Genomic DNA, 115,343 nt, shown 5'->3' on the forward strand with positions numbered 1-115,343 from the left:
CATGTCCCCAGCTTCGACTCCAACCGGCCGTCCGGCCAATGACGCCCGGCGTTTGCGGCGAATCTTCGATCGTCGCGCGGCCGCATTCGACGCCGTTGCGTTCCTGCCGCGCGAGATCGCGCAGCGGATGAACGAGCGGCTCGAATACATCAAGGTGAGCCCCGCGGCCGTGCTCGATGCGGGCTGCGGCCCGGGCGACGACCTGCCGGCGTTGCGCGCGCGCTTTCCCGAAGCGCCGGTGTTCGGCGTCGACCTGTCGGGCGCGATGCTGGCGCGCGCGGGCCAGCGCGAAGTCGAGCAGACCAGCTGGCGCCGCTGGCTGCCCGCCTCGCTCGGCCGCGCGCTGGGCCAGCGCGGCGCGCGCGTCGCACAGGCCGACTTCTCGGTGCTGCCGTTCGCGGCCGGCGCATTCGACCTGATCTGGTCGAATCTCGCGCTGCACTGGCATTCGCGTCCCGATACCGTGTTTCCCGAATGGCAGCGCGTGCTGCGCGTCAACGGCCTGCTGATGTTCAGCACGCTCGGCCCCGATACGCTGCGCGAGCTGCGCGCGGCCTGCGCGGACGCCGAAGCGGCGCTCGGCATCGCGCCGCCCGCCGCGCGCGTGATCGATTTCGTCGACATGCACGACCTTGGCGACATGCTCGTCGAAAGCGGCTTCGAGATCCCCGTGATGGACCAGGAAGTGCTCACCGTTACATATAAGACGCCCGATTCGCTGCTGGCCGACGTACGTCGCTGGGGCGCATACCCGTTCGAGCGCGTCGCGCCGCAGCGCGCGACGCGGCGCTTTCGCGCGGCGCTCTGCGAGGCGCTGGAAGCGCGCCGCCGCGCGGACGGCACGATCGCGCTGACGTTCGAGGTGATCTACGGCCACGCGTGGAAAGCCGTGCCGCGCACGACCGCCGACGGACACGGGATCGTGCGCATCGAGGACATCGGCAAGGGGCGTCCGAAGAATCGGTGAAGCGGTAAAGAGCGGTTTTGTTATGTCAGAAATTAGCGGCGCGAAGCGCGGTCGAAGTGATCCGAAAAACGGCCAGGAGGCTTGTGGCGCTTGGCTCGCGGGCCGATAGTCGCTTGCTTGTGGATGCCATTGAACGCGCCTATAATGCGTCAGCTTGTCGCCCCGGGGTCCCCGCAATACGGTGCGACGAGTCCGATGCAGGCATGCATCGCATGCCATTCGCGTGAGGCGGCGATGGAAGCAGCGAGTGTTTTGGCAGAGTCGACGAACGGCGAACCGGTCATCGCAGACTGGCTCATGAAACGCAACTGTTCGGTATCGCCGCGGCAGTTCGTGCTGTTTTACGTGTCGCTCGCGGGCTTCTCGCTGGTGATCGCGGCATTGCTGATGTGGCGGGGAGCGTGGCTCGTCATGCCCTTCACCGGGATCGAATTGCTGGCGGTAGGCGTCGCGTTCGCGATCTATGCGCGCCATGCAGTCGATTACGAGCGTATCAGGCTGTTTCCGCACCGGCTCGTGATCGAGCGGATGGATGCGGAGCGGTTCACGCAGATCGAATTCAACCCGCGCTGGGTGCGGGTCGAGCCGGGTGCGACGCCACGCGATCCGATTCGACTGGTATCGCGCGGGCAGACCGTCGTAATCGGGCAGCATCTCGCGCAGTACAAGCGTGCGCAGTTCGCCGACGAACTGCGCGTGTCGCTCAGGCGCTGCGGCTGACGAGGCGCAGGCACCGGCCCAGGGCCGGAGGCTTGCGACGGGGGAGGGTTTGAATGGAAATTTTGGGTAAGGATGCTATGAAAACAATCAAGCGAGCCCTCACGGGCGTGCTGGCATGCAGCAGTCTGCTCTTTGCCGGCGCTGCTCTGGCGGTCGGTGATAGCCCGGGCGGCCCCCGCGTCAACGAGATCAACTTTCAGCCGCCGGTCACGAAGATCGCCGAGGAGCTCTACGATCTCCACACGATGATGCTGATCCTCTGTACGGTGATCTTCGTCGGCGTGTTCGGCGTGATGTTCTATTCGATCTTCGCGCACCGCAAATCCAAAGGCCACAAGGCCGCCAATTTCCATGAAAGCACGACCGTCGAAATCATCTGGACGATCGTGCCGTTCATCATCGTCGTGCTGATGGCGCTGCCGGCCACGAAGGCCGTCGTCGCGATGAAGGACACCACCAACGCCGATCTCACCATCAAGGTCACCGGCTATCAGTGGAAGTGGGGCTACGACTACGTGAAGGGCCCGGGCGAGGGCATCAGCTTCCTGTCGACGCTCAGCACGCCGCGTGACGAAGTGATGGGCAAGAAGCCGATCACCGAAACCTATCTGCAGGAAGTCGACAACCCGCTCGTCGTGCCGGTCAACAAGAAGATCCGGATCATCACGACCGCGAACGACGTCGTCCACTCGTGGTACGTGCCCGCGTTCGGCGTGAAGCAGGATGCGATCCCCGGCTTCGTGCGCGATACGTGGTTCAAGGCCGACAAGGTCGGCACGTTCCGCGGCTTCTGTACCGAACTGTGCGGCAAGGAACACGCGTTCATGCCGGTCGTCGTCGAAGTGCTGTCGGACGAAGACTACGCGAAGTGGGTCAGCGCGCAGAAGGGCAAGCTCGCGAACGCAGCGGTCGATCCGAACAAGGTCTACACGATGGCCGAACTCGTCGCGCACGGCGAGGAAGTCTACAAGGCGAACTGCGCGGCCTGCCACCAGGTGAACGGCAAGGGCCTTGGCGCGTTTCCCGCGATGGACGGCAGCGCGATCGTGAACGGCCCGATCGCCGGCCACGTCGAGCGCGTGCTGCACGGCAAGGGCGCGATGCCGTCGTGGGCGTCGCTGTCGGACCTCGACATCGCATCGGTCATCACCTACGAACGCAATTCGTGGGGCAACCACAAGAACGACCTGCTGCAACCGAAGCAGGTAGCCGACGCACGCAACGGCAAGATGCCGGAAGACGCAGCAGGCGCGGCCGCACCGGCCGACGCGGCATCGGCGCCGGCGCAAGCCGCGTCGGGCGCGGCCGAGCAGCCCGCCGCAGCGGCGGCGGTGTCCACGGTCTACTTCGAAACGGGCAAGAGCGTGCTGCCGGCCGACGCGAAGGCGGCGATCGCCGCCGCGGCCGACTATGCGAAGGCGCATCCGGACGCGAAGCTCGCGCTGTCGGGCTTCACCGACAAGTCGGGCTCGGCCGACGCCAATGCGGAGCTCGCGAAGCGCCGCGCGCAAGCCGTGCGCGATGCGCTGAAGGCTGCGGGCGTGGCGGAAGACCACATTGTTCTCAAGAAGCCGGAAACGATCACGGGCGGCGCCGACGCGAAGGAAGCGCGGCGCGTCGAGATCGGGCCGGCGGCTTGACGTGTCGCTGAGTTAGTCGACGTATTCGCATTAGGAGATTCTCATGTCTAGCATCGGGCACGACGTAGCCGCGGGCCACGCGCACGACGACCACGCGCACGAAACACCGCACGGCTGGCGCCGCTGGCTGTTCGCCACCAACCACAAGGACATCGGTACGCTGTACCTGCTGTTCTCGTTCATCATGTTCCTGTCGGGCGGCGTGATGGCGCTCGCGATCCGGGCCGAGCTGTTCGAGCCGGGCCTGCAGATCATGCGTCCGGAGTTCTTCAACGAACTCACGACGATGCACGGGCTGATCATGGTGTTCGGCGCGATCATGCCGGCGTTCGTCGGCTTCGCGAACTGGATGATTCCGCTGCAGATCGGCGCATCCGACATGGCGTTCGCGCGGATGAACAACTTCAGCTTCTGGCTGCTGCCGGTCGCGGCCGTGCTGCTGGTCGGTTCGTTCTTCGCGCCGGGCGGCGCGACGGCCGCCGGCTGGACGCTGTACGCACCGCTGTCGACGCAGATGGGCCCGGGCATGGACTTCGCGATCTTCGCGGTCCACATCATGGGCGCGTCGTCGATCATGGGCGGCATCAACATCGTCGTGACGATCCTGAACATGCGCGCACCGGGCATGACGCTGATGAAGATGCCGATGTTCGCATGGACCTGGCTGATCACCGCGTACCTGCTGATCGCCGTGATGCCGGTTCTCGCGGGCGCGATCACGATGGTGCTGTTCGATCGCCACTTCGGCACGTCGTTCTTCAACGCGGCAGGCGGCGGCGACCCGGTGATGTACCAGCACATCTTCTGGTTCTTCGGCCACCCCGAGGTGTACATCATGATTCTGCCGGCGTTCGGGATCGTGTCGCAGGTGATCCCGGCGTTCGCGCGCAAGACGCTGTTCGGCTACAGCTCGATGGTGTACGCGACCGCGTCGATCGCGATCCTGTCGTTCATGGTCTGGGCGCACCACATGTTCGCCACGGGCATGCCGGTCACCGGTCAGCTGTTCTTCATGTACGCGACGATGCTGATCGCGGTGCCGACGGGCGTGAAGGTGTTCAACTGGCTCGCGACGATGTGGCGCGGCTCGATGACGTTCGAAACGCCGATGATGTTCGCGATCGGCTTCCTGTTCGTGTTCACGTTCGGCGGCCTGACGGGCCTGATGCTGGCGATGGCGCCGCTCGACATCCAGTACCACGGCACTTACTTCGTGGTCGCGCACTTCCACTACGTGCTGGTGGCCGGTTCCCTGTTCGCGCTGTTCGCGGGCTGGTACTACTGGTCGCCGAAGTGGACGGGCTGGATGTACAACGAGACGCGCGGCAAGATCCACTTCTGGTCGTCGATGATCTTCTTCAACCTGACGTTCTTCCCGATGCACTTCGTCGGCCTCGCGGGCATGCCGCGTCGCTATGCGGACTACCCGGCGCAGTTCACCGACTTCAACCAGATCGCGACGATCGGTGCATTCGGTTTCGGCCTCGCGCAGGTGTACTTCCTGTTCGCGGTCGCGCTGCCGGCCTACCGTGGCGGCGGCGACCTCGAAAAGGCGTCGGACAAGCCGTGGGACGGCGCGACGGGCCTCGAATGGACGGTGCCGAGCCCGGCTCCGTTCCACACGTTCGAGCAACCGCCGCACGTGGAATAAGTTACGCCGTGCGTTCCGCCGCTGCCTGCCGTGCAGGCAGGCGCGGCGGGCGCCGGACCGAAGTTTCAGCGCAGTTTCAGCGAAGTTCCAGATGAACCGGAATCCACAAGAAAGACGAACGCCCGAGCAGATTCGCGCGGGCAACAAGCGGCTCGGCCTCATCCTGCTCGTCATCGCCGCCGTTTTCTTTGTGGGTGTCGTGATCAAGCAGTGGTGGCTGTCCACTCACTGATGCAGCAACTGACGCAGTAGCGAGGAAGTAGTCGTATGTCGAAGCCGGAAGATGGCGCCGTCGATCGGGCGTTCAATCGTTCGATGCTGGTGAAGCTCTTCGTCGTCGCCGCACTGATGTTCGGCTTCGGCTTCGCGCTGATTCCGATGTATCGCGCGATTTGCCAGATCACCGGCATCAACAATCTGGTGCAGCGCGATGTCAGCGCGCGTGAAGCGAAGAGCTCGCAGGTCGACTACGGCCGCACGGTGTCGGTGGAGTTCGATGCGAATGCGCGCGGCCCGCTCGGTTTCAAGCCGGAGCACAACAGCCTCGACGTGCATCCGGGCGAGCTGACGACGATCGTCTACGACGTGACCAACGGGCAGGCCCGGTCGGTGGTGGCGCAGGCGATTCCGAGCTACGCGCCGAAGCAGGCGACGGAGTTCTTCAAGAAGATCGAGTGTTTTTGCTTCACGCAGCAGACGCTGGCCGCGAACGAGTCGCGCAAGATGCCGGTGGTGTTCGTGATCGATCCGAAACTGCCGAAGGACGTGAAGACGATCACGCTGTCGTACACGTTCTTCGAGCTCAATACGCCGGCCGCGCCGGCGCCGGCGCCGCGCAAGAGCGCGGAGCAGGGCGCGGCGAAACCGGCCGCATGACCACGGAGACGGGGCGATGACGGAGATCAAGCGGAGCGGGACGTTCGGCCAGGCGGTACGGGCGGTGTTGTGGTCGTTCTTCGGGGTGCGCAAGCGGCGCGATCTCGAAGCCGATGCGACGCAGCTCAATCCGTTGCACGTGCTGATCGTCGCGTTGATCGCGGCCGGCATGTTCATCGGCGTGCTGATCCTGATCGTGCGTGCGGTCGTGGGCTGACGCCCGCGGCGACGAAAGAATGCAGTGCGTGGCGCCCCGGGCGCCGCGTACGGGAAAGAGTGGCGGCCGTCGCGCCGCGCCAGAAATAAGACCGGAGCGGTTTCCGGTACACAAATTGGACTGAAGTGGAGAATCAAGCATGAGCGGTCAAAACCAGACCCCGTACTATTTCGTGCCGCATCCGTCGCAGCATCCGATCAGCGCGGCCGTCGGCCTGCTGGTCATGCTTGGGTCGGTGGCGCTGTGGCTCAACGGTCACGACTGGGCGCCGTTTACGGCGCTGCTCGGGCTGCTGTGGCTGCTCTTCACGCTGTATCACTGGTTCGGTGACGCGATTTCCGAGTCGGAAGGCGGTCATTACGGCAAGAACGTCGACAAGTCGTACCGCTGGAGCATGAGCTGGTTCATCTTCTCCGAAGTGATGTTCTTCGGCGCATTCTTCGGCGCGCTGTTCTACGCACGTGAAATCGCGCTGCACCAGCTCGGCAGCCTCGACTACAAGCTGATCTGGCCGGACTTCTCCGCCGTGTGGCCGAACGAAGGGCCGGGCGCGCTCGCCGGTCACTTCAAGACAATGGGGCCGTGGCCGATCCCGACGCTGAACACCGCGCTGCTGCTGTCGTCGGGCGTCACGCTGACGATCTCGCACCATGCGCTGCGCGACGATCACCGCAAGAAGGCGATCGCATGGCTCGCCGCGACGCTCGTGTTCGGTGTCTGCTTCCTGTTCCTGCAGGGCTTCGAGTACTACCACGCGTACAACGAACTGAACCTCACGCTGAATTCGGGTGTCTATGGCTCGACGTTCTTCCTGCTGACGGGCTTCCACGGTTTCCACGTGTTCCTCGGCGGCACGATGCTCGCGGTGGTGCTGGTGCGGATGATCCGCGGCCACTTCAAGCCGGATCACCATTTCGCATTCGAAGGCGCCGCGTGGTACTGGCACTTCGTCGACGTCGTCTGGCTCGGCCTGTACGTCGTCGTCTACTGGCTGTAAATGGAACGACGGCCCGCGCAGCGATGCGCGGGCCGTTTCAGATTGGCGGGGTGCGGGCAGCTGACGGTTGCCGCGCGCCCGACGCCACCGGGCGCCGCCGCGACTCAGTCAGGCGGCGCTTTTGCTTGGCGGCGCCGGTGTGCGGCGATATGTCACAGCGGCTGCTGTGGCCCCGGCAGACGCGGCACCGGCTGCCGCAGCGTCGGCTGCCGCAGCGAATCCATCAACGCCCGATGGGCAGGCCGGTCGAATGGATCCAGCCCATCCAGTTCGCGAACAGGATGAACAGGAACAGCGACACCGACAGCCCGACGCGGGTGGCGAGCGACCAGGCCATGCGTTTCGTGTGGCCGCGGTCGTGCATCATGAAGTAGAGCGCCGAGCCCATGCTGGCGATGATCAGGACGAAGGCGATGGGAACGAGGATGTGCATGACACGAACCGGACGACGGCAATTCGACAGGAAGCGGATAATTATCGCACTTCGCTTTCGCGGCTGCGGCCGGTGGGCGGCGCGATGAAGATCCGCTGGCTGCCCGCGCTGCTGATACTCGCCGTCGTCGCCGCGGCGATCCGCCTCGGCTTCTGGCAGCGCGACCGCGCGCATCAGAAGGAGGCGCTGCAGGCGGACATCGTGCGCTACGAGCACGCCGCGCCGGTCGACCTGGGCGCGCAGCCGGTTGCGCTGGCGTCGATCGAGTTTCACCGCGTGCGGGCGAAAGGCCGCTTCATGCCCGAGCAGGTGGTGTTCCTCGACAATCGGCCGTATAACGACCAGCCGGGTTTTTACGTCGTGATGCCGTTTAAACTCGCGGGCGGCGGCGTCGTGCTGGTGAATCGCGGCTGGCTGCCGCGCAACATCGCCGATCGCACGGCGATCGAGCCGTTTTCGACGCCCGCGGGCGACATCGAGATCGAAGGCATCGCGCGCGCCGACGCGTCGCGTGCGTTCGAGCTCGGCGAAGGCGGCTCGGCCGCGTACCAGAAGATCCGCCAGAACCTGGACGTGGCCGCGTATGCGAAGGAAACCGGCTTGCCGCTGCAGCCGTTCGTGATCCAGCAGACGAGCGACGACGGCGACCGGCTCGTGCGCGACTGGCCGGCCGCGACGACCGGCGTCGAGCGCAATTACGGTTACATGTTTCAGTGGTGGGGCATCGCCGCAGCCGCGCTCGGTTTCGGCCTGTACGCCGCGCGGCGGGCGGCGAAGAAGTCGGCCGACGCGTGAGCGCGGTGCCCGGACGCGGCGACGGCGCCGCGGGTTCGTTTCGAGAGGTTTGATTTGTCCATGCAATCTTCCCGTCAGGGTCCGGCCGCGACGCCGGTTTCGCCGGCGGCGCGCAAGCGCGGCCGCTGGATGCTCGTGCTGCTCGGGCTCGTGTGCGCGGCGCCGATCATCGCGTCGTACTTCACCTATTACGTGATCAAGCCGAAGGGCGGCTCGACCAACTACGGCACGCTGATCGAGCCGCAGCGGCCGATCCCGGCCGACCTGCAGGTCACCGACGAAACCGGCAGGACGGTGCCGCTGGCGTCGCTGCGCGGTGTGTGGCTGTTCGTGATGACCGACCGCAGCGCATGCGACGATGCCTGCGCGCAGAAGCTCTATTTCATGCGCCAGATCCGCGTCACGCAGGCGGGCGAGCGCCACCGGCTGACGATGGTGTGGCTGCGCAGCGATGCGGGCGCGATTCCGCCGAAGGTGCTCGAGGCCTACCCGGACACGCGGCGGCTGGTCGCCGATCCGGCCGCGGTCGCCGCATGGCTGCCGGCCGACGCGGGCACGACGGACAGCGACCACCTCTACCTGGTCGATCCGAACGGCAACCTGATGATGCGTTTCCCGAAGAACCCGAACCCCAGCAAGATCAAGACGGACGTCACGAAGTTGCTGAAGTGGTCGAGCATCGGTTAAGGCGACACAACGAGGCACACATTCGATGTCGTATCTACTGCAACTCGGCCTGATCGGCCTGTGCATCGCGCTGCTGCCGCTGTCGTACGTGTGGGTGAAGGCCGACGACGACAAGTTCCGCAAGCTGGTGTGGGTCACCACCTTCATGACGCTGGACCTCGTGATGTTCGGCGGCTTCACGCGTCTCACCGATTCGGGCCTCGGCTGCCCCGACTGGCCGGGCTGCTACGGCACGTCGTCGCCGTTCATCGCGCACGCGGCGATCACGGCCGCCCACCAGGCGATGCCGAGCGGCCCCGTCAGCATGTCGAAGGCGTGGATCGAGATGATCCACCGCTATTTCGCGATGGCGATCGGCGTGCTGATCATCGCGCAGGTGGTGATCGCGTGGTCGGCGCGGCTGCGCCGCCGCCCGCTGTCGGTGTCGCCGTGGTGGCCGACGAGCCTGCTGCTGCTGATCGTCGTGCAGGGCGCGTTCGGCGCGTGGACCGTCACGATGAAGCTGCAGCCGGTGATCGTCACGACCCATCTGCTGCTCGGCCTCGCGCTGCTCGGCACGCTCGGCTGGCTCGCGGCGCGGCAGACGCCGCTGCCCGCGCATGATCCGGAGGCCGGCCGCTACCGCGCCGCCGCACTCGCCGCGCTGGTGTTGCTGGTCGTGCAGATCGCGCTCGGCGGCTGGGTGAGCACGAACTACGCGGTGCTCGCGTGCACCGACTTCCCGACCTGCAACGGCCAGTGGATTCCGCCGATGAATTTCGGCCAGGGCTTCCATCTGTGGCGCGCGCTCGGGATGACGAAGGACGGCGACGCGATCACGCAGGACGCGCTGGTCGCGATCCACTGGACGCACCGCACGTTCGCGTTCGTCGTCGTCGCGTATCTGGTCGCGTTCGCGCTGAAGATGCGCCGCTTCGAGTCGCTGCGGCGGCCGGCGAACGGCGTGCTGCTGGTCGTGCTGCTGCAGTTTCTGACGGGCCTGACCAACATCGTGCTGCAGTGGCCGCTGCCGGTCGCCGTCGCGCACAACGGCGGCGCCGCGATCCTGCTGCTGCTCGTCGTCATGTTAAACTTTCGCATCCTTTCAAGCCGCCCCGGCCGTGTCGTGCAGCCCGCGCGCGACGCCGCCCCGGCGTGACCGCCCCCATGCAAAGCATCCTCTCCCAATCGCCCGGTAGCCGGTTTTCGCAGTACATGGCGCTGACGAAGCCGCGTGTCACGCAGCTCGCGGTGTTCTGCGCGGTGATCGGCATGTTCCTCGCGACGCCGGGCATGGTGCCGTGGCGCGTGCTGATCGGCGGTACGGTCGGCATCTGGCTGCTGGCCGGCGCCGCGTTCGCGATCAATTGTCTGGTCGAGCAGAAGATCGACGCGATGATGCGCCGTACCGCGTGGCGGCCGTCCGCGCGCGGCGAGATCACGACGCCGCAGATCCTGCTGTTCTCGGCCGTGCTCGGCAGCATCGGCGCATGGACGCTCTACACGTTCACGAACCCGCTGACGATGTGGCTGACGATCGCGACGTTCGTCGGCTACGCGGTGATCTACACGCTGCTGCTCAAGCCGATGACGCCGCAGAACATCGTGATCGGCGGCGCGTCGGGCGCGATGCCGCCGGCGCTCGGCTGGGCCGCGGTCACCGGCGCGGTGCCGGGCGACGCGTGGATTCTCGTGCTGATCATCTTCGTGTGGACGCCGCCGCATTTCTGGGTGCTCGCGCTCTATCGCCGCAAGGATTACGAAAACGCGGGGCTGCCGATGCTGCCGGTCACGCACGGCGAGCAATACACGCGGCTGCACATCCTGCTGTACACGGTGATCCTGTTCGCCGTCACGCTGATGCCGTTCATTTCCGGCATGAGCGGCGCCGTCTACCTGACGAGCGCGGTGCTGCTCGGCGCGGTGTTCCTCGCGTATGCGTGGAAGATCTACCGCGACTATTCGGATGCGCTCGCCCGCAAGGCGTTCCGCTACTCGATCGTCTACCTGTCGCTGCTGTTCGCCGCGCTGCTCGTCGATCACTATGCGCGCCCGTTGCTCGGCGTGTAACTGCACGGTTTGAACGCAATGCTCCATTCACGGTTCGGGCGCCGCGCGCGCCAAGGCTGGCTGCTCGCGTGCGCGTTCGCCGCCGCGACGCTGCTCGCCGGTTGCGACAACGCGCCGAAATTCCAGAATCTCGACATCACCGGCAATACGCAGTTCGGCACCGACTTCTCGCTGCCCGACACCGCCGGCAAGGTGCGCACGCTCGCCGACTTCAAGGGCCGCGCGGTCGTGATGTTCTTCGGCTATACGCACTGTCCGGACGTGTGCCCGACCACGATGGCCGAGCTGTCCGAGGCGCTGAAGCAGCTGGGCCCCGATGCGGCGAAGCGGGTGCAGGTGCTGTTCGTCACCGTCGATCCGGAGCGCGACACGCCGGCGCTGCTCGGCCAGTACGTGCCCGCGTTCGATCCGTCGTTCATCGGGCTGCGGCCGGCCGACGAAGCGCAGCTCAAGAAGGTCACGAAGGACTTCCGCGTGTACTACGCGAAGGTGCCCGGCAAGACGCCCGGCAGCTACACGATGGATCACACCGCCGCGAGCTACGTGTTCGATCGCGACGGCAAGCTGCGCCTGTTCGTGCGCGACGGCCAGGGCCCCGGCCCGTGGGTCCACGACCTGAAACTGCTGGTCGACTGAGCGGCGCCAAGCCGCCTCGGCGCCTCAGCGCGCGGGCCGCTGCCCGGCGCGACGCGTGACGGCGCCGCCGTCACGCCTGCTTCCCTCTTTCCTGTCCGATCGCGATGCACGATGCGCGTGCGCACGTCGTGCGCGCGTGCGTTCATGCGCCGCCGCGTCGGTCACGGCAGCGCCGGCACGTTGAAACCCTGCGCGGCGCGCGTGATCCGGAATTCGGTGACGCGATAGGTCGCGAGCCCTTCGGTCACGAACGGATCGGTGGCGAGAATCGCGTCGAGTTCGTCGCGGTCGATGCGCGCGGCGAGAATCACGCCGCCTTCGCGCGGCACCTTCGGCCCCGCCGCGATGAAGATGCCGCGCTCGAACAGCGGCTGCAGATACGCGCGATGGCGTTCGAGTGCATCGTCGATGCGCTCGAGCGACGCGTGGTACTGGATGTCGATGACGTACATGGATGATCCCGGAATGGCGCCGGCGCGCTGCGCGCCGGCCAGCCGGTCTTTGTAGCACAGGCGCGCACCGGTGTCGTGCCGTGCGCCGGCCGGTTGTATTCAAGTCGTAAGCGTCGCTGCCGTAAATACGTACGCAACCGTTTGCGCGCGGCTGGCCGTCGGCGCGCAGCGGGGCATGACTTCGACAACAAGGCACGTAGATGAGCAGAATGAGTTTGAACCGCAAGCTGTGGCTCGCGCTTGCGCTGGTATGGATCGGTCTGCTGGGCGTAGGCGCATGGAGCGCATACGAGACGCGCGCGACGATGCTCGCCGAACGCAAGCAAGGCATCGCGAATCTCGTCGATTCGGCGGCCGGCATCGTGGCCGCGTATCACGCGCTCGCGCAGAGCGGCACGCTGCCCGAGGCCGACGCGAAGCGCGACGCGCTCGCGAGCCTCGCCGCGATGCGCTACGGCGAGTCGGGCTACGTGTTCGTGATGGATTCGAAGCCGGTCGTGCTGATGCACCCGACGTTGCCGAAACTGGTCGGCACGCAGGTCGGCGATTATCTCGATCCGGACGGCAAGCCGCTGTTCGTCACGATCCTGAACGCCGCGAAGGCGACCGGCAGCGGCTTCGCCGAGTATCGCGGGCGACTGCCGCACAGCGAGACCGCGGTGCCGAAGATCAGCTACGTGACGCGCTTCGCGCCGTGGGACTGGAACATCTCGAGCGGCGTGTTCCTGAAGGACATCGATACCGTCTACTACCGCACGCTGTTCGGCCACCTCGCGGTCGTGCTGGTGATCGGCTTCGTGATCAGCGCGGCGATGCTCGTGATCATCCGCAACGTGCGCGGCAGCCTGGGCGGCGAGCCGGACGAAGCGGCCGCGCTGGCGGCCCGCATCGCGCAGGGCGACCTCACGCAGCCGGTGCCGGTGCGCGCGGACGACCGCACCAGCATGATGGCCGCGATGCGCGACATGCAGGCGCGCCTGCAGGCGACGATCGGCGGGATTCGTCAGTCGGCGGAGTCGATCGCGTCGGCGAGCCGCGAGATCGCGTCGGGCAACAACGACCTGTCGCAGCGCACCGAGGAGCAGGCCGCGTCGCTCGAGGAAACGGCCGCGAGCATGGAGCAGTTGACCGCGACGGTGAAGCAGAACGCCGACAACGCGCGGCAGGCGAGCGGGCTCGCGAACAACGCGTCGGAGATCGCGCGCACCGGCCACGACGTCGTGAGCCGCGTGATCGGCACGATGGGGCAGATCGACGACAGTTCGCGCAAGATCGCCGACATCATCGGCGTGATCGAGGGCATTGCGTTCCAGACCAACATCCTCGCGCTGAACGCGGCGGTCGAGGCGGCCCGCGCGGGCGAGCAGGGACGCGGCTTCGCGGTGGTCGCGGGCGAGGTGCGCTCGCTCGCGCAGCGCAGCGCGACGGCCGCGAAGGAGATCCGCGCGCTGATCGTCGATTCGGTCGAGCGCGTGCGTAACGGCTCGGCGCTGGTCGGCCAGGCCGGCACGACGATGGGGGAGATCCTGCAGGCCGTCGCGCGTGTGACCGACATCATGGGCGAGATCGCGGCCGCGTCGGAGGAGCAGGCAAGCGGCATCACGCAGGTCGGGCGCGCCGTCACGCAGATGGACCAGGTGACGCAGCAGAACGCGGCGCTCGTCGAGGAGGCCGCGGCCGCCGCCGCGTCGCTGCAGGAGCAGGCCGGGCGGCTGCGCGAGGCGATCGGCGCGTTCCGCGTCGCCGAGGCGGCCGGCGGCGCGCGCTGACTCATCTGGCCGGCGGCCGGTGGCCGTGGCGGCGGTCGTTCGTCGGCCCCGTTGAGGTGCATACATATATGAGCGGGATGTATTTCACTTCCGCGCGATCCTGTGACACCATTTGCCCCTTCCTGCGAGTCCGGGGATACCCGTATCGCGCCCCTATTTCAGTTAGCAACGAAGTGAGAAACAGATGAAGCGTCGCAGTCTCCTGAAGGTATTTTCCGTGGTGGCCACCGGTGCCGCGCTGACGCTGTCGGCGGGCGCCCACGCCGAAGACAAGGTGATCAAGGTCGGTACGGTCGCCGGCCCGGATGCGCAGGTGTGGCAGGTCGTGCAGAAGGTCGCGAAGGAGAAGCAAGGCCTGAACGTGAAGGTCATCGAGTTCAACGACTACGTGCAGCCGAACGCGGCGCTCGACGCGGGCGACCTCGATGCGAACAGCTTCCAGCACCAGCCCTACCTCGACAGCCAGGTGAAGCAGCGCGGCTACAAGATCGTCAGCGCGGGCCTGACCTACATCTCGCCGATCGGCGTGTATTCGAAGAAGTTCAAGGCGCTGAAGGATCTGCCGCAAGGCGCGAAGCTCGCGGTGCCGAACGATCCGTCGAACGAGAACCGCGCGCTGCTGCTGCTGCAGACGCAAGGCGTGATCAAGCTGAAGGCCGGCGCCGGCACGGGCGGCAACAACGCGACGGTGCTCGACATCGCCGAGAACCCGAAGAAGCTGAAGATCTCCGAGCTCGACGCCGCGCAACTGCCGCGCGTGCTGTCGGACGTCGACGCGGCCGTGATCAACACGAACTACGCGCTCGCCGCGAACCTGCAGCCGACCAAGGACGCGATCGCGCTCGAATCGCTGACGAGCCCGTATGCGAACCTGATCGCCGTGCGCGCGAAGGACAAGGACCAGCCGTGGGTGAAGAAGCTGGTCAGCGCGTACCAGTCGCCGGAAGTGCGCGAATTCATCAAGAAGCAGTTCAAGGGCTCGATGGTCGCGTCGTTCTGAACGCCGCACACCGGTCCGATTGCCGACCCGAAGGGCCTGCCGCGCGCAGGCCCTTTTTCATTGGGGCGGGCGCTGGCCCGTGGCCGCTGGCGGCGCGTGCGGCCACGGGCACGTTCATCTGACGAAAGGCCGGTTTCGTGCCGAGACTGTGCGACGCGGGCGCATTGCCATATACTGTATATCCATACAGTTGTGGGTGGCGTCATGCTCGCATCCTCCATTTCTCCCGAATCCCTTCATCCGTCGCTGTGGCGCGGCTCGCAGCTCGCGCGCGGCGGCCCGCGCACGATCGACACGGGCTTCGCGTCGCTGTCCGCCGAGCTGCCGGGCGGCGGCTGGCCGGTCGGCGCACTCGTCGAGCTGCTGGCCGCGCAGCCGGGCTGCGGCGAGATGCGCCTGCTCGCGCCCGCGTTCGCGCAGTCGGTCAGCGCGCGGCGTCCGCTCGCGCTGGTCGCGCCGCCCCATGCGCCGCATGCGAGCGCGCTGGCCGCCCTCGGCGTGCCGTCCGATGCGCTGCTATGGCTGCGCGCGGGCAGCCGTACCGACGCGTTGTGGGCCGCCGAGCAGGCGCTCAAGACGGGCTGCTGCGGAGCGCTGCTGCTGTGGCAGGACGCGCGGCCCGATGCACTGCGGCGCTTGCATCTGGCGGCCGCGCGCACCGGCGACACGCTGTTCGTGATGCTGCGCGCGCTGTCGGCCGTGCGGCAGCCGTCGCCGGCCGTGCTGCGCGTCGCGCTGCATCCGGTGCCGGGCGGCGTGTCGCTCGACATCGTCAAGCGTCGCGGGCCCGCGCGCAGCGAACCGCTCGCGCTCGAATTGCCGTCGCCCATCGTGGAGAGCCGCTATGCGCGTCTTGCTCGGCATCCATCTGCCGCGCCTGCCGCTCGACGTGTGCGCCCCGCCGCCGTCTGACGCAGAAGCCGGCGCGGCCGGCTGCGCGGTGCTCGAGCAGGGCGTCGTGCTGATTGCCGACGCGCCCGCGCGCCGGCACGGCGTGCGCGCGGGCATGAAGCGCGGCGGCGTGCTGACGCTCGCGCCCGGCACGCGGCTCGTCGAGCGCGATCCGGCGCGCGAGGCCGACGCGCTGCGCGCCGTCGCGCTCGCGTTGCTGCGCTTCTCGCCGTGCGTCGCGCTCGACGACGAAGCGACGCTGATCGTCGACGTCGGCCCGAGCCTGCGGCTGTTCGGCGGCTTGCCGTCGCTGTGCCGCCAGGTGCGCGCGACGCTCGCGGCGCTCGGCTATGCGGCGCACCTGTCGGCCGCGCCGACCGGGCGCGGCGCGTGGCTGCTCGCGCGCACGTCGGCGCGTGCGCGGGTGCGGCGCCGCGTGGCGCGACCGGCTTCGCTCGGCCGCACGCTCGATCGGTTGCCGTGCGTGCTGCTGCCGGATGCGCGTCCGTATGCGGGCTGGCTCGACGGGCTCGGCTGCCGCACGCTCGCCGATCTGCGCGCGCTGCCGCGCGCCGGGCTGCAGCGCCGCTGCGGGCCCGCGCTGCTCGCGGCGCTCGATCGCGCGTACGGCGATGCGCTCGAGCCGCTCGCATGGATGACGGTGCCGCCCGTCTTCGACGTGCGGCTCGAGCTGCCGGAGCGCGTCGAATACGCGCAAGCCGTGCTGTTCGCCGCGCAGCGGCTCGTGGTGCAGCTCTGCGGCTGGCTGGCCGCGCGCCAGCTGTCGCTCGCTGCGATGACGTTCGATCTCGAGCACGAGCGCGGCCGCCAGGCCGTGCCGCCGACCGCGCTGGAGCTCGCGTTCGCCGCGCCCGTGCGCGACGAAGCGCACTTCATGCGGCTGCTCGGCGAGCGGCTCGCGCGCGTCGAGCTGCCGGCCGCGGTGATCGCGGTGCGGCTGAAGGCCACGCGCGTCGAATCGGTCGCGCCGCCGGCCGACGATCTGTTTCCGGAGCCGGGCGGCACGCGCGAGACGCGCGCGCGGCTGTTCGAGCTGCTGTCGGCGCGGCTCGGCGCGGACAACGTGCTGCGCGCGGCGCGCGTCGCCGATCACCGTCCGGAGGCCGCCAACCGCTGGCTGCCGCTCGACGCGCAGGCGGGCAAGGCCGCGGCCGGGCCGCCCGACGCGCCGCCGCGTCCCGCATGGCTGCTGGCCGAGCCGTTGCCGCTGCTGATGCGCGGCGAGCGGCCGGTATTCCATACGCCGCTCAGGATGATGTCGTCGGCCGAGCGGATCGAAGGCGGCTGGTTCGACGGGCAGCACGTGGCGCGCGACTACCACGTCGCGCAGGACGAAGCGGGTGCGTGCTACTGGGTGTTCCTCGAGCGTTCCGAAAGCGCGGCCGAGCCGCGCTGGTTCCTGCACGGCCTGTTCGGGTGAGCGACGATGGCCGCGCAAATCACCTGGCTGCCCGACTACGCGGAGTTGTTCTGCCGCTCGAACTTCTCGTTCCTGCATGGCGCGTCGCATGCGGAGGAGCTCGTCGCGCGCGCGGCGGAGCTCGGCTATCGCGGCCTCGCGATCACCGACGAATGCTCGCTGGCCGGCGCGCCGCGCATGCATGTCGCCGCGCAGGCGCAGGGGCTGCCGCTCGTCGTCGGCGCGTATTTCGCCGTCACGCCCGATGAGGTCGCGCCGGGCCACGATCCGGGGCCCGGCGCCTTCGGGCTCGTGCTGCTCGCGCAGAACCGCGAGGGCTACGGCAATCTTGCCGAGCTGATTTCCTGGCGGCGCATGGCGGCGCCGAAGGGCACCTACACGCTGACGTCGCGGATGCTGTCGGCGCCGCCTGCGGCATTCGCACACCTGCGCGGCATGCCCGACTGTTTCGCGATCCTCGTGCCCGTGTATCCGGTGCGCGCCGACGTGCTCGATGCGCAGGTCGCATGGTTTCGCGCGACCTTCGGCGAGCGCGCGCGGCTCGGGCTCGTGCAGTTGCAGCGCGCGCTCGACGGCGCGCAGCGCGAGGAGATCCGCGCGGCCGGCGAGCGGCGCGGCGTGCCCGTCGTCGCGCTCGGCGACGTGACGATGCACCGGCGCTCGTGCAAGCCGTTGCAGGACGTGATGACGGCGATCCGCGTCGGCATGCCGGTGGCCGAGTGCGGCTACGCGCTGGCGCCGAATGCCGAGCAGCACCTGCGGTCGCGGCAGCGCATCGGGCAGCTGTACTCGCCGGACGAGATAGCGCAAACCTGCGAGATTCTCGACGCGTGCGATTTCGAGCTCGGCTCGCTGCGCTACGAGTATCCCGACGAGATCGTGCCGGCGGGGCTCACGCCGACGCGCTATCTGGAACAGGAAACCCTCGCCGGCGCGCGCGCGCGTTATCCGCGCGGGGTGCCGGAGAAGGTCGCGAAGCTGATCCGCCATGAGCTCGACCTGATCGCGAAGCTGAGCTACGAGCCGTTCTTCCTGACCGTCTACGACATCGTCAAATTCGCGCGCAGCCGGAACATCCTGTGCCAGGGCCGCGGCTCGGCTGCGAATTCGGTCGTCTGCTATTGCCTCGGCATCACCGAGGTCGATCCCGATCAGAGCACGATGCTGTTCGAGCGCTTCATCAGCGAGAAGCGCGGCGAGCCGCCCGACATCGACGTCGACTTCGAGCACCAGCGCCGCGAAGAGGTGATTCAGCACATCTACCGGAAGTACGGCAAGGATCGCGCGGCGATCGCCGCCGCCGTCTCGACCTACCGCCCGCGCGGCGTGCTGCGCGAAACCGGCAAGGCGCTCGGCGTCGATCCGATGCTGGTCGACCGCGTCGCGAAGGCGCACCGCTGGTTCGACGGCAGCCGCGATCTGCTGAAGCAGTTCGCGTCGACCGGGCTCGATCCGGCCACGCCGCTGATCGCCACGTGGGCCACGCTCGCCGCGCGGCTGCTGAACTTTCCGCGCCACCTGTCGCAGCACTCGGGCGGCTTCGTGATCAGCCGCGGCAAGCTCACGCGGCTCGTGCCGGTCGAGAACGCGGCGATGGACGGGCGGCGCGTGATCCAGTGGGACAAGGACGATCTCGAAGCGCTCGGCCTGATGAAGGTCGACGTGCTCGCGCTCGGCATGCTGTCGGCGCTGCATCGCGCCTTCGACCTGCGCACCGCGTGGCGCGGCCCGCAGCCGGACGGCGAGCCGTTCACGATGAAGCACGTCCCGCAGGACGACGAGGCGACTTACGACATGATCTGCCGGGCCGATACGGTGGGCGTGTTCCAGATCGAGTCGCGCGCGCAGATGTCGATGCTGCCGCGGCTGAAGCCGCGCAACTACTACGACCTCGTCGTCCAGGTGTCGATCGTGCGGCCCGGGCCGATCCAGGGCGGCGCCGTGCATCCGTACCTGAAGCGGCGCCGGATCATGTCCGGCGAGGAGCAAGGCAAGGTCACCTATCCGAGCGACGCGCTCAAGGAGGTGCTCGAGCGCACTCTCGGCGTGCCGATCTTCCAGGAGCAGGTGATGCAGATCGCGATCGTCGCGGCGGGCTTCACGCCGGGCGAGGCCGACGAGCTGCGGCGCGCGATGGCCGCGTGGAAGCGCAAGGGCAATCTTGAGAAGTATCACGACAAGATCGTCGAAGGGATGCTCGCGCGCAATTACACCCGCGAATTCGCCGAGCAGATCTTCGAGCAGATCAAGGGCTTCGGCGAATACGGCTTCCCCGAAAGCCACGCGGCGAGCTTCGCGAAACTCGCGTATGCGAGCAGCTGGCTCAAGTGCCACGAGCCCGCGATCTTCGTCGCGGCGCTGCTGAACAGCCAGCCGATGGGTTTCTATGCGCCCGCGCAGCTCGTGCAGGACGCGAAGCGCCACGGCGTGCAGGTGCTGCCGGCCGACGTCACGCAAAGCGGCTGGGAGACGTCGCTCGAAGCGCTGCCCGGTCAGCCGCCGCCACACGGCCAGCCGGCGGTGCGGCTCGGCCTGGCGCTCGTGCGCGGGCTCGGCGAGGCGGCCGCGCGGCGCATCGAGGCCGCGCGCGCGGCCGGCCCGTTCGACAGCGTCGACGCGCTCGCGCGCCGCGCGCAGCTCGAGCGGCGCGATCTCGAGGCGCTCGCCGCCGCGAACGCGCTGGCGGCGCTCGCCGGCCATCGCCGCGACGCATTGTGGCAGGCCGTCGCCGCGGCGCCCGAGCGCGACCTGCTCGCCGCCGCGCCGATCGACGAAACGGAGCAGCCGGCGCTCGGCGCGCCGTCCGAAGCCGACGACATCCTCGCCGACTATCACACCATCGGCCTGACGCTGAACCGCCATCCGGTCGCGCTGCTGCGGCCCGCGTTGCGCGCGCAGCGGCTGTCGTCCGCGGCCGAGCTGCGCGACCGTCCCGACGGCCGGCTCGCGCGCGCGTGCGGGCTCGTGATCGCGCGGCAGATGCCGGGCACCGCGAAGGGCGTGATGTTCATGACGCTCGAAGACGAAACGGGCTGCGTGAACGTGATCGTGCGGCCCGAGCTGCTCGCCCGGCAGCGGCGCGAAACGCTTGACTCGCGGCTGCTCGCTGCGTCGGGCGTGTGGCAGGTCGTCAGCGACGTGAGGCACCTCGTCGCGCAGCATTTCGAGGATCTGACGCCGCTGCTCGGCGGCCTGCGCACGTCGAGCCGGGAATTTCACTGAGGGCGCGACAGAGGGCGGGGCGTGTCGATTGCCGCTCACCGCTCACCGCGAAACGCTCATCCATACACCGGTCATCCCGGCTCACCCGCACCCCGCTCGGTCGCATGCATACCAGTGGCCCTAACTGGTTCTATTTCGGTATCGATTCTGCCTCGTTGCGCACGCCGAAGCGAGGCTGCAACCCGTCCCTTTGCATACCACTCCGGGTAAATCCCTATCCCGCATCACCTTGTAAACAAAGGACTTCTTGCGACTAAACCGCTTGTCGGACAAGGCTTCCCGCGATTTCCACACGTCTAATACCAGTTCGTTGACTGGTATTATGGTGGTTATATAATGCGTTCACTTTCGACGGCTCGACGGCCGTCGTCCGACCCGCGGAGGCATATGGAAACCGGCTGCTCCGAACTGGCGCCCGATCCCCTCGACGACACGCCGCTGTATCTGCAGCTCGCCCGCAATCTGGCGAGCGCGATCCACGCCGGCGCGTGGCGCGCGGGCGAGGCGCTGCCGTCGGAGCGGCTGCTGTCGGACACGGTCGGCGTATCGCGCATCACGGCGCGCCGCGCGCTCGCGCTGCTGGTCGAGCAGGGGCTGATCCGGCGGGTGCGCGGGGCGGGCAGCTTCATCACGCCGCGCGTCGCCGATCCGCTGTCGCGGCTCGTCGGCTTCACCGAGAAGATGCGGCAGCGCGGCTTCATCCCCGATTCGGTGTGGCTCGCGCGCACGCTGCGCGTCGCGAGTCGCGACGAAATCGCGCATCTGGGGCTCGCGCCGGGCGCGACGGTTGCGCGGCTCGAGCGGCTGCGCCGCGCGGACGGCACCGTGATGGCCGTCGAGCACTCGACGCTGCCGGCCGCGGTGCTGCCCGATCCGCAGGCGCTCGGCGCATCGCTGTACGACTATCTGGCGGCGCGCGGGTCGAGCGTCGTGCGCGCGCTGCAGCACTTTCGCGCGGCCAACGCGACGCACGAGATCGCGAAATGGATGGGCGTGAAGCCGGGCGCGGCGCTGCTCGTGATCAGGCGGATCGGCTATGGCGCCGATCAGCGCGCGCTCGAAGTGACCGAATCGTATTGCCGCGACGACTATTACGACTTCGTCGCCGAACTGAAACGCTGACGCGCGAGACTGCGCGCGCCACACGACTGGAACGCAATGCAACGCAACGGAACGCAATCGCGCGCAACGCATCCCAACGAACTGGCACATCGCGACGCGGCGCTCCGCGTCACCGGATCATCAAGAGAAACGTCATGCTGACTGGCAACATCCTCACCCCCGACGGCTGGATTCACGGCTCGCTCGACAGCGAGAACGGCCGCATCACGATGGTCGACGGCACGCCCGCCGACCCGGCCAACAACGACGCGCCGTACATCCTGCCCGGCTTCATCGATCTGCACGTGCACGGCGGCGGCGGCGCCGACGTGATGGAAGGCGGCGACGCGATCGAGACGATCGCGCGCACCCACGCGCAGTTCGGCACGACGAGCCTGCTCGCCACCACGATGACCGCGCCGCGCGACGAGCTGATGGAAGTCGTCGCGAACCTCGGCACCGCCGCGCGCGCGCGCACGCCGGGCGGCGCACGCGTGCTCGGCGTGCATCTCGAAGGGCCGTACATCAACCCCGGCAAGCTCGGCGCGCAACCGGACGCGGCCGTGTCGGCCGTGCTCGACGAAGTGCTGAAATACCTGTCGATCGCGCCGATCCGCGTGGTCACGCTTGCCCCGGAGATCGCCGGCCACATCGAGATCATCGGCGAGATGGCCGCGCGCGGCGTGCGCGTGCAGCTCGGCCACTCGCTCGCGACGTACGACGACGCGGTCACCGCGCTCAAGCACGGCGCGTGCGGCTTCACGCATCTGTTCAACGCGATGTCGCCGCTGCATCACCGCAACCCCGGCCTCGTCGGCGCGGCGCTCGCGCATGCCGAGTACGCGGAAATCATCCCCGACCTGCTGCACGTGCATCCCGGCGCGATCCGCGCGGCGCTGCGCGCGATCCCGCGCCTGTACGTGGTGACCGACAGCACGTCGGCCACCGGCATGCCCGACGGCGAATACCGGCTCGGCAGCCAGCACGTGACCAAGTGCCTCGGCGGCGTGCGGCTCGCCGACGGCACGCTCGCGGGCAGCACGCTGACGATGGATCAGGCGCTGCGCAACCTCGTGTCGCTCGGCCTGCCGATCGCCGACGTGTCGAACCGCATGTCGCGCTACGCGGCCGACTACCTCGGCATCGCGGACCGCGGCCGCCTCGAGCGCGGCGCATGGGCCGACCTCGCGGTATTCGATCGCGACCTGAACCTCACCGCGACCTACGTCGAAGGAGAATCGATTGTCGAATATGCTTAAGGAAGCACGCGAGGCCGCCCAGGTCGTCGCCGCGCAGCTCGCCGATACCGCGCGCGTCGAGGCGCTCGCCGGCCAGCTGCTCGATCACCCGCCGGCCGTCGCGCTGACGGTCGCGCGCGGCAGCTCGGATCACGCCGCCAGCTATTTCGCGAGCCTGACGATGAGCCGCCTCGGCGTGCCGGTCGCGTCGCTGCCGATGTCGGTCGCGACCTTGCAGCAGGCGCCGCTGAAGGTGCACGACCAGCTCGCGCTCGCGTTTTCCCAGTCGGGCCAGAGCCCCGATCTCGTCAACACGATGGCCGCGCTGCGCGAAGCCGGCGCGCGGACCGTCGCCGCGGTCAACGTGCTGCCGTCGCCGCTCGCCGATGCGTGCGAGCACCAGTTGCCGCTGCTGGCCGGCCCCGAGCTGTCGGTCGCCGCGACCAAGAGCTATATCGCGATGCTGTCGCTGTCCGCGCAGATCGTCGCGTTCTGGCAGCGCGACGCCGCGCTGGTCACCGCGTTGCGCGGCCTGCCCGACGTGCTCGCGCAAGCGGGCCGGCTCGACTGGTCGGCGGCGGTGGCCGCGCTTTCGGGCATCGAGCGGATGATCGTGATCGGCCGCGGCCTTGGCCTCGCGATCGCGCAGGAAGCCGCGCTGAAGCTGAAGGAAACCTCGGGCATCCAGGCCGAGGCATTTTCGAGCGCCGAAGTCCGGCACGGCCCGATGGAGCTGATCGAGCGCGACTATCCGCTGCTCGTGTTCGCGCCGCCGGGGCCGGAGCAGGCCGGGCTGCTGCAGCTCGCGCAGGACATGCGCGCACGCGGCGCGGCGGTGCTGCTCGCTGCGCCCGCCGGCACGCCGGGCGCGAACCTGCCGCTCGCGCAGTCCGCCCATGCGGCGCTCGATCCGATCGCCGCCATTCTGTCGTTCTACGTGATGGCGGCCGAGCTCGCCGTCGCGCGCGGTCGCAATCCCGACACGCCGCGTCACCTGAACAAAGTCACCGAAACGCACTGATAGCCGAGACAGCCGATGAGACGCGCCGAGGAGTCCCAGTTGAAGAGTTCCGCCCAAGATCAGATCGTCCTGCTCGCCCCGCTGAGCGGGCCGATCGTCGCGCTGGCCGATGTGCCCGATCCGGTGTTTGCCGGCGGGATGTTCGGCGACGGCATCGGCATCGACCCGCTCGCGGGCCGGCTCGTCGCGCCATGCGCCGGCGTCGTGTCGCATCTGGCGCGTACCGGCCATGCGGTGACGATCACGACGCCGCAAGGCGCGCAAGTGCTGCTGCACATCGGCATCGACACCGTCGAGCTGAACGGGCAGGGCTTCACCGCACGCGTCGAGGACGGCGCGCACGTCGCGCCGGGCGACCTGCTGATCGAGTTCGATCAGGACGTGGTCGCACGCAGCGCGCATTCGCTCGTGTCGGTGATCGCGATCGCGAACTCGGATGCATTCGACGTCGTCGAGCGCGCGAGCGGCTTCGCGACGGCCGGCGAGACGCCGCTGCTGACGCTGCGCGCCAACGGCGCAGCGGCCGGGCAGGCCACGCAGGCCGCTCATGCGACCGCGACCGCGACTTCGGCGCACGAAGTGCGCCGCCAGATCGTGCTCACGCAGCCGGGCGGCCTGCATGCGCGCCCGGCCGCGCGGGCGCGCGAATCCGTGCGCGGTTTCGACGCGACGGTCGACGTGCAGTTCGACGGCCGCCACGCGTCGATCGCGAGCGTCGTGGGCCTGCTCGGCCTCGGCGCCGGCGAAGGCGCGACGGTCGAGCTGATCGGCCGCGGCGCGCATGCGCAGCAGGCCGTCGACGCGGTCGCGCGCGAGCTGCTGCGCGAAGCGCACGGCGAAGTGGAAGAGACGCCGGCACGGCTGCGCTCGCCGGCGCCGCCGACGCTGCGGCACGACGACGGCGCGGCGCGCGCCGGTGCGCCCCTCGATCCGAACACGCTCGCGGGCGTATGTGCGGCGCCCGGCATCGCGGTCGGCACGCTGGTGCGGCTCGACGATGCCGACATCGTGCCGCCCGAACCGGCGAGCGGCACGCCCGCGTCGGAAAGCCGCCGCCTCGACCAGGCGCTGAAGGCGGTCGACGCCGAACTCGGCGAAACGGTGCGCAACGCGTCCGCGCGCGGCGCGGTGGGCGAGGCCGGCATTTTCGCGGTGCATCGCGTGCTGCTGGAGGATCCGACGCTGGTCGACGCGGCGCGCGACCAGATCAGCCTCGGCAAGAGCGCCGGCTTCGCGTGGCGCGCGACGATCCGCGCGCAGATCGACACGCTGTCGCGGCTCGACGACGCGCTGCTCGCCGAGCGCGCGGCCGATCTGCGCGACATCGAGAAGCGCGTGCTGCGCGCGCTCGGTCACACGAGCGGCGCGACGCGCGCGCTGCCCGACGAGGCCGTGCTCGCCGCCGAGGAGTTCACGCCGTCGGACCTGTCGTCGCTCGATCGCGAACGCGTGACCGCGCTCGTGATGGCGCGCGGCGGCGCGACCTCGCATGCGGCGATCATCGCGCGCCAGCTCGGCATCCCGGCGCTCGTCGCGGTCGGCGATGCGCTGTACGCGATTCCGGACGGCACGCAGGTCGTCGTGGACGCGAGCGCGGGCCGGCTCGAACATGCGCCGAGCGCGGTCGACGTCGAGCGTGCGCGCCACGAACGCGAGCGCCTCGACGGCGTGCGCGAAGCGAACCGCCAACATGCGCGCGAAGCCGCCGCGACGGCCGACGGCCGCGCGATCGAAGTCGCCGCGAACATCGCGACGCTCGACGACGCGAACACCGCGCTCGACAACGGCGCCGATTCGATCGGGCTGCTGCGCACCGAGCTGATGTTCATCCATCGTCAAACCGCGCCGAGCGTCGTCGAGCACCGGCAGAGCTACCAGTCGATCGTCGACGCGCTGCAGGGCCGCACCGCGATCATCCGCACGCTCGACGTCGGCGCGGACAAGGAAGTCGACTATCTGACGCTGCCGCCGGAGCCGAATCCGGCGCTCGGCCTGCGCGGCATCCGGCTCGCGCAGGTGCGCCCCGATCTGCTCGACGATCAGCTGCAGGGTCTGCTCGCGGTGAAGCCGTTCGGCGCGGTGCGCATCCTGCTGCCGATGGTCACCGACGCGGGCGAACTCGTGCGGCTGCGCGCGCGCATCGACGAATTCGCGCGGGCGCAGGGTCGCACCGAGCCGATCGAGGTCGGCGTGATGATCGAGGTGCCGTCGGCGGCGCTGCTTGCCGATCAACTCGCACGGCACGCGGATTTCCTGTCGATCGGCACCAACGACCTCACGCAGTACACGCTCGCGATGGACCGCTGCCAGGCCGACCTCGCCGCGCAGTCCGACGGCCTGCATCCGGCCGTGCTGCGCCTGATCGACATCGCGGTGCGCGGTGCGGCGAAGCATGGCAAGTGGGTCGGCGTGTGCGGCGCGCTCGGCGGCGATCCGCTCGCGGTGCCGATCCTCGTCGGCCTCGGCGTGACCGAGCTGTCGGTCGACCCGGTGGCGGTGCCGGGCATCAAGGCGCGCGTGCGCCGTCTCGATTACCAGCTGTGTCGCCAGCGTGCGCAGGATCTGCTCGCACTCGACTCGGCACAGGCGGTAAGGGCAGCAAGCCGCGAGGTCTGGCCGCTCGACTGAACGTCGACGGCGGGCGCGCGTCCCGTATCACCACGAAAGCAATTAGGTCAACGACGCTTCACGACGAGACAATGGACTGGAGGACTGAATGGACGGGAATCCGTTTCTGAAGATACAGGGGCTGGGCCGCGCCCTGATGCTGCCGATCGCGGTGTTGCCGGTCGCCGGCATCCTGCTGCGCCTCGGCCAGCCGGACGTGTTCAACATCAAGATGATCGCCGACGCCGGCGGGGCGATCTTCGACAACCTGCCGCTGCTGTTCGCGATCGGCGTGGCGGTCGGCTTCGCGAAGGACAACAACGGCGTCGCGGCGCTCGCGGGCGCGATCGGCTATCTGATCGAAACCGCGATCATGAAGGACATCGATCCCAAGCTGAACATGGGCGTGCTGTCCGGGATCATCGCGGGCGTGGTGGCGGGCTTGCTGTACAACCGCTACAAGGACATCAAGCTGCCCGACTACCTCGCCTTCTTCGGCGGCAAGCGCTTCGTGCCCATCATCACGGGGCTCGCGTGCGTGGTGCTCGGCATCGTGTTCGGCTATGTGTGGCAGCCGATCCAGCATGCGATCGACGCGGCCGGGCAATGGCTGACGACCGCGGGTGCGATCGGCGCGTTCGTGTTCGGCTTCCTGAACCGCTTGCTGCTCGTCACGGGCCTGCACCACATCATCAACTCGCTCGCGTGGTTCGTGTTCGGCAACTTCACGCCGCCGGCCGGTGGCGAGATCGTGCACGGCGACCTGCACCGCTTCTTCGCGGGCGATCCGACCGCGGGCACCTTCATGGCCGGCTTCTTCCCGATCATGATGTTCGGCCTGCCGGCCGCGTGTCTCGCGATGCTGCACGAAGCGCCGAAGGAGCGCCGCGCGATGGTCGGCGGCCTGCTGTTCTCGATGGCGCTCACGTCGTTCCTGACCGGCGTGACCGAGCCGATCGAGTTCAGTTTCATGTTCCTCGCGCCGGTGCTGTACGTGATCCACGCGGTGCTGACCGGGCTGTCGCTCGCGATTTGCCAGATCCTCGGCGTGAAGCTCGGCTTCACGTTCTCGGCCGGCGCGATCGACTACGTGCTGAACTACGGGCTGTCGACGAAGGGCTGGATCGCGATTCCGCTCGGCATCGCGTACGGCGTCGCGTACTACGGGCTGTTCCGCTTCTTCATCCGCAAGTTCAACATGGCGACGCCCGGCCGCGAGCCGGCCAGCGCAGATGCGGCGGCCGAATCGTACGCGTCGGGCGGCTTCGTCGCACCGGCCGGCGGCGCGGTTGCGGCCGCCCCGCGTGCGCAGCGCTACATCGCCGCGCTCGGCGGTGCGGGCAACCTGACGGTCGTCGACGCCTGCACGACGCGTCTGCGCCTGAGTGTCGTCGATCCGGACAAGGTGTCGGAGCCGGAGCTCAAGGCGATCGGCGCGCGCGGCGTGCTCAAGCGCGGCGGCAACAGCGTGCAGGTGATCATCGGGCCGGAGGCCGACATCATCGCCGACGAGATGCGGGCGGTGATCGGCAGCGGTACGGCTGGGGCCGCAGCCGCAGCGCCGGCCGCGGCCGCGCAATCGACGGCGCAAGCGGTCACGGGCGCGGCGGCCGGGCCGCTCGATCCCGATCCGCTGCGCTGGCTCGCGGTGTTCGGCGGCGCGACCAACGTCGCAGCGCTCGACGCGATCGCGACCACGCGGCTGCGCGTGGTCGTGCGCGACGCATCGGCCGTCGATCGCGAACGGCTCGGCACGCTCGACGCCGCATGGGTGTCGCCGGACACGTTCCACATCGTCTGCGGCAATGCGGCCGCGCGCTATGCGCAGCAGCTCGGCGCACGCCTGCCGTCGACCGGGGGCGGCGCGGCCGCGCAACCGGCCTGACGCGACGCTGCCGGTCCGTCTGCGTTGCCGCAGCGGGCCGGCTGCTGGCCCCAGTACGAAAACGGCTTGCGACCGATGGGGCGCAAGCCGTTTTTACTTGGGGGGTGGTGCCATTGCTCAGTGTTCAGTGCCGGTGCCCCGATCCGCCTCGCGCATCGCCCCCACCGTGCAACTGTGCGCCCCTTACGGGTTCGTCACCGTGAAGCTCGGCTTGCGATAACCGATCCCCGCGCGGTCGAGCTTCGGCAGCTCGCGCTGGACGACCAGCGTCGCGAAGCCGGCCCAGTCTCGCTGGAGTGCCGCGGTGTCGACGTGGTGCGTGTCGCCGCGCTTGTAGCGCACGTCGGCCGCATAGGGCAGCTCCCAGTCGGCGCGATGCCACGCGCGTTCGGCGAGTGCGAGCAGCCGCGGGTACACCATGTACTCGAGGAACGTGTCGTTGCGCATCACCTCGCCCCATGCCTGCCCCTGGATGCCCTCGATGCGCGGCGCGGGGCCCGTGCCGGTCGCCTCGAACGCGTTGCCGTCGCGATCGCCCATCACCTCGGCGTTCTGCGGCAGGTTCTCGGGCGCGAGCGAGAACATCTTGTACTCGTCGGTTGCCTGCGATCCCCAGTAATAGCCGCGCTCGCGCGGATTCAGCGTGTACGGGAAGTCGAAGTACAGGTAGTCGGGCAGCGCGAGCACGGTCAGATAGCCGGCGTTGCTGAGGTCGCGCGCGCTGTCCGCTGCGCCCCAGAAGATCGTGTCCCACAGCGACACCATCACGTGACGCGTACTGAAATCGCGCGGCCCGTTCGCGTGCTTGATGCCGTCCTGCCAGGCGGCCATCGTGTCGATCCCGTTCGCGTCGACCGCAGCGCTGACCTGTTTCGCGAAGCGCGTCGGCAACTCGTCGATCGAGCGGATCTCGCCACGCTGCAGCAGCGCCGCGCACGCGGGCGAGCGCGCCCACGGCTTGTCCTGCGCGGCGAGGTCGATGCGCCCCTTGTTCGGATCGGTGCCGTTCAGCGGCTGGAAGCCGCCGCCGAGCAGGATGTTCTTCGCTTCGTCGCCTCCGAAATGCCAGATCCGCAGCGGCGCCTGCGCGTCCGCGTGCATCGCCGCGATCTCGCGGATCACCTTCGACGCGAAGTTCAGCGCGCCCGGCACGCACGGGTTCAGATCGCTGCGCCGATCGTAGAACTGCACCGTGGTCAGGTTCGACGTGTCCTGCGGGTCGAGCAGCCGATACGCGTTCGCCTCCTGGTCGCGGCCGGCCGCATGCAGGCGCCGGTAGCGCGCTTCCATCGACACGACGGCCGCGCGTGCATGGGCGGGCATGTCGATTTCGGGGATCACCTCGACGAAGCGGTCGGCCGCGTAGCGCACCAGCGCGACGTAGGCGGCGCGCGTCAGATAGCCGCCGCCCGAGCGGTTGTCCGGGCCGGAGCCGAGCTGCGGCAGCAGGCAACGCGTCTCGGACGGATCGTGACAGCGGCGCGCGCCGATGTCGGTCAGCTCGGGCAGCCCGGGGATCTCGATGCGCCAGCCTTCGTCGTCGGACAGGTGCAGGTGCAGCCGGTTGAGCTTGTACGCGCTCATCTGGTCGATCAGGCGGCGCAGCGTCGCCGGATGCTTGAAGTTGCGCGCGAGATCGACGTGCATGCCGCGATGCGTGAAGCGCGGCGCGTCCTCGACGAGCAGTGCCGGAACCGGGCCGCCGCCGGCCGGCGCGAGCGAGAACAGCGTCTGCACGCCGTAGTAGAGGCCGGCGCGATCGTAGCCTTCGACGAGCACGCCGCGCGGCCCGATCGCGAGCCGGTAGCCGCCCGGCGTCGCGATGTCGGCCGGCAGCCGGCGCGGCGCGACCACGCCGCGCACGCGCGCGCGGGCGCCGTCCAGCCCGAGCGTCGCCGCGCGTTCGCGCAGCGCCGCGACCTGCGCATCGGGCAACTCGGGCAGCACCAGCTCGACGCCGCGCAGCTCGAGCGCGCCGGGCAGCCGCTGCTCGCGCTTCACGCTCGGCAGCGCGCGGCTCGCGTCCGGCCGCGCGGCCACCGGCGGCGCATTGCCGGTCGAGCTGTTCTGCGCATCGGCCGGCAGCGATTCGACGTAGCGCAGTTCGTCGTCGGTATCGTTGTAGCGCAGCACCGCGGGCGGCGCGCCGTCGACCACCACATACGGGCGCGGTATCACGTCGCTGTAGCGTCGCAGCCAGTATTCGGCGACGAACGGCAACGCGACGCGCTCGCCCGGCGCGAGCCGCAGCGAGCCCGGCTGCGGCGTCAGCTCGTACAGGTCGCCCGTGAGGCGCCGCAACGCGAAGCCCGGACGATCGATACGCAGCAGCCGTCGGATGCTGTGCAGATAGAGCTTCCAGCCGCCGTCGGCGATCGGCTGGTGGCCGCGGTTGTGCAGGAACAGGCGGCCGGTCGCGCAGGCGGCGCCGTCGGCGCCGAGATCGGCGCACGGCACGCCGGCCGCCGCCGCATGGTTGTTGTCCACGGCGACGCGCAGCGCGAGGCCGTTCGCCAGCAACGCGGCGAGGTCGGCCGGCTGCATGGCGGGCCGCGCGCTGGCGGCGGCCGGCACGATCACCGGGGCGGCCACCGAGCCAGCGCCGGCCGGCACGGGCTCGGCGCGGCTTGCGGACGGCAGCAGCGCCGCGATCAGCACGCCGGCAAACAGGAAGGGCAACGGGCGTTTCATTGGAACTCCTGAGAAAAAGGGTGGCGCCGCGGCGGCGTCGGATGACGTCGCTGCGATCGGGTCTTTCAACGGAGCTGCGGGGACATCGACGCGCGGTGCGAGCGGATCGCCCCACGCGGGTTCGGCACGCGACGCGCGTGCATTACGGAACGGGCGGCGGGCGCGCGTGCCGATCGGGGCGGCCGGCGCGTGACGCGGTGTTCATCGAGGGCGAGCGGCCGCGGCGGAGTGGCCGCGGGCGTCGTGGCCGCGCTGCGCCCGACCGGCCAAGCGATATGCCGCCGCACGGCGATCAGCCGCTGCGTGCGGCCGGCGAAACGGCGCGCGTGCGCGCGCCTGACACGGGATGCGCATGTCTGCCCCACCAGATGGATCCGGCCTTGCGGCGGCCGTGTCCAACGATCTTATGAAACCTTTGATTGGTATTCAAGTGGTATCAATCTGGCGCTAAATTGGCATCGGCGCCACCGGCATGCGCGCCGCGTGCGGACGAAAAAAAACCTCGCGCGAGGCGAGGTTCTTTCCGGACGACGGCGGCGCAGCGATCTGCCGCCGGCCGCGGTTCAGTCGCGGCGCGTACGCACCGCTGCTTCCTGCGGCTTCTGCCGCGCTTCGAGCCACATCGCGTTGACGATGCCGAACGACAGCGCGACGCCCATACCGAGAATCCAGCTGAAATACCACATGGTCCGACTCCTTGCGAAACGGTGGACGAGGGCGCCGTGCGCCCCCGGCCGAGTTCAATACATCGAGTGCTTGTTCTCTTCGAGCGCCTGATGCGTGACCTTGCCGCGCATCACGCGATACACCCAGCCCGTGTAGAGCAGGACGATCGGCAGGAACACGATCACCGCGATCAGCATCACCTGCAGCGTCTTGTGGCTCGACGTCGAATCCCAGACGGTCAGGCTGCTGCGCGGGTCGAGCGACGACGGCATGATGAACGGGAACATCGAGAAGCCTGCCGTCATGATCACGCCGGCGATCATCAGGCCGGTGCAGAAGAACGCGGTCTTTTCCTGCTTCGAGCCGGCGAGCAGCAGCGCGAGCAGGCCGCCCGCGATGCCGACGACGGGCGCGGCGATCATCCACGGGAACTCGTGGTAGTTCGACAGCCACAGGCCCGAGCCGGCGGCGACGTCCTTCAGCAGCGGGTTCGCGACCGTGTCGGTCGGCGCGGCGTGGGTGATGTGGAAGCCGCCGATGTACGACGCGACCAGCACGCCGGCCAGCACGAACAGCACGACCGCGAGGAACGACGACACGCGCAGTGCGACCGACGCGCGGCGCGCGATCGCGCCGTCCGTCTTCATCTTGATGAATGCGGCGCCGTGCGCGACGAGCATCGTGAGGCTGACCAGCCCGCAGAGCAGCGCGAACGGGTTCAGCAGCGCCCAGAAGCCGCCGTAGTAAGTGACGCGCAGGTCGGTGTCGAACTGGAACGGCACGCCTTGCAGCAGGTTGCCGAACGCGACGCCGAACACCAGCGCCGGGACGAAGCCGCCGACGAACAGCGCCCAGTCCCAGCCCGCGCGCCAGCGCGGATCGGGCCGCTTGCTGCGGTAGTCGAAGCCGACCGGCCGGAAGAACAGCGCGAACAGCACGAGCAGCATCGCGAAGTAGAAGCCGGAGAACGATGCGGCGTAGACGAGCGGCCAGGCTGCGAACATCGCGCCGCCTGCCGTGATCAGCCACACCTGGTTGCCTTCCCACGTCGCGCCGACCGTGTTGACGATGATGCGGCGTTCGTCGTCGGTCTTGCCGAGGAACGGCAGCAGCGCGGTTGCGCCCATGTCGAAGCCGTCCGTGACGGCGAAGCCGACCAGCAGCACGCCGACGAGCAGCCACCAGATCAGCTTGAGAGTTGCGTAGTCCATAGCGATTCCTTGTTCCGTTGCGAGGGCGTGCTCAAACCGAGGCACGCTCGCCAGCCGGGGCGAGTTCGTGGTGATAGCGGCCGGTATGCAGCGACGACGGGCCGAGGCGCGCGTACTTGAACATCAGCTTGATTTCGATGATGAACAGTGCCGTGTAGAACAGCACGAAGCCGGCGATACTCAGGTACAGGTCGTTCACTTGCAGGCTGGACGAGGACAGATGGGTCGGCAGCACGCCCGCGATCGTCCACGGCTGACGGCCGAGCTCGGCGACGATCCAGCCGAATTCGATCGCGATCCACGGCAGCGGGATCGCCCACACCGCATAGCGGAGGAACCAGCGGCGGTTGTCCTGCAGCAGCTGACGGCGCGCGCACAGCCAGAACGCGGTAACGAACGTCGCGACGAACAGGAAGCCGAGAGCCACCATGATCCGGAACGAGAAGAACACGGGCGCCACCGGCGGGATCGTCTTCTTCGCCGCGGCCTTGATCTGGTCCGGCGTCGCATCGGTCACGTTCGGCGTGAACTGCTTGAGCATCAACCCGTAGCCGAGATACTGCTTGTGCTGGTCGAACAACGCGCGGGTTGCGTCGCTCTTGTCGCCCTGCTTCATCTTCTGCAGTGCGCCGTACGCGATCATCCCGCTCTGGATGTGCTCCTCGCTGAGCTTGGCGAGATCGCGCAGGCCGGTCACCGGTTCGTCGATCGAGCGCGTCGCGATCAGGCCGAGCGCGTACGGGATCTTGATCGCGTAGTCGGTGCGCTGTTCTTCCTGATTCGGCATGCCGATCAGCGTGAACGAGGCGGGCGCCGGCTGCGTTTCCCATTCGGATTCGATCGCGGCGAGCTTCATCTTCTGCACTTCGCCGGTCGTATAGCCCGACTCGTCGCCGAGCACGATCACGCACAGCGTCGCCGCGAGGCCGAAGCCGGCCGCGACCGCGAACGAGCGCAGCGCGAAGTCGACGTCGCGCTTGCGCAGCAAGTACCACGACGACACGCCGAGCACGAACATCGCCGCCGACACGTAGCCGGCCGACACGGTATGCACGAACTTGACCTGCGCGACGGGGTTGAACACCACGTCGAACAGGCTCGTCATCTCCATGCGCATCGTCTGGTAGTTGAACTCGGCGCCGACCGGATTGTTCATCCAGCCGTTCGCCACCAGAATCCACAGCGCGGAGAGGTTCGAGCCGAGCGCGACGAGGAACGTCACGATCAGGTGCTTGACCTTCGACAGCCGGTTCCAGCCGAAGAAGAACAGGCCGACGAACGTCGATTCGAGGAAGAACGCCATCAGGCCTTCGACCGCGAGCGGCACGCCGAAGATGTCACCGACGTAGTGCGAGTAGTACGACCAGTTCGTACCGAACTGGAATTCCATCGTGATCCCGGTGGTCACGCCCATCGCAAAGTTGATACCGAACAGCTTGCCCCAGAACTGCGTCATGTCCTTGTAGACCTGTTTGCCGGTCATCACGTATACCGCTTCCATGATGACGAGCAGCCAGGACATGCCGAGCGTCAACGGCACAAACAAGAAGTGGTAGAGCGCCGTGATGCCGAACTGCAGACGTGACAGATCGACTACTTCGCTACTTATCATGGTGGTCTCCCTCGGTGGATGCAGGCGCCGGCACCGAGAGCAGCTTCTCGGCGACGACGGCAGGCGGAAGCGACATGTGCGCAGCCTGCGGATGATTGAAAAATGCGTACTTGAGCGACATCAGGAGGATCAGCTTGACGATCAATAGCAGCGTGATGTCGCGCATCAATGTGGGCCCTCGCGCCCACGCGACGATGCGCGTGCGCCAGCCGATCGGGGCGGCGGCCTGCGCGGGGGGCGGCGCAGGCTCTTTATTGATCGAGATCAAGGTAATTATCCTGAATCGACGTGTGTGGTTTGGGGGCGACTTTACGTCGGATTTATGACCGCAATGAAGGTGTTTTAATCCTTTTAAGCCGACATGCCAATTTTAGATTGCGCGCCTTACGATGCCGAGTGTCGCGCTGCGGCAGACCGTCGCGAACTGCCGGCCAAAGATTGAGGCAGATCAAGGTTGTGCGGAAGGGGCTCGCAGCCTGCCGATACCCAATCGAATATGTCTATTAACGGCGGAAAGGCGGCAATCATAAGTGCAAAAAAAAACCGCTGCCGTTTGGCAGCGGTTTTTGCGTGAAGCGCGCTGAATTGCCGGTGCTTATGCCGGTGCTTATGCGTACTCGGCGAGTGCAGTGCGCATCTTTTTCATTGCGCTCGCTTCGATCTGACGAATGCGCTCTGCGGACACGCCGAACTCGGCCGCGAGGTCGTGCAGCGTCGAGCCGCCCGAGCCGTCGTCGTCGACGTTCAGCCAGCGCGCCTCGATGATGCGACGGCTGCGCGCGTCGAGTGCCTCGAGCGCTTGCGCGATGCCGTCCGTCTGCAGCATGTCGCGTTGGCGCGCGGCGAGCACGGCGGTCGGCTCGTTGTGCGAGTCGGCCAGATACGCGATCGGCGCGTATGCTTCCTCGCCGTCTTCGACCTGGCCTTCGAGCGCGATGTCGCCACCCGACAGGCGCGTTTCCATCTCGGTCACTTCTTCGCGCTTGACGTTGAGCTCCTGCGCGAGGCCGTCGATTTCCTCCGGCGTCATCGCCTGCATGCTCTTCTTGTGGCTGCGCAGGTTGAAGAACAGCTTGCGCTGCGCCTTCGTCGTCGCGACCTTCACCATGCGCCAGTTGCGCAGGATGTACTCGTGGATCTCCGCCTTGATCCAGTGGATCGCGTACGACACCAGGCGCACGTTTTGCGCAGGGTCGAACCGCTTCACCGCCTTCATCAGGCCGATGTTGCCTTCCTGGATCAGGTCGCCGTGCGGCAGGCCGTAACCGAGATAGTTGCGCGCGATCGACACGACGAGCCGCAGGTGCGACAGCACGAGCTTGCGTGCCGCGTCGAGGTTGTTGTCCTCGCGGAACTCGGTCGCATACCGGCGTTCTTCCTCGGCGCTCAGCAGGGGAATCCGGTTGACGGCCTGGATATAGGCGTCGATGTTGCCCAACTGGCCCGGCAACAGCGATTGGGTTGCGAGCGCCAGCGAGCCTGCCGATGCGGCCTTGGCCGGCGTCGGGCTCAGGGTGTTCGGAAGGGTCAGGGCGTGGCTCACTAAAAACTCCTTTGGAATCAGGGACAAACCCCTGGTCTCGGACGAGATTCCGAGTCTCATCTTAGCACTCCCGTAATCCGAGTGCTAATTCCTTAGAGCGCGGGTGGGCATCGAAGTTCCCGTTTTCTATCGGAATGTCCATGTCGATAGTATATCGTGCGACTCGCCAACTCGGGCGAAGTTCCGTAAAGCGTTGTTTTTGTTGGTAATCAGTACAGGTTTTCGATTTTTGTTGTTTCGGAAGGAAACCATTTCACTTCGTGATGCCGATCCGAAAAGTCCTTTACCATACCATTCTGTTCGCTCGGGCCCGGCCGGTGCGGCAAGGCCCACATTCAACCCATAAAGTTGGAGTGTTAGATGAACAACAAGAAGAACCGTCGGCCCCGTAGCCGGCTTGCCTTGCATGCGTTGCTCACGGCGTCGCTGCTGGCCGGATCGGGAGCCGCGTGCGCCGATCGTTGGGGGATTCAGGCCGGCGGCGGTTTCTCCGATCGCCACGGCGTCGACAAGGGCGATCTCGGCGTCGTGTGGGATCCGGGCTGGAACTGGTGGGAAATCGGCGGGTGGCACTTCGCTTTCGTGGTCGAAGGGCATGCCGGCTACTGGCATACGGGCGGCAACGTCCACAGCAACATCGGCGAATTCGGAGTGACGCCGATGTTCCGCTTCGTCAAGAGCGCGGGGCAGATCCGTCCGTTCATCGAGGCCGGCGGCGGCGTGCGGGTGCTCACGCATCCGACGATCTCCGATCATTTCTCGCTGTCGACGGCGTTCCAGTTCGCGCCGACCGCAGGCGTCGGCGTGGAGTTCGGCCAACGGCAACAGTATCAGGTCGGCTACCGTTTCGAACATGTGTCTAACGCGGGTATCAAAGAGCCGAATCCTGGTATAAATTTCCACCAGTTCTACCTGCAGTACAACTTCTGATCCGCACGCCCGCCCACGGCGGGCGCGTTGCCGAGGAGTCAGGCGATGGCGAAGGTGGTCGATGCGATTCGCGCACTCGAGCGCGATCGGTTCCGAGCGATGGTCGATGGGGACGGCGAGGCGCTCGACGCGCAATTGTCCGACAAGGTGTTCTTCGTGCACACCAACGGCAAGCGCGAGACCAAGCAGCAGTTCATCGACGCCATCGTCGCCGGCCGCCGCCGCTACCGCCAGATCGAGATCCAGTCGCAGGACCTGCTGCCCGTCGGCGACGCAACCTGCGTCGTCACCGGGCGCGCGCTGATCGAGATGGAAACCAACAACGGCGGCCTGGTGTTTCCGATTGCCTATACGGCCGTCCATACCCATGAGCACGGGCAGTGGCGTCTGCTCGCGTGGCAGGCGACGCGATGCGCGACCGAGACATGAGCGCGCGTGGCGCTCGTTTTCGTGTCCCGACCGAAGCGGCTTTCTGAGCCGCTTTTCATTGGCCCGTGCAGCGCGGATCGCGCGGTGCACGGGCGGTCACGCACCGCTCGCTGACCTTTGAACCTGTTCCCGCAGCCCGCTCAGGCCGCCGCACGGCGGTCGGCGCAGTGCCACGCCGACCGGTTGATCGCGCTCACGAGCGCATCGAGCGCGGCGCTCGCCACGTCGGCATGCACGCCGACGCCATGCCGCAGCGGCGCATCGCCGACCCGGCAGCCGACCGATATCGCAATCCGGCCGTCCGTCGTGCGCGTGTGTTCGCACGACGCGACCTCGATCGGTGCGCCGGCGGCACTCGCGAAGGCCGAGGCCGCCTGCTGCACGACCTCTTCGGGCGCGGCGTTGGCCGGCGCTGCGTACGCGAGGTCGCGATTGCTCCAGCGCGCCGTATCGCCGTGGCGCGCGGCTGGCCCGTCGGTCTCGAAGAATTCGCGAGCGAACAGCGCGCAGATCGCGTCGCCGGTCACTTCTTCGCCGGAGGCGTCGGCGAGCGTCTGCACGGCGTGGCTGAACTCGATCTGCACGCGCCGCGTCGGCGTGAAGCCCATCCCGCGTTCGAGCAGGAACGTCGCGCCGCCCTTGCCGGACTGGCTGTTCACGCGGATCACCGCGTCATAGCTGCGGCCGAGGTCGGCCGGGTCGATCGGCAGATACGGCACTTCCCATACGGCGTCCGGGCGCTGCTGCGCGAAGCCCTTGCGGATCGCGTCCTGGTGCGAGCCGGAGAAGGCGGTGAACACGAGATCGCCCGCGTACGGATGGCGCGGATGCACCGGAATCTGGTTGCAGCGCTCGACCACACGGCGCACCGCGTCGATGTCGGAGAAATCGAGGCCGGGGTCGATGCCCTGCGTATAGAGGTTCAGCGCGAGCGTGACGAGATCTACGTTGCCGGTGCGCTCGCCGTTGCCGAACAGGCAGCCCTCGATGCGATCGGCGCCCGCGAGCAGCGCCAGCTCGGCGGCGGCTACCGCGGTGCCGCGATCGTTGTGTGGATGCACGGACAACACGATGCTGTCGCGGTACGCGAGATTGCGGTCCATCCACTCGATCTGGTCGGCGAACACGTTCGGGGTCGCCGCTTCGACGGTCGCCGGCAGGTTCACGATCATCTTGTGATCGCGCGTCGGGCGCCAGGCCTGCGCGACCGCGTCGCACACTTCGCGCGCGAACGTCAGCTCGGTCATGCTGAAGGTTTCCGGCGAGTATTGATAGGTCCAGTGCGTGTCCGGGCGGGCGGCCGCGTGCTCCTTGATGAGCCGCGTGCCGTCGACCGCGAGCGCCTTCACGTCGTCCTTCGACATCCCGAACACGATGCGCCGGAACGACGGGCAGATCGCGTTGTACAGATGCACGATCGCGCGCGGCACGCCGTCGAGCGCGTCGAACGTGCGTGCGATCAGGTCTTCGCGCGACTGCACGAGCACTTCGATCGTCACGTCGTCCGGAATGCGCTTTTCGTCGATCAGCTTGCGGACGAAATCGAAGTCGGTTTGCGACGCCGACGGAAAACCGACTTCGATTTCCTTGAAACCGATCGCGACCAGCATGTCGAAGAACTCCAGTTTCTGCTCGATGCTCATCGGCTCGATCAGCGACTGGTTGCCGTCACGGAGGTCGGTGCTCATCCAGACCGGCGCACGCTCGATGGTGCGGGTCGGCCAGCGGCGACCATTGATGCGGACGGGTTCGAACGGACGGTACTTGTCTTGCGGATTGCGCTTCATCTTCTGGACCTCGGGTCTCAAGTCGCGAGCGAAGACGGGCGGCATGGGCGACGGTTGGCGCTGCCTCGCACCGGCGCGCGCAACGCGCGCAGCAGATGCGGATGATCTTCGCGAATCGACCGACGGATAGACGGACGAATGCTGACGACTTCGGGTTGTAAAAACTGCGAGAAAGGTGCTGCGAGGAACTGCAGGGAGGGACCGTGCGGACAGCACACGGCGCTAGGACAGCCTTAGGCTAGTCGTAGCGATAGCGACCGCGCTAGGCGGCCGGAGGTAATTCGGAGGGTGTTCGGAAAGGAACGCATGGCGAGAACTCTATGCCAGGATGCCTGCGCGTGTCAAATGGTCGGGTAAATCGCGGCTTGGATGATCGGCCGAACGGCCGGCACGACAGCGGCCGATACGTCAGCGGCCGGCACGACAGCGCGCCGCCCGCGGAGGCCCGTCACGGTGCGAGCCGCGTCAGCCGCACGATCGTTTCGACCTGACGCGCGAGCGCGTCGGGCACCGGCACCTCGCCGCGCAGCACGGCGCCGGTCCACGCGGCCGTCGTCGCGGCGTCGCGCGATTCCGGCAGCGCGACGGGCGGCGCGTCGTCCGACGAGCGCTCGGCCGCGATCAGCGTGTCGCAGATGCCGTCGTGCAGCCAGTCGACCTGCACCTGGCGGCGCGTGTCGGCCACCGCCTCGCCTTCGGTGCCGCGCGCGAGCAGCGCGCCGCCGAGCGCCGCTTCCGGATGCTCGCGAAACAGTTGCGCGAGGCTGTCGCGGTACGGCGGATGCGTGTAATTGACGAGCCGCAGGCCGGCCGGTGCGAACGGCTGCAGGATCTTGACCAGCGTATGCGTGGAGTTGCGCACGCCGAGCACGGCGCGCAGCGACAGCAGACGCGCAATGCGCGGCGCCAGCACGTCGATCGGCGCGAAGGCGACGCGGCGTTCGGCGAGCGTGTCTTCGATTGCGTCGTGCGAGCTTGCCGACGCGATCGACAGCGCCGCAAAGATCTCCGCGCTGGTCACCCGGCCGGGATCGCGCTCGACGCCGTGCACCAGCACCGGCACGCCTTCGCGCGCGAGCAGCAGCGCGAGCAGCGGCACGAGATTGGGTTGCTTGCGCGCGCCGTTGTAGCTCGGGATCGACACCGGCCGGAACGCCGCGTCCTGCACGTGCACGGGTTCGAACGACGCCTGTGCGGCGGCCAGCATCGCCGCCAGCTCGTCGGCGGTTTCGCCCTTCAGTCGATATGCGATCAGGATTGCGCCGAGTTCGACGTCCGACACGCGCGCATCGAGCATCGCGCGATAGAGCTCGAACGTGTCTTCGGCCGACAGCGCGCGTGCGCCGTGCGGACCGCGGCCGATTTCCTTGATGAAGCGGGCGCACGGGAACGGCGAAGCGGCTGTGGAGTCTTGGGAAGCGGTCATCGTGACGGGGCGGGCGGCCGGCATCGGGCCGCGCGCTGAGCGGTGAGGAATGCCCGAGTATCGCACGGGCGCGCGTCGCGCAAGCGCGGCCGCGTATGCCGACGCGGTGCGGCGCGCTAAACTCGGAGTCCCCGGCGGCGCATCGCGGCTTCCGCCCGGCGGCGCCGGCCGAATACGATTACGAGAGACAACCGATGAAGCTCTACAGCTATTTCCGCAGTTCCGCGTCTTACCGCGTACGGATCGCCCTGAACCTGAAGCAGCTGCCGTTCGATACGGTGCCCGTGCACATGCTGCGCGACGGCGGCGAGCAACTGAAGGACGCGTACCGCGCGGTGAATCCGGATGCGGTCGTGCCGACGCTGATCGACGGCGACGCGACGCTGCAGCAGTCGCTCGCGATCATCGAGTATCTCGACGAAATGCACCCCGAGCCCGCGTTGCTGCCGAAGGCGCCGGCCGACCGCGCGTATGTGCGCGCGATCGCGCTGCAGATCGCGTGCGAGATCCATCCGCTGAACAACCTGCGCGTGTTGAAGTACCTGAAGCACACGCTGCAAGTGTCCGAGGACGCGAAGAGCGAATGGTATCGGCACTGGATCGACGCGGGCTTCGCGTCGCTCGAGACGCGTCTCGCGAACGATCCGCGCACCGGCAAGCTCTGCTTCGGCGACTCGCCGACGCTCGCCGATATCTGCATCGTGCCGCAGATGTTCAACGCCGACCGTTTCTCGATCGATACGACGCGCTTCCCGACGCTGCGGCGGATCGCCGATTACGCGTCGACGCTCGATGCGTTCAAGGCCGCCGCGCCCGGTGTGCAGCCCGACGCCGAATGATGGCCGGCTGACGTCGCCGCGGCCCGCCGCCGCCAATGAAAACGGGCGCCCGAAGGCGCCCGTTGCAGGACGTGTCGACGGCGTTCAGCCGAGCAGCGCGTCCGCGAATTCCACCGCGTTGAACGGCTGCAGGTCCTCGACCTTCTCGCCGACGCCGATGAAGTAGACGGGCACCGGCCGCTGCCGCGCGATCGCGGCGAGGATCCCGCCCTTCGCGGTGCCGTCGAGCTTCGTGACGATCAGCCCGGTGAGGCCGAGCGCATCGTCGAAGGCCTTCACCTGCGTGAGCGCGTTCTGGCCGGTGTTCGCGTCGATCACGAGCAGCACCTCGTGCGGCGCGCCGTCGTGCGCCTTCGCGATCACGCGCTTCACCTTTTTCAGCTCCTCCATCAGGTGCAGCTGAGTCGGCAACCGGCCGGCCGTGTCGGCCATCATCACGTCGATCTTGCGCGCGCGCGCGGCGCTGACCGCATCGAAGATCACCGCGGCCGGATCGCCGCTTTCCTGCTGCACGACCGTCACGTTGTTGCGCTCGCCCCAGACGGCCAGCTGTTCGCGCGCGGCCGCGCGGAACGTGTCGCCCGCGGCCAGCAGCACCGACTGGTCGAAGCTCTGCAGATGCTTCGCGAGCTTGCCGATGCTGGTCGTCTTGCCCGCGCCGTTCACGCCGGTGATCATCATCACGAGCGGCTGCGCGCGGCCGAGCATCAACGATTTCTCGAGCGGCTGCAGCAGCTCGACGAGCAGATCGTGCAGCGCCGCCTTCACCTGCTGCGGGTCGGTCAGCCGGCCCACGCGCACCTTCTCGCGCAGCGCGCCGAGCAGGTATTCGGTCGCATCGACGCCGGCATCGGACATCAGCAGCGCGGTTTCGAGTTCTTCGTACAGGTCCTCGTCGATCTTCGTGTTGACGAACACGCTGGTGATGCTCGAGCCCGTCTTCGCGAGCCCCGATTTCAGGCGCGACAGCCAGGACTTCTTCGCGGACGCGTCCTGCGTCGGCGGCGGCACGATCTCGACCGCTTCGACGACTTCGTCGCTGCCGTCGTTGGTGGGCGTGACCGTCATCACGACGGCGGGCGCGCGCGCAGTGTCCGCCGCTCGCGCGGCGGGGGCCGGCGCAGCGGACGGCTCGTCCGGCTGCGGCGCGTCGGCCGGTTGCGATTCCGCGGAGTCGGGCTCCTGCGTTTTCTTGAATCGTTTGAAGAAGCTGAACATGGTTTGACGTCGGGAAGAGGGCGGGGGCCGGCATGGCGGCGCGCCGGGAGGCGTCGGGCGTGCGCACGGCGGCCGAAACCGAGCATTTTATCAGTGCGGCGAGACAGTCGCGTCAGCCGTCGCCGCCGCTGTGGTAACGTGCGCCTGTTTGGCGGCACGCCCGCGTGCGCGCCCCCGTCTCCCCCGTCGTCGATACTCCGTATGTCCCGTTCCTCTTCCGGCCGCCCCGCGGCCTCTGCCGGCCGCGGCAAGCCGCACACGATCCGCATCATCGGCGGTGACTGGAAACGCACTCCGCTCGCCGTGCTCGATCTCGACGGCCTGCGGCCGACCCCCGATCGCGTGCGCGAGACGCTGTTCAACTGGCTCGGCCAGGATCTCGCCGGCCGGCGCTGCCTCGACCTGTTCGCGGGCACCGGCGCGCTCGGCTTCGAGGCCGCGTCGCGCGGCGCGGCGAGCGTCGTGATGGTCGAGCGCCACCCGCGCGCGGCGCAGCAGCTTCGCGCGATCAAGGACAAGCTGGGCGCGCGCTCGGTCGAGGTCGCGGAAGCCGACGCGCTGCGGCTCGCGGCCGGGCTGACGCCGGGCGCGTTCGACGTCGTGTTCCTCGATCCGCCGTTCGGCGAGCCGGCCGTGCTGGCGCGCGCGCTCGCGCTGGCGGCGCCGCTCGTCGCGCCGGACGGCGCGCTGTACGTCGAAACCGGCGAGGCGCTGGAACCCGATGCGCACGAAGCGCTGGCCGGCTGGCAGGTGGTGAAGCACGGCAAGGCAGGCGCGGTTCACTATCATTTGCTGCAACGCGAAAATGATGAATAATGCGCGTTCCATACGAGGCGGCGCGCCCCAAAGGCGACGCAAGCCCATCTCGGCAGCCACGTGCGCACGGCACGGCTGCCACCCCGTTGGCGTGATGACAGGAGGAGCGACATGGTAGTCGCCGTGTATCCCGGTACGTTCGATCCGCTGACGCGCGGGCACGAAGACCTCGTGCGGCGTGCGTCGAGCATTTTTGATACGCTGGTGGTCGGCGTTGCCGACAGCCGCGCGAAGAAGCCGTTCTTCTCGCTGGAAGAACGTCTGAAGATTGCGAACGAGGTGCTCGGTCACTATCCGAACGTGAAGGTGATGGGCTTCAAGGGCCTGTTGAAGGACTTCGTCCGCACCAACAACGCGCGCGTGATCGTGCGCGGCCTGCGTGCCGTGTCCGATTTCGAATACGAGTTCCAGATGGCGGGGATGAACCGCTATCTGCTGCCCGACGTCGAGACGATGTTCATGACGCCGTCCGATCAGTACCAGTTCATCTCCGGCACGATCGTGCGCGAAATCGCGCAGTTGGGCGGCGATGTCAGCAAGTTCGTGTTCCCGTCCGTCGAGAAGTGGCTGACCGAGAAAGTCGCCGCGATGGGAGGCCCGGCCGCATGACGCGGCGCCGGCCGGTTTCGCCCCGAAGCCGGCCGCGGGCTTGAAGAAGTGAGATCAGTATGGCTTTGATGATTACCGACGAGTGCATCAATTGCGACGTGTGCGAGCCCGAGTGCCCGAACGGCGCGATTTCGATGGGCCCGGACATTTACGTGATCGATCCCGGCAAGTGCACCGAATGCGTCGGCCATTTCGACGAACCGCAGTGCCAGCAGGTGTGTCCGGTCGAATGTATTCCGCGCGATCCGCAGCATGAGGAATCGCACGCGCAGTTGATGGAGAAGTATCACGCGTTGATCGCCGCGAAGGGCGACGGCGCGCAGTGATGTCGCGGTGACGCGGGCGCGTCACCGTTTCTTCGGCCGGCGCAGCCGCGCGCCGGCGTCCTTCCGGTGTTCAGCCGATCATTTCACGCAAGGCCGCGACGAGCGCGTCGCATTCGGCATCGGTGCCGACCGTGATGCGCAGATGCTGGTCGATGCGCGGCGCGCGGAAATGCCGCACGAAAATCTCCCGATCCTTCAGCGTGGCCGCGAGCGTGCCCGCATCGTGCGCCGGATGGCGCGCGAACACGAAGTTCGCGGCCGACGGCACGACGTCGAAACCGAGCGCCTCGAGCGCGTGTGTGAGCCGCGTCCGGCTGTCGATCACGCGACGGCAGGTCGCGGCGAAATAGTCGGTGTCCTCGTATGCGGCCTGCGCGGCGACCTGCGCGAGCCGGTCGAGCGGATACGAGTTGAAGCTGTCCTTCACGCGGTTCAGCGCATCGATCAGATCGACATTGCCGAACGCGAAGCCGACGCGCATGCCCGCCAGCGAGCGCGCCTTCGACGTCGTGTGCACGACCAGCAGGTTCGGATGGCGATCGATCAGCGTGATCGCCGATTGCGCGCCGAAATCGACATAGGCCTCGTCGATCAGCACGACCGACGACGGGTTCGCCGCCGCGATTCGTTCGATGTCCGCGAGCGGCAGCGCGCGCCCGGTCGGCGCGTTCGGGTTCGGAAACAGCACGCCGCCGGCGTCGTCGAGATAGTCGTCGACGCGGATCGAGAAATCGTCCGCGAGCGGCACGATGGCCGTCTGCACGCCGTACAGCCGCGCGTAGGTCGGGTAGAAGCTGTACGAGATGTCCGGGAAGCGCAGCGGCCGGTCGTGCTTGAGCAGCGCGTGGAACGCGTGCGCGAGCACTTCGTCCGAGCCGTTGCCGACGAAAACCTGTTCGGGCTTGATGCGGTGATGGGCCGCGACCGTCTCGCGCAGCGCACGCGCGAGCGGATCGGGATAGCGGCGCAGCGTGTCGCCGGTGTCGCCGAGTTCGCGGGCGATCGCCGCGACGACGCGCGGAGACGGCGGATAGGGATTCTCGTTGGTGTTCAGCTTGACGGGGTGTGCGAGTGCGGGCTGTTCGCCCGGCACGTAAGGCACGAGTTGCTGAACGACGTCGCTCCAGTAACGGCTCACCGCTTGGCTCCTGACAGGCAAAACAGCCAGAGTACCGCATGTGAGCGCTGCGGTGCGCAATTGCGCCGACGGCGGATGGCCGCGCGGCGCATCCGCCGGGCCGCGCGTGGTGCGGCGCCGGTGCTGCGGCCGGTCAGTTGCGATGCAGCTGCATCGTCGCGCGCTCGAGCTCGCCCTTGACGATCATCGGCATCACGGCGAGCGCGCGCTCGATCGATGCGTCGATCACGTCCTGCTCCTCGCGTCGCGGCGGCTTCAGCACGAAGTTCGCGACGTCGGGCTTCGCGCCGGCACGTGCGCCTTCCGGGATCAGATCGCGCGGATGGCCGATGCCGATACGCAGCCGCCAGTACTGCTGCGACGACAGGTGCGCGGAGATGTCCTTCAGCCCGTTGTGGCCGCCGCTGCCGCCGCCGAGCTTCAGCTTCACGGTGCCGGGCGGCAGATCGAGCTCGTCGTGCGCGACGAGGATCTGATCTGGCAGGATCTTGAAGAAACTCGCGACCGCGACGACCGACTGGCCGGAACGGTTCATGTAGGTTTGCGGCTCGAGCAGATGCACTTCCTCGCCGTGCAGGCGCGCTTTCGCATAAAAGCCGTGAAAGCGGCGCTCCTCGCGCAGCGTCGTGCCGGCCTCGCGGGCGAGCTGGTCGATCAGCCAGAAGCCGGCGTTGTGGCGCGTCGCGGTGTATTCCGCCCCGGGATTGCCGAGGCCGACGATCAGTTTGATCATGACGTTTCGTAGGCGGCAGCGCCCGCCTGGGCGCAAAAAAGAAAAACCCGCCGGGCGAGCCGCGGCGGGTTGCGTCGACCGTTTCGTGAAACGGATCGAATGGCGCGTGGGCAGCCGTTAGGCAGCCGGCGTTTCGCCTTCTGCTGCGTCCGACACGGCACCAGCCGGGACCGTCGCCGAGGCGACAACCGGGTTTTCCGCGTCGACGTGCGCGACCAGCGCGACGCCGTTCGGCAGTGCGATGTCCTTCGCGTGCAGCGACTGACCTGCTTCGATCTTCGACAGATCGACTTCGAGGAATTCCGGCAGAGCCGACGGCAGGCACTCGACTTCGATTTCCGTCGTGACGTGCGAGACGATTGCGCTCGACAGCTTCACTGCCGGGCTGACTTCGGCGTTCAGGAAGTGCAGCGGCACCTTCGTGTGCAGCTTCTTCTTCGCATCGACGCGCTGGAAGTCAACGTGCAGCACCAGTTGCTTGAACGGGTGGTATTGCACGTCGCGCAGCAGAACCTGTTGCGACTGGCCAGCGATTTCCAGGTCGAGGATCGACGCGTGGAAAGCTTCCTTCTTCAGTGCGTGCCACAGCGCGTTGTGATCCAGTTCGATCTTTTGCGGGGCAGCTTCGCCACCGTAGACGATGCCCGTGGTCTTACCGGCGTTGCGCAGGCGGCGGCTCGCACCCGTACCTTGCTGTTGGCGCTCGAAAGCGACGACTTTCATGTGATTCTCCATTTGCTGCCCGCGACCAGGCAGTAAAACGGGGCCGGCGAAATGGCGGCCCCCGATAAAGCGGACGGGGTTTCGTCTATCCCGTCCGATTGTGCAAAAAGCGAAGCGTCACCGCTTCGCTTTCTGCGCATTCGTTACGTGTCGTTCCGCGATCAGGATTCCGCGAACAGCGACATCACCGAGTCGCCGCGGCGAATCCGCGAGAACGTTTCGGCCAGCAGGCTCGCGCTCGTCAGCGAGCGAATCTTCGAGCAGGCCAGCGATTCTGCCGACAGCGGGATCGTATCGGTGACGACCAACTCGTCGAGTGCCGATGCGGCGATGCGCTCGGCGGCGCCGCCCGACAGCACCGGGTGCGTCGCGTAGGCGAACACCTGCTTCGCGCCGCGATCCTTCAGCACTTGCGCGGCCTTGCAGAGCGTGCCGGCCGTATCGACCATGTCGTCCATGATCACGCAGGTGCGGCCTTCGACTTCACCGATGATGTTCATCACTTCGGCGACGTTCGCCTTCGGACGACGCTTGTCGATGATCGCGAGATCGCAGTTCAGCTGCTTCGCGAGCGCGCGGGCGCGCACCACGCCGCCGACATCCGGCGACACGACGAGCAGATCCGAGTAGTTCTGCTTGCGCAGATCGCCCAGCAGGATCGGCGTTGCGTAGATATTGTCGACCGGAATGTCGAAGAAGCCCTGAATCTGGTCGGCGTGCAGATCCATCGTGATGATCCGCTCGACGCCGGCGATTTCCAGCATGTTCGCGACGATCTTCGCCGAGATCGCGACGCGCGCGGAACGCGGGCGGCGATCCTGGCGGGCGTAGCCGAAGTAGGGGATGGCAGCGGTGATCCGGCCGGCGGACGCACGCTTGAGCGCGTCGACCATGATCATCAGTTCCATCAGATTGTCGTTGGCCGGCGCGCACGTGGATTGCAGGACGAAGACGTCCTTGCCGCGCACGTTTTCCTGGATCTCGACCTGGATCTCGCCGTCGGAGAACCGGCTGACCATTGCTTTGCCGAGGGGAATACCAAGGATATTGACGACTTCCTGGGCGAGCGCGGGGTTCGCGTTGCCAGTAAAGACCATCAAGCCATCATGGCTGTGGCTGCTCATCGTGCACCTGCTTCAGGCTTAGGCGGGAAATGCGGGAAAATTTTTGGCAGGGGAGGAAGGACTCGAACCCTCGCATGCCGGAATCAAAATCCGGTGCCTTGACCAACTTGGCGACTCCCCTACACTTAACTGATAACTTCGCCGGACTCGTAGGCCATCCGACAAAGCGAAACTTCATGACGCGAAAGCGAAGAGCGGATGCTCGTTCAGGCTCTCGGCAACTGCACCATTCCAACCGGTGGGCAGATTGGCTTTCACCGCTTCTGCCTCGTGCCTGCTTCGAAACACCGCAAACACGCTTGCTCCGGAGCCGGTCATCCTTGAAGGGGTCACATTATACAACCATTTGACCACCTGTGCAACTTCCGCGTACTTACTTGTCACAACTTGCTGCATATCGTTCCGGCCGAAACTGTCTGGCCATCCCGCATCGCTGTTACGCCGTGCAAGAAAGTCAGCAATTGTGACTGGCTTTGTGTCCCTTGTCAACAGCTCGTCTGAAAAAATCTCAGCGGTGGGGACATGAACTCGCGGCGTCACAACCAGGAACCAGCGAGTCGGCAATTGTACCTCAGCTAATTCTTCTCCGATACCCTCTGCGAACGCATTTTTTCCGAAAACGAAGAACGGCACGTCCGCGCCGAGTTTCACCGCGAGCGACTGCAGCTCCGCACGCGAAAGGTCGAGTTGCCACAGACGGTTCAGCGCGAGCAGCGTCGTCGCCGCATCCGAGCTGCCGCCGCCAAGGCCCGCGCCCATCGGCAGGCACTTGTCGATCTCGATGTCGACGCCCGCGACGGTGCCGGTGTGTGCTTTCAGCAGGTTCGCCGCGCGCACGACGAGATCGCTTTCCTCTGGCACGCCCGGCACGTCGGTCGCGCGTGCGACGCGGCCGTCGTCGCGCAGCGTGAAGTGCAGCGTGTCGCCCCAGTTCAGCAACTGGAACACGCTCTGCAGATCGTGATAGCCATTCGGCCGGCGGCCGGTGATGTGCAGGAACAGGTTGAGTTTCGCGGGCGCAAGGCAGTTGCGCAGCGAGCGGGTCGAATCGGTCATGCGTATGTCGGGGCTAGGTTCACGTGCTCACTGGTCGAGCACGAGCTTGATGTCGAGTGGCGGCGTCGCGCGCACGAGGTTCACGCGTTTGACGCCCGTGGCCGGCGCGTCCGCGTAGGCGAGGTAGTCGATCGTCCAGCCGTCCTGGCGGATCTGCGTGACGCGCGCGGCGTCGGCCGGATCGCGCTGCGTCTGCGCGGGCGTCGTGGGCGCGGGCGTTGGCAGCAGCCAGTAGCGCAGGCCGGCGAGCGGCAACGCGAAGCCGAGCGTGTTCTGCATCAGCTCGCCGACGTCGGTCGCATATTGCGGCTGACGGTTCGGCAGCTCGAGCGACGCGGCCTGCGGCGTCGATTTGACGACGGCGAGCGTCTGGCCGAGCGGGCTGCGCAGTTCCAGCGATACGTCGTCGCCGTGCTCCTGCCAGTCGAAGTTGCCGTACACGTTCTGTTGCCGGCCGAGGCGGTCGTTGTACTGCACCGCGAAGCGGCCGTGATACGCGTGCGTCGCGGCCGTCTGCAGCACGGCGTCCGACGGCGCGTTCGCCGCCGGCGGCGTGCTCGCGCAGCCGGCGAGCGCGAGCGCCGCGCCGGCCGCAGCCAGCGCGCGCTGCGCGCGGAAAGACGGGAAAAGCATCGGGAACATCCGCATCAAAGGCCGTTGACCTGCAAGCGCTTCAGCGTCTGCACGAGCGTCTCGTTGTCGGGCTCGAGCTGCTGCGCGGCACGCCACGCGTTGCGTGCGTCTTCCTGCGCGCCGCTCTTCCACAGCACTTCGCCCAGGTGCGCGCCGATCTCGGCGTTCGGCTGCAGCTCGTACGCGCGCCGCAGCACCTTGGTCGCGCCGGCCGTGTCGCCCATCCGGTACTTCACCCAGCCGAGGCTGTCCATGATGTACGCATCGTTCGGCGCGAGCGACAGCGCCTTGTCGATCAGCTTGTTCGCCTCCGGCAACCGCTGGTTGCGATCGGCCAGCGAATAGCCGAGCGCGTTGTATGCCTGCGGATTGTCGGGCTGCGTGCGGATCAGCTCGCGCAGCTGCTTTTCCATCGTCGCGTAGTGGCCGGTCTTTTCGGCCGCCATCGCGTAGTCGTAGCGCAGGTCGGGATCGTCCGGGAAGTCCTGGACCGCCTGGCTGAGCCGTGCCTCGGCTTCCGTGTAGCGCTTCGCGGTGAACAGGATCGACGCGTCGGTGCGCGCGACCACGGCCGCATCGCGCGGATCGCTGATCGGCAGATCGTCGAGCACCTTGCGCGCCTCGTCGGTCTTGCCCTGTTTCTGCAGCAGCTGGGCGCGCGTGATCTGCGCGGGCAGGTAGTGCTGGCTCGTCTGGTCGACCTTGTCGAGCCACTGCGACGCCTGCGCGTCGTTGCCCTGCTCGATCGCGATCTGCGCGAGGTAGATGTAGCCCTGGCCGACGTCGAGGTTCGGCTGCTTCGTGCCGAGCTGCACGTACTGTTTCAGGTACGCGCTCGCATCGTCGAGCTTCTTCTGCTGGATCTTGATCAGCGCGAGCGCCATCAGCGGCGTCGGATCCTTCGAATCGAGCTTGCGCATCGACTCGAACTGCTTTTGCGCGTCGTCGAGGCGATCGTCGGCGAGATACAGCTGCGACAGCGCGAGCCGCGCATCGCGCGACTTCGGATTCTGCTGAACGTATTTCTCGAACGAAGCGATGCCGGCCGCGCGCTCCGCGGGCCCCATCTGCGACAGCATCAGCGCGGCCGGCAGGTAGTCGGGGCGGATCTGCAGCGCCTGCTTCAGCGATTGCGCGGCGCCTTCCTTGTCGTCGACCGCGAGCTGCTGCCGCGCGATCGCGAGCTGCGCCTCCGGCCGGTTCATGTCGTTCTTCAGCATGTCCTTCAGCACCGCGAGGCCGCCGACGCGGTCGGCGCCGCGCACCAGCAGCGCCTGCAGCGCGAGGATCGCCTGACCGCGCGTCTCGCCGGTCGCGCGCGCCAGCTCGCGGGCGAGCATCGGCTGCGCGTCGGCGGGCTTGCCGGCGAGCACCAGCAGCGCCGCGTCGACTTGCGACGCGCGATTCGAATCCGGCGCGTACTGGAGCCACAGATTGGCCGCCGACAGCGCGTCGGCCGGGCTTTGCGCGCCCAGCGCGATCTCCGTCGCACGCTGCGCCATGCGCGGATCGCGCGTGTCGCGGGCGAGCGCGAGGTAGGTCTGGTAGGCCGGCGCCGGCTGGTTGCGCTGGAGCGCGACCTCGGCGGCCAGCACCTGGTAGACGATCTGGCTCGTCAGCGGAACGGCCGGGAGATTCTTCTTCTCGTCCGGCATCACGTGCTCGAACGCGCCCTGCGACTGCGCGTCGTCCGATGCCGGAGCCTGCGCGTGAGCCGGGAGGGCGGTGAGGGTCCATGCGGCGAACAGCGCGGCGCCGAGCGCACGGCGGACCGGGAAGGCGCGCGCGCCGCGCGCGGCGGCGGGGCGCTTCAGAAGCAGCTTCGAGGGCAGGGTCATGGAAATCCGTTCGATGTTTCAACCGATTGTAACGCGCTCGCTACAATACACGCACGATCGTGAATCCCGTCTCAGACCCGCAAAACATGCCAGAGTTGCCAGAAGTCGAAGTCACGCGCCGGGGCATCGCGCCCTTTGTCGCGGGCCGCCGCGTCGAGCGTGTCGACGTCCGCACCGCGATGCTGCGTTGGCCGGTGCCGGCGGACCTCGCCGAGCAATTGCGCGCGCGCGAGGTGCTCGCCGTCGAGCGTCGCGGCAAGTATCTGCTGTTCGAAGTCGACGCCGGCTGGTTCATCGTCCATCTCGGGATGACCGGCACGCTGCGCGTGCTGCCGGTGGCCGGCGTGCCGGTTGCGGCCAAACACGACCACATCGACTGGATCTTCGACGAATTCGTGCTGCGCTTTCGCGATCCGCGCCGCTTCGGCGCCGTGCTGTGGCACCCGCGCGAAGCCGGCGACGTGCATGCGCATCCGCTGCTCGCGAGCCTCGGCGTCGAGCCGTTCTCGCCCGCCTTCACCGGCGCGCTGCTGCATGCGCGCACGCGCGGGCGCACGGTGTCGGTCAAGCAGGCGCTGCTCGCGGGCGACATGGTCGTCGGCGTGGGCAACATCTATGCGTCGGAGAGCCTGTTTCGCGCCGGCATCCGGCCGACGACCGCGGCCGGCAAGGTGTCGCTGCCGCGCTATGAGCGGCTCGCCGACGCGGTGCGCGCGACGCTCGCCGACGCGATCGAACGCGGCGGCAGCACGCTGCGCGATTTCGTCGGCAGCAACGGCGAAAGCGGCTATTTCCAGCTCGACTGCTTCGCGTACGACCGCGCCGGGCTGCCTTGCCGCGTATGCGGCACGCCGATCCGCCAGATCGTGCAGGGGCAGCGCTCGACCTATTTCTGTCCGACCTGCCAGCGTTGAGCTGCGCGTCGTAACCTCTTTCCGAAACTTCGAACACTTGAAGCCGCCCCGCATCGCTCCCGCTCCGTTCCCCGTCACGCCGCAGCACCGCACCTTCGCCACGCGCCTCGTCGCCTGGCAGCGCGTGCACGGCCGCCATGACCTGCCGTGGCAGAACACCCGCGATCCGTACCGGATCTGGCTGTCGGAAATCATGCTGCAACAGACGCAGGTGTCGACGGTCGTTCCGTATTACACGCGCTTTCTCGAGCGCTTTCCCGACGTCGCCGCGCTCGCGGCCGCGCCGTCCGACGACGTGATGGCGCTGTGGGCCGGCCTCGGCTACTACTCGCGCGCGCGCAATCTGCATCGCTGCGCGCAGGTCGTCGTCGCCGAGCACGGCGGCGTATTCCCGTCGACGCCGGACGGGCTTGCCGAGCTGCCGGGCATCGGCCGCTCGACGGCCGCCGCGATCGCGTCGTTCGCGTACGGCGCGCGCGCGACGATCCTCGACGGCAACGTGAAGCGCGTGCTCGCGCGGGTGTTCGGCGTCGAAGGCTTTCCGGGCGACAAGCGCGTCGAGAACGACATGTGGGCGCTCGCCGAATCGTTGCTGCCGGATGCCGCGAATGCGGCCGATGTGAGCGCGTACACGCAAGGGCTGATGGATCTCGGCGCGACGCTGTGCGTGCGCGGCAAGCCGGATTGCGCGCGCTGTCCGTTCGCGGGCGACTGCGTCGCGCAGTCGACGGGGCGCCAGCGCGAACTTCCGGCAGCCCGGCCGAAGAAGGCGGTGCCGACGCGCAAGACGTGGATGCTGGTGCTGCGCGACGGCGATGCGGTGCTGCTCGAGCGGCGTCCGCCGGCCGGCATCTGGGGCGGGCTGTGGTGCCTGCCGCAGGCCGACGGCGATGCGGCGCTCGCGGCGCTGGCGCAGGGCTTCGGCGGCGGCGGCCCGGTGCCGCTCGCGCCGTTCACGCACACCTTCACGCATTTCCGGCTGGAGATCGAACCGCGCCTGAGCGACATGACGCACGGCGGTCAGGCGCAAGCGGCGGCGCTCGATGCCGACACCGCGTGGGTGCCGCTCGCCGGCCTCGATGCGTACGGCGTGCCGGCGCCGGTGCGCAAGCTGCTCGATGCGTTGAGCGGGCCGCTGTTGTGACGAAACGGTGACGAGGCGGCGCGTGCGTTCAGTACGCCGCGACGCCGCTTCGCGCGCTCGCGCCGCGGGTTCGATCCGCCACGTGAAGCCGATAGAAAACCGACGCGCGTTCAGCGCTCAAAGCCATCCGTGCCGATCGAGCACGTGATGCACGGCGTCGATCCGGGCGCCGACGTCCGGAAACTCCATCAATTTCTGCCGCGCGCGCAGGTCGAGCGGCAGCAGCTCGGCGAGACGGTTCGACACCCAGCTCGGATCGTCGAGGCGGAACGGCTCGCAAAACGGCAGCTTGTTGTCGGGCTCGGACTTCTTCAGCGCGTCGATGATCCGTTCGAGCACCTCCGCGCACGAGCCGAACTGCGCGAGCGCCTGTTCGCCTTCGAGCGGGATGTCGTCGGGGAGCGCCTGCGCGATGCCGACCAGCAGCCCGTTGCCTTCGACGCGATACGACAGCAGCTCGAAGCGCTGCGTGCCGATCGCCTGCATGTAGAGCATGCCGAACTCGCCGGTGTCGCATTCGGTGATGCGCGCCATGCAGCCGATGGTCTCGGGCACCGACACGGCGCCGTCCTGCGCCACTTCGGGGCCGCTCTTGAGCAGGCACACGCCGAACGGCGCGTCGTCGCGCAGGCACGCGCGGCACATGTCCAGATAGCGCGCCTCGAACACCTTCAGCGGCAGCCAGCCGCCGGGGAACAGCACCGTGTGCAGCGGAAACAGCGGCAGGTCGATCAGGGTCGTCGATAAGGTGGACATGGCGCGCTGGCGAGAGAGGCGGTGTCGCTAAGGTCGGTGGACGTCGGCGACGAGCCGCGACGACGCGTCGACATCCACCGGCGCGTCACGATGCCGCACGATCACGTTCGCATCGTGCGCGAGGCGCGCGGCGAGCGTTTCCGCGATGAACACCGAGCGATGCTGGCCGCCGGTACAGCCGATGGCGACGGTCAGATAGCTGCGGTTGTCCTCGCGAAAGTGCGGCAACCATTTCATCAGGAACGCATGGATGTCGTCGATCATCTGATGGACGATCGGCAGTGCGTCGAGAAACGCGATGACCGGCTGGTCGAGCCCGGTGAGCGGGCGCAGCTCGTGGTCGTAGTACGGATTCGGCAGCGCGCGCACGTCGAACATCAGGTCGGCGTCGAGCGGCACGCCGCGCTTGAAGCCGAACGATTCGAACATCACCATCAGGTCGTTGTTCTTCTGCTCGATGAAGCGCTTGACCCAGGTGCGCAGCACGTTCGCGCGCAGCGTGCTGGTGTCGATCTGGTGGCCGAATTCGGCGAGCGGCGCGACCAGCTCGCGCTCGCGCTCGATCGCTTCCTCGAGCGACGACAGCAGCCCGACGTTCGCGTCGTGGGACGGCGAGCCGGACAGCGGATGGCGCCGGCGCGTTTCGGAAAAGCGCTGGATCAACGACTGCGTGCTCGCGTTGAGGAACAGCACGCGCACGTCGTGCTCGAGCGACAGCGCGCGGATCAGGCCGGGCATTTCGTCGAGCGACGCGCTCGAACGCGCATCGATCGCGACCGCGAGCCGGTGCTGGCCATCCTCGGCGAGGTAGCGGGCGAGTTCGGGCAGCACGTGCGGCGGCAGGTTGTCGACGCAGTAGTAGCCTGCGTCCTCCAGCGCGTTCAGCGCGACGGACTTGCCTGAGCCGGAGATGCCGGTGATGAGGACGATGCGCATGGGAAGCAGAGAATCCTGACGTTTCATCATAGCACCGGCTCGACGCGTCGGCGCTGCGTGGCCGGCGCGCGAACGCTATACGAGCTTGCCGGGGAACTGACTGTCGGGATCCTGCATCGCGAGCCGTTGCCGATCCATGAAATCGCGCAACGTGTCGATGCCGCGCAGCTGCAGGATCGTGTTGCGCACGGCCGCCTCGACGAGCACCGCGAGGTTGCGGCCGGCCGCCACCTGGATCGTGACCTTGCTGATCGGCAGGCCGAGCACGTCGACCGTCTGGCTTTCGAGCGGCAAGCGCTGGAATTCGCCGTCCGGCCGGCGCACCAGCTGGACGATCAGCTTCAGCTTCATTTTCCGGCGCACGGCGGTTTCGCCGAAGATCGTCTTGATGTCGAGCAGCCCGAGGCCGCGCACTTCGAGCAGGTTCTGCAGCAGCGGCGGGCAGCGGCCTTCGACGAAATCGGGACCGAGGCGGACGAAATCGACGGCGTCGTCGGCCACCAGGCCGTGACCGCGGCTGATCAGCTCGAGGCCGAGCTCGCTCTTGCCGAGCCCCGAATCGCCGGTGAGCAGCACGCCCATCCCGAGGATGTCGAGGAACACGCCATGCAGCGTCGCGCGCGGCGCGAGGATGCGCGACATGTAGAGCCGCAGGCTGTCGATGACCGCGGCCGCGGACATCGGCGTCGTGAACAGCGGCGTGGACGAGCGCGTGCAGCGCAGCACCAGCTCGGGCGGGGCGGCCGCGCCGCCGGCCACCACCAGGAACGGCGGCTCGAGCGCGATCAGCTCGGCCATGTGGCGCGAACGGTCTTCGTCGGTCTGCCGCTGGTAGTAGTCGATTTCAGCTTCGCCGAGCACCTGGATCCGGTTCGGGTGGATCAGGTTCAAGTGGCCGACGAGGTCGGCGCTCGACGTCGCGTTGCCGACCGTGTCGGCCGAGAAACCGCGCTCCCAGCCTTCATGCCCCGTCAGCCAGCTGAGCTTCAGCGTGGCCGCGTTGTCGTCGAAGATGCTCTGGGCGTTGATGCTGGACGTATCCATGACTCTCGTCACTCCAATGAGCCGGTGCATGCGCACGGCGACGGGCGTCGCCATGCCGGACCGGCGCCGGGCGGCCCTGGACGGCGGCGCGTGCCGCCGGGTTCTGGGGAATGTTCCGCCCGGATCAACTCAAGGTTGCCACTGAGTGAGCAGGCGATGCAACTCGGCGATATCCGTTTCGTTGTGCAGACGCTCGCGCGCGTCTCGATCGGACAGCAGCTGCGCGATCTCCGACAGGATCTCGAGGTGCTGCTGCGTGGCTTGCTCGGGCACGAGCAGGAAGATCAGGAGCCCGACGGGCTGGCCGTCGGGCGCCTCGAACGGGATCGCCTCGGCAAGCCGGACGAAGGCGGCGAGCGGATGCTTGAGACCCTTGATGCGCCCGTGTGGAATCGCGACGCCTTCGCCGAGCCCGGTCGAGCCGAGGCGCTCGCGCGCGAACAGGTTGTCCGTGACGGTGCTGCGGGCGATGCCGTTCTGATTCTCGAAGATCAGCCCCGCTTGCTCGAAGACGCGTTTCTTGCTGGTGACGGAGAGGTCGATGACGACGTTCTCAATGGGCAGGATTTTGGCTAGGCGATTCATGTTGGCAGGCGAGTGGGCGGCCTGGGGTCTCCTTGCTGCGGCAGACTGATTTTCCATGTTCGGCGATATCAAGGCGGTCGGCTTCGGCAGCCTGCAACGCAGCTACCGCGCGCCACGCCCCCCGGCGATAACCGGCACATTATAGAGCACAGCCGCGTGCATGGCGCAGCATGGACGGACCGGTCGCACCACGGCCCCGAGGGCACAAAAAAAGCCCGGCGAACCGGGCGATGTGCGTGTTGCGGTAAAGGTTATTGCGGCGGCAGTTCGATCTGGTCGACCGACGGCTGGAGCTTGATCGGGTCGTGCGCATGGGTCTGCAGACGCTCCATGTGCTTGACGACCTGGCGATCCAGCTTGTCGATCAGCAGATCGATCGCTGCGTACAGGTTGCCGTTCGCGCTTTCGACGAAGATGTCCTTGCCCTTCAGGTGCAGGTTGATTTCCGCGCGCTGCTGCTTGTCCTTTTCCTTGTGGTTGTCGACCGAGAGGATCACAGTGCCATCGATGACCTGATCGCTATGGCGTAGCACCCGGTCCAGCTTGGTGATCACGTATTCGCGAATTGCAGGCGTGACTTCGAGATGATGTCCACTGATCTTCAGGTTCATAGTGCTTCTCCAAGCGAGTGACCACCCGGCCGCATCGAGGCGGCGCTCCGGTCGACTTGCCCTGCCGCACATGGCGGCGTAATCGCGGACAGGTCGCCCGGCCTGTTCCCCGTATGCGCGGTGGCCGGAACACGCCTGCCGCCGGGCAGGCAGCAGGCTTAAAGAGATTTGCGCAGATTCACTGCCGGGATCCTGAGGGCTTCGCGATACTTCGCGACCGTGCGGCGCGCGACCACGAATCCCTGTTCTGCCAGCAGCTCGGCAATGCGGCTGTCCGAAAGTGGCGACTTTGGGTCTTCAGCTCCTATCAGTTGCTTGATCAGGGCTCGGATGGCGGTCGACGATGCGGCGCCTCCGGTGTCGGTCGAAACGTGCGATCCGAAGAAGTACTTGAACTCCAGCGTCCCGAACGGGGTCAGCATGTACTTACCGGTTGTCACACGGCTGACAGTCGACTCGTGTAGGCCCAGCGTATCAGCTATTTCCCGCAAAACCAAGGGGCGCATGGCAATTTCGCCGTGCGCAAAGAAGTTCTTCTGACGTTCGACAATAGCCTGCGCGACACGCAGGATCGTGTCGAATCGCTGCTGGATATTCTTGATCAGCCAGCGTGCTTCCTGCAGCTGTTGCTTCAACGATCCGGTCGACGGATCGCCGCGGCTGTTGCGCAGAATGTTCGCGTACAGGTTGTTGATCCGCAGGCGCGGCATCACCTCCGGATTGAGCTCCGCGAGCCAGCCCTGGCCGGCCTTCTTCACGATGATGTCGGGTACCACGTAGTCGGCCTCGGCCTTGCCGTAGGCCGCGCCGGGGAACGGCTCCAGCGAGCGGATCAGCGCGTGCGCGTCGCGCAGCGCGTCGTCGCTCGCCTTCAGTTGCTTGCGCAGCCGCGTGAAGTCGCGCGCGGCGAGCAGCTCGAGATGCTGCGAGACGATTTCCAGCGCGAGCGTGCGGGTCGGGGACGGATCGAGCCGCAGCAGTTGCAGCTTCAGGCATTCGGACGCCGAGCGCGCGCCGACGCCGGCCGGATCGAAGCTGTGCAGCAGCGCGAGCGCCGCATTCAGCTCGTCGCAGTCGACTTCGAGTTCGGGCGGCAGGTCGGCCAGCACTTCGTCGAGCGACGCGGTCAGGTAGCCGTCGTCGTCGAGCGATTCGATCAGGAACATCACGAGCGCGCGATCGCGCGGACTGGCCTGCGTGACGCGCAGCTGCGCGGACAGATGCTCGCGCAGCGACGTGGCGGCTTCCTGGACCTGCAGCGGCGGGAGATCGTCGTCGTCCGACGCGCCGCTCGAGCGGCCGAATTCGTCGAGATTCCATTGCGGGCCGTCGCTCGTGTCGCCCGAGCCATAGCCGTCGTATTCGTCGGTGGCGGCCGGCTCGTCGCGTTCGGCGCGCTCGCTCGACTGGCCGCTGCCGTTCATGCTGCCGGACTCGCCGTTCGGGGCGGGCGGCGTCTGCGCGATCAGCGATCCGTCGGCTGCGACGCGCAGCGGGCTCGCGATCCATTCGTCGTCGCTTTCCAGCAGCGGATTCTGCGCGACGGCCATCGCGACTTCCTGCTGCAGCTCGAGCGTCGACAGCTGCAAAAGCCGAATCGACTGCTGCAGCTGCGGCGTCAACGCAAGGTGTTGCGACAGGCGGAGTTGGAGGCTGGCTTTCATGGCGAGGAGGGAGTCATACCGGCAGTTTGCCACGACCCAGCCGCGTTGAGCCATCCGCGATTACGCGCGGCGCGGCGTCAGGCCGCGGCAGGGCCGCTGAGCGGGCACGCGGGCGCGGCCCCGCGCGGCATCGCTGGGCGGGGGCGGCCAGCCATGGGGAAGTTACATCCGGAAGTGTTCGCCGAGGTAGACGCGGCGCACGCTCTCGTTCTCGATGATTTCGCTCGGCGCGCCGGCGGCGAGCACCGAACCGTCGCTGATGATGTAGGCGTGATCGCAGATGCCGAGCGTTTCACGCACGTTGTGATCGGTGATCAACACGCCGATGTTGCGTTGCTTCAGGAACTTGACGATCTTCTGGATCTCGAGCACCGCGATCGGGTCGACGCCCGCGAACGGTTCGTCGAGCAGGATGAAGTTCGGGTTGGTCGCGAGCGCGCGTGCGATCTCCACGCGACGGCGTTCGCCGCCCGACAGCGACAGCGCGGGATTGTCGCGCAGGTGGCCAATCTGCAGCTCGTCGAGCAGCGCCTCCGTGCGCGCCGCGATGGCGTCCTTCGACAGGCGCTTGCCGTCGTCGCCGTGCTGCAGCTCGAGCACCGCGCGGATGTTTTCCTCGACGGTCAGCTTGCGGAACACCGACGCTTCCTGCGGCAGATACGACAGGCCGAGCGACGCGCGCTTGTGGATCGGCAGCAGGCTGATCGAGCTGCCGTTCAGCGAGATCTCGCCCGCATCGAGCGGCACGAGGCCGACGATCATGTAGAACGACGTCGTCTTGCCCGCGCCGTTCGGGCCGAGCAGGCCGACCACCTCGCCGCTCTTCACGTCGAGCGACACGTCCTTGACGACGGTGCGCGATCCGTAGCGCTTCTTCAGGTTGCGCACCACGAGCGAGCTCGTGGTGCCGGCCGGCTGGCGATTCGGAAGCGCGTTCATTGGGCGGGCGCTCCCTGGATCGTGGTCGACGGCGACAGCTTCGCCGGCGCGCCGTTCAGCGGACCGGGGCCGCCGTTCTTCGGCGACAGCATCGCGCGCACGCGGCCGTTCGGGTTGCCCGGCGCGGCGACGTCCTTGCCGCCCTTCGCGGTGTAGAAGTCGCGCTGGCCGTCGTACGTGATCACGCTGCCGTGCACGGTGTCCGCGATCGTCGACGTGCCCTGCAGGCGGCGCACGGTGGCGGCCGTCGTCAGCGTGGTCAGGTCCTGCTTGCCGTCGTAGTCGATGCGCTCGGCGTCGCCGTCGATGTATTCGTCGAGGCCTTCGCGCTTCTGGCGGAACGTCGCGTGCTTCTTGCCGCTGCCGAACGACGTCGCGTACTGGTAGCCTTCCGGGTCCTGCCGCACTTCGACGCGGTCGCCGGTGATCTTGATCGTGCCCTTCGTGATCACGACGTTGCCGGTCGCGACGGTCACCTGCTTCAGGTCGTCATAGGTCAGGTTGTCGGCCTCGACGTTGATCGGCTTGTTCTGGTCGGCCTTCTCGGCATGGGCGAGCGGCGCCAGCCCGACGAGCGGGAGCGCCACGAGCGTCGCGACGAGCGCGGCGCGGACGGCGCGCGCAGCGCCGCCGGAATTCTGTCGAGGGAACGGTTCGTTCATGCAGTCACGTGAGGGATGCGTCACCTGGGTTGACCTTTCGAGCCGCCGGACGTGTCCGTGGCGGCGATCGTGCCGCGCACGTTGCCGTAAAGCTCGATGACCCGGGTGACGTTGTTGTACTTCATGCCGTCGGTCGCGTTGACGAGCGACAGGCCGCGCTGAAGTTTAACCGGCTTTTCGGTCTGGATCACATCGTCGTTGACCAAGATCCGGAAATGCTGCGAATCGGCCTGCATCTGCGGATCGCCGCCGCCGGCCACGCGCAGGATGCGCGCGTCGTCGTACAAGTCGACGATCGACACGTCGCCGTTGACCGTGCCGCGCTTCGCGGTGGTCGTGACGACCGGCTTGCCGGGCTGGAACGCGCGCATCGCCGGATCGGTCAGGTCGCTGTCGTCGGTGTCTTCGTAGTGGACCAGCTTCGCGGCCGTCAGCCGGTACTGGGTCGTGCCGGTCTGGTCGAGCTCGGTGACCGAGAAGTTGTCGGCGAAATAGTCGGGCGTATGGCGCTTCGGTTGCGCGGCGCCTTCGCCGGGCGGCGGCAGCGTCGCCTGCAGCAGCCACCACGTGATGCCCGCGAGCGCGGCCACCGCGACGAGCGGCAGCAGCTGGGTCCAGCGAAATTGCGGATTCATCGGTCAGACTCCGCACGCGGCGGCGAGCAGCGCATCGTAGCGGCGCTGCGCGCGCAGGATCGCGTCGCACACTTCGCGCACCGCGCCGTGACCGCCGCGGGCCTCGGCCACCCAGTGTGCGCGCGCGATCACCTCGGGGTGCGCATTGGCCGGCGCGGTCGCGAAGCCGCAGCGCAGCATCACGGGCAGGTCGGGCCAGTCGTCGCCCATGTAGCCGCATGCGTCGGCGCCGATGCCGAGCGAGCCGGCCAGATCGGCGAACACGGCGAGCTTGTCCTCGACGCCCTGGAACAGGTGCGCGATCTTCATTTCCTTCGCGCGCGCCGCGACGATCTCCGAACGGCGTCCGGTGATGATCGCGGTCGCGATGCCGGCTTCGCCGAGCAGCTTCACGCCATGGCCGTCGAGCGAATTGAACGACTTCATCGCGTCGCCGGCCGCGGTAAACAGCAGGCCGCCGTCGGTCAGTACGCCGTCGACGTCGAAAATCATCAGCTTCACGCGGCTCGCGCGTTCGGCCGCAGTCAGCGCTGCGCTCATCAGATCACCTTCTTCGAAAACAGGTCGTGCATGTTCAGCGCGCCGATCAGCATGCCGTTTGCATCGACCACCAGCATCTGGTTGATCCGGTGGCGCTCCATCAGTTCCACGGCTTCGACCGCGAGCTGGTCCGGGCCGATCGTGCGCGGCGCGCGCGTCATCACGTCGACGATCGGCAGCGTGCGGAAGTCGCCGTCGCGCGCGAGCACGCGGCGGAGGTCGCCGTCGGTGAAGATGCCGGCGACGCGGCCGTCGGGGTCGACCACGGCGGTCATGCCCAGGCGCTTTTCGGTGATCTGGAACAGCGCGTCCGACAGCGTCGCGTCGAGCCCGACGCGCGGCACGTCGGCGCCGCTGCGCATCACGTCGCGTACGTGCGTGAGCAGACGGCGGCCGAGCGCGCCGCCCGGATGCGAGCGCGCGAAGTCCTCGGAGCCGAAGCCGCGCGCATCGAGCACCGCGACGGCGAGGGCGTCGCCGAGCGCGAGCGCGGCCGTCGTGCTCGCGGTGGGCGCGAGGTTCAGCGGGCAGGCTTCCTTCGACACGGCGGCGTTCAGGTGCACGTCGGCGAGCTTGCCGAGGCTCGATTCGGCGCGGCCCGTGATCGCGATCAGCTTCGCGCCGATCCGCTTGACGAGCGGCAGGATCGCCACGAGCTCTTCCGATTCGCCGGAATACGAAATGCCGATGAAGACGTCGTCGGCGGTCACCATCCCGAGGTCGCCATGGCTCGCTTCCGCCGGGTGGACGAAGAATGCAGGCGTACCGGTGCTGGCCAGCGTGGCCGCGATCTTGCGGGCGATATGCCCTGATTTGCCGATGCCGGAGACCACCACGCGCCCGCGGCAGCCGAGCAGCAGTGCCACGGCCTGGACGAAGTCGCCGTCGAGCTGGTCGCGCAGCGCGCGCACGGCGTCCGCCTCGATGTCGAGCACGTCGCGGGCGAGCGCGAGCGCCCGATCATCATTGATTTTCGCTATCATGCGCGGAGTATAGCAAAGGCGTTTGTTCGCCGCGCCGCGCCTTCGGACTTGTCCGATGCCGCTTGCCTACCGCCACCACCCGCGCCCGCATTGCCGTGGCCCCGACGAACGAGGACGCTTCGCCTGTGATTTCCCCGCTCGAAATGACGCTGCTGCTGCTGCTGGCTTCGGTGGTGGGCGTCGTCGTATTTCGCTCGCTGAACCTGCCGCCGATGCTCGGCTATCTGACCGTCGGCATTCTGGTCGGCCCGCACGCGTTCGGCGTCGCCGCGGACCTCGAGCGCGCCGAGCATCTTGCCGAATTCGGCGTCGTGTTCCTGATGTTTTCGATCGGCCTCGAGTTCTCGCTCGCGAAGCTGCGGGCGATGCAGCGGCTCGTGTTCGGGCTCGGGCTGCTGCAGGTGGTCGCGACGCTCGTGCTGGCGGTCGTGCTCGGCGCGCTGTTCGAGCGGTGGGTGCACATCGCGTGGCAGGGCAGCGTCGCGCTCGGCGGCGCGCTCGCGATGTCGTCGACGGCGATCGTCTCGAAGATGCTCGCCGAGCGGCTCGAGATCGAGACCGCGCACGGGCGCAACATCTTCGGCGTGCTGCTGTTCCAGGATCTCGCGGTGGTGCCGCTGCTGATCGTCATCGCGGCGTTCGGCGCCGAGTCGTCGAAGGATCTCGCGATCACGCTCGGCTTCGCGGCGGTCAAGATCGTGATCGCGCTCGCCCTGCTGCTGATCGTCGGGCAGCGCTTCATGACGCGCTGGCTGAACGTCGTCGCGCGGCGCCGCTCGCAGGAGCTGTTCGTGCTGAACCTGCTGCTCGTCACGCTGGGCGCCGCGTTCATCACCGACCGCTTCGGTCTGTCGCTCGCGCTCGGCGCGTTCATCGCCGGGATGCTGATCGCCGAGACGCCGTTCCGTCATCAGGTGGAAGAGGACATCAAGCCGTTTCGCGACGTGCTGCTCGGGCTGTTCTTCGTGACGACCGGGATGCTGCTCGATCCGCGCGTGATCTGGGAGCATCCGTTGCTCGTGCTCGGCTTCTTCATCGGGCAGATCCTGTTCAAGGCGACGACGATCGCGGGGCTCGCGCGGCTGTTCGGCGCGACGCCGGGCGTCGCGATGCGCACCGGCATCGGCCTCGCGCAGGCCGGCGAGTTCGGCTTCGTGCTGCTGAACCTGATCCTCGACCGGCACCTGGTCGATGCGACGCTGCTGCAGGCGATCCTCGCGTCGATGCTGCTGTCGATGCTCGCCGCGCCGTTCCTGATCCAGAACGCCGACCGGATCGTGATGCGGCTGTCGTCGACCGAATGGATGCAGCAGTCGCTGCAGATGACGCGGATCGCGACGCAAAGCCTCAAGCAGCGCGGCCACGTGATCATCTGCGGCTACGGCCGCGCGGGGCAGAACCTCGCGCGCATGCTCGAGCAGGAAGGCATTCCGTACGTCGCGCTCGACCTCGATCCCGATCGCGTGAGCGCCGCGGCGACGGCCGGCGAATCGGTCGTGTTCGGCGACGCGGCGCGCCGCGAGTCGCTGCTCGCGGCCGGCATCCATCGCGCGGCGGCCGTCGCGATCACGTATGCGAACACGCCGTCGGCGCTGCGCGTGCTGCACCACGTGCACGAGCTGGCGCCGACGCTGCCGGCGATCGTGCGCACCGTCGACGACGCCGATCTCGAGAAGCTGCTCGCGGCCGGCGCGACCGAGGTGATTCCGGAGATCGTCGAGGGCAGCCTGATGCTCGCGTCGCACACGCTGGTGCTGGTGGGCGTGCCGATGCGCAAGGTCGTGCGGCGCGTCGAGGAGATGCGCGACGAGCGCTACAGCCTGCTGCGCGGCTATTTCCACGGCGCGGACGATGCCGACGACGACGATCACGAGCAGGTGCGGCTACAATCGGTGCCGGTCGACGCGCGCGCCGACGCGGTCGGGCGCTCGCTGGAGGAGCTCGGGCTGTACGTGCTCGGGATCGAAGTCACGGCGATTCGCCGGCACGGCATTCGCGGCGTCGAGCCCGATCCGCAGACCAAGCTGCGCGCGAGCGACATCGTCGTGCTGCGCGGGCTGCCCGAGGCGCTCGCGATCGCCGAGGAGCGGCTGTCGCGGCTGCGGCGCGAGCCGCCGGCCGCGGTAGCCTGAAGCCTCGAAGCCTCGAAGGGCGACCCAACAACCTGACCCGCATTAATTCGAAACGGTGCGCGATCGTCGCGCACCGTTTTTTTCGGAGAGTTTCATGCCGCATTCGTCGTCGGGCGCGCCGCTCGATCCGGTCGCCTTCATCCACAGCCAGATCCGCACGGTGCCCGACTGGCCGCAGCCGGGCGTGATGTTCCGCGACATCACGACGCTGCTGCAGAGCCCGAAGGCGCTGCGCATCCTCGTCGACCTGTTCGTCGAGCGCTATGTCGATGCGAAGCTCGACTACGTCGCCGGCCTCGACGCGCGCGGCTTCATCATCGCGCCGATCGTCGCTTATGAGCTGAGCGTCGGCTTCGTGCCGATCCGCAAGGTCGGCAAGCTGCCGTACAAGACGTGCTCGGAATCGTACGACCTCGAATACGGCAGCGCGACGGTCGAGATCCACGAGGACGCGTGCCGCCCCGGCGACCGCGTGATCATCATGGACGACCTGATCGCGACCGGCGGCACGATGATGGCGGGACGCAACCTGCTGCAGCGGCTCGGCGCGGTCGTCGTCGAAGGCGCGGCGATCATCGACCTGCCGGACCTCGGCGGCTCGACGCTGCTGCGCAACGCAGGGCTGCCGATCTACACCGTCACCGAATTCGCCGGCCACTGAACCATCGAGCGCCGGCTCACGCCGCGAGGTCACGATGCCCAACTTCATGCTGTTTCTCGCCACGTCGATCGCGATCACCTTCGCGCCCGGCCCCGACAACCTGCAGGTGCTCGCGCGCGGCATCTCGCAGGGCCGCGCGGCCGGCTTCGTCGCCGCGCTCGGCTTCACGGCCGGGATCCTGTTCCATACGACGCTCGCGGCGCTCGGCGTCGCGGCCGTGCTGCGCTCGTCGCCGGTCGCGTTCCAGATCCTGAAGCTCGCGGGCGCCGCGTATCTCGTGTGGATCGGCATCAAGGCGCTGCGCAGCCAGGGGCTCGCGAACGCGCATGCGCGCCCGCCGCAGCCGCTCGGCGCGATCTTCCGGCAGAGCGTGATCGGCAACCTGATGAACCCGAAAGTCACGCTGTTCTTCGTCGTGTTCCTGCCGCAGTTCGTCGATCCGCACGGCGCGCAGCCGGTGACGCTGCAGATGTTCGAGCTCGGCGCGCTGTTCATGCTGCAGACGGCCGCGATCTTCTCGCTGTTCGGCGTCGGCGCGGGCGCGATCGGCGCGTGGCTGAAGCGCCGCCCGAAGGCCGGCGTGTGGCTCGACCGGATCGCCGGCGCGACCTTCATCGCGATCGGCATCCGCGTGGCGCTGAAGGACTGACGCCGATGACGTTCCCCTGCATTGCGGCCGCGCGCCGCTTCGATCCGGCCGCGCACCTGCGCTTCGAGATCGCCGGCCGCGAGGTCGGCTGGGTGCGGCGCGCAGACGTCGCGAAGCTGGCCCGCTGGCCCGACGTGTTCGAGCTGAGCGACGCGCGCGTCGTGCTGTCGGCGCGCTACGACACGGTCGACGCACGCAGCATGGCGCTCGCGAGCGCGATCGGCGCACTGGCCGCGGAAGGCGCGATCCCCGGCTGGCGCGACGAGATCTATGCGATCCGCAACCGCTTCGACGATCCGCCGCTCGCCTATATCGAGCGCGCCGCCGCGCGCTTCTTCGGCACGCAGACTTATGCGGTGCACCTGAACGGCATCGTAGAATATGCGGCCGCGCCGGCCGTGCCGCAGATGTGGCTCGGCCGCCGCAGCGCCACCAAGGCCACCGACCCGGGCATGCTCGACAACGTCGTCGCGGGCGGCATCGGCTGGGGGCTGGGCGTGCGCGAGACGCTCGCGAAAGAGTGCTGGGAAGAGGCCGGCATGCCGGCCGAACTGGCGGCGCGCGCGGTCGCGGGCCGTGCGGTGCAGGTGTTGTGCTCGCTGCCCGAAGGCACGCAATCCGAACTGATCTTCGTGTACGACCTGCCGCTGCCGCGCGACTTCGCGCCGCACAACCAGGACGGCGAGGTGGCCGAGCATCTGCTGGCCGGCGTTCCGGAAGTGCTCGGCTGGCTGCGCGAAGGCCGCGCGACGATGGATGCGAGCCTCGCGATGCTCGACACGCTGCTGCGCCACCGCTGGCTGGCAGCGGCCGACGCCGACGGCATGGATGCGCTGTTCGCGCCGCCCGCCTGAGCCTCAGCCGCGTGACCCGCGCGATGCCGTGGCAGGCGCGGCCGGTGCCGCAGCCGGACCCACGGCCCAATTGACGAATACCGAAACGAAGGGAGTAGCGGTCATGTCGACCGATCACAGCTTTATCTTGAAACTGTCGTGCCCCGACCGGCACGGCATCGTCCACGCGGTCTCGGGCTTCCTGTTCGAGCGCAGCAACAACATCCTCGATTCCGCGCAGTTCGGCGACAGCCGCAGCGGCGAGTTCTTCATGCGCGTGCACTTCGAGCAGGATGCCGACGGCGTGGATGCCACGGCCGCGCTCGACACGCTGCGCCGCGAATTCGCGCCGCTCGCCGAGCAGTTCGAGATGCGCTGGGAGCTGCACGACGCGGCGGTGAAGCCGCGCGTCGTGATCATGGTGTCGAAGATCGGCCATTGCCTGAACGATCTGCTGTTCCGCTATCGCACCGGCCAGCTGCCGATCGAGATTCCGGCGATCGTGTCGAACCACAAGGAGTTCTACCAGCTCGCCGCCAGCTACAACATCCCGTTCCATCACTTTCCGCTCGTCGGCGGATCGTCGGACGCGGCGAAGGCCGCGCAGGAAGCCCGCGTGCTGGAGGTGATCGACGAGCACCGCGCCGATCTCGTCGTGCTCGCGCGCTACATGCAGATCCTGTCGCCGAACATGTGCGAGCAGCTCGCCGGCCGCGCGATCAACATCCATCATTCGTTCCTGCCGAGCTTCAAGGGCGCCAAGCCGTATTACCAGGCGTTCGACCGCGGCGTGAAGCTGATCGGCGCGACCGCACACTACGTGACGACCGACCTCGACGAAGGCCCGATCATCGAGCAGGAAGTCGAGCGCGTCGACCACAGCATGACGCCCGACCAGCTGACTGCGATCGGCCGCGACGTCGAGTGCGTGACGCTCGCGCGCGCGGTGAAGTGGCACGTCGAGCACCGGATCGTGCTGAACGGGACCAAGACCGTCGTGTTCCGCTGAGCGACGCATCGCGCCGGCCGCTTGCAGGCGCGCCAGCAAAAACGCCGCGCTCGGTCACGAGCGCGGCGTTTTTTTCGCAGGCCGGGCGGCGGCGCGCGGCGTCAGATCAGCCGCAGCATGTACAGCTCGCGCTTCACGTACGCGTAGAAGATCGGCGCGGCGATCACGCCCGGCAGCCCGAACGCGGCCTCCATGATCAGCATCGCGAGCAGCAGCTCCCATGCGCGCGATTCGATCTGGCCGCCGATGATCTTCGCGTTCAGGAAGTATTCGAGCTTGTGGATCACGATCAGGAACGCGAGCGACGCGATCGCGGTGCCCATGCTCACCGACAGCGACACGGCGACGATCAGCGTGTTCGAGACGAGGTTGCCGATCACCGGCAGCAGCCCGACGATGAACGTGACGAGCACGAGCGTCTTCGACAGCGGCAGCCGCTGCTGGAAGATCGGCAGCGCGACGAGCAGGTAGATGCCGGTGAACGCCGCGTTGATCGCCGAGATCTTGATCTGCGCGAACACGATCCGGCGGAACGATTCGGCGAAGCGCGACACGCGCGTGACGAGCGCCGTCGACAGCGGCCGGCGCACCTTGCCGTGCTCGACGCCGATCGCGATCATCGCGCCGATGACCATCCCGAACAGCACGTGGCCGAAGCCGCGCGCGACGCTCTTGCCGCCTTGCTGGAGCTGGTCCATGTGCGAGTGCATCAGCAGCGCGGCCTTCGCCTTCATCTGCTCGACGTCGACCGGCAGCAGGTTGGCGATCCACGCCGGCGTGCGCGCGCGCGTCTGCTCGACGATCTGCATCAGCTGGCCGAGCAGGCTCTGCAGGTTCGGCACCGTGTGCTCGAAGTGCTGGATGATGCCGATCGTCAGGCCGGTGAGGCCGCCGACGATCGCGATCGACAGCAGCACGACGGCGACCCAGCGCGCGCGCATGCTGGTCGTATGCCGTTCGATCGCAGGCGCGATCGTGTGGATCAGCTGGTAGACCAGCAGGCCGGCCAGCAGCCCGCCGAGCAGCTTCAGCTCGATCACGGCCACCATCGCGACCAGCGCGAACAGGTAGCTGCCGATCTCGATCGCCGACAGCTTCGGCAGGCTGAAGTCGCTCGTCAGCCGCACGCTGCGCAGGTGCGGCTCGCGGTTCTGCGCGTCGCGCGACTCTTGTTGCTTCTCCATCATGGATTCCTGTCGTTCGTGTGGCGTGCCGCGCGGTGGGCGGCAGGACCGCGGTTGCCGCGCGCCGCACCGGATTGGTGCGGAGGGCGAACCTTACGACCGTAAAGTATAGCTGCCATTATGGTCCGCCACGGGACGGTTTGGCTCGTGGTGTAAACGCAGAAGGGAAAACCGCAGAAGGGAAAACGCGCAGGGCGCCCGGCGTGCGGGCCGCCGAGGGCGCGCGGCCGGGCGGCCGCGCGCGGGAACGGAACGTGTCAGCCGGCCGCCGTTTTGCGGGTCGGCCGCTTGAGCAGCGGCGCGAGATACTTGCCGGTGAAGCTGGCCTTGGTCTTCGCGACCTGCTCGGGCGTGCCCTGGGCAATGATCTGGCCGCCGCCCGCGCCGCCTTCCGGACCGAGGTCGATCACCCAGTCGGCCGTCTTGATCACGTCGAGGTTGTGCTCGATGATCACGACCGTGTTGCCCTGGTCGCGCAGCCGGTGGATCACCTCGAGCAGCAGCGCGATGTCGTGGAAGTGCAGGCCGGTCGTCGGCTCGTCGAGGATGTACAGCGTGCGGCCCGTGTCGCGCTTGGACAGCTCCAGCGACAGCTTCACGCGCTGCGCCTCGCCGCCCGACAGCGTCGTGGCCGACTGGCCGAGGCGGATGTAGCCGAGGCCGACGTCGAGCAGCGTCTTCAGCTTGCGCGCGATCACCGGCACCGCGCTGAAGAACTCGTACGCGTGCTCGACGGTCATGTCGAGCACTTCGCTGATGTTCTTGCCCTTGTACTGCACCTCGAGCGTCTCGCGGTTGTAGCGCTTGCCGTGGCACACGTCGCACGGCACGTAGACGTCCGGCAGGAAGTGCATCTCGACCTTCAGCACGCCGTCGCCCTGGCACGACTCGCAGCGGCCGCCCTTCACGTTGAACGAGAAGCGGCCGGGATCGTAGCCGCGCTCCTTGGCGGTCGGCACGCCCGAGAACAGCTCGCGGATCGGCGTGAACAGGCCCGTGTAGGTGGCCGGGTTCGAGCGCGGCGTGCGGCCGATCGGCGACTGGTCGACGTTGATCACCTTGTCGAAATGCTCGAGGCCCTCGATCGCCTCGTACGGCGCCGGCTCGGCCGACGAGCCGTACAGATGGCGCGCGACCGCGTGATACAGCGTGTCGTTGATCAGCGTCGACTTGCCGGAACCGGACACGCCGGTGATGCAGGTCAGCAGCCCGATCGGCAGCTCGAGATCGACGTGCTTCAGGTTGTTGCCGTGCGCGTCGGCGATGCGCAGCATCCGCTCGGGATCGGGCGCGATCCGCTCGTCCGGATACTCGATCGTGCGCTTGCCGACCAGATACTGGCCGGTCAGCGACTGCGGGTTCGCCTGCACCTGCTTCGGCGTGCCTTCGGCCACGATCACGCCGCCGTGCTCGCCGGCGCCCGGCCCCATGTCGACGACGTAATCGGCGGTGCGGATCATGTCCTCGTCGTGCTCGACGACGATCACCGAGTTGCCGAGGTCGCGCAGGTGCTTGAGCGTCGCGATCAGCCGGTCGTTGTCGCGCTGATGCAGCCCGATCGACGGCTCGTCGAGCACGTACATCACGCCGGTCAGGCCCGAGCCGATCTGCGACGCGAGCCGGATGCGCTGCGCTTCGCCGCCGGACAGCGTTTCGGCGCTGCGCTCGAGCGACAGGTAGTCGAGGCCGACGTTGTTCAGGAAGGTCAGGCGCGCGACGATTTCCTTGATCACCTTGTCGGCGATCTCGCGCTTCGCGCCCTCGAGCGTCAGGCCGTCGAAATAGCCGAGCGCGTCGCGCAGCGGCCAGCCGCTGATCTCGTAGATGCCGCGCGCGTAGTCGCCGGTGCCGACCCTCACGTGGCGCGCCTCGCGGCGCAGCCGCGTGCCGTCGCACGACGGGCACGGCTGGTTGTTCTGGTACTTCGCGAGCTCCTCGCGCACCGCGGCCGAATCGGTCTCGCGGTAGCGCCGCTCGAGGTTCGGGATGATCCCTTCGAACACGTGCTCGCGGATCGTCGTGCGGCCGCGCTCGTTGATGTACGAGAACGGGATGGTCTGCTTGCCCGAGCCGTACAGCAGCACCTTGCGGATCTTCTCGGGGAGATCTTCGAACGCGGCGTCGATGTCGAATTCGTAGAACGCCGCGAGGCTCTGCAGCATCTGGAAGTAGAACTGGTTGCGGCGGTCCCAGCCCTTCACCGCGCCGGCGGCGAGCGACAGCGACGGGTGCGCGACGACGCGCTTCGGATCGAAGAACGTGATCTGGCCGAGGCCGTCGCATTCCGGGCACGCGCCCATCGGGTTGTTGAACGAGAACAGGCGCGGCTCGAGCTCCTGCAGCGAGTACGAGCAGATCGGGCACGCGAACTTCGAGCTGAACAGGTGTTCGCGCTCGGTGTCCATCTCGAGCGCGATGGCGCGGCCGTCGGCGAGGCGCAGCGCCGTTTCGAACGATTCGGCGAGGCGCTGCTTCATGTCCGGGCGCACCTTCAGGCGGTCGACGACCACGTCGATCGTGTGCTTGTCGTTCTTTTTCAGCTTCGGCAGCGAGTCGACCTCGTAGATCTTCGCGACGCCTTCGTTCGCCGTGCCGCCGCCCGAGCGCACGCGAAAGCGCACGAAGCCCTGCGCCTGCATGTCCTCGAACAGCTCGGCGTGCTCGCCCTTGCGGTCCGCGACGACCGGCGCGAGGATCATCAGCTTGGTTTCCTCGGGCAGCGCGAGCGCGGCGTCGACCATCTGCGACACGCTCTGGGCCTCCAGCGGGATGTCGTGGTCGGGGCAGTACGGCGTGCCGACCCGTGCGAACAAAAGTCGCAGGTAGTCGTGGATTTCGGTGACCGTGCCGACGGTCGAACGCGGGTTGTGGGACGTCGCCTTCTGTTCGATCGAGATCGCGGGCGACAGGCCTTCGATCAGGTCGACGTCGGGTTTCTCCATCAGCTGCAGGAACTGGCGGGCATACGCGGACAGGCTTTCGACGTAGCGGCGCTGGCCCTCGGCATAAAGGGTGTCGAACGCGAGCGACGACTTGCCCGACCCCGACAACCCGGTAATCACGACCAGCTTGTGGCGCGGCAGGTCGAGATTGACGTTTTTCAGGTTGTGGGTGCGTGCCCCACGGATACGGATCTGTTCCATGAACCTGGCCAAATGGAGGGAACCAAACCTGCTACTATAACGGCTTTTCGAGGCCGTCGTTGGGGGTCCCAGCCTTTGCAGCAGCCGGTCGACGCGCTGCCCGCGCGGGTGAAAGCGGCCTTGCCGCACGGCTGCGCGGCGTCCTGCAAGGTGCGCCGGAAAGCTTCCCGAAAGCGCCTGCCCGGCTTGGCCGGGGCGCTGGCCCTGATCTTTCGCCGCCCGCCGCCGGGCGGACATTCCGATCATTCGAAATTCATTCCCGATGTCCAATCCGTCCGCCACGTCTTCCCGCATGACTGCGCCCGAACTGCGCGCGACCGCGTCGCTCGCGGCGATCTTCGCGCTGCGCATGCTCGGCCTGTTCATGATCATGCCGGTGTTCTCGGTCTATGCGAAAACCATCCCGGGCGGCGACAACGTGCTGCTCGTCGGGCTCGCGCTCGGCGCCTACGGCGTCACGCAGTCGCTGCTTTACATCTTCTACGGGTGGGCGTCGGACAAGTTCGGCCGCAAGCCCGTGATCGCGACCGGCCTGCTGATCTTCGCGCTCGGCAGCTTCGTCGCCGCGTTCGCGCACGACATCACGTGGATCATCGTCGGCCGGGTGATCCAGGGGATGGGCGCGGTGTCGTCCGCGGTGCTGGCGTTCATCGCCGACCTGACCTCCGAGCAGAACCGCACGAAGGCGATGGCGATGGTCGGCGGCTCGATCGGCGTGTCGTTCGCCGTCGCGATCGTCGGCGCGCCGATCGTGTTCCACTGGGTCGGCATGAGCGGGCTCTTCGCGATCGTCGGCGTGCTGTCGATCGTCGCGATCGGCGTCGTGCTGTGGATCGTGCCCGACGCGGCGCGGCCCGTGCACGTGCCGGCGCCGTTCGGCGAGGTGCTGCACAACGGCGAACTGCTGCGGCTGAACTTCGGCGTGCTGGTGCTGCACGCGACGCAGACCGCGCTGTTCCTGGTCGTGCCGCGGCTCCTGGTGGACGGCGGGCTGCCGGTCGCGTCGCACTGGAAGGTGTACCTGCCGGTGATGGGGCTCGCCTTCGTGATGATGGTCCCGGCGATCATCGTCGCGGAGAAGCGCGGCAAGATGAAGCCGGTGCTGCTCGGCGGCATCCTCGCTATCCTGATCGGCCAATTGTTGCTCGGCAGCGCACCGCATACCATTCTGATCGTGGCCGCGATCCTCTTCGTGTACTTCCTGGGTTTCAACATCCTCGAAGCGTCGCAGCCGTCGCTCGTGTCGAAGCTCGCGCCCGGTTCGCGCAAGGGCGCGGCCACGGGCGTCTACAACACCACGCAATCGATCGGGCTCGCGCTCGGCGGCATCGCGGGCGGCTGGCTGCTGAAGCACGGCGGCGCGAACACCGTCTTCTATGCGTGTTCGGGGCTCGTGGCGGCGTGGCTTATAATCGCGGCCAGCATGAAAGCCCCGCCGCGCAAGGCCTGAACCCTCTTTTCGGGCACGCACGGACGGCGCTCGGCGGCTTGCTCGGCGGGCCGCTCGGAGCACCTTCGCGAGCGGTCCGGCATCGAATTTATTGGAGAAACACATGGCATCCGTCAACAAGGTCATCCTCGTCGGCAATCTCGGCGCCGATCCTGAAGTCCGTTACCTGCCGAGCGGCGACGCGGTTGCGAACATCCGTCTCGCGACGACCGATCGCTACAAGGACAAGGCGAGCGGCGACTTCAAGGAAATGACCGAGTGGCACCGCGTCGCGTTCTTCGGCCGGCTCGCCGAGATCGTCAGCGAATACCTGAAGAAGGGTTCGTCGGTCTACATCGAGGGTCGTATCCGCACGCGCAAGTGGCAGGGCCAGGATGGCCAGGATCGCTACTCGACCGAAATCGTCGCCGACCAGATGCAGATGCTCGGCGGCCGCGGCGGTGCGGGCGGCGGCGGTGGCGGCGGTGACGAAGGCGGTTACGGCGGCGGCTACGGTGGTGGCGGCGGCAGCCGCGGCGGCGAGCAGGCGGAACGCGGCAGCCGTGCCGGCGGCGCATCGCGCGGCGGTGCGGGCGGTGCAGGTGGCGGCCAGAGCCGTCCGAGCGCGCCGGCAGGCGGCGGCTTCGACGAGATGGACGACGATATTCCGTTCTAACCACCCGTAATTCAATAATGTAAAGATCGACCCTGCCTTTTGGCGGGGTTTTCTTTATCTATTACGGTTTACGGCCTTGAAGCAGTGTCAAGATCAAGCGAAGGGGTACCGCGGCACCTATCGTTTTTGATACGTAATGACCTCTGTAAACTTTCTCTGCTCGAGGTCAACTGCTGGCACTGCCAAGGCACACTTTTCTTGGTAGAAACGTAAACATCACCTATCGTGCTGTTGACGCCCCTTGAGGAGGGTGGCAATGGCCAATTCGTTCTTCGTGGTAATCGTCCGGCATCCCGGAGGCGAGCGCCTTCCCATCCTGCTCGACGCCGACCGTCAGCCTATCGCCTGGATAAATCTCTATCTCCTCAAGCACTTGCGACGCAGGCTCTCATTCAACAGTCTCCTGAAGGTCACGCGGATACTGGGTTTCCTCCACGCGTGGTCACTCCGACAGACGTTCTCGCTGCGCGAGCGCCTGGAAAGTGGGAACGGTCTAACCGAGAGCGAGATAGAGGGTAGCCTTTGTTCGTGGCTGCGTCGCAATTTCCGGACAGCCGATGAAGTCCGGTCATTGGTTGTCGTACCAAGCTCGATCAAATTCAGGCTGGACGTCGTATGGCACTTTGTCAGCTGGCACTTCGATGCAGCGATCAGTGCCAGGCCCGTTGGCAGCAGTGAAATCAGGGACATTCGGACAAAACAAACTGCATGCAAAAAGATATTCGCCGACGCCGCCAAAGGGCGCGGGCAATCATCTGAACATGCTAAACCCCTACTGGATCCAGAGAAGCGGAGACTGCTGGCGATATGCGAGGTCGACAGCCCCGAGAATCCATGGAAGAAGCCGTATCGCATCAGGAATCGGCTAATCGTTCACCTGATGCTCGCGCTCGGTCTCCGGCGCGGGGAACTTCTTAAGTTGCGAGTTTCCGATTGTCATTTAACGCGTGCCATTCCGGAGATTCGCGTCGAGCGTTCACCTGACGACGACGATGATCCCCGCATTAACGAACCGCAGGTCAAGACAGAGTCACGTCAGTTGCCATGTGACCGCCGGCTCGCGAGAGAACTGCATCAGTTTATCTGTGTGACGAGGAGGAGCACCCGTCTGTCGGATCGGATGCCGTTTCTATTTCAGAGCCGGTCCGGCCTGCCATTGAGCCTTAACCGGTTGAATGGAATCATCGGTCAGATTGGGTTGAGGCATCCAGAGTTCGCCGCTCTGCATCCGCACTGCCTGAGAAGTACCTGTGCCACCGACTTCAAGGAGACAGCCCGCCGCGCAGGCATCAGTGAATCGGATCTCGATGAGGACATGAAAACCTTCTTCGGGTGGCGGTCTGACAAGTCAATCGCTCCGTACGTCGAGGAAGCGACGCGCCGCGAAGCCGGTGAGATCGGACTAGCGCATCAAGAGCTACTTTTCGGTAGTTCAGGCTGAGCGAGCTTGATCGTGACAAACGATGAGATAAATCGCCAACTGGGCGGAAAGCTCCGCCAGTACGGACTGTCACCGCTAGTAAATCAGATAGTAGATCGCGATGGACGGACGATGGATCTGAGCGGCGTTGTATGGAAATTCAATGTTCCGATACAGAAATCGTCCTTTGACTGGAGCCGGGTCTCGGGCGGCAACGTTATCGTGGTTTATGCGCTAAGGCTTTGGACGCAGCAACAACTCAAGCAACAGTCCGCGCGAGCGGCCCTCGCGAGTTTGCGAGTTGTCGCGGCAGCTCTTCAGGGCGGTAGCGAAAGGACGCATGCCTCAAGGCGTGTGAGGCAATTGTGGCAATCGATGTGTGACATTGAAGAGGCGCAGGCGTTGGATGACGCTCTTCGCATTCTCATGTTGTCTGTTATCGAGAATCTGAGAGCGACGAAGAGGATGGACGATTTTTATCGTCTTCGCCAATGGTACTGTCGATCGTCAGACTTGCTTGCCTGCCTGGGGTTTGACGAAGAGTTCGCATTAGACTTAGGGCGGGTTCATGTGCCTGGGCACGAGTCAGGTCTTGCAGTGGAACTCGAAGGTGAAGAGTCTGGGCCGCTATGGGACGTTGAAGTCTCAGTACTCCAACACGCAGTTTTGGAGGATCAATCGTCTGAACCTGAGCACGTTATGCAAAGGGCGGCGGTGGCGCTGGGGTTAGCCTTTGGTCGTAACCCGTCCAATTACTGCCTGCTTCGCGAGGAGGATTTGAAGAATGTACTCGCGGGCTTCACCGTACCGCCCCAGTGGATCCTGTCCATCCCGCGCATCAAGAAGCCGGGCATCGGACCGCGGGCCGCATTCGTTAATGAGCGCGTCGACGAAAAGCTCGTACAGATTATCCAGGCTCTTATCGACAGCAATAGGGCGATCGACTGCGGAAAATTTCCGCGTCCGCTCTTTATGCGAACGACGCCGGATACATGGTTCGACGAAACGGGCGTGAGCGAATACAAATATCATTTGCAAATAGAGGCATATCGTAGCCTGCTAGTAAGGTTCGTTGACCGACTAGATTTGAAATCACCTAGAACAGGTGAGCGCCTGTTCATTACGCCACGTCGTTTGCGGTATACGTTTGCGACGACGATGGTCGAGCGGGGAGTAGCCAAGCGTGTCTTGGCGGCAATGCTGGATCACACGGATACCCAGCATGTGCAGGTATATTATTCGCTTAAGGGAAAGCGATTGACCCAGATCCTCGACCGCGCTGCCGCGCTCCGGATCGGACCGCTAATGAAATTGTTTAAAGGCAAAGTGGTTGCGTCAGCAACTGATGCGACGAATGGACAGAAACCCGAGAAAACGGTGACATTTGTCGGGGACTTGCATGCCGTCACCCCGTTCGATATTGGGGGCTGTGGCAAAAAGAAACGCTGTTGGCTTGATCCCCCTTTCTCCTGCTACTGTTGTCCACAATTCGAGCCGTACGCGGAAGCCGATCATGAGGCCGTCCTGAGTGAACTACTCGCAAGCCGGGAGGATCGTCGAAAAAAATATACGCAACAGATTGCGATTCAGCTCGACGACGTAATCTACGCCGTATGTGAGGTGATAATCGAGGTGGCGACCTATGTTCGACGGAAAGGCGCGAAAACGTAAATCGATGGCAGCTGTTGGGTCAGTCATCGGGCTACCGACCGACAACTGGATGGCGAACCAGGCCACGCTGATAGCGCTTTGGAAGAAGTCAAACCCATTCCTCAACGTGATCTGGGAGCAGCCAGTTTGGGACGCGGCCGCGACATATGAGTCCCAGACGCGTGGATATAAATCGAATGGCAGTCCTTATCATCTTCTATTCACCCAGCACTCGCGGAGGGCGCGTGTCGAGGGTGAGCCTCTCACCGGCGCATTCGGTGATGTAGTGAAGTCGCTCGTTTGTGCACGTCACGCGCGACGCGGTCAAACCGTTTCGAGTCACATGGTATTTGTGCGCGCTACGCGCTACGTGTACGACGCACTGAAATCCGATGGCTGCGATATTAGCCGGATCACGCCAGCCCATCTCGATCTTGCTGCAGACGCGTTGATAGAACGGGAGGCCGAGACCACTGCGTATAAGGCTGTTGGTCATATGGAAGAGTTCGCGGACATGCTGGACGCAAACGGGCTCTGCAGGGTCCGGCTGGACTGGCGGTGCCGTAGGAAGGTGCGGCCAAAAATGTTGGGATCTGACCGTATCGAAGACTCGCCTGCGTTTGCGGAGCCCGACGACCGCCTTCCGAAGGAAGACGTCATTCGGTCTGTGGGGTGGCTATACCAGACTATCCCGAATAATGACTCCGTCAGTGGTACCGCAAATCCCGATCGTATTGCAATCCTGGTCACGACCATTCTCGTGTGCACGGGGCTGCGAATTGGTGAAGTGCTCACCTTACCGGCGGATCCGTTTCTGACTGAACGCGACGGCACCAAGTGCCTGCGATATGCACGCCTCAAGGGGAGACGTGACCATGTCACCGTCGAATGGAAGGTGAAATCGCTCCTCAGTGCAACCGTTGAACTTGTGGAGGAGGCGGTTAAGGAGCTACGCCAGTTGACGGAAGGCGCTCGGAACGTCGCACGGTCGTTCAGCCGGACTGGAAGCGTGCTTGCCGGAATAGAGCTAAATCCGGTCTTAGGACCTGAAGATGTCCTACGGCATACCGGGCTCGAAAGCCGGAACGTTGCGCAGTTTCTCCGGCTACGCGATATCCCATACGATGTTGTTAACAAGAGGATTCGGGTTGGAAAATCGGCATTCATGGAGGGCATCAACCGAGACCATTGGTTGACGCCGATGCTGCCCGGACCAAAAGGGAAGCGACTCGAACTTCATCAAGCCCTGTGTGTCGTGTATACGAACCAGATGCATCGTGGATCCAAAACTACGTTGCTCTATGCGGCACAACCGATTGCCGATCAGCAGATCCGTGACTTCCTGACGGCTCGCACGGGAATCAAAAACATCTTTGAACGCTCTGGCATTGTCGATGCTGACGGGCAGCCCATCGATATCAGCTCAAAAGGGTTCCGCCACTTTCTGAACAATCTGCTGGATGAGGGTGGGGCGCCGGATCTCGTTCAGACCAAATGGTTTGGGCGAAAGAATCCCGCCGACACTAGAGCGTATCAACATCTGACGCCTGCGCAGCGAGCGAAGAAGGTGGCTGACGAAATCTTTGCTGGCAAGCTCGAGGGTGAGATTGCCGACATCGTTAAGGTGCTACCGACAGATGTCGGCAGAGCTTTCCTGACCGCGCGTATTCAGGCTGTCCACGACGTTGGCCCAGGCATGTGCGTACACGATTTTCAGATGATGCCCTGTCCGCGGCACCTGCAGTGCGACGCCGACTGCGACGAATACCTCTGGGAGAAAGGTGACAAGGAACGCAAGAACGCTCTAGTGCGTCAGGTGGCAATAGTGCAGTTGAGTATACGCGCCGCACGTAGCCGAAAGGCAGCTGGAGGAATAGTTAAGAGTGACTGGTGGAGACATTTGAAAGCGAGGTACCGCCAGCTTCTGACGCAGATGAAATCGTCGGGGTTGGGTAAGTCGGATATCGCTCGCTTTATTGCAGAGAACGGTCTTGATAGCAGCGGCGAGTTTTCTCCACCATCTACCAAAGGAGGCAGCTAAACATCCGCTCGGGTTGGCGCATCGAAGATCTATTGCTCACTGCCCATGGTTGTTCGCGCCAAAGGGGCGTTTGGCATTTGATGAGGTTCATCGGGTAATTTGTTGAGGGATGTCGCATGGTCAAGGTAATCAGGGCGAGTGCAAAGATTAGTGAAACGAAGGCGCTCGCGATCATTGCCGAGTTGGAGCGGTGGCGCGATCGTGAGCTTGGAACCAAGCTGACCTGGGGGAAAATTGAAGCCTTTTCAGGCTATACCCGTCAGGCACTAAGCCGGCACCCGAACGTCAAGATGGCCTATGACGAGGCAAAGCGAGCACTTGCGGATCCGACTCGTGTATCTTCTTCGCGCTCCAGGGATGAGGAACAGAAATATTTCGACCAGACGGTTAAGGATTTAGAGGGGGTAGTGAAGAGATACCAAGCGCTGGAGCAAACGTGGTTCCAGCGTTGGCAACGTATTGCAATTCGTTGCATCGATCTGGGGTTGAGCATTGAAGATCTCGACAAGCCGATCGATGATCTAAACAGAAGAGGCGACAAGTCCGAAGCGACGCGTGGCAGGCGAGGAAAGCAGAGGCAATGATGCTGGCTGTGCAGGCCGCTGGCGACGGGCCTGTCAGTAATTTCGTGTTCAAGGCATATGATGCTCCGAAGGAGACTATATGCCTCGCAAACCGAAAGCCAAACCGGTAGACCTGCCGGCGATTCCCGCCGCGTTGCTTGAGCAATTCGGCAGCGGTCCGATGACGGCCGAAGCGATCAACGCCGCAACGATGGCCCTCAAGAAGGCGCTGATCGAGCGAGCACTGGGCGGTGAGATGAGTCATCATCTGGGCTACCCGCCTGGCGCGGCCAAGCCGAGCGCCGTAACCAATCAGCGCAATGGCACGGGCGCCAAGACGGTGCTGACCGAGGACGGCCCGATCCGTATCGAGGTGCCTCGTGACCGCGACGGCAGCTTCGAACCGCTGCTGATTCCCAAACACGAACGACGCTTCACGGGCTTCGACGACAAGATCGTCGCCATGTACGCCCGGGGCATGACCGTGCGTGAGATTCAGGGATTTTTGCAAGAGCAATACGGTACCGAGGTTTCGCCCGATTTCATCAGCTCGGTCACCGACGAGGTCATGGCCGAAGTGACCGCCTGGCAAGCGCGGCCGCTCGAGCCGATGTATCCGGTGGTGTTCTTTGACGCGCTGCGGGTCAAGATTCGCGAAGACGCCGTGGTGCGCAACAAGGCGATCTACCTTGCGCTGGGCGTTCTGCCCGACGGCACGCGCGATATTCTAGGCTTGTGGATCGAAGGCACCGAAGGCGCCAAGTTCTGGATGAAGGTGTTCAACGATCTCAAGACACGTGGCGTTCACGACATCCTAATCGCCGTGACCGACGGCCTCAAAGGCATGCCCGAGGCGCTGGCTGCCGTGTTTCCGGCGACCACGCTGCAGACCTGCATCGTTCACCTGATCCGCAACAGCCTCGATTACGCCAGCTGGAAAGACCGTCGAGGATTAGCCGCAGTGATTCGCCCAATCTACTGCGCACCGAGTGCGGAGGCGGCTCAGGCAGAACTCGACGCCTTTGCCGCAGGGCCATGGGGCCAGAAATTCCCGACAGTCAGTGCGGCATGGCGCAACGCCTGGGATCGTGTGATTCCGTTCTTCGCGTTTCCGCCGGCGGTTCGCAAGGTTATATACACTACGAACGCCATCGAGAACATCAACTCGCAGCTGCGCAAGATCATCAAGACTCGAGGACACTTCCCGACCGATGAGGCTGCCACCAAGCTCATCTGGCTGGCACTGCGCAACATCACCGCCGATTGGGGGCGTGCTGCTCATGACTGGAAGGCGGCTATGAACCAGTTCGCCATCCTTTACGAGGATCGATTCGTTCGACCATCCGTGTGAATCTCAACCCGCCTTGAACACGGAAATCCTGACACCCCCCTGGCGACGCGTCGTCCGTCGGATCGGTTGCCTGGGCGTTTTGTAAATTCAACCCAAACTGACGAGTCCTGCGAGCACGCCATATTTCCCAAAAGCGAAACACCGAAAAATTTGACGCATGGCGCTGGCGTCGTCCAGGCGTAACGGAAACGACTATGACTCTGAGCCGCGACGGCTTCCTATCCATGCACATTAACGCACTCGCGGATGAGGCGTTTCGAGACTATTGCCCAGGCCATGCGGCACTCGTAGAGCAGATCAATCGCTTCGCCATCGCCCTGCTGATCGTGCCGCGCGACATCCAGCAGCGTGACGCAGACCTGTTCGCTGTCACGCTTTTGGGGCGGTCCGTTCAGGACTTCGAGGGCGCAGTGCTTCTGGCTGCCAGGGGGCTGCGTGCGCAGTCGCGGGCCATGGTCCGGTCAACCTTCGAAACCGCGCTGTACTGTGTGGCTGCCTCTCGCGACATAGTGTTGTCGCAGGGCGTTAAGATCAAACCCAAGAAGGGTGAGGCTCAGACGATACGGTTCGTCGAGGCGTTTGAGGGTGGACACCAGCGGTTCCGCGGGCGGGTCGCGGCCGAGTTGCGAGCGATGCCTGAGATGCCGGCCGAAACGGTGGCGGCGCTTAACGCGTTGCTCGACGAGATCGGCACGCCAGGTGGGCACCAAGACATTAACCTTCACGGGCTGGCAGAGGACTTGGGCCTGTCGGACCTATATACGGTTGTCTACCGCTCACTCTCTCAGGATGCCCACCCGTCTGCTACCTCTCTTCAGCACCACGTTGAGGTGAGTACCGCAGGAAAGATAACCGGCCTGCACATCGGCCCTGACTATTTGCAGTTTGCCGATACCTTGGCCCTCGCGTCCTGTTCCTTGTTGGTCGCGTTAGACGGGTTCGTGGGTCGCTTCGGTACATCGGAGGAGCGAGACGCCTTCGGGACGCTTGTGAGTGCCTATCGAGCACTCCTGGATCCCTCGATGCCCAACACGGATAGTTCGACCGCAACCAACGTGTAGGTTAAATATTGAATCTCGCATCCAAGTTGGATGCATCTCGACGGGCACTTGTCGCCAAAATAGTGGCGCAACACGGCTTGGATTGTCTGGAGCGTTGCTGCTATTGCATCGGGGAGATCCTCACCGCATCTGACAGGGCGCGGTGTCGCGAAGCGAATTATCGACGTCCTGTTGCAGCCCACAAGAATTCGGCCGGGGGTGTCTAACTCTTCGCGCTTGCGGACAGTTGCGTTCGAGCGCGTCGGGTTACTGCTCAAGGCACTTTACTGTCATGCGGGCGTGTTCGAGTGCTGCAGTGATAGAGGGTGGGTTTGATTGGCCAAGTTCGGTTGCGACAATTTTCAGGCATTCATCAATCACCCGCACGGGTGCACCCAACTTACCCGACTCGTAGCGAGACAAGCATGACTTGTCGACTTTTAGGCGCATTGCGAATTCCCTTTGCGTGGCGGTGCCACGCGCAAGTCTGAGGAGTTCCCGCTGTGATTGAGGAAAGCGTGCGTCAGTCATCGATGATGTAACTATAGCAATGAGATGCTATAATAGCATCTCATTGTGCAGAGATTGCGCTAAGATTGCTGAGGGATATAGCTATGGCACGATCAGATCAAATCAAAGCGCTGCTGCGCGCGCATGCGAGCGAAGATTCACCGCAGTTTTACGCCGTCGCCACGCAAGTCGCGGCGGATGAGGCTCGTCGCGGGCACACTCGGCTCGCCGCTGAACTTCGAGAGTTGATCGATGCGGCGAAATCGAAGGCTCACAGTCCTCGGACGGTGCGGCCGACGCCGCTCGTCCAGCCAAAGGGTGAGCTTGTAGATCTGCTTTCCGTTAAATATCCGTCGGATCGGTTAAGTCAGATGGTGCTGGCGGACGACGTCCAGGCCAAGCTCGAACGGATCCTAAGAGAGCAACGCGCAGCTGAAAGGCTCAAGGCTCACGATCTGGTGCCGCGGCGAAAGATTCTCTTGGTTGGTCGACCCGGCACGGGTAAGACCATGACCGCCGGAGTGTTGGCAGGCGAGTTGCGGCTCCCTTTATTCACGGTACGGTTCGACAGTCTCATCACAAAGTTCATGGGTGAGAGTTCGTCGAAGCTGCGGCTTGTATTTGACGCGCTGAAGCAAACTCGCGGCGTCTACTTCTTCGATGAATTCGATTCCCTTGGCCTTCAGCGAGGCAGCCAGCACGACGTGGCTGAAATGAGACGTACACTCAACATGTTCTTGCAGTTGCTTGATCAAGACGACTCGGACAGCCTTGTATTAGCCGCCACGAATCATGCGCAGGATCTTGATGTCGCACTTTTTCGAAGGTTCGATGATGTCGTGCGATATGTTGCGCCGAATATCGAACAAATTGAACTTTTGCTGAGAAATCGGCTTGTCACCTACGTGACGGAGTCGTTCAGATTCAATGATGTCGTGAGCGCGGCACAAGGTCAGTCTCACGCTGAAATTGCACGGGCTTGCGTGGACACCATTAAGGAAACGGTACTTAATGGCGAAGAGTTCGTGAGCGAGGATGCTGTTATTGCTCACTTGACTGAGCGCGCCCGCAACCAGTCTCATGATTTATAGGATCGTAGGCTGGAATTAGCAGTACACTTTGGTATCTCGGTTCGCTTATTTAATCCGATATGCCAGAAACAGACCTCCCCCACCTGTTTGCAAGCGGTTATAGCGAAAGTAGGATATATCAAGCCCCGTCGGGGGCGCCGCGGTTGCCAGCTATGGTGCGCAACCGTCAAACGCACGGCGCTCGTCTTATTCGGCAGTTGCGCCAACTGAGAGTGGCGGCAGAGGCGATTGACGAGATGCGTCAGGAGCTGGAAATTCCTCAGCAGGCAGGGTTTTCGATGGCTATTGAGGTCAGGCCTAAAGGCGCTCTTATTCCGGCTTCTATCGAGTGGAAGCGAGACGGAATCGAAGTCCTCTCGTTCGTAGACGCGGTCGACCGCGACGTCATCGTTGTCTTTGTCCCGGAGGGCGGGCTTTCTGCATTCGAGAGGCGGGTGCGTGAGTATCTCGAAAAGGACACAAGGCGAAACAAGCCTGCGCATATGGCGCTCGTCAATGCGATCGAGCGGTTTCGGACCGCTGCATTCGAGGATCTTTGGACATCGCGCTCCGCGCCACCGGAGGCCAACGAAGTTGCGTGGTATCAAGTCTGGCTTCGATCGAGTGGACGACCGGCAGCAGAAATCAGAGATGAGTTTGCGGAAGAAAGTGCGCGCTTCGATATTGTCGTTGAGCCAGGATACGTTACGTTTCCTGGGCGGGTTGTTGTTGCTGTTCAGGCAACGCGTCAATCGTTACAGGCTAGTGCTGATCTCCTGGATCTTGTCGCTGAGTTCAGGGGCGTGGCGCCCACTGCTCAGTTTTTCCTCGGCGACTTGACTCCTGCGGATCAGGCTGTTTGGGGGCAGGATTTGATTGACCGTATCGAGTTTAGTGACGATGCGGAGGAGACGCGTGTTGCGCTGCTAGATACTGGGGTCAATCGAGCGCATCCCCTGCTCGCAGATGTGCTGGAAGAGAAGGACTTGCATGCATATGACAATACGTGGGGATTATCCGATCATGAAGGGCACGGCACCGAAATGGCTGGAATCTCCGTCTACGGTGACCTGACGCGAGTGCTTGCGTCCGACGAGCCGGTCTTAATCAATCACGTCCTCGAATCGGCAAAGATCCACCCGCCACATGGGGAGAATTCTCCACATCTCTACGGGCCGATCATCGCAAGATCCGCTGAACTCTTGGAGGGCGAAGCGGGCACGGACCGCAGGGTTTTTGCGATGATGACCACTGCAGTCGGGGATACGAGTGGTGACCCCTCCGAATGGTCCGCAACTATCGACCAATTGGCGTTTGGCAGACCGTCAATAGAAATTGGTATGGATGATACCGATCTCGAAGAGGACGCTGAGCCGGCCCGTCAACGATTGTTCGTATTAGCGGCGGGCAACGTTGAATGCAACGAGTGGCATCAATATCCGGACTCGAACGCAGTGCGCGCGATTGAGGATCCGGCACAGTCGTGGAACGCTCTCGGTGTTGGGGCATACACCGAGCTGACCGATATCAACGCTCGTAGGTATCCCACGCATACGCCCATTGCTGGCGTGGGGGCGCTTGCGCCCAGCTCTCGTACTTCCCTCACTTGGGGTAAGCACTGGCCATTCAAACCCGACGTTGTCGCTGAGGGTGGAAATGGGTCTATGGATGGGACGAATGCTGCAACACGGGGACCCGACTCCGTGCGCATGGCTTCGACTGCGGCGCAGTTTCAGCGATCTTGGTTCTGTGAGACTGGCGATACAAGTGCGGCTGCAGCCGAAGTTGCGCGGCTTTGTGCGCAAATCTGGAGCCGGTACCCCGAATACTGGCCCGAGACGGTGAGGGCTCTCGTGGTTCACGGCGCGCGATACACGCCAGCAATGCGAGCGCGACTCAACGTCCAGCCTTCGCTACAAGACAAGCGGAATTTGCTACGCACCGTGGGCTATGGTGCGATTCAGCCTGCAAATTCCCTGTCGTCGAGCGAGCGGCGCGCGACGATGATTTTGCAAGAAACGCTCAAGCCGTTTCGCCGCGAAGACACGATCAAGCTTGGGAACCACAATGTTCACGCGCTTCCTTGGCCGGCGGACGAGTTACTCGGACTCGAAGGGCAGCAGGCTCAACTGCGGATAACACTGTCCTACTTTGTTGAGCCTAATCCGAGTAAGCGCGGCTGGAATAGCAAGTATAGATATCCTTCTTTCGGGCTGAGGTTCTCTCTCAAGGGGGCGGTCGAAACTGATGCCGAGTTCTTGCAGCGAGTTAATCTGCTTGAGCGTGATGAAGATGACGATCGGGGGCACCCCGATCCAGACGTGGAAGGCTGGACGTTGGGTTCAACCTTGAGAACGAAGGGCAGTGTCCATTCGGACGTATGGACTGGTTCGGCGACTGATCTTGCGGCGAAGAGCCAAATTGCTGTGTATCCCGTCGGAGGGTGGTGGAAAGATTGGGCCGATGCGGCGCAGTGGGACAACGACGTTCGATACTCGCTCGTGATATCACTCGAGTTGCCGATCGACGTGGATACAGACATTTATCAGCCGATTGCACAGGCGCTCGAAGTGCCCATTAGTGTGGGCATTGGGCTTCCGGAGGATGAGTAACTACTGCCTATCTATCGTCCTCGACGGGCGTGCAACAAACGAATTATCAATTGGATGTTTGTGTGCAAGTGGTTTGTCGGTCGCGCGTATGGAAGGCTGCTTCCTTCTTGGATCTGCGGTAGCGTGACGGTTTCAATCTGGTTGCGTTGTCGTCTTTGGTGCGCGTTTCGCCGCAGCTTTCGGCAGCCGCTTTTTCTGCCGACGGGCGTCCGTAATCTTCATGTCGACTTCGGTTACGAGGTCCCCGGGCGTACAGCCTAGTGCCTTCGCCAATTTGAACAGCATAGTGAGCGTGGGCTGGTACCGGCCGAGCTCGAGTCCACTTACGTAGACTCGCTGGATGTCTGCCTCGAAGGCCAACTGTTCCTGTGTGAGCTTGGCTCGCAGGCGACGTTCGCGCAGCACAGCGCCAAAGACTGCTGCCAGCTCCAATTTTTATCCCCGACAAAAATGGGAACACTCTCGGGTTGGCGCTATAATTTGTCTTCATAGTGGACTATTAGTTATGCGAGATGTGCGTCGTCTAACTGTCCGACTGGGGCTGCACTCAAGGATTTCAGACTGTCGGGATGTTGTGCCCGTTGCTTCCTTGGCAGGTAGTTCGTAACGCTGCAATTGAGGTGGTTTGTTGTATGTTTTTGGCGCTTGAGTTGAACCGTTTGCACCCAAGTAAGATGCCGTTTGGCGAGGTACCGGGCGCCGGTGCCTGGACTGTCATAGAGCAACTGCTACCGAGGGACGTGCTGATTCTCCGGGTCTCGTCACGACGATCTAGAGCTGTTCCTACGATAGTGATGATGGATCTCACCGCGACTGCGTCCTCCATCGGCAAGCTTGCGAACGACGGAAGCATTCTGCGTGGAGCCGCCATCCTCAGCACACGGCTGGCTCGCGAAACGGAGCAGTGGACGCTCGACCCGTTAAATGAAATCCGGGTTGAGGCCACGGAATACTGCGAATTGGCCAAGCAACTGGTCAAGGTGACACAGTTCACCACGTCGGGCGGACGCAAGGTCTCCGTGCCGTACGCGTTGGCGACCCGTGCTGCGCGAGGGCGCCGACTTTGGCGCGCCAAAGTCCCCAAGGATTCATCAGCCGCCTGAACCACACCTGGCGTGAGTGTGCGGCCTCCATCGCGCGCTACATACCGCATGGTGTTTAACGACCTTCGCATTGCATTGCACTATGGTGGCGGCCAGCGCCCTGAGGATCAGGACCGCGTCGGTGAGGGGAGGCGTAGATGCAATATCAATCAGATGAGGAGAGATGAGCCCCATTCGCTTTTCTGGCGAGGCGCTTCTGCCGTCGGTAACAAGCCGCGGATGGAATAACCGCTATTTCATTGATACCGAATTCACAGACGCCGAGCAGCGGCAACTGATCAGCCTCGCGATCGTCGGGGAAAATGGTCACGAGTTCTACGGCGAGCGTAACGACTTCGAGGTGGCGTCGTGTACTGATTTTGTTCGGGAGGTCGTTCTGCCGCAGCTCGGGCAGTTCAATGGGCGCTCCATGCGACTCCCACATCTTCGCGATGCACTGCGAGACTGGTTTGATCGAATTCCGGTTATTGGCGGCCCAGTGCTCTGCTATGACCTTGAAGCGGACATCGATCTTCTGCGTGAATTGCTTGAGGGGCAATTGCCAGCCGGCTGGGCACTGGATAACATTGCGACGCAAATCGACGACCGACGCCGCGCGCTCTATTACGCGCGGTATGGAGGAAAGCACCACGCGCTACATGATGCGCGGGCTAATGCGTGGGCAAGTGGCAGCTGATTTTCTCCAGGCGGGCCTGTCAGAAATCGCGTCTTCAAGGCAAATGGTAGAAGCGACCGCCTAGCAAGCACGGCCGCTCGAGTCGATGCATTCAGCGGTCGCCTTCGCGACGACAAGGTGTCGCTCAATGACCGCCTACAAGGAATTGTTCGTGGGGCTACAAAGGGATATCTGTATCGCATCAACGAAGAGAGCGGAGCAGCAGGATGGCAGAAGATCCCTTTGCTCCCGGTCTGATCACCTGCATCTGCCCGGGGTGGATGGGCAGAGATCAGGTGAGCTCCAGGCGGAGCAGCATGATGTCTCATGCGTGCGCGCTGCGATACGACTTTATGCCGTCGCGCTTTCCGATTTCACCGATGCCACGCCCCGCGTAACGTTGGGATCACGCAGTCGCGGCGTCGAGCAATCGAAAACAGGAGTGACCCTGAACCAGAATTAGTCCCGGTCGGAAGTGGAGATTTCCGGCTTGGTTGAGTTGTCAGGCGAGGCGGATTCCCTTGCCTGACGGGCGAATTCGGCGGGCGTCATCCACTGCAATGCAGAGTGGGGACGCACCTCGTTATAGTACGTGCGCCAGTCGTCGATTTTGCTCTGCGCGTCGGCCAATGACAAGAACCAATGCGCGTTCAGACATTCTTGCCGGAAGCGCCCGTTGAAGCTTTCGACCTTGGCGTTGTCAGTAGGCGTGCCCGGCCGGCTGAAATCCAGTTCGACGCCATGTTCATACGCCCAGCGATCCATTGCCTTCGAGATGAACTCGCTGCCGTTGTCGACCTTGATCGTGGCAGGGTGCCCGCGCATGGCGGTGATACGCGTCAGCGCTTCGACCACATGCTCTCCCTTCAGGCTTTGTCCAACCTCGATGGCCAGGCATTCCCGTGTGTAGTTGTCGACGACGGTCAGAGTCCGAAGGCGTCGCCCATCGAACAGTGCATCCGCAACGAAATCCATGCTCCAAATTTCGTTGATCGCGGTCACGATATGCTTGGGCTGTCGCAGCCGAGCCGATTTGTTACGTCGTGGTCGCTTATGCCGCAGTGAAAGGCCCTCCGCCCGATACAGCCTGTAGACGCGCTTGCAGTTATCTCGCCAGCCTTCCCGTCGCAGGACCACGTGAACGCGCCGATACCCATAGTGCACGCGCGTGGCGGTGATTTCCTTGATACGCATGAGCAGCGCCGACGAATCGCACGCAACCGACTGATACCGATACAGCGAACGAGACATGCCAAACAACGCGCAAGTCTTCGTCAGGCTGGTTCGATAGCGATCACGCAATTCATCGATCAACATGCGCCGACGGGCAGGCTTCAGAGCTTTTTTGCGAGTACGTCCTGCAACATGGCCTTGTCCAGGCTCAGGTCCGCCACGAGCCGCTTCAGCTTCGCGTTTTCCTCTTCGAGCTGGCGCAAGCGGCGCAGCTCAGAAGGCCCCAACCCTCCGAATTTCTTCTTCCAGTTGTAGAAAGTCGCCTCGCTTATTCCGAGTTTGCGGCAGATCTCTTCGACCTTCGTACCCAGCTCGGCTTGCTTCAGGGCAAATGCGATCTGCTCTTCCGTAAACTTGCTCGTCTTCATGGCATGGCCTTCGTGTCCGCTTGGACACATCATGCCGAATTTCTCTACTTTTGCACCGGACTATTTCTTGGGTCAGGGTCACTTGTTTGCCGAAAAACTCGCTCTCGCATCGGTCTGGGATTCTTAAAGCGGGTCACTCACAATTGGATCTCCTTTTTACAATACAGGCGCTCAGAGTCGATACCGGCATCGCGACATTGATTCACGAAGCGGTTCGACTCGATAATCGGGATAGATTCCTCGGTGTAATGAACGGTAGTAAGGAATCCAAGCCATGGTTCCTGTCCCATAGCGTAGACGTATGCCATCCTACAGCGGAAGATCGTGACGATGTCGAACGCCTCACGACTGTTGCTGCCATTTAGGCGTCGTGTCTGGTCCATTCTCCGATCGATGGGCCGGCGCAATAGCGGTCCGTAGAGCCATGACATCGGTGCTCCGTCGCATTCCATGCCAATGAACACGACATCCACATCACCGAGCCACTTATGCAATCGCCGATACAGCTCAGAATCGACATTTCTTGAATCGGCAAGGCACAGGATCGAGCGATCGGCTCCCCGCACGTGGTATGCCAGTTTGGTTGAAATTCCGAGATCGCCATGCTCACCAAAGAAAGGTAGGCCAGTGATGCAAAGCTCTCCGGCGTCTATAGATTCCAACTCGTCAAGCTCAGTCACGCGAGAAAATCCGATGGCGTTCAGTACCCGCTTTAGAGAAGGATTGAGCAAAGTGCCGTTCGATGCTCGCGGCACCACAATCGTACCGATGCGATGACGTAGCTGTAGAAGGAACTCCAAGCAGACGTGATCCTGATGGTCGTGTGTTAGTAGTACATAGTCGATATGTGGCGGAAGGTCGTCAATGGTATATCGAGCTTCGCTTGATGCGACTTGATGTCGGTAACTAATCGTCGGATCGACCAGAATTGACACGTGTGCAGTTTGCATCAGTAGGCAGGCGTGTCCAAGGTAGCGAATTCGCAATCCATCTATTGGCATGTCATCCCCATCGCCGGTAGGTGCCTCGTCGGTAAAGAGTTCCAAAAAACGAGAGCGCTTCACGCCCTCTAGGCCAAAATCGGAGGCGAGTTCCTCAGCGCAGACGGGAGAATTGCGGGCGCTGAATAGCCTATCTACGAGTCTCGACTTGAATGGCACATCCAGTCGTACTTGCTGTTCACTCTCTATTCGAGGCGTTGTCAAAATGAAACTACGGTAGTCCGACTCAACGGTTGACAACAAGAGACTCTGATGTCGTTCGTCGTACACTCCGTTTTCTCCGTATAGCAGAGCTTCAATGAAGCGCATCGATGGGTGATTGTTATCGTCATACACAATCTCCACCAAACCTCGTAGCTGGTCGGGCAACTTTGAGTAAAGTTGATCAACGGAATAGCCAGTCGCACTTTTATCTATGACGCGATTGCCATCTGTTATTGCTCTTCCAAGTTCAATATAGCGGTAAAGATTTTTATTTGTTTCAGTCAACAGATTTTTTACGGCAGGCACAAGAGCCTCGTCTAGATCAACAAATGGGCCGCCCAACATCGCTGGATTCTTCACCGCTTCGATATGAACTTCCGGCGAATCGATGAATGACTCCATCACAGGAATTTGGAACTGAGATATATGTTGAGATGCAGTGTGCGGAGCTATAAGCTGGGTCCATGCGTACCATCCATTAAACAGTGGCTCGCACACAACGTTAGATTTGAGGTATTGTTTTTTAACTCTCATAGATTTCGCCATGTGTTTATAGAGTAACTCCGCAGTCTCTGGGAATTCGCGAAGGACCGAGAGGAGTTGTTTGGGGTGACAAAATTCATTTCGAAAGACGAAGTCCCGAGAAGTCCGGATACCTCGATGAGGTTTTTGGCGATATTTACCGAGCATAAGGTCAATGGCTCGCTCGAACGCCACGTTCCATTGTTTGGACGACCGTGCTGTCCAGTTACGACTCGCAGTGCTATGTGCGGACTATCGCCAGAGGCCGATGGCGCCAGCGTGAAGATGTGTCACATGCGTATCAACTGATGGCTACATGCTGGCAGCGCGTCGCGCGGACAAAGTAAACGGTCTGCGCAATACGAAGTCCGACAGCCCGGTGCACTGCATCGGCTCTGGCTAAGAGATGTGCAGTCAACGTTGGAAGTAACGCGGTATCGACGCGCTCAAAACGACGTCGCCCGTAGTGAGACCAAAGCCACGCCCACCAATGCTCAGCACTGGAGAACTCGAACTCGTGGCGGCATTGATGTGTTCCGTCTACGTTCCAGCCGAGCCTTTCCAAAGCCGTCTCGACATCTTGGTGGCTGCCACATGCAGGACGCGTCTCGATCAAGCCGGGCGGCGTATAATGCGCAAGTTCTTCTTTTAAGAAAGGCCAGGTATGGTCGGTCTCGCCGAGTAGTGACAGGGCAAATTGAGCACGGTCCTCACCGATGCGATGCAATTCCAACGCAACGCGTTCAGGGCGCAGAAGGAACTGCCACGACAAGGCACAATAAAACGCGTCGAAGGATCTGTCAGGAAACGGCAGATTTTCAGCGTCTGCCTTGATTAGGTTAACTTGCAATCCTGCAGCGCCACATCGTGTCCTGGCAGACGCCAACATCTGCGCGGAAATATCGATGCCGGTTAGCGACAGCCGCTTCGATTTGGGGAACGACAACAGGCACGCGCCGTGCCCTGTACACAAATCGAGCACTTTGCTTCCTGCCCTGGGTGGGTGCCATCGGACGAGCTCTTTTGCGAAGCTCGAGAAGTACGGCAGCCGTGTATCGTATTGGTCGGCAAGGCGGTCGAAGGTGGCTGCAATTTCTGCTAGTTCGCTTTCCATGGAAGCATTCTCAATGCCTTGCAATGGGTTGAATCGGAGGTGGTGGAACCTTTTAATATGTAATTACCTACGTCTTACCAGATCGATGATTTCATCCAAAGCAGAAAACACCGCCTTGATGTCTGCTTCGTCGTTGTACAGATACCCGGAGATTCGCAGCACCTCTTGGTCTGTGAAACGGTCGACCAAAGGTTGGGCACACATATGTCCGGTGCGACAGAAAATACTATAGGAGTCGCTCAAGATCTGGGCAATCTCCTTCAAATGCGATACGCCGTCGATTGAAACGCTTAAGATACCGCCGCGATCGATGTTCGAGATGGGGCCAAGCACGCGCAAGTAAGATCGACGCATCGCTTCCCTTGCCAAGCTTGCCCCCAACTCGTGATCGTGAGTGGACAGTCTGTCGAAGCCGATCGCCATAAGATATTCGATGGCGGCACCAAGTCCGTACACGGCCGAAATGTTAGGCGTTCCCGCCTCCAAGGAGTAAGGCAGCTTCCGAAGGTCATGGCGCTGCTCATCAACCCAGTCGACTGCACCGCCGCCAATTTGAACTGGTGCAAGGCGCCTGAGATACTCATGCCGACCACATAGTACGCCGAGCCCGGTTGGACCGAGCATCTTGTGGGACGAAAACGCGAGAAAGTCTACGTCCGGTGTGACAAGCCTCCTATGCCCGACGGATTGAGCGGCGTCGACCAACGTGATGGCACCAACTCGTTTAGCCATCGATGCCATCAATGCAACCGGCATGTAGACGCCAGATACGTTGGAGCAACCGGTGAGCACTACGACCGCAGGTTTGAGGCGCAACAAGTCCTCATATGCATCCAGATCGACGACACCGGAGTCCGACACCGGTATATAGCGGACGTCGGCTCTCCGTCGCCAAGGCAGCATTGCCGAGTGATGTGCGTCGAAAGGCACGAGTACTACATCGCCTTGCCCCATCGTCAGGCCTGATGCGACGAGGTTGATCGCAGCGGTTGTGCCGGCAGTGAAGATGACCTCGTTGCTGAGAAAGCCCGTGAACTGGGCTACGCGAGCTCTGACGTCTTCGAAGTCCGCTGACGCTTGTTCGGAAAGAAAATGCTTTCCGCGATGGATGTTGGCTCCGATTTCCGAATAGTAGCGGACGACTTCGTTTATTACACACTGCGGCTTAAGACTGGTAGCCGCGCTGTCGAGATAAACTATACGCCGTCCGTCGATGGCTTTGGTCAATAGCGGAAAATCCGGTCGACACTGCTCTGCTAGGGGAGGGGAATTGACCCATGTGCGCTGAGCTTCGTCGACAAAAGACGCAGTATTGGTCGAGTCAAAATGCATGGGGGCTTTCCTCGGATAACGCAGATGTACATGAGGCGAACTTTCCGGAACGGGCGGCCGGAATGTAGGTCACGGACTCGATCACAAGCGGTGCTTCCGTGCCAAGCAAGTGAGTCAATCGATCCCTCAAGGATGTCTCGTTGACAGTTGAGCCAGTACTCGAAATATAGCGAAACTCGAGTTCCCCGCCGCGACGCTGATGCAATTGATAGATAGCAATATTAGGATCTGGACCGACGGCATCGTCGACATCCCGCGGACTTATGAGCGTGCGTTGCCCACCCTTGACCACCCGAACCATCGTTTGAAACCGTCCTTCGTGCCGTGCCAACGGCAGCGTACTGCCGCACGCGCAGCGGCGGACATCGACGGTATAGATGTCACCTGTTCTATAGCGGAGATGGGGAGATAGCCTGTCTCCGATGCTTGTCACCACAAGTTCGGCGCGTTCGCCTGTGCGCGCAGGCCGTGATCCTACGAGGAACTCCGGAAAGAATTTGACATTATTGATGTGCATGCGCCCCGCGGGACACTCGATAGCAACCCAGCCCAGCTCGGTCATGGATACGATTTCGGCCGAGGGGGTATCGGCTCCGAAATATTCCTGAAGCTGTCGCCGAGCGACCCTGGTGACAAGAGTGTAGGTCAGTGCAATGGCTGAAACAGAGGGCGGCGGTTCACCACGTTCCTTCATGCGGCGAACCAAGAAGGCTAAGTGTGTCGCATCGGCGTAAAACCACTGAGGGCCAAACAACCCGATCTCGGAAACTGCCTGCTTGACGAGTGCTTCCGGAGTCGCGAGAACGTCGTGTGCGACGGGGAGCACCAGGGTTCCGTCAGGCAATGTGCGGTCGGCCATCGTACTGCCCGGGGTCGCACATTCGACATCCGAGCAATTCGGCGCGGCATAGCGGACAGGGCGGTTCATCTTGCAGCGCGCGAGCGCTTGACTCAACGCCTCGTTTCCTGCCAGCGTCGCCCACATCCTATCGGCTAGGCTGTACGTATGTGCGATCGTAGTCAGACGTTCTCCACCAGTACCGGAACTCTGGCTTATCAACGTTAGCGGCTCCGCCAGCGTTTTTCCTCGTGCCAGTACCCCCAAGGGGAAATTGCGTCGATAGTCAGCTTTCGTCGTGCAGGGAATCTGGCGAAAGTCTTCAGCGGTCGTTATGTCATGCAGTCGAATACCGGCTGCGTCGATGTGCTCCTTGTAAAAGGGGACATTCTCGTAGGCAAATTGCACTTCGGACAGCGCGCCCTCGAAGCTCTTGGCTTCGAAGCCGATATCGACAGAATAGACCATTCAATTCTCTCATTGCGATCGGATACGGCCGACTTGCTAACACCCGCCCTCAAGGAATCGAGTCATGAACGCCAGCATCTTCCGTATTTGCCTGACGCCTGCCATCTACTTGTACGGCATCGATGGGCCATGCCGCGACCAAACTCGAGTGTCCACTGAACGTCTTCTCGAAGGGGCGACTACGTGCTGGACCTACGGATACCATTCAATGCCACGCAAGTCCTTTGTGTGAGAGACAGTACCATGACTAAAAAAATATTGGGTTTCAAAAAACGTTTCCGCATGAGGCGGTTCGAATTGTGAGAGGTGCATGGTGATTGCATTGAATTGTGACGGAAGGCTTTCTTGTCCCGAAAGACCTCTTTCAGCGAAATCGCGGAATTATATATTTGCAGCATATTACATAATGTTGACGGGTTACTGTTGGATGGAGGTTTTCTGAAAGTAAGGCGATCCGATCCGCGACACATTGATATTAGCTATTTTATTTAAGGGGCAGACCATGGAGCCTCATCGCAGCTGGATCGTCTTGCACATGTAAGATGTCCAAAGCTAGGGCTCCGCATATAACTAGTCGCGCAACTAGACGTGGTCGCTGTGTCGCCACTAGCCGATCTCCCATCTCATTTATCTTCCAATTAACTTACAATTTCTTGCGTCGCAAAGTTCCTGTTGACACTCTTTTTGAGATTCACTAGATTGCGTCCTACGGGATCAAACTTTTTTTGATGAGAAGTCTTTCCTCGATTGACGGATCGCTCGGTTTTGCTCGAGGTTCAAGCCAGTCATGGCCTCGTGTTTGTTTTATTTTCAATTATTCGTGGTCGTGTCTTCTTTTTGCATCATGCGTTTTTGTTATCCCGGCAGCATGAAGTTTGGGTAATAAGGGATGGTGATCGTAACCTGCTGGTGAGCACGAACTCGGTGCGCTGACGCGCTGCGAACTGAGGAGTCGCGTGCAAGATTTTTACGGCTCGTCCCCTGATTGAGATCAGGCGCAATAGGCTGCCTGATACATTCAATGCTAGATGCAGTTCGATAATTAGGTCACGTCCGAGAGGTCGCGGTGGCTGTGCGACGTGCTTTTCCCTCCGATTCAATGCTGGTGAGTGCGTTCGCGTATACGGCTATGCAGCGTGATGCGCGCTAGATACTACTTAAATTTGGCCGATTGCTGACGTATTGAGACCATAGTGTGAGAGGCTTCCGCGGCGGGTCCGCTGCAATTCCGACTCCTGAGCTCCAGCAAAAAAAATTCACCAGTGCTCGCGCCGGGGGGGTGAACAAACAGAAGGGTGGAAATGATCGACTGCGTCCTTGTAGGCTTCAACGACTACAGTTTCGATGACTACATCGAGTCACTGCGCGTCATGGGAAGGGAGGCCGTGAGCTACCGGGATGCCAATCTGTCCTTCATCGACCGTGGCGGCGAGAGACTACGTGCGCTAGATATACTGAACAAGCACGGCATTTTCACGGGCGAGAATGAGCAGCCTCTAGACAACAGCGATTTTATTTGGCCAGTTATAACTTATCTGGGCTCATACCTCGCTCGCCACGGCTTAACGTTCGACTACATCCGCCTTTTTCATCGCGACAAGGATCGGCTTGCTGCTTTGTTGCGAAGTAAAAATACGAGGTCCATTGCGATCACAACTACGGTGTACGTCACACCTGAGCCGATCGTTGAAATCGTCGAGTTTGTGCGCGAAGTCGATCCAGAGGTGAAAATTATCATCGGAGGACCGTTTCTCGCAGACAAGTCGAAGACCATGACTGCCACCTCGTTGCAAGACCTTCTGGAATACCTTGGTGCCGACTTTTATGTCTTTTCTGCCGAGGGCGAGGGAGCACTTAAAGAGCTGATCTGGGCATTAAAAAATGGCACGGGAGTCGAGAGTGTAAGTAACATCGCTTTCCGGAAAGGTGATTCGTTCGTCAAGAATCTAATTGTTCAAGAATTTAATTCCTTGGAAGATAACATGGTCGATTATCGCCTTTTTTCAAGGCGGGATATCGGACAGTTTGTTTCGGTTAGAACGGCGAAATCCTGTCCATTCGCTTGCGCTTTTTGCGGGTTTCCAGAGAGAGCGGGAAGGTACAAATATCTTTCGTTGGATTACGTAGAGAAAGAGCTTGATGCGATCCGCGATGTCGGTGGCGTCACGACCATCACCTTTATCGACGACACGTTCAATGTACCCAAGGGGCGGTTCAAGGAGATGTTGCGTCTTATGATCCGCAAGCAATATGGCTTCAGATGGAACAGCTATTTGCGCAGCGACCACGTCGATGAAGAAGCCCTGGAACTGATGGCACAAAGTGGCTGCGAAGGCGTCTTTCTAGGGGTCGAGTCTGGTAGCGGAAAAATTCTGCAGAATATGGCCAAGGCTAGTCGGCCAAGTGACTATCGATGGGTGATAGATAGATGCAGAGCGCTCGGTATTGTGACTTACGCGTCAATGATCGTAGGGTTTCCGGGAGAAGATCAGACGACTGTGCAGGAGTCTATCGATTTCCTCGATAGCTCTCGCCCAGATTTTTACCGCGCTCAGGTGTGGTATGCCGATCCGATTACGCCGATTTATCGTAACGGTGAAATGTACAGTTTAAAAGGTGAGGGGTTTGCTTGGAGCCATGAAACGATGACGGCGTTCGAGGCGGCCGACATCGTCGAAAAGATGTTTTTGACAGTGAAAGGTAGTAGATGGCTTCCTCAAAACGGATTCGAACCATGGAGCCTTTACTATCTTCAGCGTCGAGGGATGAAATTTGAGCATATATGCAGATTCCTTGACAGTTTCAACGACGCAGTCGCGGAAAAATTGTGTACGGGGCATGAAGAAGCTAGCGATGCGCGTTTTGAAGAATTGGTTCGAGTGGCGAAGGGCGAAGCTCTCGATGAGCGTTTGATAGAAAAAAATTGTCGCGTTATCCCCGATGCAACTCATCGGCATCTTTGAGTGTGGAAAGCAAATTGTTTTTCGAACCAAAAATATATGGAGTAGGCCATGGAGCAACAGGATCGGAAGTATATAGTAGTGCAGAATGATGAGGAGCAGTATTCCATCTGGTTTGCCGAGAGGGAGATCCCACTTGGTTGGCGGAAGATCGATATGGAAGGGACTAAGGATCAGTGTCTGTCCTACATCGAATCGGTATGGAAGAACATCCTTCCGCGTAGCGTCCGGGAGCAGGCGGCGGAGTAGGCTGAACGGAGTCTAGATCGGAGAGCGCATCGCTCGTTGCTCTAGCCCCTGTACGTAGCGTTTCTATGCAAACAACGCAACAAGGGGCAACACAGCCAGGGGCTTTCCGCAAGCGATGAGAACAATTGGCCCAGTCGGAGTTTGTGCGCAAAAGAAATATAGGCTGACTTATTATCATTGGCCCGCGTCCAACGTGAAGGGAACCGAGCGTGGCGGCAGATGAAAGCGCATGAATGAGACGACGGTCGAATTACCTTTGCGGATACGAATTATGGGCCTTCGGACGCAGAAAATTGGAGTTTTCTATACTGGTGTGGCATTGGCGTCTTTCGGGACGGAGTTTATTTCGTTGCTTGTTGTATTGCTCGCGACGAGAGAGCTCAAGCTAAGCGATACAACAGTGGGTTACATTATGGTGGCAGCGTTCCTGCCGTCTATCTTGTTGGGCGTTTTTGCCGCACCTTTTATCGATCGATTGCAGCTAGCCGGAGTGATGAGAGCTTCCGGATGGCTCCGAGCTGTGTTGGTTATAACAATGGCGATATTTCTGTATACAGGAAAATCTTCATTGCCTATCCTCATCTGCTTCGTCTTTCTCCTTGGCTCTCTGCGAGTCATGTCGGATATCGCGCAAAGCACCCTAATTCCTGCCATGATGAATGGTAAGGATAAGCTTGTGTTAGCAAATTCAAGGGTTGCGACTTGCCAATCTATTGCGGCGCTCGCTGCTCCGACCGCCGCTGGCTGGCTATTTGCCGTATGTGGAGCAATGTCGGCATTTCTGATTCAGGCGATAGTATTTGCTGTGGCCGCACTGGCATTTTTGGTATTCGAATTTCCTCCGCATGAAACACGTCCCGCCTCTGAAAGAAGTGAGCCGCGAGTATTTGCGAAGGTCGGAGAGGGCATCGCTTTCATTGCAAATGAGCCGCGGATCAGATGGCTCGTACTTGTTGCGTTCTGCTGGAATGCAACTGCTGAGTCGTTCATGATAAGTGTCAAGATATATATGTCTAACTCGGCAGTCGTGTCGTCTTCGATTATCGGACTGTCTTTGTCTGTGGGCGGTGCGGCGTTCCTCGCCGGCTCGTTATGTGCTCGTTCAGTTGCAAAGCGAGTGTCCAGTTACGATTCAATACGCTTGACGATGTGCGCTCCGCTCATTGCGGCACTAGTGATGCTCGTTTCATTAGCGTCAGGTGTTTTGTCCATATGGGCAATACTTGTTTCGTTGGTGCTCGTCAATTTTGCTGCTCCTGTGCATGGCGTGTGCTCGGTTAGCTTACGGCAGTTGATTACGCCACGTGACATGCTCGTTAGGGTGCAGTCAGCTTCAAGGACGGTCGTGTCTAGCGCTATTCCAATTGGCTCTGTTACAGGTGCGCTAATTACCGGGAAGCTGTCTCCTCTAATGATATTCGGAATGTTATCTTTGATATCGATTGCGTCTTTGTGTGTGACGATGGGGTTCAGGGGCAAAGGAATATCGGAAAGCATGTACAAAGAATTCACATCATAGCTCCCGAATTAGTGGTGAGAAGGTATCCGGAGAGAAACAATCAGAAAGCAACACTCGTAAGCATCGCGAATCGAGGGTCGTTGGAAATAAATTTCGAGACAGAAGATGATGTCAATATTTGAAGAGCGGTTGTCGGAAATTTGCGAGCGTTTTGGAACGCGTATTGCGCTTTCAAGCGCGTCGACGAGTTGGTCGTATCGTGACATGTACGCGCAGGTTCGTCTTACATCCCTGTACCTCCAGGGCGAAGGAATTCGACCAGGAGCGCGTGTTGGCTTGATCTGCGGACAATCTCCCGAGTTGGTGATCCTTATGCTCGCTCTACTCTCGATCGAGGCGGCCTATGTCCCACTGGATCCGACGTATCCGGTTACGTTGATTGATCGATCAATCGTGACAGCCGACGTGGAGCATGTGATAGTCGATGAAGATGTCGTGGCTGCGCATTTAGACGTTGCGCGCCAGAACGGCGTTTCGATTCATGCAGCGAGACCCTCGACTGACATGGGAAACGTGAGGCAGATTGTAAAAACCGCGCGTGCTTGTAATCCGTTGGCTTATGCCATTTGTACCTCGGGTAGTACAGGCAATCCAAAAGTGGTCTCCGTTACGCTTGAAAGCTTACTTGCATCAACTGCCGCTAGGACGAAGTTTTATGCAAGCCATCGGACGCCGTTAAAAAATCTATTGATCTCATCCGTTGCGTTCGATAGTTCAATTGGGGTGATTTTCGGAAGTTTGTTTGCTGGTGATGAACTGCTCCTTGCAACAAACGCCGACATCAAAGATCCGAGGAGACTGCTGGAATTGATTGTTCGTGAGAGTGTCACGTCGCTTCTAATACTACCTTCCTATGTACGCGTGTTGTATGAGTTCGAGGACAGCAGGCAGGCATTCGAACAACTCGAGCGACTAATCTTCGCGGGTGAGCGCGTACTTGCGTCAGATGTCGATCAGGTCTTTGAAAGAGCGCCGCAGATTCATGTCTATAACGAATATGGGCCAACGGAGGCCGTCGTATGGGCGGCGGCGACATCGCTCGTCCCTAGGAAATATGGATCGGGCACCGTCCCTATCGGCTGTGCTGTCAATCACGTTGAGGCATATATTCTCGATGACGAGCTTCGCCCTGTTCCAGACGGCCGAGAGGGAGAGATCTATGTTGGCGGAGCATCGATTGCAAGTGGCTACTTGAACGATCCGCGCCAGACCGCCGAGCGATTCATTCCGAACCCGTTTTCACGCCATCAAGGCTCGCGTATGTACAAAACGGGAGATCGAGCGATGATGGGGGCTGACGGCCAAATCGTATTTACCGGTCGCGCGGACCGCCAAATCAAGTTGTACGGTTATCGAATCGAACTCGGTGAAATAGAGATCGCAGCAATGAGCCTACCTGGCATCAAGGCCGCCGCCGCCGTTTATGCCCCAGCCCCCAAGGACCGAGTCGAATTATTCGTCGTCGCAAGCCTTTCGATAAAGGAAATCCGTGATCGGCTGGAAAGCCGTCTGCCAGAACATATGATGCCAGGACGAGTCGAGTTAGTGGAGAGATTTGCACTGCTCCCGAACGGAAAGGTCAATTATGGGGCGTTGACGCGGTGCCACATCGCGGCTGATAACGGCGTAGCCGAGGAGCCCCCTGATTCCGGTCTGGACTCGAAGATTCGAGGCATTTGGGAGACGGTCCTACAAGAGCGCGAAATCTCGCTGGACGACGACTTCTTCGAGCTTGGCGGTAGCTCTATCAAGGCCGCGATGATCGCAAACCGCATCCAACGATTGCTAAGTTGCCGGATTTATGTCGGCCAGCTATTTGAACAACCGACCATACGAGGGCTCTGCGTCTATCTGCGTAGCACTTTTCCCCTCGCGGTGCGTGAACTTGAGCGACAGTAAGATACGTTGACGTTCAGCAGATTAACCCCCTTTCATCGAAGTTGATGCCGATCATCATGTCCCAGTCGTTAGATCTAGCATTTGCCGACGCTGCTAAGCGTCACGCAGACCATATCGCCGTGACGTGTGACGGCACTGAATTGACCTTCGAGGAGCTGGAAGCGCGGGCAAGATCGCTGTCGGTGTATTTGCGTTTGCGATGCTCTGTCCGCCGAGGAGACCGTGTCGGGATATATATGGCACGATCGGAGCGACTTGTTGTCGCGACGCTTGCCGTCGTGATGGCGGGAGCGGCATATGTGCCGCTAGATATGAGCTACCCGCTAGATCGAATCGACTATATGCGCAACGATGCCCAAGTCCGGGTCGTGCTATGCGATAAGCCTGATGCACTTCAGCCGTGCCGGGGTGAGGACATTTGTCTAGTCTGTCTCGACGACGCATATTTCCGTACCTTCATGCCTACGGGGTCGCAGGCGCAATGCACTTGTGGACCAGACGATCTCGCTTATCTAATGTACACGTCGGGTTCGACAGGAAATCCCAAGGGCGTCGCCGTGCCACATCGCAGCATCGTGAGTCTCGTGACGGACACGAACTATATTTCGATTGCGCCAGGTCACCGCATCGCTCAGGTTTCGAATAGCTCGTTCGATGCCGCAACATTCGAGATATGGGGGGCCCTGCTCAATGGTGCGACACTTGTTGTTATAACGGGCGCCGACGCATATGAGCCGACACGGCTCACTCATCGTTTGAAGCACGATCGTATCGATGCAATTATGTTGACCTCTGCCGTTGTGTCACAAATCGCCTTGCACGATGCCTCTGCGTTTTCCTCCGTGTCAACGTTGCTATTCGGTGGCGAGAAGATTGATTCGCGCTTCGTTGAAACTCTTCTAGCGTCTCATCCGCCGGAAAGTCTTCGTCATATGTATGGGCCGACCGAGACAACGACTTTCGCGTCCGCTGCATTGGTCAAGAAGGTTGACGAGAATTCGCAGAGCATTCCCATCGGTTTTCCGATTTCGAACACGCAGATCTACCTGCTGGACGAGGACATGAACGAGCTGCCCCGCGGAGCGACGGGCGAGCTCTATATTGGTGGAGCAGGAGTGGCGCACGGGTATCTGAACCGTGCAGCGCTGACAGCGGAGAAGTTCGTCCCAGATCCGTTCGGTGGAGCACCAGGGGCAAGACTGTATCGAACAGGCGACTTGGCGCGCTACCTGCCCGGGGGCGACATCGAGTTCGTCGGGCGCAGCGACCATCAGGTGAAGGTGCGTGGTTACCGGATCGAACTGGGCGAGATCGAATCGAGCCTGAGAGAGCAGCCTGGAGTCAGGGACGCAGTGGTGCTGGCTCGCGCGGGGGACGATGGCGAGAAGCGCCTGGTGGCGTATGTGATGTGCGATGCGCAAGTGCGCGAGGCGGATTCACACAAGCTCAGGGATGCACTGCGCGAGGTCCTGCCACCCTATATGGTACCGAGCGCGTTCGTACAGCTCGAGAAGTTTCCGTTGACGCCGAACGGCAAGATCGATCGTCATGCGTTGCCGGAACCGGAGTCGATGAACTGGGGCACGTCCAGTGAAGACGGCATGCCCCGCGGCGCAACACAAGCGAGTGTGGCGGCAATTTGGGAGAAGTTGCTCAAGGTCAGCGCAGTTGGAATCCAGGACGATTTCTTCGCGCTAGGTGGGCATTCGCTGCTGGCGATCAGACTGGTGGCACATATTCAGCGCGAATTAGGGGTGACCTTTCCGATCGACGTATTGTTTGACGGTCCCACGATCGAGCAAATGGCGGCGTACATCGAAGCGCAGAAGGAGGTGCAAGAGTACGAGGTAGCCAGGATTCCGAGGGCGGAGCGGGACAGTGCGATCCGGATGTCGTTTGCACAGGAGCGCATGTGGTTCTTGGAGCAGCTATCTCCGGATACGGCGTTTTACAACATTCCAATGGTACTGAGGCTGAGGGGAGAGGTGAAGGCCGAAGCCTTGAGCGGGGCGCTGCAGGATGTTGTGGATCGGCATGAGGTCCTGCGTACTGCGCTGATGCTGGTGAACGACGAGCCGGCCCAGGTGATCCGTGACGAAGTGCCGGTGGAACTGCGCAGCGTAGATCTGAGTGGGCTGGGGGAACACGAGCGTGAGCTGGAGACGTTGCGGCTGGTGAGAGAGGACGCAGCGCGGCCGTTCGACCTCGGGCATGCACCGTTGATGCGGACGTTGTTGATGCGGCACGGGGAGCAAGAGTATGTACTGCTGGTGAATGTCCATCATGTGGCATTCGATGGCTGGTCGCGCGGTATTTTTGTTCAAGAGCTGACGGAGTGTTACCGAGCGCGAGTGGAGGGAGGGCAGGCTGCGCTTGCGGCATTGACCACCCAGTACGCCGATTTTGCGCAGTGGCAGCGTAGCTGGCTCAAGGACGAGGAGTTGGGGCGGCAGCTCACGTACTGGAAGACGCGGTTGGCGCAGGCGCCGCAGATACTGGAGTTGCCGAGCGATTTCAAACGGCCGCAGCGCGCAAGTCATCGTGGGGCGACGCAGCGGTTGGACTTGCCGCCGGAGGTTTTCGCGCAGATTACCGAGGTGAGCAGGCAACACCAGGTGACGCCGTTCATGCTGGTGTTGGCCGCGTTCAACGTATTGCTATACCGATATGCGGGGCAGGGCGACATTTGTGTCGGTACGCCAGTGGCCAACCGCAATCGCGAGGAAGTGGAGGGATTGATTGGTTTGTTCGTGAACACGCTGGTTCTGCGAACAAAGGTAAGAGGGGACCGTCCATTCTCCGAGCTGTTGCAGCAGGTGAGAGAGATGACGCTGGAGGCTTATGCGCATCAGGACCTTCCGTTTGAGTTATTGGTGGAGGCGCTCAATCCGGACCGACGTCTGGATGCCAATCCGCTGGTGCAGGTGATGTTCGCGTACGAGACGGAGCGGGTACAGGAGGTGACGGGCGGGGGTGTGAATTGGACGTTCGAACATCCAGGCATCGGTGCAGCGAAGTTCGATCTGTCGGTGTTCGTCTACGAAGCGGGAGGGCGGCTCACGCTGAGCGCGCAGTATGCAACGGATCTGTTCGAGGAAGCGAGAGTGTCGGAGCTGCTGCGCACGTTCGGGGAAGTACTGCGTATAGCGACGTCGCAGCCGCGAACCGAGGTGGGTGCCATACCTCTGGCATTTGATGAGGTAGTAAATGTACGGCAGCAGGCGAAATCGAAGCGCGATGTGTTCGAGCCACGGGCGCTATGCGTGCACGAGCTATTTGAACAACAAGCGCTGAAGACGCCTGAGGCCATTGCGGTACGGCTCGGTGAGCGGAGCTGGACTTTTGCGCAAGTCGATGCGAGTGCTGAGCAGTTGGCGTTGCGCTTGATCGAAGCGGGGGTAGAGAGCAACGATCTGGTAGCGATCCATCTGGAGCAGTCGCTGGCTGTTGTGGTCAGCCAGCTGGCGATCCTGAAAGCAGGTGCGGCGTTCTTGCCATTCGATATGAAGCATCCGCCGGCACGGATAAGAGGCATGCTGGAAGACGCTCGGCCGCGGGTAGTCGTGATGAAGGCTGGGGGACGAAGTATGCCCGAGGGGTATGAGGGCAAGGTGATCTGGATCGATGAGCTTGGTACGGCCGATACGCTGGGCTTGCCAGTAAAGACAAGCGTGGCGAGGCGGGTCTCACCGGATCAGGCGGCATATTGCATCTACACATCGGGTTCGACGGGACAACCTAAGGGGGTGCTGGTGCCGCACCGCTCGGCGATCAACCTGGCGGACACATTAGCCACCACATTTGGACGCGGCGGTACCTCCTGGGAAGGGGCCAGAGTCGGGTCTCTCGCGTCACTCGCATTCGATGCGTCGATACGTCAACTATTGCTGATTGCGCTCGGTGCCACCCACTGCATCTTCCCGGATCGAGTAAGAGAGGATTTACAGCAACTGGCAGCTTACATCGACTGCTACGGCATCGAGGTTATGAATTTCACGCCAACACTGTTCAAAGCATATCTGGAGGCGCAGCGATTCAATGATTCGACGGTCCCGTGGCCGCGTACGCTGTTGATCGGCGGTGAGCAGTTCGACCAGACGCTGTGGGACTTGTGTGCGTCGCGGGAGCAGACGTCGACATTCAATAGTTACGGTCCGACAGAAACCACGATCTTTTGCTCGGTGGGTACAGTAAAGTCGACGGATGCGGTTCCACATATCGGTTTTCCGATTTCGAACACGCAGATCTACCTGCTGGACGAGGACATGAACGAACTGCCCCGTGGAGCGACGGGCGAGCTCTATATTGGCGGAGCAGGAGTGGCGCACGGGTATCTGAACCGTGCAGCGCTGACAGCGGAGAAGTTCGTCCCAGATCCGTTCGGTGGAGCACCAGGGGCAAGACTGTATCGGACAGGCGACTTGGCGCGCTATCTGCCCGGGGGCGACATCGAGTTAGTTGGGCGCAGCGACCATCAGGTGAAGGTGCGTGGTTACCGGATCGAACTGGGCGAGATCGAATCGAGCCTGAGAGAGCAGCCTGGAGTCAGGGACGCAGTGGTGCTGGCTCGCGCGGGGGACGATGGCGAGAAGCGCCTGGTGGCGTATGTGATGTGCGATGCGCAAGTGCGCGAGGCGGATTCACACAAGCTCAGGGATGCACTGCGCGAGGTCCTGCCACCCTATATGGTACCGAGCGCGTTCGTACAACTCGAGAAGTTTCCGTTGACGCCGAACGGCAAGATCGATCGTCATGCGTTGCCGGAACCGGAGTCGATGAACTGGGGCACGTCCAGTGAAGACGGCATGCCCCGCGGCGCAACACAAGCGAGTGTGGCGGCAATTTGGGAGAAGTTGCTCAAGGTCAGCGCAGTTGGAATCCAGGACGATTTCTTCGCGCTAGGTGGGCATTCGCTGCTGGCGATCAGACTGGTGGCACATATTCAGCGCGAATTAGGGGTGACCTTTCCGATCGACGTATTGTTTGACGGTCCCACGATCGAGCAAATGGCGGCGTACATCGAAGCGCAGAAGGAGGTGCAAGAGTACGAGGTAGCCAGGATTCCGAGGGCGGAGCGGGACAGTGCGATCCGGATGTCGTTTGCACAGGAGCGCATGTGGTTCTTGGAGCAGCTATCTCCGGATACGGCGTTTTACAACATTCCAATGGTACTGAGGCTGAGGGGAGAGGTGAAGGCCGAAGCCTTGAGCGGGGCGCTGCAGGATGTTGTGGATCGGCATGAGGTCCTGCGTACTGCGCTGATGCTGGTGAACGACGAGCCGGCCCAGGTGATCCGTGACGAAGTGCCGGTGGAACTGCGCAGCGTAGATCTGAGTGGGCTGGGGAACACGAGCGTGAGCTGGAGACGTTGCGGCTGGTGAGAGAGGACGCAGCGCGGCCGTTCGACCTCGGGCATGCACCGTTGATGCGGACGTTGTTGATGCGGCACGGGGAGCAAGAGTATGTACTGCTGGTGAATGTCCATCATGTGGCATTCGATGGCTGGTCGCGCGGTATTTTTGTTCAAGAGCTGACGGAGTGTTACCGAGCGCGAGTGGAGGGAGGGCAGGCTGCGCTTGCGGCATTGACCACCCAGTACGCCGATTTTGCGCAGTGGCAGCGTAGCTGGCTCAAGGACGAGGAGTTGGGGCGGCAGCTCACGTACTGGAAGACGCGGTTGGCGCAGGCGCCGCAGATACTGGAGTTGCCGAGCGATTTCAAACGGCCGCAGCGCGCAAGTCATCGTGGGGCGACGCAGCGGTTGGACTTGCCGCCGGAGGTTTTCGCGCAGATTACCGAGGTGAGCAGGCAACACCAGGTGACGCCGTTCATGCTGGTGTTGGCCGCGTTCAACGTATTGCTATACCGATATGCGGGGCAGGGCGACATTTGTGTCGGTACGCCAGTGGCCAACCGCAATCGCGAGGAAGTGGAGGGATTGATTGGTTTGTTCGTGAACACGCTGGTTCTGCGAACAAAGGTAAGAGGGGACCGTCCATTCTCCGAGCTGTTGCAGCAGGTGAGAGAGATGACGCTGGAGGCTTATGCGCATCAGGACCTTCCGTTTGAGTTATTGGTGGAGGCGCTCAATCCGGACCGACGTCTGGATGCCAATCCGCTGGTGCAGGTGATGTTCGCGTACGAGACGGAGCGGGTACAGGAGGTGACGGGCGGGGGTGTGAATTGGACGTTCGAACATCCAGGCATCGGTGCAGCGAAGTTCGATCTGTCGGTGTTCGTCTACGAAGCGGGAGGGCGGCTCACGCTGAGCGCGCAGTATGCAACGGATCTGTTCGAGGAAGCGAGAGTGTCGGAGCTGCTGCGCACGTTCGGGGAAGTACTGCGTATAGCGACGTCGCAGCCGCGAACCGAGGTGGGTGCCATACCTCTGGCATTTGATGAGGTAGTAAATGTACGGCAGCAGGCGAAATCGAAGCGCGATGTGTTCGAGCCACGGGCGCTATGCGTGCACGAGCTATTTGAACAACAAGCGCTGAAGACGCCTGAGGCCATTGCGGTACGGCTCGGTGAGCGGAGCTGGACTTTTGCGCAAGTCGATGCGAGTGCTGAGCAGTTGGCGTTGCGCTTGATCGAAGCGGGGGTAGAGAGCAACGATCTGGTAGCGATCCATCTGGAGCAGTCGCTGGCTGTTGTGGTCAGCCAGCTGGCGATCCTGAAAGCAGGTGCGGCGTTCTTGCCATTCGATATGAAGCATCCGCCGGCACGGATAAGAGGCATGCTGGAAGACGCTCGGCCGCGGGTAGTCGTGATGAAGGCTGGGGGACGAAGTATGCCCGAGGGGTATGAGGGCAAGGTGATCTGGATCGATGAGCTTGGTACGGCCGATACGCTGGGCTTGCCAGTAAAGACAAGCGTGGCGAGGCGGGTCTCACCGGATCAGGCGGCATATTGCATCTACACATCGGGTTCGACGGGGCAACCTAAGGGAGTGCTGGTGCCGCACCGCTCGGCGATCAACCTGGCGGACACATTAGCCACCACATTGGGACGCGGCGGTACTTCCTGGGAAGGAGTCAGAGTCGGGTCTACCCTTTCGCCCGCATTTGATGGATCGCTCCACCCCTTGCTCACAATGGTGCTCGGCGCCGTTAACTGTGTGTTCCCCGACTATGTCCGAGAAGACCTGCACCAATTGGTGACATATGTCGATGGTTATGCTCTTGACTGCGCTATCTTCACGCCGTCATTGTTCAAGGCGTACGCTGAGGCTCGACGCTGGAGCCATTCGACGCTGCCGTGGCCGCGTACGCTCTTGCTCGGCGGAGAGCAGTTCGACCAAGGGCTGTGGGACTCGTGCGCATCGTGGGAACAGACGTCAACGTTCAACGGTTACGGTCCGGCCGAGTGTACGGTCCACTGTGCCGTGGGTGCAGTGAAGTCGAAGGGTGAAGTCCCACACATCGGTTTTCCGATTTCGAACACGCAGATTTACCTGCTGGACGAGGACATGAACGAACTGCCCCGCGGAGCGACGGGCGAGCTCTATATTGGCGGAGCAGGAGTGGCGCACGGGTATCTGAACCGTGCAGCGCTGACAGCGGAGAAGTTCGTCCCAGATCCGTTTGGTGGAGCACCAGGGGCAAGACTATATCGGACAGGCGACTTGGCGCGCTATCTGCCCGGGGGCGACATCGAGTTCGTCGGGCGCAGCGACCATCAGGTGAAGGTGCGTGGTTACCGGATCGAACTGGGCGAGATCGAATCGAGCCTGAGAGAGCAGCCTGGAGTCAGGGACGCAGTGGTGCTGGCTCGCGCGGGGGACGATGGCGAGAAGCGCCTGGTGGCGTATGTGATGTGCGATGCGCAAGTGCGCGAGGCGGATTCACACAAGCTCAGGGATGCACTGCGCGAGGTCCTGCCACCCTATATGGTACCGAGCGCGTTCGTACAGCTCGAGAAGTTTCCGTTGACGCCGAACGGCAAGATCGATCGTCATGCGTTGCCGGAACCGGAATTCGGTGCCACGGACCTCGATCGCGGAGAGCCGCTCGCGGGAGGGCTCGAAGAGTCGGTCGCTCAAGTATGGCGGGACGTTCTCGGAGTGGAAACTGTCTATCGCGACAGCAACTTTTTCGACCTCGGTGGGCACTCGCTGACGATCATTCAGGTTCACTATCGCATGAAAAGGCAGCTTGGTATCGAGGTCTCCATTGAGACACTCTACGGGAACCCAACAATCGCAACACTGTGCGAATCTCTTGTTGAGCTTCCGCGCCGACATGGGCTGGCCACGGTCCTTGTTCGACGGGGAAGGACCCCCGCGACGTTGGCTGTTGTGCACCCTATCGGTGGCGATGTTGCGTGCTACCGCGGCTTGGTCGAGTGTCTAGACGAGAATTGGACTGTTCTTGGGTTTCAAAGGCCAGAATTCGACATGTTTGATCCGCCTGAGTTTTTGACAATCGAGGCGCTTGCACAACTATACGTCGGACAACTGAGACTGAGGCAGCCGCGGGGGCCATACCGACTAGCTGGATGGTCACTTGGTGGGGTTGTTGCGTTTGAAATGGCCCGAATACTCGAGCAACAAAGCGAGTCGGTGGACTTTCTGGGACTTATCGATTCTTACTTCGCATTGCGTAATCGTAAGATCGATTCCGATGTTGATATCGAAAAGATTAGGTATACAGATCATGGCGAGACAGATCGTGGCGATAACTCGGATATCGTGGCTGCTTGGAGATCAATTGCGAGGCATCCGGTGCACAGCGCCATAATCAATGGATTCAATGATGGCCAGACCGCTGGATTTATGAATGATATTTACTTTTTCAATTGGCTCGCGCTGGAGAAATTCAATCCTTCCGGTCAAGTTAGGCATATAACGTATTTCGCTGCCGCGAAAAGTGAGCATGGGATCGATGTTACAGAACGCGTAGATCGTGTTCGCAGCCTCTCGCATGAAAAATTGACCGTCCACCACCTTGCCGGAGATCATTTTTCTATCATTGTCGGGGACGACTCACGAGCCACTGCAGATTTGTTAACGTTCGAACTTTCTCAGCGGTTGGTGCCGAAAATTGAGGTATCAGCAAACGGCTCTTAGTTTCAGAGAGTTTAAAGAATATAGATCTGGGGGAAGAGTTGTGAAATTTAAAAAGGGAGTCGAGAATTGAGTAAAGGCAATGTGCAACCAGCTCGTGGGATGAGAGATTTTTTACCCGATGATGCGGAATTTCGGGATGCAGTAGAGTCTAAGATTGTTTCTGTGTACCGGTCTCACGGTTACCGAAAAATAGAGACTCCAACGATGGAGGCTATTGATCTTCTCACCGCGGGAAATGGTGGGGAGAATGAGAAGCTCATTTTTAAAATCATCAAACGCGGCGAAAAACTGAATCTGAACCCGGGTGCAACAGAGGCCAGTATCGTTGAATATGGATTACGCTTCGATTTGACGTTGCCTCTAACGCGATTTTTCGCCTGTAATGTCTCTAACCTTGTCCTTCCTTTTAAATCTATTCAGGTGGGACCCGTCTGGCGTGCAGAGCGTCCACAGAGAGGACGATTTCGGCAGTTCGTTCAATGTGATATCGATATTATAGGTGAGGAAAGCATGCTCGCCGAGGTCGATCTTATTACCACAACGGCACGCTGCCTCGAATCCTTCGGTTTGGAACGTTTCACCATTCGCATCAATGACAGGCGTTTGCTAGAGGGCTTGCTGTCGTCGCTTGGATTTCAAGTGGCGGATCACTCATCGGTTATGATCGCATTAGATAAGCTCGACAAGATCGGGATAGATGGAGTGGAGGCTGAGTTAAATCGATTTGATAAGAAAAGTGTCCATGAACTCGTTGAATTTATGAAATTGAGCGTCGATTCGCCTGCCCGTATGGCGGAGCATTTTTCGGAGAGTGAGCGCCAAAGTTGTGCCGATGCGTTGAACCGTTTGCAATCGGTTATCGATGCAACTGTTAATTTGTCTGAGCAAAAATATCAAATAATATTTGATCCATACCTGGTCAGGGGGATGGGATATTACACAGGCCAGATATTTGAGATTTCCTATAAGAATTTCCCGTTTTCCATTGCCGGAGGGGGGCGATACGATCGAATGATCGGAAATCTCCTTGGTCGTGATACCCCAGCATGCGGTTTTTCCATCGGATTTGAAAGACTGATTGATGTGCTCCGAGATGAACGACGCTCGTTGGATGGCACGGCTCGCAAAGCGGTGGTTCTGTTTGAGGATGAGCGCGACCTGTGCGCTGCTCACGAAAAAGCCGCATCGCTACGAGACAGTTTTGAGGTCGTAGATGTAGCCCGTAAGCGGGGGAACCATCGGTCTCAACTAGCTGCGTTCGAGCGTCAAGGATATGGGTACACGTTCCACTTCCGGTCCGGAGTATGGACGCAGTCAGCTCTTGGCGCTAAAGAAGTGGACTAACGTCCGCACATCGTCCCGTCCCATCCTCCAAAATATCAGGCGTACCAAATGACCACCCTAAGTATGGCGGTGACCTCGCTGAGCCAAGACCGATTTTTGTTCAATCAAGCCTTGAACAAGGAAGACTGGTCGTACAACATTCCAATGGTGATGACGCTGGAAGGGCCGTTGGATGGAGAAGGGTTGGAATGGTCATTGAATGAGGTCGTGAGACGACACGAGGTGTTGCGTACGGGCTTTTCGATGAATGAGGAGGGTGAGCCAGTGGCGGCGATACGAAGCGATATCTCGCTGGCGCTGCCGCTGGTTGATTTGAGTGGTTTGCCGGAGGAAGAGGCACAGACGGAGGCAGAGCGACTGGTGAAGGAGGATGCGAGACGACCATTCGACTTGAGTGATGCCCCGTTGATGCGCGTCCTGTTGGTGAGGGTGAACGAGACGAAACATATTTTTTTCGTCAATGTCCACCATATTGTTTTCGATGGGTGGTCTGGCAACATTTTTGTGCGGGAGTTGGGCGAACTCTATCGCTCACGCAAGGAGGCATGTGAGCCGGAGCTTGCGGATTTGCCGATCCAGTACCGGGACTTTGCACAGTGGCAGCGCGACTGGCTAGAAGGGGAAGAACTCGAGCGTCAGTTGTCGTATTGGAGAAAGCAGCTAGCCGACGCGCCGCAGACGCTGCAATTACCCTGCGATTATGAGCGTCCGGCGAAGTCGGGACACCATGGGGCGACACAGGTATTCGAGTTGCCCGTGGAGTATGTCGGCAAAATAAGCGAGTTGGCCAAGAGATACCGCGCTACGCCATTCATGGTGATGTTTGCGGTGTTCAATGTGCTGATGTACCGTTACACGGGGGCACCGGATATCTGCGTCGGCACACCCATTGCCAATCGCAATCGGGAGGAGGTGGAGGGGTTAATCGGTTTGTTCATCAACACGCTCGTGTTAAGAACAAAGTTGTCTGGCGACATGACGTTCGCGCAAGTGCTTGAAGAAGTGCGCACAACTACACTCGATGCATACTCCAATCAAGATCTACCCTTCGATAGGCTTGTGAAGGAAATCAATCCTCACCGAGATGGCATCGGGAGCAATGCGCTCGCTCAGCTCATCATGGTGTTTCAGTCGGAGCCCGAGGGTATGGCAACGGGTGACCTCAAGATCACCACGTCGTATTTCCCTAGAGAAAATCAGATTGCGCAGCTCAGTGTTTCTGTGTTTTTCGGAAACGACGGCATCAAGGTCTGGGTTGGTTACAGCAGCGCGCAGTTTCGCGAGAGGACGATCCACCGGCTCTTCGATAACTATCGGGCAATCTTGGACCAGAATCTTGGGAACGTTAGCACTCGGATTTCCAACGTTCATGTCCTACTTGATGAATTGGCAGCGGTGAGACGCGAGGCAGAGCGTCACTACGGGACTGTCGAGCTGCGTTCGAATTGTATCCACGAAGTATTCGAAAATCAGGTGCTGAAGACACCTGGATCCCCTGCAGTAATATTTGAGGACAAGACATGGACATTTGCGCAGCTGAATGCAAGCGCAAACGCTTTAGCTTACCGGTTGCAGGATCTCGGTGTCCAAAGGAATGAACTTGTCGGGATTTATCTTGCGCCGTCGATTGAATTCGTTGTGTGCCAGTTGGCGATTATGAAAGTCGGAGCAGGCTATATGCCGCTCGACCAGAGCTACCCTCGCAATCGAATAGCTTGGATGATCAGCGACGCGAAGCCTGCGTTCGTCCTATCGGACTCTGCGGGGCAGACCTTTTTGACGGAATGGGGAGCAAAGGTCATCTCAGTCAGAGATATCATCGGCCACGATGTGTCGTTGAAGACACCTAATTTGTGCGAGATCGTCTCGCCCGATAGTGTCGCCTATTGTATCTATACCTCCGGCTCGACTGGGTTGCCGAAAGGCGTCCTCGTGTCACATCGATCGGTCGTTAATCTTACGGATACACTGTGCAGCACTTTCGGCGACCGGCCCTCATGGGAGGGGGTACGCGTCGGTTCGTTGGCTTCACTCGCCTTCGACGCCTCAACCCGGCAATTGCTCATGATGGCACTTGGCGCCATAAATTGTGTCATTCCCGAGCACGCGCGCATCGATATGGAGAAACTCCGCAGCTATATCGAACGTTATCGCCTTGACTCGATGAATTTCACTCCGTCGCTTTTCAAGGGGTATCTCGAGGCCTCAACTCGAATGTCTTCGCCGCACTATTGGCCAAGTATGCTTCTCCTTGGTGGGGAAGACATAGGTCCATCCCTATGGGGCTATCTCGCCACCAAGCCAGGCCAATCGGTGTTCAATGTTTATGGTCCGACTGAATGTACTATTCATTGCGCTGTCGGAAAGGTTGACGGTCCAGATGAAAATCCTCACGTCGGCTATCCCATCTCCAATGTACAGATCTACTTGCTCGATGA

Annotated in this window: 94 protein-coding genes and 1 tRNA gene (1 of these 95 only partly in view); 57 read left to right on the plus strand and 38 right to left on the minus strand. The window is 63.3% G+C overall.

Features of this window, described 5'->3' with window-relative positions; all coding sequences use genetic code 11:
* Position 1: 1 nt before the first annotated feature.
* From MBR110_RS03690 to MBR110_RS03725, 8 genes are all read left to right on the plus strand, one after another.
* Entirely contained in the window at positions 2–967 is a 966-nt protein-coding gene (locus MBR110_RS03690) for a methyltransferase domain-containing protein (RefSeq protein ID WP_041493895.1), read from the plus strand.
* Positions 968–1,162: 195 nt separating this feature from the next.
* Positions 1,163–1,687: a DUF2244 domain-containing protein gene (locus MBR110_RS03695; RefSeq protein ID WP_045578759.1), complete on the plus strand. Its 525-nt coding sequence runs from the start codon at positions 1,163–1,165 to the stop codon at positions 1,685–1,687.
* A gap of 53 nt (positions 1,688–1,740) precedes the next feature.
* The gene (coxB, locus tag MBR110_RS03700) at positions 1,741–3,327 is read left to right on the plus strand and encodes a cytochrome c oxidase subunit II (RefSeq protein ID WP_181709172.1); all 1,587 of its coding nucleotides are present in this window, start codon (positions 1,741–1,743) and stop codon (positions 3,325–3,327) included.
* A 43-nt stretch (positions 3,328–3,370) separates the two neighbouring features.
* Positions 3,371–4,978, plus strand: coding sequence for a cytochrome c oxidase subunit I (gene ctaD / locus MBR110_RS03705; RefSeq protein WP_011886103.1), 1,608 nt, complete (start codon positions 3,371–3,373; stop codon positions 4,976–4,978).
* A 91-nt stretch (positions 4,979–5,069) separates the two neighbouring features.
* On the plus strand, positions 5,070–5,210 hold the full coding sequence (locus tag MBR110_RS03710) for a cytochrome oxidase small assembly protein (protein ID WP_006760728.1): 141 nt from the start codon (positions 5,070–5,072) through the stop codon (positions 5,208–5,210).
* A 35-nt stretch (positions 5,211–5,245) separates the two neighbouring features.
* Positions 5,246–5,854 carry a cytochrome c oxidase assembly protein gene (locus tag MBR110_RS03715; RefSeq protein WP_014723693.1) on the plus strand — a complete coding sequence of 203 codons (609 nt, stop codon included), beginning with the start codon at positions 5,246–5,248 and terminating at the stop codon, positions 5,852–5,854.
* Between the two features lie 16 nt (positions 5,855–5,870).
* Entirely contained in the window at positions 5,871–6,071 is a 201-nt protein-coding gene (locus MBR110_RS03720; protein ID WP_060122355.1) for a DUF2970 domain-containing protein, read from the plus strand.
* Between the two features lie 139 nt (positions 6,072–6,210).
* A complete protein-coding gene (locus MBR110_RS03725) occupies positions 6,211–7,068 on the plus strand; it encodes a cytochrome c oxidase subunit 3 (protein ID WP_011886100.1) in 858 nt (285 codons plus the stop codon).
* A 223-nt stretch (positions 7,069–7,291) separates the two neighbouring features.
* Here the strand turns inward: MBR110_RS03725 and MBR110_RS03730 are convergent, their stop codons facing one another.
* Positions 7,292–7,501 carry a twin transmembrane helix small protein gene (locus MBR110_RS03730; protein WP_011886099.1) on the minus strand — a complete coding sequence of 70 codons (210 nt, stop codon included), beginning with the start codon at positions 7,499–7,501 and terminating at the stop codon, positions 7,292–7,294.
* Between the two features lie 84 nt (positions 7,502–7,585).
* Here MBR110_RS03730 and MBR110_RS03735 point away from each other — a divergent pair, with 84 nt between their 5' ends.
* The 5 genes from MBR110_RS03735 to MBR110_RS03755 are packed head-to-tail and all read left to right on the plus strand — an operon-like array spanning position 7,586 to position 11,668.
* Positions 7,586–8,296: an SURF1 family protein gene (locus MBR110_RS03735; RefSeq protein ID WP_034192578.1), complete on the plus strand. Its 711-nt coding sequence runs from the start codon at positions 7,586–7,588 to the stop codon at positions 8,294–8,296.
* A 60-nt stretch (positions 8,297–8,356) separates the two neighbouring features.
* The gene (locus MBR110_RS03740; RefSeq protein ID WP_014723691.1) at positions 8,357–8,983 is read left to right on the plus strand and encodes an SCO family protein; all 627 of its coding nucleotides are present in this window, start codon (positions 8,357–8,359) and stop codon (positions 8,981–8,983) included.
* 25 nt (positions 8,984–9,008) lie between these two features.
* Positions 9,009–10,121, plus strand: coding sequence for a COX15/CtaA family protein (locus MBR110_RS03745; protein ID WP_014723690.1), 1,113 nt, complete (start codon positions 9,009–9,011; stop codon positions 10,119–10,121).
* Between the two features lie 8 nt (positions 10,122–10,129).
* Positions 10,130–11,032, plus strand: a complete 903-nt coding sequence (cyoE, locus tag MBR110_RS03750) for a heme o synthase (RefSeq protein ID WP_011886095.1) — start codon at positions 10,130–10,132, stop codon at positions 11,030–11,032.
* An 18-nt stretch (positions 11,033–11,050) separates the two neighbouring features.
* Positions 11,051–11,668, plus strand: coding sequence for an SCO family protein (locus MBR110_RS03755; RefSeq protein ID WP_014723689.1), 618 nt, complete (start codon positions 11,051–11,053; stop codon positions 11,666–11,668).
* A gap of 161 nt (positions 11,669–11,829) precedes the next feature.
* On the opposite strand, the gene MBR110_RS03760 is transcribed toward MBR110_RS03755, so the two are convergent.
* Positions 11,830–12,120 carry a YciI family protein gene (locus tag MBR110_RS03760; RefSeq protein WP_011886093.1) on the minus strand — a complete coding sequence of 97 codons (291 nt, stop codon included), beginning with the start codon at positions 12,118–12,120 and terminating at the stop codon, positions 11,830–11,832.
* Between the two features lie 200 nt (positions 12,121–12,320).
* Between MBR110_RS03760 and MBR110_RS03765 the strand changes: the two genes are divergently transcribed.
* The 10 genes from MBR110_RS03765 to nagE all read left to right on the plus strand — a co-directional run bounded on the left by MBR110_RS03765 (position 12,321) and on the right by nagE (position 28,295).
* Positions 12,321–13,889, plus strand: a complete 1,569-nt coding sequence (locus tag MBR110_RS03765) for a methyl-accepting chemotaxis protein (protein ID WP_045578760.1) — start codon at positions 12,321–12,323, stop codon at positions 13,887–13,889.
* Between the two features lie 184 nt (positions 13,890–14,073).
* Positions 14,074–14,889 (plus strand): MetQ/NlpA family ABC transporter substrate-binding protein, encoded by an 816-nt coding sequence (locus MBR110_RS03770; protein WP_011886091.1) that lies wholly within the window; start codon positions 14,074–14,076, stop codon positions 14,887–14,889.
* Between the two features lie 204 nt (positions 14,890–15,093).
* Positions 15,094–15,801 (plus strand): translesion DNA synthesis-associated protein ImuA, encoded by a 708-nt coding sequence (gene imuA / locus MBR110_RS03775; RefSeq protein WP_059605924.1) that lies wholly within the window; start codon positions 15,094–15,096, stop codon positions 15,799–15,801.
* Positions 15,734–17,221: a Y-family DNA polymerase gene (locus MBR110_RS03780; protein ID WP_034192548.1), complete on the plus strand. Its 1,488-nt coding sequence runs from the start codon at positions 15,734–15,736 to the stop codon at positions 17,219–17,221. Before imuA ends, MBR110_RS03780 begins: the two co-directional genes overlap by 68 nt.
* 6 nt (positions 17,222–17,227) lie before the next feature.
* Positions 17,228–20,443, plus strand: a complete 3,216-nt coding sequence (locus tag MBR110_RS03785) for an error-prone DNA polymerase (RefSeq protein WP_011886088.1) — start codon at positions 17,228–17,230, stop codon at positions 20,441–20,443.
* A 387-nt stretch (positions 20,444–20,830) separates the two neighbouring features.
* Positions 20,831–21,565 carry a GntR family transcriptional regulator gene (locus MBR110_RS03790; protein ID WP_176000002.1) on the plus strand — a complete coding sequence of 245 codons (735 nt, stop codon included), beginning with the start codon at positions 20,831–20,833 and terminating at the stop codon, positions 21,563–21,565.
* Between the two features lie 134 nt (positions 21,566–21,699).
* Complete coding sequence (gene nagA / locus MBR110_RS03795; RefSeq protein ID WP_011886086.1) at positions 21,700–22,803, plus strand: N-acetylglucosamine-6-phosphate deacetylase; 1,104 nt, start codon at positions 21,700–21,702, stop codon at positions 22,801–22,803.
* Complete coding sequence (locus MBR110_RS03800) at positions 22,796–23,803, plus strand: SIS domain-containing protein (RefSeq protein WP_014723683.1); 1,008 nt, start codon at positions 22,796–22,798, stop codon at positions 23,801–23,803. Before nagA ends, MBR110_RS03800 begins: the two co-directional genes overlap by 8 nt.
* 15 nt (positions 23,804–23,818) lie before the next feature.
* Positions 23,819–26,431, plus strand: a complete 2,613-nt coding sequence (gene ptsP / locus MBR110_RS03805; RefSeq protein ID WP_059475374.1) for a phosphoenolpyruvate--protein phosphotransferase — start codon at positions 23,819–23,821, stop codon at positions 26,429–26,431.
* A gap of 88 nt (positions 26,432–26,519) precedes the next feature.
* A complete protein-coding gene (gene nagE, locus MBR110_RS03810) occupies positions 26,520–28,295 on the plus strand; it encodes an N-acetylglucosamine-specific PTS transporter subunit IIBC (RefSeq protein ID WP_059738944.1) in 1,776 nt (591 codons plus the stop codon).
* A gap of 183 nt (positions 28,296–28,478) precedes the next feature.
* Here the strand turns inward: nagE and MBR110_RS03815 are convergent, their stop codons facing one another.
* From MBR110_RS03815 to rpoH, 6 genes are all read right to left on the minus strand, one after another.
* Positions 28,479–30,986 (minus strand): family 20 glycosylhydrolase, encoded by a 2,508-nt coding sequence (locus tag MBR110_RS03815; RefSeq protein ID WP_181709174.1) that lies wholly within the window; start codon positions 30,984–30,986, stop codon positions 28,479–28,481.
* Positions 30,987–31,549: 563 nt separating this feature from the next.
* Complete coding sequence (cydX, locus tag MBR110_RS03820; RefSeq protein WP_014723679.1) at positions 31,550–31,672, minus strand: cytochrome bd-I oxidase subunit CydX; 123 nt, start codon at positions 31,670–31,672, stop codon at positions 31,550–31,552.
* A 54-nt stretch (positions 31,673–31,726) separates the two neighbouring features.
* Positions 31,727–32,863 (minus strand): cytochrome d ubiquinol oxidase subunit II, encoded by a 1,137-nt coding sequence (cydB, locus tag MBR110_RS03825; protein WP_011886081.1) that lies wholly within the window; start codon positions 32,861–32,863, stop codon positions 31,727–31,729.
* Between the two features lie 31 nt (positions 32,864–32,894).
* A complete protein-coding gene (locus MBR110_RS03830) occupies positions 32,895–34,475 on the minus strand; it encodes a cytochrome ubiquinol oxidase subunit I (RefSeq protein WP_011886080.1) in 1,581 nt (526 codons plus the stop codon).
* Positions 34,465–34,743: a cytochrome oxidase putative small subunit CydP gene (cydP, locus tag MBR110_RS03835; RefSeq protein ID WP_011886079.1), complete on the minus strand. Its 279-nt coding sequence runs from the start codon at positions 34,741–34,743 to the stop codon at positions 34,465–34,467. The genes MBR110_RS03830 and cydP overlap by 11 nt, the downstream gene beginning before the upstream one ends.
* Positions 34,744–35,082: 339 nt before the next feature.
* On the minus strand, positions 35,083–36,018 hold the full coding sequence (gene rpoH / locus MBR110_RS03840) for an RNA polymerase sigma factor RpoH (RefSeq protein ID WP_014723678.1): 936 nt from the start codon (positions 36,016–36,018) through the stop codon (positions 35,083–35,085).
* 360 nt (positions 36,019–36,378) lie between these two features.
* On the opposite strand from rpoH, the gene MBR110_RS03845 reads away from it, so the two are divergent.
* Positions 36,379–36,948, plus strand: coding sequence for an acyloxyacyl hydrolase (locus tag MBR110_RS03845; RefSeq protein WP_011886077.1), 570 nt, complete (start codon positions 36,379–36,381; stop codon positions 36,946–36,948).
* A 45-nt stretch (positions 36,949–36,993) separates the two neighbouring features.
* Positions 36,994–37,377 carry a nuclear transport factor 2 family protein gene (locus tag MBR110_RS03850; RefSeq protein WP_011886076.1) on the plus strand — a complete coding sequence of 128 codons (384 nt, stop codon included), beginning with the start codon at positions 36,994–36,996 and terminating at the stop codon, positions 37,375–37,377.
* Between the two features lie 140 nt (positions 37,378–37,517).
* On the opposite strand, the gene leuA is transcribed toward MBR110_RS03850, so the two are convergent.
* Together leuA and ybiB are read right to left on the minus strand one after the other, a co-directional pair.
* Complete coding sequence (gene leuA, locus MBR110_RS03855; RefSeq protein ID WP_045578766.1) at positions 37,518–39,164, minus strand: 2-isopropylmalate synthase; 1,647 nt, start codon at positions 39,162–39,164, stop codon at positions 37,518–37,520.
* A 448-nt stretch (positions 39,165–39,612) separates the two neighbouring features.
* Positions 39,613–40,590, minus strand: a complete 978-nt coding sequence (gene ybiB, locus MBR110_RS03860) for a DNA-binding protein YbiB (RefSeq protein ID WP_011886074.1) — start codon at positions 40,588–40,590, stop codon at positions 39,613–39,615.
* Positions 40,591–40,784: 194 nt separating this feature from the next.
* Here ybiB and maiA point away from each other — a divergent pair, with 194 nt between their 5' ends.
* The gene (maiA, locus tag MBR110_RS03865) at positions 40,785–41,429 is read left to right on the plus strand and encodes a maleylacetoacetate isomerase (protein WP_011886073.1); all 645 of its coding nucleotides are present in this window, start codon (positions 40,785–40,787) and stop codon (positions 41,427–41,429) included.
* 84 nt (positions 41,430–41,513) lie between these two features.
* Here the strand turns inward: maiA and ftsY are convergent, their stop codons facing one another.
* Positions 41,514–42,647, minus strand: coding sequence for a signal recognition particle-docking protein FtsY (gene ftsY, locus MBR110_RS03870; protein WP_011886072.1), 1,134 nt, complete (start codon positions 42,645–42,647; stop codon positions 41,514–41,516).
* 201 nt (positions 42,648–42,848) lie between these two features.
* Here ftsY and rsmD point away from each other — a divergent pair, with 201 nt between their 5' ends.
* From rsmD to MBR110_RS03885, 3 genes are all read left to right on the plus strand, one after another.
* On the plus strand, positions 42,849–43,463 hold the full coding sequence (gene rsmD / locus MBR110_RS03875) for a 16S rRNA (guanine(966)-N(2))-methyltransferase RsmD (RefSeq protein ID WP_011886071.1): 615 nt from the start codon (positions 42,849–42,851) through the stop codon (positions 43,461–43,463).
* A 111-nt stretch (positions 43,464–43,574) separates the two neighbouring features.
* On the plus strand, positions 43,575–44,072 hold the full coding sequence (gene coaD / locus MBR110_RS03880) for a pantetheine-phosphate adenylyltransferase (protein WP_006398238.1): 498 nt from the start codon (positions 43,575–43,577) through the stop codon (positions 44,070–44,072).
* A 59-nt stretch (positions 44,073–44,131) separates the two neighbouring features.
* Positions 44,132–44,398 carry a YfhL family 4Fe-4S dicluster ferredoxin gene (locus MBR110_RS03885; RefSeq protein ID WP_011886070.1) on the plus strand — a complete coding sequence of 89 codons (267 nt, stop codon included), beginning with the start codon at positions 44,132–44,134 and terminating at the stop codon, positions 44,396–44,398.
* Positions 44,399–44,468: 70 nt separating this feature from the next.
* Here MBR110_RS03885 and hisC read toward each other — a convergent pair whose 3' ends face one another.
* The 8 genes from hisC to MBR110_RS03925 form a co-directional block, all read right to left on the minus strand.
* Entirely contained in the window at positions 44,469–45,536 is a 1,068-nt protein-coding gene (gene hisC / locus MBR110_RS03890; RefSeq protein ID WP_011886069.1) for a histidinol-phosphate transaminase, read from the minus strand.
* 133 nt (positions 45,537–45,669) lie between these two features.
* Positions 45,670–46,269, minus strand: a complete 600-nt coding sequence (pth, locus tag MBR110_RS03895) for an aminoacyl-tRNA hydrolase (RefSeq protein WP_014723674.1) — start codon at positions 46,267–46,269, stop codon at positions 45,670–45,672.
* Positions 46,270–46,386: 117 nt separating this feature from the next.
* A complete protein-coding gene (locus MBR110_RS03900; RefSeq protein ID WP_011886067.1) occupies positions 46,387–46,992 on the minus strand; it encodes a 50S ribosomal protein L25/general stress protein Ctc in 606 nt (201 codons plus the stop codon).
* A 161-nt stretch (positions 46,993–47,153) separates the two neighbouring features.
* Positions 47,154–48,116 (minus strand): ribose-phosphate pyrophosphokinase, encoded by a 963-nt coding sequence (locus MBR110_RS03905; RefSeq protein ID WP_011886066.1) that lies wholly within the window; start codon positions 48,114–48,116, stop codon positions 47,154–47,156.
* A gap of 44 nt (positions 48,117–48,160) precedes the next feature.
* Positions 48,161–48,237, minus strand: a tRNA-Gln gene (locus tag MBR110_RS03910).
* A gap of 53 nt (positions 48,238–48,290) precedes the next feature.
* A complete protein-coding gene (ispE, locus tag MBR110_RS03915; protein WP_011886065.1) occupies positions 48,291–49,172 on the minus strand; it encodes a 4-(cytidine 5'-diphospho)-2-C-methyl-D-erythritol kinase in 882 nt (293 codons plus the stop codon).
* 27 nt (positions 49,173–49,199) lie between these two features.
* The gene (gene lolB / locus MBR110_RS03920; RefSeq protein ID WP_011886064.1) at positions 49,200–49,820 is read right to left on the minus strand and encodes a lipoprotein insertase outer membrane protein LolB; all 621 of its coding nucleotides are present in this window, start codon (positions 49,818–49,820) and stop codon (positions 49,200–49,202) included.
* A complete protein-coding gene (locus MBR110_RS03925; RefSeq protein ID WP_059461219.1) occupies positions 49,820–51,643 on the minus strand; it encodes a tetratricopeptide repeat protein in 1,824 nt (607 codons plus the stop codon). Before MBR110_RS03925 ends, lolB begins: the two co-directional genes overlap by 1 nt.
* A gap of 86 nt (positions 51,644–51,729) precedes the next feature.
* Here MBR110_RS03925 and mutM point away from each other — a divergent pair, with 86 nt between their 5' ends.
* Positions 51,730–52,557 (plus strand): bifunctional DNA-formamidopyrimidine glycosylase/DNA-(apurinic or apyrimidinic site) lyase, encoded by an 828-nt coding sequence (gene mutM / locus MBR110_RS03930; RefSeq protein ID WP_011886062.1) that lies wholly within the window; start codon positions 51,730–51,732, stop codon positions 52,555–52,557.
* Positions 52,558–52,594: 37 nt separating this feature from the next.
* Positions 52,595–53,701, plus strand: coding sequence for an A/G-specific adenine glycosylase (gene mutY, locus MBR110_RS03935; RefSeq protein WP_059475370.1), 1,107 nt, complete (start codon positions 52,595–52,597; stop codon positions 53,699–53,701).
* Between the two features lie 117 nt (positions 53,702–53,818).
* On the opposite strand, the gene MBR110_RS03940 is transcribed toward mutY, so the two are convergent.
* The 11 genes from MBR110_RS03940 to kdsD form a co-directional block, all read right to left on the minus strand.
* The gene (locus MBR110_RS03940) at positions 53,819–54,457 is read right to left on the minus strand and encodes an LON peptidase substrate-binding domain-containing protein (RefSeq protein WP_011886060.1); all 639 of its coding nucleotides are present in this window, start codon (positions 54,455–54,457) and stop codon (positions 53,819–53,821) included.
* Between the two features lie 27 nt (positions 54,458–54,484).
* A complete protein-coding gene (gene rapZ, locus MBR110_RS03945) occupies positions 54,485–55,393 on the minus strand; it encodes an RNase adapter RapZ (RefSeq protein ID WP_034192566.1) in 909 nt (302 codons plus the stop codon).
* A gap of 75 nt (positions 55,394–55,468) precedes the next feature.
* The gene (hprK, locus tag MBR110_RS03950; RefSeq protein ID WP_006483133.1) at positions 55,469–56,437 is read right to left on the minus strand and encodes an HPr(Ser) kinase/phosphatase; all 969 of its coding nucleotides are present in this window, start codon (positions 56,435–56,437) and stop codon (positions 55,469–55,471) included.
* A gap of 129 nt (positions 56,438–56,566) precedes the next feature.
* Positions 56,567–57,079 (minus strand): PTS sugar transporter subunit IIA, encoded by a 513-nt coding sequence (locus MBR110_RS03955; protein WP_011886058.1) that lies wholly within the window; start codon positions 57,077–57,079, stop codon positions 56,567–56,569.
* Between the two features lie 194 nt (positions 57,080–57,273).
* Entirely contained in the window at positions 57,274–57,633 is a 360-nt protein-coding gene (hpf, locus tag MBR110_RS03960; RefSeq protein WP_011886057.1) for a ribosome hibernation-promoting factor, HPF/YfiA family, read from the minus strand.
* Between the two features lie 158 nt (positions 57,634–57,791).
* Positions 57,792–59,297, minus strand: a complete 1,506-nt coding sequence (locus MBR110_RS03965) for an RNA polymerase factor sigma-54 (RefSeq protein ID WP_045578772.1) — start codon at positions 59,295–59,297, stop codon at positions 57,792–57,794.
* Positions 59,298–59,459: 162 nt separating this feature from the next.
* Positions 59,460–60,236, minus strand: coding sequence for an LPS export ABC transporter ATP-binding protein (gene lptB, locus MBR110_RS03970; protein ID WP_014723666.1), 777 nt, complete (start codon positions 60,234–60,236; stop codon positions 59,460–59,462).
* Complete coding sequence (gene lptA / locus MBR110_RS03975; protein ID WP_011886054.1) at positions 60,233–60,898, minus strand: lipopolysaccharide transport periplasmic protein LptA; 666 nt, start codon at positions 60,896–60,898, stop codon at positions 60,233–60,235. Before lptA ends, lptB begins: the two co-directional genes overlap by 4 nt.
* 20 nt (positions 60,899–60,918) lie before the next feature.
* Entirely contained in the window at positions 60,919–61,533 is a 615-nt protein-coding gene (gene lptC / locus MBR110_RS03980; RefSeq protein ID WP_011886053.1) for an LPS export ABC transporter periplasmic protein LptC, read from the minus strand.
* 3 nt (positions 61,534–61,536) lie between these two features.
* Positions 61,537–62,073, minus strand: a complete 537-nt coding sequence (locus MBR110_RS03985; protein ID WP_011886052.1) for a KdsC family phosphatase — start codon at positions 62,071–62,073, stop codon at positions 61,537–61,539.
* Positions 62,073–63,056, minus strand: a complete 984-nt coding sequence (gene kdsD / locus MBR110_RS03990; RefSeq protein ID WP_014723665.1) for an arabinose 5-phosphate isomerase KdsD — start codon at positions 63,054–63,056, stop codon at positions 62,073–62,075. The genes MBR110_RS03985 and kdsD overlap by 1 nt, the downstream gene beginning before the upstream one ends.
* Before the next feature lie 125 nt (positions 63,057–63,181).
* On the opposite strand from kdsD, the gene MBR110_RS03995 reads away from it, so the two are divergent.
* The 5 genes from MBR110_RS03995 to purU all read left to right on the plus strand — a co-directional run bounded on the left by MBR110_RS03995 (position 63,182) and on the right by purU (position 68,340).
* The gene (locus MBR110_RS03995) at positions 63,182–65,188 is read left to right on the plus strand and encodes a monovalent cation:proton antiporter family protein (protein WP_045578773.1); all 2,007 of its coding nucleotides are present in this window, start codon (positions 63,182–63,184) and stop codon (positions 65,186–65,188) included.
* Between the two features lie 94 nt (positions 65,189–65,282).
* Entirely contained in the window at positions 65,283–65,849 is a 567-nt protein-coding gene (locus MBR110_RS04000; protein WP_011886049.1) for an adenine phosphoribosyltransferase, read from the plus strand.
* Positions 65,850–65,883: 34 nt separating this feature from the next.
* On the plus strand, positions 65,884–66,498 hold the full coding sequence (locus tag MBR110_RS04005; RefSeq protein WP_011886048.1) for a LysE family translocator: 615 nt from the start codon (positions 65,884–65,886) through the stop codon (positions 66,496–66,498).
* 5 nt (positions 66,499–66,503) lie between these two features.
* On the plus strand, positions 66,504–67,352 hold the full coding sequence (locus tag MBR110_RS04010; RefSeq protein ID WP_059568236.1) for an NUDIX hydrolase: 849 nt from the start codon (positions 66,504–66,506) through the stop codon (positions 67,350–67,352).
* 103 nt (positions 67,353–67,455) lie between these two features.
* The gene (gene purU, locus MBR110_RS04015) at positions 67,456–68,340 is read left to right on the plus strand and encodes a formyltetrahydrofolate deformylase (RefSeq protein ID WP_011886046.1); all 885 of its coding nucleotides are present in this window, start codon (positions 67,456–67,458) and stop codon (positions 68,338–68,340) included.
* A gap of 101 nt (positions 68,341–68,441) precedes the next feature.
* On the opposite strand, the gene MBR110_RS04020 is transcribed toward purU, so the two are convergent.
* Both MBR110_RS04020 and uvrA read right to left on the minus strand, forming a co-directional pair.
* Positions 68,442–69,524, minus strand: coding sequence for an AI-2E family transporter (locus tag MBR110_RS04020; RefSeq protein ID WP_014723662.1), 1,083 nt, complete (start codon positions 69,522–69,524; stop codon positions 68,442–68,444).
* A 257-nt stretch (positions 69,525–69,781) separates the two neighbouring features.
* Positions 69,782–72,667, minus strand: coding sequence for an excinuclease ABC subunit UvrA (uvrA, locus tag MBR110_RS04025; RefSeq protein WP_011886044.1), 2,886 nt, complete (start codon positions 72,665–72,667; stop codon positions 69,782–69,784).
* 262 nt (positions 72,668–72,929) lie between these two features.
* On the opposite strand from uvrA, the gene MBR110_RS04030 reads away from it, so the two are divergent.
* From MBR110_RS04030 to MBR110_RS04075, 10 genes are all read left to right on the plus strand, one after another.
* Complete coding sequence (locus MBR110_RS04030) at positions 72,930–74,117, plus strand: MFS transporter (RefSeq protein ID WP_060044338.1); 1,188 nt, start codon at positions 72,930–72,932, stop codon at positions 74,115–74,117.
* Between the two features lie 103 nt (positions 74,118–74,220).
* A complete protein-coding gene (locus tag MBR110_RS04035; protein ID WP_011886042.1) occupies positions 74,221–74,772 on the plus strand; it encodes a single-stranded DNA-binding protein in 552 nt (183 codons plus the stop codon).
* Between the two features lie 256 nt (positions 74,773–75,028).
* Positions 75,029–76,213 carry a site-specific integrase gene (locus MBR110_RS04040; protein WP_181709175.1) on the plus strand — a complete coding sequence of 395 codons (1,185 nt, stop codon included), beginning with the start codon at positions 75,029–75,031 and terminating at the stop codon, positions 76,211–76,213.
* Between the two features lie 111 nt (positions 76,214–76,324).
* Positions 76,325–77,863, plus strand: coding sequence for a tyrosine-type recombinase/integrase (locus tag MBR110_RS04045; protein WP_181709176.1), 1,539 nt, complete (start codon positions 76,325–76,327; stop codon positions 77,861–77,863).
* Positions 77,835–79,883, plus strand: a complete 2,049-nt coding sequence (locus MBR110_RS04050) for an integrase (protein WP_258569966.1) — start codon at positions 77,835–77,837, stop codon at positions 79,881–79,883. The genes MBR110_RS04045 and MBR110_RS04050 overlap by 29 nt, the downstream gene beginning before the upstream one ends.
* Positions 79,884–79,999: 116 nt before the next feature.
* The gene (locus MBR110_RS04055; protein WP_181709177.1) at positions 80,000–80,467 is read left to right on the plus strand and encodes a hypothetical protein; all 468 of its coding nucleotides are present in this window, start codon (positions 80,000–80,002) and stop codon (positions 80,465–80,467) included.
* A gap of 79 nt (positions 80,468–80,546) precedes the next feature.
* Complete coding sequence (locus MBR110_RS04060; RefSeq protein WP_111943846.1) at positions 80,547–81,797, plus strand: IS256 family transposase; 1,251 nt, start codon at positions 80,547–80,549, stop codon at positions 81,795–81,797.
* Between the two features lie 194 nt (positions 81,798–81,991).
* The gene (locus tag MBR110_RS04065; protein WP_181709178.1) at positions 81,992–82,858 is read left to right on the plus strand and encodes a DUF5677 domain-containing protein; all 867 of its coding nucleotides are present in this window, start codon (positions 81,992–81,994) and stop codon (positions 82,856–82,858) included.
* Positions 82,859–83,451: 593 nt separating this feature from the next.
* Complete coding sequence (locus MBR110_RS04070; RefSeq protein WP_181709179.1) at positions 83,452–84,438, plus strand: AAA family ATPase; 987 nt, start codon at positions 83,452–83,454, stop codon at positions 84,436–84,438.
* A gap of 152 nt (positions 84,439–84,590) precedes the next feature.
* Positions 84,591–87,029 (plus strand): S8 family peptidase, encoded by a 2,439-nt coding sequence (locus MBR110_RS04075; protein WP_258569967.1) that lies wholly within the window; start codon positions 84,591–84,593, stop codon positions 87,027–87,029.
* 132 nt (positions 87,030–87,161) lie between these two features.
* Here the strand turns inward: MBR110_RS04075 and MBR110_RS04080 are convergent, their stop codons facing one another.
* The gene (locus MBR110_RS04080; protein WP_220138105.1) at positions 87,162–87,434 is read right to left on the minus strand and encodes a helix-turn-helix domain-containing protein; all 273 of its coding nucleotides are present in this window, start codon (positions 87,432–87,434) and stop codon (positions 87,162–87,164) included.
* 389 nt (positions 87,435–87,823) lie between these two features.
* On the opposite strand from MBR110_RS04080, the gene MBR110_RS04085 reads away from it, so the two are divergent.
* The 3 genes from MBR110_RS04085 to MBR110_RS04095 all read left to right on the plus strand — a co-directional run bounded on the left by MBR110_RS04085 (position 87,824) and on the right by MBR110_RS04095 (position 89,250).
* On the plus strand, positions 87,824–88,132 hold the full coding sequence (locus MBR110_RS04085) for a hypothetical protein (RefSeq protein WP_258569968.1): 309 nt from the start codon (positions 87,824–87,826) through the stop codon (positions 88,130–88,132).
* 163 nt (positions 88,133–88,295) lie between these two features.
* Positions 88,296–88,808 (plus strand): 3'-5' exoribonuclease, encoded by a 513-nt coding sequence (locus MBR110_RS04090; protein ID WP_181709182.1) that lies wholly within the window; start codon positions 88,296–88,298, stop codon positions 88,806–88,808.
* Between the two features lie 127 nt (positions 88,809–88,935).
* Entirely contained in the window at positions 88,936–89,250 is a 315-nt protein-coding gene (locus MBR110_RS04095; RefSeq protein ID WP_181709183.1) for a hypothetical protein, read from the plus strand.
* Here MBR110_RS04095 and MBR110_RS04100 read toward each other — a convergent pair.
* The 5 genes from MBR110_RS04100 to MBR110_RS04120 all read right to left on the minus strand — a co-directional run bounded on the left by MBR110_RS04100 (position 89,247) and on the right by MBR110_RS04120 (position 95,867).
* Positions 89,247–90,388, minus strand: a protein-coding gene (locus tag MBR110_RS04100; protein WP_181709184.1) for an IS3 family transposase whose coding sequence is annotated in 2 segments (ribosomal slippage) — positions 89,247–90,136 and positions 90,136–90,388 — 1,143 coding nt in all. Because the reading frame shifts where the segments join, the coding sequence is not laid out codon by codon here. The two genes, MBR110_RS04095 and MBR110_RS04100, sit on opposite strands and share 4 nt — an antisense overlap.
* A gap of 137 nt (positions 90,389–90,525) precedes the next feature.
* Positions 90,526–92,283 (minus strand): MBL fold metallo-hydrolase, encoded by a 1,758-nt coding sequence (locus MBR110_RS04105; protein WP_309486108.1) that lies wholly within the window; start codon positions 92,281–92,283, stop codon positions 90,526–90,528.
* 133 nt (positions 92,284–92,416) lie between these two features.
* Positions 92,417–93,229: a class I SAM-dependent methyltransferase gene (locus tag MBR110_RS04110; protein WP_181709186.1), complete on the minus strand. Its 813-nt coding sequence runs from the start codon at positions 93,227–93,229 to the stop codon at positions 92,417–92,419.
* A gap of 63 nt (positions 93,230–93,292) precedes the next feature.
* Complete coding sequence (locus MBR110_RS04115) at positions 93,293–94,561, minus strand: aminotransferase class V-fold PLP-dependent enzyme (RefSeq protein WP_181709187.1); 1,269 nt, start codon at positions 94,559–94,561, stop codon at positions 93,293–93,295.
* Positions 94,551–95,867 (minus strand): phenylacetate--CoA ligase family protein, encoded by a 1,317-nt coding sequence (locus MBR110_RS04120; RefSeq protein WP_181709188.1) that lies wholly within the window; start codon positions 95,865–95,867, stop codon positions 94,551–94,553. Before MBR110_RS04120 ends, MBR110_RS04115 begins: the two co-directional genes overlap by 11 nt.
* Before the next feature lie 1,301 nt (positions 95,868–97,168).
* On the opposite strand from MBR110_RS04120, the gene MBR110_RS04125 reads away from it, so the two are divergent.
* From MBR110_RS04125 to MBR110_RS04160, 8 genes are all read left to right on the plus strand, one after another.
* The gene (locus MBR110_RS04125; RefSeq protein ID WP_181709189.1) at positions 97,169–98,830 is read left to right on the plus strand and encodes a PhpK family radical SAM P-methyltransferase; all 1,662 of its coding nucleotides are present in this window, start codon (positions 97,169–97,171) and stop codon (positions 98,828–98,830) included.
* A gap of 48 nt (positions 98,831–98,878) precedes the next feature.
* The gene (locus MBR110_RS04130) at positions 98,879–99,076 is read left to right on the plus strand and encodes an MbtH family protein (protein WP_181709190.1); all 198 of its coding nucleotides are present in this window, start codon (positions 98,879–98,881) and stop codon (positions 99,074–99,076) included.
* Between the two features lie 229 nt (positions 99,077–99,305).
* A complete protein-coding gene (locus MBR110_RS04135) occupies positions 99,306–100,595 on the plus strand; it encodes an MFS transporter (protein WP_181709191.1) in 1,290 nt (429 codons plus the stop codon).
* A 105-nt stretch (positions 100,596–100,700) separates the two neighbouring features.
* Positions 100,701–102,494 carry a non-ribosomal peptide synthetase gene (locus tag MBR110_RS04140; protein ID WP_181709192.1) on the plus strand — a complete coding sequence of 598 codons (1,794 nt, stop codon included), beginning with the start codon at positions 100,701–100,703 and terminating at the stop codon, positions 102,492–102,494.
* A gap of 56 nt (positions 102,495–102,550) precedes the next feature.
* Complete coding sequence (locus MBR110_RS04145) at positions 102,551–107,875, plus strand: non-ribosomal peptide synthetase (RefSeq protein ID WP_258569971.1); 5,325 nt, start codon at positions 102,551–102,553, stop codon at positions 107,873–107,875.
* Positions 107,872–111,561 carry a non-ribosomal peptide synthetase gene (locus MBR110_RS04150; protein ID WP_181709194.1) on the plus strand — a complete coding sequence of 1,230 codons (3,690 nt, stop codon included), beginning with the start codon at positions 107,872–107,874 and terminating at the stop codon, positions 111,559–111,561. Before MBR110_RS04145 ends, MBR110_RS04150 begins: the two co-directional genes overlap by 4 nt.
* A 66-nt stretch (positions 111,562–111,627) precedes the next feature.
* The gene (hisS, locus tag MBR110_RS04155) at positions 111,628–112,905 is read left to right on the plus strand and encodes a histidine--tRNA ligase (protein WP_181709195.1); all 1,278 of its coding nucleotides are present in this window, start codon (positions 111,628–111,630) and stop codon (positions 112,903–112,905) included.
* A gap of 48 nt (positions 112,906–112,953) precedes the next feature.
* Positions 112,954–115,343: the 5' portion of a non-ribosomal peptide synthetase gene (locus MBR110_RS04160; RefSeq protein WP_181709196.1), read on the plus strand. It continues 2,170 nt past the right edge of the window; 2,390 of the gene's 4,560 nt are visible here — the first part of the coding sequence; its start codon is at positions 112,954–112,956; its stop codon lies beyond the right edge, outside the window.

The sequence above is a fragment of the Burkholderia sp. MBR-1 genome, from assembly GCF_013822785.1.
GTDB classification, from domain to species: Bacteria; Pseudomonadota; Gammaproteobacteria; order Burkholderiales; family Burkholderiaceae; genus Burkholderia; species Burkholderia vietnamiensis.

Bases quoted from the DNA above. Each gene is read 5' to 3' on its own strand.
- MBR110_RS03690 (WP_041493895.1), top strand. From the start codon at position 2: ATGTCCCCAGCTTCGACTCCAACCGGCCGTCCGGCCAATGACGCCCGG.
- MBR110_RS03695 (WP_045578759.1), top strand. From the start codon at position 1,163: ATGCAGGCATGCATCGCATGCCATTCGCGTGAGGCGGCGATGGAAGCA.
- coxB (WP_181709172.1), top strand. From the start codon at position 1,741: ATGGAAATTTTGGGTAAGGATGCTATGAAAACAATCAAGCGAGCCCTC.
- ctaD (WP_011886103.1), top strand. From the start codon at position 3,371: ATGTCTAGCATCGGGCACGACGTAGCCGCGGGCCACGCGCACGACGAC.
- MBR110_RS03710 (WP_006760728.1), top strand. From the start codon at position 5,070: ATGAACCGGAATCCACAAGAAAGACGAACGCCCGAGCAGATTCGCGCG.
- MBR110_RS03715 (WP_014723693.1), top strand. From the start codon at position 5,246: ATGTCGAAGCCGGAAGATGGCGCCGTCGATCGGGCGTTCAATCGTTCG.
- MBR110_RS03720 (WP_060122355.1), top strand. From the start codon at position 5,871: ATGACGGAGATCAAGCGGAGCGGGACGTTCGGCCAGGCGGTACGGGCG.
- MBR110_RS03725 (WP_011886100.1), top strand. From the start codon at position 6,211: ATGAGCGGTCAAAACCAGACCCCGTACTATTTCGTGCCGCATCCGTCG.
- MBR110_RS03730 (WP_011886099.1), bottom strand. From the start codon at position 7,501: ATGCACATCCTCGTTCCCATCGCCTTCGTCCTGATCATCGCCAGCATG.
- MBR110_RS03735 (WP_034192578.1), top strand. From the start codon at position 7,586: ATGAAGATCCGCTGGCTGCCCGCGCTGCTGATACTCGCCGTCGTCGCC.
- MBR110_RS03740 (WP_014723691.1), top strand. From the start codon at position 8,357: ATGCAATCTTCCCGTCAGGGTCCGGCCGCGACGCCGGTTTCGCCGGCG.
- MBR110_RS03745 (WP_014723690.1), top strand. From the start codon at position 9,009: ATGTCGTATCTACTGCAACTCGGCCTGATCGGCCTGTGCATCGCGCTG.
- cyoE (WP_011886095.1), top strand. From the start codon at position 10,130: ATGCAAAGCATCCTCTCCCAATCGCCCGGTAGCCGGTTTTCGCAGTAC.
- MBR110_RS03755 (WP_014723689.1), top strand. From the start codon at position 11,051: ATGCTCCATTCACGGTTCGGGCGCCGCGCGCGCCAAGGCTGGCTGCTC.
- MBR110_RS03760 (WP_011886093.1), bottom strand. From the start codon at position 12,120: ATGTACGTCATCGACATCCAGTACCACGCGTCGCTCGAGCGCATCGAC.
- MBR110_RS03765 (WP_045578760.1), top strand. From the start codon at position 12,321: ATGAGCAGAATGAGTTTGAACCGCAAGCTGTGGCTCGCGCTTGCGCTG.
- MBR110_RS03770 (WP_011886091.1), top strand. From the start codon at position 14,074: ATGAAGCGTCGCAGTCTCCTGAAGGTATTTTCCGTGGTGGCCACCGGT.
- imuA (WP_059605924.1), top strand. From the start codon at position 15,094: ATGCTCGCATCCTCCATTTCTCCCGAATCCCTTCATCCGTCGCTGTGG.
- MBR110_RS03780 (WP_034192548.1), top strand. From the start codon at position 15,734: ATGCGCGTCTTGCTCGGCATCCATCTGCCGCGCCTGCCGCTCGACGTG.
- MBR110_RS03785 (WP_011886088.1), top strand. From the start codon at position 17,228: ATGGCCGCGCAAATCACCTGGCTGCCCGACTACGCGGAGTTGTTCTGC.
- MBR110_RS03790 (WP_176000002.1), top strand. From the start codon at position 20,831: ATGGAAACCGGCTGCTCCGAACTGGCGCCCGATCCCCTCGACGACACG.
- nagA (WP_011886086.1), top strand. From the start codon at position 21,700: ATGCTGACTGGCAACATCCTCACCCCCGACGGCTGGATTCACGGCTCG.
- MBR110_RS03800 (WP_014723683.1), top strand. From the start codon at position 22,796: ATGCTTAAGGAAGCACGCGAGGCCGCCCAGGTCGTCGCCGCGCAGCTC.
- ptsP (WP_059475374.1), top strand. From the start codon at position 23,819: ATGAGACGCGCCGAGGAGTCCCAGTTGAAGAGTTCCGCCCAAGATCAG.
- nagE (WP_059738944.1), top strand. From the start codon at position 26,520: ATGGACGGGAATCCGTTTCTGAAGATACAGGGGCTGGGCCGCGCCCTG.
- MBR110_RS03815 (WP_181709174.1), bottom strand. From the start codon at position 30,986: ATGAAACGCCCGTTGCCCTTCCTGTTTGCCGGCGTGCTGATCGCGGCG.
- cydX (WP_014723679.1), bottom strand. From the start codon at position 31,672: ATGTGGTATTTCAGCTGGATTCTCGGTATGGGCGTCGCGCTGTCGTTC.
- cydB (WP_011886081.1), bottom strand. From the start codon at position 32,863: ATGGACTACGCAACTCTCAAGCTGATCTGGTGGCTGCTCGTCGGCGTG.
- MBR110_RS03830 (WP_011886080.1), bottom strand. From the start codon at position 34,475: ATGATAAGTAGCGAAGTAGTCGATCTGTCACGTCTGCAGTTCGGCATC.
- MBR110_RS03845 (WP_011886077.1), top strand. From the start codon at position 36,379: ATGAACAACAAGAAGAACCGTCGGCCCCGTAGCCGGCTTGCCTTGCAT.
- MBR110_RS03850 (WP_011886076.1), top strand. From the start codon at position 36,994: ATGGCGAAGGTGGTCGATGCGATTCGCGCACTCGAGCGCGATCGGTTC.
- leuA (WP_045578766.1), bottom strand. From the start codon at position 39,164: ATGAAGCGCAATCCGCAAGACAAGTACCGTCCGTTCGAACCCGTCCGC.
- ybiB (WP_011886074.1), bottom strand. From the start codon at position 40,590: ATGACCGCTTCCCAAGACTCCACAGCCGCTTCGCCGTTCCCGTGCGCC.
- maiA (WP_011886073.1), top strand. From the start codon at position 40,785: ATGAAGCTCTACAGCTATTTCCGCAGTTCCGCGTCTTACCGCGTACGG.
- ftsY (WP_011886072.1), bottom strand. From the start codon at position 42,647: ATGTTCAGCTTCTTCAAACGATTCAAGAAAACGCAGGAGCCCGACTCC.
- rsmD (WP_011886071.1), top strand. From the start codon at position 42,849: ATGTCCCGTTCCTCTTCCGGCCGCCCCGCGGCCTCTGCCGGCCGCGGC.
- coaD (WP_006398238.1), top strand. From the start codon at position 43,575: ATGGTAGTCGCCGTGTATCCCGGTACGTTCGATCCGCTGACGCGCGGG.
- MBR110_RS03885 (WP_011886070.1), top strand. From the start codon at position 44,132: ATGGCTTTGATGATTACCGACGAGTGCATCAATTGCGACGTGTGCGAG.
- pth (WP_014723674.1), bottom strand. From the start codon at position 46,269: ATGATCAAACTGATCGTCGGCCTCGGCAATCCCGGGGCGGAATACACC.
- MBR110_RS03900 (WP_011886067.1), bottom strand. From the start codon at position 46,992: ATGAAAGTCGTCGCTTTCGAGCGCCAACAGCAAGGTACGGGTGCGAGC.
- MBR110_RS03905 (WP_011886066.1), bottom strand. From the start codon at position 48,116: ATGAGCAGCCACAGCCATGATGGCTTGATGGTCTTTACTGGCAACGCG.
- ispE (WP_011886065.1), bottom strand. From the start codon at position 49,172: ATGACCGATTCGACCCGCTCGCTGCGCAACTGCCTTGCGCCCGCGAAA.
- lolB (WP_011886064.1), bottom strand. From the start codon at position 49,820: ATGCGGATGTTCCCGATGCTTTTCCCGTCTTTCCGCGCGCAGCGCGCG.
- MBR110_RS03925 (WP_059461219.1), bottom strand. From the start codon at position 51,643: ATGACCCTGCCCTCGAAGCTGCTTCTGAAGCGCCCCGCCGCCGCGCGC.
- mutM (WP_011886062.1), top strand. From the start codon at position 51,730: ATGCCAGAGTTGCCAGAAGTCGAAGTCACGCGCCGGGGCATCGCGCCC.
- MBR110_RS03940 (WP_011886060.1), bottom strand. From the start codon at position 54,457: ATGTCCACCTTATCGACGACCCTGATCGACCTGCCGCTGTTTCCGCTG.
- rapZ (WP_034192566.1), bottom strand. From the start codon at position 55,393: ATGCGCATCGTCCTCATCACCGGCATCTCCGGCTCAGGCAAGTCCGTC.
- hprK (WP_006483133.1), bottom strand. From the start codon at position 56,437: ATGGATACGTCCAGCATCAACGCCCAGAGCATCTTCGACGACAACGCG.
- MBR110_RS03955 (WP_011886058.1), bottom strand. From the start codon at position 57,079: ATGGAAAATCAGTCTGCCGCAGCAAGGAGACCCCAGGCCGCCCACTCG.
- hpf (WP_011886057.1), bottom strand. From the start codon at position 57,633: ATGAACCTGAAGATCAGTGGACATCATCTCGAAGTCACGCCTGCAATT.
- MBR110_RS03965 (WP_045578772.1), bottom strand. From the start codon at position 59,297: ATGAAAGCCAGCCTCCAACTCCGCCTGTCGCAACACCTTGCGTTGACG.
- lptB (WP_014723666.1), bottom strand. From the start codon at position 60,236: ATGAACGCGCTTCCGAATCGCCAGCCGGCCGGCACCACGAGCTCGCTC.
- lptA (WP_011886054.1), bottom strand. From the start codon at position 60,898: ATGAACGAACCGTTCCCTCGACAGAATTCCGGCGGCGCTGCGCGCGCC.
- lptC (WP_011886053.1), bottom strand. From the start codon at position 61,533: ATGAATCCGCAATTTCGCTGGACCCAGCTGCTGCCGCTCGTCGCGGTG.
- MBR110_RS03985 (WP_011886052.1), bottom strand. From the start codon at position 62,073: ATGAGCGCAGCGCTGACTGCGGCCGAACGCGCGAGCCGCGTGAAGCTG.
- kdsD (WP_014723665.1), bottom strand. From the start codon at position 63,056: ATGATAGCGAAAATCAATGATGATCGGGCGCTCGCGCTCGCCCGCGAC.
- MBR110_RS04000 (WP_011886049.1), top strand. From the start codon at position 65,283: ATGCCGCATTCGTCGTCGGGCGCGCCGCTCGATCCGGTCGCCTTCATC.
- MBR110_RS04005 (WP_011886048.1), top strand. From the start codon at position 65,884: ATGCCCAACTTCATGCTGTTTCTCGCCACGTCGATCGCGATCACCTTC.
- MBR110_RS04010 (WP_059568236.1), top strand. From the start codon at position 66,504: ATGACGTTCCCCTGCATTGCGGCCGCGCGCCGCTTCGATCCGGCCGCG.
- purU (WP_011886046.1), top strand. From the start codon at position 67,456: ATGTCGACCGATCACAGCTTTATCTTGAAACTGTCGTGCCCCGACCGG.
- MBR110_RS04020 (WP_014723662.1), bottom strand. From the start codon at position 69,524: ATGGAGAAGCAACAAGAGTCGCGCGACGCGCAGAACCGCGAGCCGCAC.
- uvrA (WP_011886044.1), bottom strand. From the start codon at position 72,667: ATGGAACAGATCCGTATCCGTGGGGCACGCACCCACAACCTGAAAAAC.
- MBR110_RS04030 (WP_060044338.1), top strand. From the start codon at position 72,930: ATGTCCAATCCGTCCGCCACGTCTTCCCGCATGACTGCGCCCGAACTG.
- MBR110_RS04035 (WP_011886042.1), top strand. From the start codon at position 74,221: ATGGCATCCGTCAACAAGGTCATCCTCGTCGGCAATCTCGGCGCCGAT.
- MBR110_RS04040 (WP_181709175.1), top strand. From the start codon at position 75,029: ATGGCCAATTCGTTCTTCGTGGTAATCGTCCGGCATCCCGGAGGCGAG.
- MBR110_RS04045 (WP_181709176.1), top strand. From the start codon at position 76,325: ATGGATCTGAGCGGCGTTGTATGGAAATTCAATGTTCCGATACAGAAA.
- MBR110_RS04050 (WP_258569966.1), top strand. From the start codon at position 77,835: ATGTTCGACGGAAAGGCGCGAAAACGTAAATCGATGGCAGCTGTTGGG.
- MBR110_RS04055 (WP_181709177.1), top strand. From the start codon at position 80,000: ATGGTCAAGGTAATCAGGGCGAGTGCAAAGATTAGTGAAACGAAGGCG.
- MBR110_RS04060 (WP_111943846.1), top strand. From the start codon at position 80,547: ATGCCTCGCAAACCGAAAGCCAAACCGGTAGACCTGCCGGCGATTCCC.
- MBR110_RS04065 (WP_181709178.1), top strand. From the start codon at position 81,992: ATGACTCTGAGCCGCGACGGCTTCCTATCCATGCACATTAACGCACTC.
- MBR110_RS04070 (WP_181709179.1), top strand. From the start codon at position 83,452: ATGGCACGATCAGATCAAATCAAAGCGCTGCTGCGCGCGCATGCGAGC.
- MBR110_RS04075 (WP_258569967.1), top strand. From the start codon at position 84,591: ATGGTGCGCAACCGTCAAACGCACGGCGCTCGTCTTATTCGGCAGTTG.
- MBR110_RS04085 (WP_258569968.1), top strand. From the start codon at position 87,824: ATGATGGATCTCACCGCGACTGCGTCCTCCATCGGCAAGCTTGCGAAC.
- MBR110_RS04090 (WP_181709182.1), top strand. From the start codon at position 88,296: ATGAGCCCCATTCGCTTTTCTGGCGAGGCGCTTCTGCCGTCGGTAACA.
- MBR110_RS04095 (WP_181709183.1), top strand. From the start codon at position 88,936: ATGACCGCCTACAAGGAATTGTTCGTGGGGCTACAAAGGGATATCTGT.
- MBR110_RS04105 (WP_309486108.1), bottom strand. From the start codon at position 92,283: ATGCTCGGTAAATATCGCCAAAAACCTCATCGAGGTATCCGGACTTCT.
- MBR110_RS04110 (WP_181709186.1), bottom strand. From the start codon at position 93,229: ATGGAAAGCGAACTAGCAGAAATTGCAGCCACCTTCGACCGCCTTGCC.
- MBR110_RS04115 (WP_181709187.1), bottom strand. From the start codon at position 94,561: ATGCATTTTGACTCGACCAATACTGCGTCTTTTGTCGACGAAGCTCAG.
- MBR110_RS04120 (WP_181709188.1), bottom strand. From the start codon at position 95,867: ATGGTCTATTCTGTCGATATCGGCTTCGAAGCCAAGAGCTTCGAGGGC.
- MBR110_RS04125 (WP_181709189.1), top strand. From the start codon at position 97,169: ATGATCGACTGCGTCCTTGTAGGCTTCAACGACTACAGTTTCGATGAC.
- MBR110_RS04130 (WP_181709190.1), top strand. From the start codon at position 98,879: ATGGAGCAACAGGATCGGAAGTATATAGTAGTGCAGAATGATGAGGAG.
- MBR110_RS04135 (WP_181709191.1), top strand. From the start codon at position 99,306: ATGAATGAGACGACGGTCGAATTACCTTTGCGGATACGAATTATGGGC.
- MBR110_RS04140 (WP_181709192.1), top strand. From the start codon at position 100,701: ATGATGTCAATATTTGAAGAGCGGTTGTCGGAAATTTGCGAGCGTTTT.
- MBR110_RS04145 (WP_258569971.1), top strand. From the start codon at position 102,551: ATGTCCCAGTCGTTAGATCTAGCATTTGCCGACGCTGCTAAGCGTCAC.